The 115343-nt window shown below is 56.0% G+C and carries 108 protein-coding genes, 1 tRNA gene, 1 pseudogene and 1 riboswitch (2 of these 111 running past the window's edge); of the genes and pseudogenes, 3 read left to right on the top strand and 107 right to left on the bottom strand.

Features of this window, described 5'->3' with window-relative positions:
* The 4 genes from AB1805_01335 to AB1805_01320 all read right to left on the bottom strand — a co-directional run.
* Positions 1–6974: the start of a CARDB domain-containing protein gene (locus tag AB1805_01335; GenBank protein MEW5744069.1), read on the bottom strand. Its footprint begins 11482 nt before the window's first position; the window shows 6974 of its 18456 coding nt (coding positions 1–6974); it begins with the start codon at positions 6972–6974; its stop codon lies beyond the left edge, outside the window.
* Between the two features lie 116 nt (positions 6975–7090).
* Positions 7091–7435, bottom strand: a complete 345-nt coding sequence (locus AB1805_01330) for a hypothetical protein (protein ID MEW5744068.1) — start codon at positions 7433–7435, stop codon at positions 7091–7093.
* 151 nt (positions 7436–7586) lie between these two features.
* Positions 7587–8432: a hypothetical protein gene (locus AB1805_01325; GenBank protein MEW5744067.1), complete on the bottom strand. Its 846-nt coding sequence runs from the start codon at positions 8430–8432 to the stop codon at positions 7587–7589.
* A gap of 1 nt (position 8433) precedes the next feature.
* Positions 8434–14751 carry an alkaline phosphatase family protein gene (locus AB1805_01320; protein MEW5744066.1) on the bottom strand — a complete coding sequence of 2106 codons (6318 nt, stop codon included), beginning with the start codon at positions 14749–14751 and terminating at the stop codon, positions 8434–8436.
* Positions 14752–15679: 928 nt separating this feature from the next.
* Between AB1805_01320 and AB1805_01315 the strand changes: the two genes are divergently transcribed.
* Together AB1805_01315 and AB1805_01310 are read left to right on the top strand one after the other, a co-directional pair.
* Positions 15680–15961 (top strand): type II toxin-antitoxin system Phd/YefM family antitoxin, encoded by a 282-nt coding sequence (locus AB1805_01315; GenBank protein ID MEW5744065.1) that lies wholly within the window; start codon positions 15680–15682, stop codon positions 15959–15961.
* Positions 15958–16254: a type II toxin-antitoxin system RelE/ParE family toxin gene (locus AB1805_01310; GenBank protein ID MEW5744064.1), complete on the top strand. Its 297-nt coding sequence runs from the start codon at positions 15958–15960 to the stop codon at positions 16252–16254. The genes AB1805_01315 and AB1805_01310 overlap by 4 nt, the downstream gene beginning before the upstream one ends.
* Before the next feature lie 53 nt (positions 16255–16307).
* Here AB1805_01310 and AB1805_01305 read toward each other — a convergent pair whose 3' ends face one another.
* The 10 genes from AB1805_01305 to AB1805_01260 form a co-directional block, all read right to left on the bottom strand.
* The gene (locus tag AB1805_01305; protein MEW5744063.1) at positions 16308–17771 is read right to left on the bottom strand and encodes a menaquinone biosynthesis decarboxylase; all 1464 of its coding nucleotides are present in this window, start codon (positions 17769–17771) and stop codon (positions 16308–16310) included.
* A 157-nt stretch (positions 17772–17928) separates the two neighbouring features.
* The gene (gene ndk, locus AB1805_01300; GenBank protein ID MEW5744062.1) at positions 17929–18342 is read right to left on the bottom strand and encodes a nucleoside-diphosphate kinase; all 414 of its coding nucleotides are present in this window, start codon (positions 18340–18342) and stop codon (positions 17929–17931) included.
* Between the two features lie 12 nt (positions 18343–18354).
* Positions 18355–19281 (bottom strand): malate dehydrogenase, encoded by a 927-nt coding sequence (mdh, locus tag AB1805_01295; protein MEW5744061.1) that lies wholly within the window; start codon positions 19279–19281, stop codon positions 18355–18357.
* Positions 19282–19323: 42 nt separating this feature from the next.
* Complete coding sequence (fabD, locus tag AB1805_01290) at positions 19324–20253, bottom strand: ACP S-malonyltransferase (GenBank protein MEW5744060.1); 930 nt, start codon at positions 20251–20253, stop codon at positions 19324–19326.
* Positions 20253–21443 (bottom strand): FAD-binding protein, encoded by a 1191-nt coding sequence (locus AB1805_01285; GenBank protein ID MEW5744059.1) that lies wholly within the window; start codon positions 21441–21443, stop codon positions 20253–20255. Before AB1805_01285 ends, fabD begins: the two co-directional genes overlap by 1 nt.
* On the bottom strand, positions 21434–22216 hold the full coding sequence (locus tag AB1805_01280; GenBank protein MEW5744058.1) for an electron transfer flavoprotein subunit beta/FixA family protein: 783 nt from the start codon (positions 22214–22216) through the stop codon (positions 21434–21436). Before AB1805_01280 ends, AB1805_01285 begins: the two co-directional genes overlap by 10 nt.
* Positions 22217–22285: 69 nt before the next feature.
* The gene (gene acpS, locus AB1805_01275; GenBank protein ID MEW5744057.1) at positions 22286–22672 is read right to left on the bottom strand and encodes a holo-ACP synthase; all 387 of its coding nucleotides are present in this window, start codon (positions 22670–22672) and stop codon (positions 22286–22288) included.
* A gap of 7 nt (positions 22673–22679) precedes the next feature.
* The gene (locus AB1805_01270) at positions 22680–23408 is read right to left on the bottom strand and encodes a pyridoxine 5'-phosphate synthase (GenBank protein MEW5744056.1); all 729 of its coding nucleotides are present in this window, start codon (positions 23406–23408) and stop codon (positions 22680–22682) included.
* Between the two features lie 12 nt (positions 23409–23420).
* On the bottom strand, positions 23421–24173 hold the full coding sequence (locus AB1805_01265; GenBank protein ID MEW5744055.1) for a YdcF family protein: 753 nt from the start codon (positions 24171–24173) through the stop codon (positions 23421–23423).
* The gene (locus AB1805_01260; GenBank protein MEW5744054.1) at positions 24173–25870 is read right to left on the bottom strand and encodes an adenosylcobalamin-dependent ribonucleoside-diphosphate reductase; all 1698 of its coding nucleotides are present in this window, start codon (positions 25868–25870) and stop codon (positions 24173–24175) included. The genes AB1805_01265 and AB1805_01260 overlap by 1 nt, the downstream gene beginning before the upstream one ends.
* 25 nt (positions 25871–25895) lie before the next feature.
* On the opposite strand from AB1805_01260, the gene AB1805_01255 reads away from it, so the two are divergent.
* Positions 25896–26447, top strand: a complete 552-nt coding sequence (locus AB1805_01255) for an HD domain-containing protein (GenBank protein ID MEW5744053.1) — start codon at positions 25896–25898, stop codon at positions 26445–26447.
* 13 nt (positions 26448–26460) lie between these two features.
* Here AB1805_01255 and AB1805_01250 read toward each other — a convergent pair whose 3' ends face one another.
* From AB1805_01250 to ligA, 93 genes and pseudogenes are all read right to left on the bottom strand, one after another.
* Positions 26461–27006 (bottom strand): hypothetical protein, encoded by a 546-nt coding sequence (locus AB1805_01250; GenBank protein ID MEW5744052.1) that lies wholly within the window; start codon positions 27004–27006, stop codon positions 26461–26463.
* 33 nt (positions 27007–27039) lie between these two features.
* Positions 27040–28326 (bottom strand): phosphomethylpyrimidine synthase ThiC, encoded by a 1287-nt coding sequence (thiC, locus tag AB1805_01245; protein ID MEW5744051.1) that lies wholly within the window; start codon positions 28324–28326, stop codon positions 27040–27042.
* Positions 28323–28967 carry a thiamine phosphate synthase gene (gene thiE / locus AB1805_01240; GenBank protein ID MEW5744050.1) on the bottom strand — a complete coding sequence of 215 codons (645 nt, stop codon included), beginning with the start codon at positions 28965–28967 and terminating at the stop codon, positions 28323–28325. The genes thiC and thiE overlap by 4 nt, the downstream gene beginning before the upstream one ends.
* 33 nt (positions 28968–29000) lie before the next feature.
* Complete coding sequence (locus tag AB1805_01235) at positions 29001–29771, bottom strand: thiazole synthase (GenBank protein ID MEW5744049.1); 771 nt, start codon at positions 29769–29771, stop codon at positions 29001–29003.
* On the bottom strand, positions 29741–29971 hold the full coding sequence (thiS, locus tag AB1805_01230) for a sulfur carrier protein ThiS (GenBank protein MEW5744048.1): 231 nt from the start codon (positions 29969–29971) through the stop codon (positions 29741–29743). Before thiS ends, AB1805_01235 begins: the two co-directional genes overlap by 31 nt.
* Positions 29972–30035: 64 nt before the next feature.
* Positions 30036–30143, bottom strand: a riboswitch (TPP riboswitch).
* 69 nt (positions 30144–30212) lie between these two features.
* Complete coding sequence (locus AB1805_01225; protein ID MEW5744047.1) at positions 30213–30998, bottom strand: SAM-dependent chlorinase/fluorinase; 786 nt, start codon at positions 30996–30998, stop codon at positions 30213–30215.
* Positions 30999–31012: 14 nt separating this feature from the next.
* Positions 31013–31936, bottom strand: a complete 924-nt coding sequence (locus AB1805_01220) for a dihydroorotate dehydrogenase (GenBank protein ID MEW5744046.1) — start codon at positions 31934–31936, stop codon at positions 31013–31015.
* Entirely contained in the window at positions 31930–32712 is a 783-nt protein-coding gene (locus tag AB1805_01215) for a dihydroorotate dehydrogenase electron transfer subunit (GenBank protein ID MEW5744045.1), read from the bottom strand. Before AB1805_01215 ends, AB1805_01220 begins: the two co-directional genes overlap by 7 nt.
* Positions 32705–33178, bottom strand: a complete 474-nt coding sequence (gene greA, locus AB1805_01210; protein MEW5744044.1) for a transcription elongation factor GreA — start codon at positions 33176–33178, stop codon at positions 32705–32707. Before greA ends, AB1805_01215 begins: the two co-directional genes overlap by 8 nt.
* A gap of 132 nt (positions 33179–33310) precedes the next feature.
* Positions 33311–33745, bottom strand: coding sequence for a flagellar assembly protein FliW (locus tag AB1805_01205; protein ID MEW5744043.1), 435 nt, complete (start codon positions 33743–33745; stop codon positions 33311–33313).
* Between the two features lie 19 nt (positions 33746–33764).
* On the bottom strand, positions 33765–33986 hold the full coding sequence (gene csrA, locus AB1805_01200) for a carbon storage regulator CsrA (protein ID MEW5744042.1): 222 nt from the start codon (positions 33984–33986) through the stop codon (positions 33765–33767).
* Between the two features lie 19 nt (positions 33987–34005).
* Positions 34006–35457, bottom strand: a complete 1452-nt coding sequence (gene flgL / locus AB1805_01195) for a flagellar hook-associated protein FlgL (GenBank protein MEW5744041.1) — start codon at positions 35455–35457, stop codon at positions 34006–34008.
* 2 nt (positions 35458–35459) lie between these two features.
* Positions 35460–37535 carry a flagellar hook-associated protein FlgK gene (gene flgK, locus AB1805_01190; protein MEW5744040.1) on the bottom strand — a complete coding sequence of 692 codons (2076 nt, stop codon included), beginning with the start codon at positions 37533–37535 and terminating at the stop codon, positions 35460–35462.
* Between the two features lies 1 nt (position 37536).
* Complete coding sequence (locus AB1805_01185) at positions 37537–37974, bottom strand: flagellar protein FlgN (protein ID MEW5744039.1); 438 nt, start codon at positions 37972–37974, stop codon at positions 37537–37539.
* Entirely contained in the window at positions 37958–38257 is a 300-nt protein-coding gene (flgM, locus tag AB1805_01180) for a flagellar biosynthesis anti-sigma factor FlgM (GenBank protein MEW5744038.1), read from the bottom strand. Before flgM ends, AB1805_01185 begins: the two co-directional genes overlap by 17 nt.
* Before the next feature lie 62 nt (positions 38258–38319).
* Entirely contained in the window at positions 38320–39090 is a 771-nt protein-coding gene (locus AB1805_01175) for a M23 family metallopeptidase (protein ID MEW5744037.1), read from the bottom strand.
* The gene (locus AB1805_01170; GenBank protein MEW5744036.1) at positions 39087–40196 is read right to left on the bottom strand and encodes a flagellar basal body P-ring protein FlgI; all 1110 of its coding nucleotides are present in this window, start codon (positions 40194–40196) and stop codon (positions 39087–39089) included. Before AB1805_01170 ends, AB1805_01175 begins: the two co-directional genes overlap by 4 nt.
* Positions 40197–40275: 79 nt before the next feature.
* The gene (locus AB1805_01165) at positions 40276–41019 is read right to left on the bottom strand and encodes a flagellar basal body L-ring protein FlgH (GenBank protein MEW5744035.1); all 744 of its coding nucleotides are present in this window, start codon (positions 41017–41019) and stop codon (positions 40276–40278) included.
* 14 nt (positions 41020–41033) lie between these two features.
* Positions 41034–41756 (bottom strand): flagellar basal body P-ring formation chaperone FlgA, encoded by a 723-nt coding sequence (flgA, locus tag AB1805_01160; protein ID MEW5744034.1) that lies wholly within the window; start codon positions 41754–41756, stop codon positions 41034–41036.
* Positions 41757–41760: 4 nt separating this feature from the next.
* On the bottom strand, positions 41761–42549 hold the full coding sequence (gene flgG, locus AB1805_01155; GenBank protein MEW5744033.1) for a flagellar basal-body rod protein FlgG: 789 nt from the start codon (positions 42547–42549) through the stop codon (positions 41761–41763).
* Between the two features lie 53 nt (positions 42550–42602).
* Positions 42603–43322 carry a flagellar hook basal-body protein gene (locus AB1805_01150; protein MEW5744032.1) on the bottom strand — a complete coding sequence of 240 codons (720 nt, stop codon included), beginning with the start codon at positions 43320–43322 and terminating at the stop codon, positions 42603–42605.
* Between the two features lie 252 nt (positions 43323–43574).
* The gene (locus tag AB1805_01145; GenBank protein ID MEW5744031.1) at positions 43575–43730 is read right to left on the bottom strand and encodes a hypothetical protein; all 156 of its coding nucleotides are present in this window, start codon (positions 43728–43730) and stop codon (positions 43575–43577) included.
* Between the two features lie 84 nt (positions 43731–43814).
* Positions 43815–44657, bottom strand: a complete 843-nt coding sequence (locus AB1805_01140; GenBank protein ID MEW5744030.1) for an HDOD domain-containing protein — start codon at positions 44655–44657, stop codon at positions 43815–43817.
* On the bottom strand, positions 44654–45043 hold the full coding sequence (locus tag AB1805_01135) for a response regulator (GenBank protein ID MEW5744029.1): 390 nt from the start codon (positions 45041–45043) through the stop codon (positions 44654–44656). Before AB1805_01135 ends, AB1805_01140 begins: the two co-directional genes overlap by 4 nt.
* 10 nt (positions 45044–45053) lie before the next feature.
* Positions 45054–46115 (bottom strand): chemotaxis response regulator protein-glutamate methylesterase, encoded by a 1062-nt coding sequence (locus AB1805_01130; protein MEW5744028.1) that lies wholly within the window; start codon positions 46113–46115, stop codon positions 45054–45056.
* A gap of 13 nt (positions 46116–46128) precedes the next feature.
* On the bottom strand, positions 46129–48627 hold the full coding sequence (locus tag AB1805_01125; GenBank protein MEW5744027.1) for a methyl-accepting chemotaxis protein: 2499 nt from the start codon (positions 48625–48627) through the stop codon (positions 46129–46131).
* Between the two features lie 119 nt (positions 48628–48746).
* Positions 48747–49511, bottom strand: coding sequence for a substrate-binding domain-containing protein (locus AB1805_01120; protein MEW5744026.1), 765 nt, complete (start codon positions 49509–49511; stop codon positions 48747–48749).
* A gap of 66 nt (positions 49512–49577) precedes the next feature.
* Entirely contained in the window at positions 49578–50756 is a 1179-nt protein-coding gene (locus tag AB1805_01115; protein MEW5744025.1) for a protein phosphatase CheZ, read from the bottom strand.
* A 32-nt stretch (positions 50757–50788) separates the two neighbouring features.
* Entirely contained in the window at positions 50789–52609 is a 1821-nt protein-coding gene (locus AB1805_01110; protein ID MEW5744024.1) for a chemotaxis protein CheA, read from the bottom strand.
* A 13-nt stretch (positions 52610–52622) separates the two neighbouring features.
* Positions 52623–53030, bottom strand: coding sequence for a chemotaxis response regulator CheY (locus tag AB1805_01105; protein ID MEW5744023.1), 408 nt, complete (start codon positions 53028–53030; stop codon positions 52623–52625).
* Positions 53023–53412 carry a response regulator gene (locus AB1805_01100; protein ID MEW5744022.1) on the bottom strand — a complete coding sequence of 130 codons (390 nt, stop codon included), beginning with the start codon at positions 53410–53412 and terminating at the stop codon, positions 53023–53025. The genes AB1805_01105 and AB1805_01100 overlap by 8 nt, the downstream gene beginning before the upstream one ends.
* A gap of 24 nt (positions 53413–53436) precedes the next feature.
* A complete protein-coding gene (locus AB1805_01095) occupies positions 53437–54267 on the bottom strand; it encodes a protein-glutamate O-methyltransferase CheR (protein MEW5744021.1) in 831 nt (276 codons plus the stop codon).
* Positions 54264–56135 carry a HEAT repeat domain-containing protein gene (locus AB1805_01090; protein ID MEW5744020.1) on the bottom strand — a complete coding sequence of 624 codons (1872 nt, stop codon included), beginning with the start codon at positions 56133–56135 and terminating at the stop codon, positions 54264–54266. Before AB1805_01090 ends, AB1805_01095 begins: the two co-directional genes overlap by 4 nt.
* A gap of 139 nt (positions 56136–56274) precedes the next feature.
* The gene (locus AB1805_01085) at positions 56275–57021 is read right to left on the bottom strand and encodes a FliA/WhiG family RNA polymerase sigma factor (GenBank protein MEW5744019.1); all 747 of its coding nucleotides are present in this window, start codon (positions 57019–57021) and stop codon (positions 56275–56277) included.
* The gene (locus AB1805_01080) at positions 57018–57827 is read right to left on the bottom strand and encodes a MinD/ParA family protein (protein ID MEW5744018.1); all 810 of its coding nucleotides are present in this window, start codon (positions 57825–57827) and stop codon (positions 57018–57020) included. Before AB1805_01080 ends, AB1805_01085 begins: the two co-directional genes overlap by 4 nt.
* Entirely contained in the window at positions 57827–58888 is a 1062-nt protein-coding gene (locus AB1805_01075; protein MEW5744017.1) for an AAA family ATPase, read from the bottom strand. The genes AB1805_01080 and AB1805_01075 overlap by 1 nt, the downstream gene beginning before the upstream one ends.
* A 126-nt stretch (positions 58889–59014) precedes the next feature.
* Positions 59015–61066 carry a flagellar biosynthesis protein FlhA gene (gene flhA, locus AB1805_01070; protein MEW5744016.1) on the bottom strand — a complete coding sequence of 684 codons (2052 nt, stop codon included), beginning with the start codon at positions 61064–61066 and terminating at the stop codon, positions 59015–59017.
* Positions 61067–61069: 3 nt separating this feature from the next.
* On the bottom strand, positions 61070–62134 hold the full coding sequence (gene flhB, locus AB1805_01065) for a flagellar biosynthesis protein FlhB (GenBank protein MEW5744015.1): 1065 nt from the start codon (positions 62132–62134) through the stop codon (positions 61070–61072).
* 3 nt (positions 62135–62137) lie between these two features.
* On the bottom strand, positions 62138–62875 hold the full coding sequence (locus AB1805_01060; protein ID MEW5744014.1) for a flagellar biosynthetic protein FliR: 738 nt from the start codon (positions 62873–62875) through the stop codon (positions 62138–62140).
* 2 nt (positions 62876–62877) lie between these two features.
* Positions 62878–63147, bottom strand: coding sequence for a flagellar biosynthesis protein FliQ (gene fliQ / locus AB1805_01055; GenBank protein MEW5744013.1), 270 nt, complete (start codon positions 63145–63147; stop codon positions 62878–62880).
* Positions 63144–64196 carry a flagellar type III secretion system pore protein FliP gene (fliP, locus tag AB1805_01050; protein ID MEW5744012.1) on the bottom strand — a complete coding sequence of 351 codons (1053 nt, stop codon included), beginning with the start codon at positions 64194–64196 and terminating at the stop codon, positions 63144–63146. Before fliP ends, fliQ begins: the two co-directional genes overlap by 4 nt.
* 143 nt (positions 64197–64339) lie before the next feature.
* Positions 64340–64627, bottom strand: a pseudogene (gene fliN, locus AB1805_01045) (flagellar motor switch protein FliN).
* A 47-nt stretch (positions 64628–64674) separates the two neighbouring features.
* Complete coding sequence (gene fliM / locus AB1805_01040) at positions 64675–65661, bottom strand: flagellar motor switch protein FliM (GenBank protein ID MEW5744011.1); 987 nt, start codon at positions 65659–65661, stop codon at positions 64675–64677.
* Positions 65662–65680: 19 nt separating this feature from the next.
* Complete coding sequence (locus tag AB1805_01035) at positions 65681–66175, bottom strand: flagellar basal body-associated protein FliL (protein MEW5744010.1); 495 nt, start codon at positions 66173–66175, stop codon at positions 65681–65683.
* Positions 66176–66484: 309 nt separating this feature from the next.
* Positions 66485–68149 carry a flagellar hook protein FlgE gene (locus AB1805_01030; GenBank protein MEW5744009.1) on the bottom strand — a complete coding sequence of 555 codons (1665 nt, stop codon included), beginning with the start codon at positions 68147–68149 and terminating at the stop codon, positions 66485–66487.
* A 44-nt stretch (positions 68150–68193) separates the two neighbouring features.
* Positions 68194–69507 (bottom strand): flagellar hook protein FlgE, encoded by a 1314-nt coding sequence (locus tag AB1805_01025; protein MEW5744008.1) that lies wholly within the window; start codon positions 69505–69507, stop codon positions 68194–68196.
* Positions 69508–69522: 15 nt separating this feature from the next.
* Positions 69523–70326: a flagellar hook capping FlgD N-terminal domain-containing protein gene (locus tag AB1805_01020; protein MEW5744007.1), complete on the bottom strand. Its 804-nt coding sequence runs from the start codon at positions 70324–70326 to the stop codon at positions 69523–69525.
* Between the two features lie 12 nt (positions 70327–70338).
* Complete coding sequence (locus AB1805_01015; protein MEW5744006.1) at positions 70339–71697, bottom strand: flagellar hook-length control protein FliK; 1359 nt, start codon at positions 71695–71697, stop codon at positions 70339–70341.
* A gap of 213 nt (positions 71698–71910) precedes the next feature.
* Positions 71911–72402 (bottom strand): hypothetical protein, encoded by a 492-nt coding sequence (locus tag AB1805_01010; GenBank protein MEW5744005.1) that lies wholly within the window; start codon positions 72400–72402, stop codon positions 71911–71913.
* 45 nt (positions 72403–72447) lie between these two features.
* The gene (fliJ, locus tag AB1805_01005) at positions 72448–72891 is read right to left on the bottom strand and encodes a flagellar export protein FliJ (protein ID MEW5744004.1); all 444 of its coding nucleotides are present in this window, start codon (positions 72889–72891) and stop codon (positions 72448–72450) included.
* A 30-nt stretch (positions 72892–72921) separates the two neighbouring features.
* Complete coding sequence (locus tag AB1805_01000) at positions 72922–74271, bottom strand: FliI/YscN family ATPase (GenBank protein MEW5744003.1); 1350 nt, start codon at positions 74269–74271, stop codon at positions 72922–72924.
* Complete coding sequence (locus AB1805_00995) at positions 74237–74926, bottom strand: FliH/SctL family protein (protein MEW5744002.1); 690 nt, start codon at positions 74924–74926, stop codon at positions 74237–74239. The genes AB1805_01000 and AB1805_00995 overlap by 35 nt, the downstream gene beginning before the upstream one ends.
* Entirely contained in the window at positions 74904–75884 is a 981-nt protein-coding gene (gene fliG, locus AB1805_00990) for a flagellar motor switch protein FliG (protein MEW5744001.1), read from the bottom strand. Before fliG ends, AB1805_00995 begins: the two co-directional genes overlap by 23 nt.
* Positions 75885–75911: 27 nt before the next feature.
* The gene (gene fliF / locus AB1805_00985) at positions 75912–77435 is read right to left on the bottom strand and encodes a flagellar basal-body MS-ring/collar protein FliF (protein ID MEW5744000.1); all 1524 of its coding nucleotides are present in this window, start codon (positions 77433–77435) and stop codon (positions 75912–75914) included.
* An 84-nt stretch (positions 77436–77519) separates the two neighbouring features.
* A complete protein-coding gene (gene fliE, locus AB1805_00980) occupies positions 77520–77813 on the bottom strand; it encodes a flagellar hook-basal body complex protein FliE (GenBank protein ID MEW5743999.1) in 294 nt (97 codons plus the stop codon).
* A 25-nt stretch (positions 77814–77838) separates the two neighbouring features.
* Positions 77839–78246: a flagellar basal body rod protein FlgC gene (gene flgC, locus AB1805_00975; protein ID MEW5743998.1), complete on the bottom strand. Its 408-nt coding sequence runs from the start codon at positions 78244–78246 to the stop codon at positions 77839–77841.
* Positions 78246–78587: a flagellar basal body rod protein FlgB gene (gene flgB / locus AB1805_00970; protein ID MEW5743997.1), complete on the bottom strand. Its 342-nt coding sequence runs from the start codon at positions 78585–78587 to the stop codon at positions 78246–78248. The genes flgC and flgB overlap by 1 nt, the downstream gene beginning before the upstream one ends.
* Positions 78588–78672: 85 nt before the next feature.
* The gene (locus AB1805_00965) at positions 78673–79971 is read right to left on the bottom strand and encodes a sigma-54 dependent transcriptional regulator (protein ID MEW5743996.1); all 1299 of its coding nucleotides are present in this window, start codon (positions 79969–79971) and stop codon (positions 78673–78675) included.
* Complete coding sequence (locus AB1805_00960) at positions 79968–81119, bottom strand: ATP-binding protein (protein MEW5743995.1); 1152 nt, start codon at positions 81117–81119, stop codon at positions 79968–79970. The genes AB1805_00965 and AB1805_00960 overlap by 4 nt, the downstream gene beginning before the upstream one ends.
* A gap of 6 nt (positions 81120–81125) precedes the next feature.
* Positions 81126–82769 carry a tetratricopeptide repeat protein gene (locus AB1805_00955; GenBank protein ID MEW5743994.1) on the bottom strand — a complete coding sequence of 548 codons (1644 nt, stop codon included), beginning with the start codon at positions 82767–82769 and terminating at the stop codon, positions 81126–81128.
* A gap of 258 nt (positions 82770–83027) precedes the next feature.
* Positions 83028–84026, bottom strand: a complete 999-nt coding sequence (locus AB1805_00950) for a sigma-54 dependent transcriptional regulator (protein MEW5743993.1) — start codon at positions 84024–84026, stop codon at positions 83028–83030.
* 80 nt (positions 84027–84106) lie between these two features.
* The gene (locus AB1805_00945) at positions 84107–85333 is read right to left on the bottom strand and encodes a flagellar basal body-associated FliL family protein (GenBank protein ID MEW5743992.1); all 1227 of its coding nucleotides are present in this window, start codon (positions 85331–85333) and stop codon (positions 84107–84109) included.
* Positions 85334–85525: 192 nt separating this feature from the next.
* Positions 85526–85597, bottom strand: a tRNA-Gly gene (locus AB1805_00940).
* Positions 85598–85733: 136 nt separating this feature from the next.
* Complete coding sequence (gene ilvD, locus AB1805_00935) at positions 85734–87392, bottom strand: dihydroxy-acid dehydratase (protein MEW5743991.1); 1659 nt, start codon at positions 87390–87392, stop codon at positions 85734–85736.
* 103 nt (positions 87393–87495) lie between these two features.
* Positions 87496–87720: a DUF465 domain-containing protein gene (locus AB1805_00930; GenBank protein ID MEW5743990.1), complete on the bottom strand. Its 225-nt coding sequence runs from the start codon at positions 87718–87720 to the stop codon at positions 87496–87498.
* Between the two features lie 165 nt (positions 87721–87885).
* Entirely contained in the window at positions 87886–88977 is a 1092-nt protein-coding gene (locus tag AB1805_00925; protein ID MEW5743989.1) for a flagellar motor protein MotB, read from the bottom strand.
* A gap of 140 nt (positions 88978–89117) precedes the next feature.
* Positions 89118–89975, bottom strand: a complete 858-nt coding sequence (motA, locus tag AB1805_00920) for a flagellar motor stator protein MotA (protein MEW5743988.1) — start codon at positions 89973–89975, stop codon at positions 89118–89120.
* A gap of 69 nt (positions 89976–90044) precedes the next feature.
* Positions 90045–90575 (bottom strand): PilZ domain-containing protein, encoded by a 531-nt coding sequence (locus AB1805_00915; protein MEW5743987.1) that lies wholly within the window; start codon positions 90573–90575, stop codon positions 90045–90047.
* Positions 90576–90620: 45 nt separating this feature from the next.
* Positions 90621–91280: a flagellar motor protein MotB gene (locus tag AB1805_00910; protein MEW5743986.1), complete on the bottom strand. Its 660-nt coding sequence runs from the start codon at positions 91278–91280 to the stop codon at positions 90621–90623.
* A 137-nt stretch (positions 91281–91417) separates the two neighbouring features.
* Positions 91418–92176, bottom strand: coding sequence for a flagellar motor protein (locus AB1805_00905; protein MEW5743985.1), 759 nt, complete (start codon positions 92174–92176; stop codon positions 91418–91420).
* 148 nt (positions 92177–92324) lie between these two features.
* Complete coding sequence (fliS, locus tag AB1805_00900; GenBank protein ID MEW5743984.1) at positions 92325–92705, bottom strand: flagellar export chaperone FliS; 381 nt, start codon at positions 92703–92705, stop codon at positions 92325–92327.
* A gap of 3 nt (positions 92706–92708) precedes the next feature.
* Positions 92709–94475: a flagellar filament capping protein FliD gene (gene fliD / locus AB1805_00895; protein ID MEW5743983.1), complete on the bottom strand. Its 1767-nt coding sequence runs from the start codon at positions 94473–94475 to the stop codon at positions 92709–92711.
* 156 nt (positions 94476–94631) lie between these two features.
* Positions 94632–94985 (bottom strand): flagellar protein FlaG, encoded by a 354-nt coding sequence (locus AB1805_00890; protein MEW5743982.1) that lies wholly within the window; start codon positions 94983–94985, stop codon positions 94632–94634.
* 78 nt (positions 94986–95063) lie between these two features.
* On the bottom strand, positions 95064–96602 hold the full coding sequence (locus AB1805_00885; protein ID MEW5743981.1) for a flagellin: 1539 nt from the start codon (positions 96600–96602) through the stop codon (positions 95064–95066).
* A gap of 345 nt (positions 96603–96947) precedes the next feature.
* Complete coding sequence (locus AB1805_00880; protein MEW5743980.1) at positions 96948–98942, bottom strand: hypothetical protein; 1995 nt, start codon at positions 98940–98942, stop codon at positions 96948–96950.
* The gene (locus AB1805_00875) at positions 98939–100111 is read right to left on the bottom strand and encodes a hypothetical protein (GenBank protein ID MEW5743979.1); all 1173 of its coding nucleotides are present in this window, start codon (positions 100109–100111) and stop codon (positions 98939–98941) included. The genes AB1805_00880 and AB1805_00875 overlap by 4 nt, the downstream gene beginning before the upstream one ends.
* Entirely contained in the window at positions 100111–100680 is a 570-nt protein-coding gene (locus tag AB1805_00870) for a hypothetical protein (GenBank protein MEW5743978.1), read from the bottom strand. The genes AB1805_00875 and AB1805_00870 overlap by 1 nt, the downstream gene beginning before the upstream one ends.
* Before the next feature lie 57 nt (positions 100681–100737).
* Positions 100738–102075, bottom strand: a complete 1338-nt coding sequence (locus tag AB1805_00865; protein ID MEW5743977.1) for an aminotransferase class III-fold pyridoxal phosphate-dependent enzyme — start codon at positions 102073–102075, stop codon at positions 100738–100740.
* Between the two features lie 25 nt (positions 102076–102100).
* The gene (locus AB1805_00860; protein ID MEW5743976.1) at positions 102101–102757 is read right to left on the bottom strand and encodes a serine acetyltransferase; all 657 of its coding nucleotides are present in this window, start codon (positions 102755–102757) and stop codon (positions 102101–102103) included.
* A 2-nt stretch (positions 102758–102759) separates the two neighbouring features.
* Complete coding sequence (locus AB1805_00855) at positions 102760–103536, bottom strand: imidazole glycerol phosphate synthase cyclase subunit (protein MEW5743975.1); 777 nt, start codon at positions 103534–103536, stop codon at positions 102760–102762.
* Positions 103537–103540: 4 nt separating this feature from the next.
* The gene (gene hisH / locus AB1805_00850) at positions 103541–104161 is read right to left on the bottom strand and encodes an imidazole glycerol phosphate synthase subunit HisH (protein MEW5743974.1); all 621 of its coding nucleotides are present in this window, start codon (positions 104159–104161) and stop codon (positions 103541–103543) included.
* Positions 104158–105348, bottom strand: a complete 1191-nt coding sequence (locus AB1805_00845; GenBank protein ID MEW5743973.1) for an N-acetyl sugar amidotransferase — start codon at positions 105346–105348, stop codon at positions 104158–104160. The genes hisH and AB1805_00845 overlap by 4 nt, the downstream gene beginning before the upstream one ends.
* The gene (locus tag AB1805_00840) at positions 105345–106349 is read right to left on the bottom strand and encodes a Gfo/Idh/MocA family oxidoreductase (GenBank protein MEW5743972.1); all 1005 of its coding nucleotides are present in this window, start codon (positions 106347–106349) and stop codon (positions 105345–105347) included. The genes AB1805_00845 and AB1805_00840 overlap by 4 nt, the downstream gene beginning before the upstream one ends.
* Positions 106349–107053, bottom strand: a complete 705-nt coding sequence (locus tag AB1805_00835) for an acylneuraminate cytidylyltransferase family protein (GenBank protein MEW5743971.1) — start codon at positions 107051–107053, stop codon at positions 106349–106351. The genes AB1805_00840 and AB1805_00835 overlap by 1 nt, the downstream gene beginning before the upstream one ends.
* Before the next feature lie 53 nt (positions 107054–107106).
* A complete protein-coding gene (locus AB1805_00830; GenBank protein MEW5743970.1) occupies positions 107107–108174 on the bottom strand; it encodes a nucleotidyltransferase family protein in 1068 nt (355 codons plus the stop codon).
* 124 nt (positions 108175–108298) lie between these two features.
* A complete protein-coding gene (gene neuC / locus AB1805_00825) occupies positions 108299–109489 on the bottom strand; it encodes a UDP-N-acetylglucosamine 2-epimerase (protein MEW5743969.1) in 1191 nt (396 codons plus the stop codon).
* Positions 109483–110151 (bottom strand): PIG-L deacetylase family protein, encoded by a 669-nt coding sequence (locus tag AB1805_00820; protein MEW5743968.1) that lies wholly within the window; start codon positions 110149–110151, stop codon positions 109483–109485. The genes neuC and AB1805_00820 overlap by 7 nt, the downstream gene beginning before the upstream one ends.
* Positions 110148–111032, bottom strand: coding sequence for a formyltransferase family protein (locus AB1805_00815; GenBank protein MEW5743967.1), 885 nt, complete (start codon positions 111030–111032; stop codon positions 110148–110150). The genes AB1805_00820 and AB1805_00815 overlap by 4 nt, the downstream gene beginning before the upstream one ends.
* Complete coding sequence (neuB, locus tag AB1805_00810; protein ID MEW5743966.1) at positions 111029–112036, bottom strand: N-acetylneuraminate synthase; 1008 nt, start codon at positions 112034–112036, stop codon at positions 111029–111031. The genes AB1805_00815 and neuB overlap by 4 nt, the downstream gene beginning before the upstream one ends.
* Positions 112033–112686: an acetyltransferase gene (locus AB1805_00805; protein MEW5743965.1), complete on the bottom strand. Its 654-nt coding sequence runs from the start codon at positions 112684–112686 to the stop codon at positions 112033–112035. Before AB1805_00805 ends, neuB begins: the two co-directional genes overlap by 4 nt.
* Entirely contained in the window at positions 112683–113786 is a 1104-nt protein-coding gene (locus AB1805_00800) for an aminotransferase class I/II-fold pyridoxal phosphate-dependent enzyme (GenBank protein ID MEW5743964.1), read from the bottom strand. Before AB1805_00800 ends, AB1805_00805 begins: the two co-directional genes overlap by 4 nt.
* Entirely contained in the window at positions 113779–114777 is a 999-nt protein-coding gene (locus AB1805_00795) for an NAD-dependent 4,6-dehydratase LegB (protein MEW5743963.1), read from the bottom strand. The genes AB1805_00800 and AB1805_00795 overlap by 8 nt, the downstream gene beginning before the upstream one ends.
* 262 nt (positions 114778–115039) lie before the next feature.
* Positions 115040–115343, bottom strand: the end of a protein-coding gene (gene ligA / locus AB1805_00790) for an NAD-dependent DNA ligase LigA (GenBank protein MEW5743962.1). Its footprint extends 1745 nt past the window's final position; 304 of the gene's 2049 nt are visible here — the last part of the coding sequence; its start codon lies off the right edge, out of view — the gene reads right to left on this strand; it ends in the stop codon at positions 115040–115042.

Raw genomic sequence — 115343 nt, 5'->3', positions numbered from 1 at the left:
TTTCCGATCTGGTCAACGGCCTTTATCCTTATGGCACCGATGTCCTCAATATCCAGACTGGAGGTGTCCCATTGCAGAACCACGATGCCCGATTGCGGATCCATTATCGACGCCGCCTCCTGCCATTGCGCTCCATTCCAATACTCCATGGTCATGCTGCTCAAGGGCAGCCCTACGGTCTCCAGTCCCTTAATGTTGTGAAGCCCGGGCCTTGCCTTAGCAGCAGGCAGTACCGGTGAAGCCAATACAGGCATGTCATCCCACTGGAGAAGCGCTATCTTTTCTTCGAGAAGGTTTGCCACTACCGTACTTCTATTACCTGCAAAATCCTCCGCCGAAATTCTGAACCGCTTCCCGACCAGCCTCTCAACTAATCCTTCAGGAAATTTCTGTATTCTCGTTTCCTTTAGCGGATCGAGAACGGCCTCTCCCCGGGCATCTCTTTCCACGAGCAGACCATCTCCGCTCGCATACTCATACCACTCCCGGGGGTTCTCGCCCTCACCGTACTCGATAACCCACTGTTTCAGTTCCTTGTCAACGGCATAGCCTGAAAGCTCAACGGTGTGAGTCCCTTGGTCAAACGGGCTTATCTTTAGCTTGAGCGTCGGCGGGGTCGTATCGACCTCGACAAAAAACTCATAGTCAAAAATCCTGACCAAGTAGTTACCATCCGGCACGATTCTGCCGGATTCATCGCTGCCGTCCCAGACGATGAAGTCTTCTGCCGGAACGGTGTAGTCCCTCAGAAGCGTCCGTACAAGGTTGCTGTTCTCATCAAATATAGTGAACTCCAGATGCACCGGTTCCAAGATTCTGTAATGGAGCTCGAAGCTGTCTTTTATCCCATCCTCATTGGGCGAGAACTGCTCAAGGCTCTTATAGATGCCGGTTATTGCTGATGAGAGTCCCCAGGATACCCGCTTTCTTTCGCTCCTCGTATTTCCCGCCTTATCCCAGACCGTCAGTTTAACGTAGAATGTCCCCTCATAGGGAGGCACCCAGGCTGCGAGCGGACCGTTCACGACCGGGATATCAGAAGGCGGACTGATAAGGTTCCAACTGTTCGGCTGTTTCACATCGGCATATTCGAGTTTATATCCCTCGAAGTTGAGGTCCGCTGCGATTCCTTTAAGCACAACAAAGGACTTTTCTTTGGCGGCCCTCACATCAGCAGTAAGATTGAGCAGAGAGCTCATCGCCCACAGATCGCTATAGCCCCTGCCGGAGCAGGCGCTCGAAGGGTCGATAGAGGCTTCATAATTTACATATCTACCCAATGGAGATACTCCCCTCAATTCACCTTCAACCGGCAGATATGACTTTCCACCGCTGTCTGAGTTAAGAGTAAAAGCGCCATTGGTATCCTGGGCGATGAGTGAGAGGTTATCGCTGAGCCACTGCAAATGGCCTTCGTAGTAAATACCGTCGGCACTCCCCCCGCCTGCGGCAGTGCCGTAGGCGCGGAAGGCAACATTGATGGTGTCCCCTTCTTCAGCTCCTATTTCACTGAGCGGTATCTTGAACTCATAGACCTTATGCTGATAATTAACGGCAGCGGTGTAGGTAAAAGAGGTCTTCCCGTATTCCTGGCGAACATCGTTGAGAACATAGGTCTTGCTGCCGTGGGGAGTTGCTATCTCCATTGATCCCCAATCCCTGCCGCTATCAACAGTGTTATCCGAGGTAAAATCGAGGACCCCGTAGAGATAGCTTCCATCCGTCTTTACATAGCCGTAACTATACCCTGGAGGATGACCGGTAACAGGTCGTGAATAGGTCCTGAAAAGAGGATGGGGAAGCCCGTCTTCAGACGTAAGAGCGCCGTCCACGGTAATCGGAGCGCTGTGCTCCAGCTGGACTGGATAGTACCCGGTATCCGGATATCTGAAGGGTGATGCCTTGCGTTTGCTGAGGTCCTCTTCCCGTGCGTGCAGCACCAGAGAGATCCTGCCGCCACCGGGAACATGCTCCCATTCGAAGTCAATCGTTGCATTGTGTGCATCGGCAACATCGTTATCCTTCGCAGTAACCTTCTTGAGAATGTCCTCTCCACTCGAAAGATTTTTAGCCTGTACCGGCCCGTACTGCCTGCCATTGATAGAGAGTGCCGCATAATCGATATGGGCGGCATCGAGACCCTGCTGAGCTATTCTGATGCTGTAGGCGCCTGCCGTTGCACCCAGATGCCTTGTGAGATCCAGCTCTTTTGTTGTATAGGTCGAGTCATAGTGAAGCACTCCCCGCTCTTTCCATGAGCCGCCTTCCATCGTATAAACATGATACGACGTGGGGACAATGCAGGTGTCTTCAGCATCCGAGACCTTAAACGCCCTCTTCTCCATAGTCCTTAAGTCAATAACAACGAGATATCCGTTATAGTGGCAGTCATCTATTTTTTCATAAGCAAGATCGATAAATGCCAATTTTGTACCGTCCGAGGCCCATGCGAGATCTCTGATGCTTTCAAACCATTCGAATGAGCGCGACTCATGGAGAACGGTACCGCCGGTTTCCTCATCAAAAAGCACCATGTCCCATTTCTGAGGTGTTGCATCGATAAAAACAAAGCGGGTCTTGTCGGGGCTGACACTGAAGGCAGTGGCGCTATCAGATAATTTCCTGTGATTTCCTGCACCGCTTGCATCTATAAGCCAGAGCTCATTTGATTGATAGTGCTCCTCCCTCATAAGCAGTTTCTGGCTGGTGAGCCACTCTAATTCGGTCAATGATCCATTGAGCATAAAGATATCCGTCTTGCTGCCTGTTATGTCCGCGATTCTTACTGTCTCGCTGTAATACCATTCAGAATCATAAAAGCTGAAGGGGTATGCTACTTTTCTGTCTTCGGGCGACCACCTGAGAAAGCTGAAACTGATATTCCCTTCATTATTTGCATCAATAACGGCCTTACCGCCGCCGCTTGAAGTAATAATCCGCAATTCGGTGGGATTTGTTGCTTTGTAGAGTACATACTCCCCGTCAGGAGACCATGCGACATCCTCCAGGAATCTCCATTCTTTAGATAGATCAAAGGAGTCGAGCAGTGTCAAATTCCTTCCATCTCTATCCACAATCCAGAGCTGGCTGGAGCCATCGTTCCAGACCTTCTTGCTGCGCTTTATGACAGTAAGTATGACTTTCTCTCCATTCGGAGACAGCGCATAGTCAGATAAGCGGTAGTCATAGAGCGGATCGCCCCCCCAACCCCACTGTGCCGGTATCAATCTGAGAATATCATCGCCATCAGGCGACATCGCATAAAGACCGGTCGGATATTCAGGAGCGTTCTGATCAGGATCGTAGATTCTGAAGAGAATCCCGCTTTCATCCGGAAACCATGCCCACTGGCTATTGTATATTTGAGGCAGCATGCAGGTGAGATTGCTGTTGAGTAGGTACCTGGTGCTTATCGCCTCTGCCAGCGGTGATCGGTTAGTATCAACGGTGATGAGCAGGCTGCCGAGTGTTCTTCCATTTGTGTCGACCACCTGGATCTGATAATCGCCGTCATCAACTACCGTCCCTTCATCATTCAGGCCGTCCCAGGTGATCATTCCCCCGGTGGTATTTTCGAAATCGATGCCGCTGAAGGTCCTTACCGCTGCTCCCTTCTCATCGATAAGGACGATCTGCACGGTCTGCGCCACATCCAGCCTGAAGGAGAACTGCGTATTGTCTTTTATTCCATCGCCATTCGGAGAGATATAGCGTTCAGTGAGCCAGAGATTCGCATCCTGCACGCCGAAGCTTCGCGAGGCGCTGTTGTTTTCCTTGCTTTGTTCCATGATGGCACTATCAGGATCGACGACGACCGTTATCTGATGAGATCCTTTCTTCCCTGCAGTAGCATAGGTGAACGGCACCGCAGCCTGGGAATTGCCTGCAATCGAGGATATGATCTGAGAGCCGATCACCGTGCCTCCCTCGCTCATCCTGAGCAGCACGTTCGCGGCGCCCTGCTCTCCCCTGTTCTGGACAGTAACGTTGATCGAGACGGAATCCCCCTCTTTCGGCGTGGCAGGGGTAAGTACTAATGCGTTGGACGATACGGCAAGGTCAGGCAGGCTGCGAATCGCCAGAGTTACAAATGCATCGTTGTCATCCTCACTTACCTCAGTTATCTGGTGAGCGGGGTCGACCTGGACATAGATAATCCTCTCGCCCGAACCCTGGATATTCAACCAATCTACGGAAGCCGCTGCACTTTCGCCGGGACCGAGAGAGAGGATTGTTCGCGTGCCGATAAGGATGCCATCCGCCCCCGGCACGCCTTTATAGAAGCTCACCGCTATATTGGACGCTGCAGAAAAACCATTGTTTTTTACAACGGCTGAGATGATTGCGTTTCCGCGGTCGTTCGCCGGACTGGGCGTAATGACGATATCCTTGTACGATATGGCCAGGTTGGGATCGGTCGAGCCGTTCACGGTGAGCGAGGTTGTTGCTCTATTATTGGCCTCCGAAAGCTCGGTAAACGTATCGAAGGGATCGGCGAGAACAATAAGAGGGAGGTCCGTGCCCGCTTTATCTGCTTTCCAGATAACTTCATTACTTATAGTGGTGTTTGCAGGAATCTGTACCGTCTGCGTCGCGATTTCAAAAGGCGCTCCAGGCTCGTCAAGGTAATATTTCACCTGGACATTGTAGGCATTCATGGTGCCCCTGTTGGTTATCTTTGAGGTAATCGCTACATTCTGATAGATATCCACGGGGTTCTGAGAGACCGTAACATCGGAAGAGTGTATCTCGAAATCATACGTCGCCTCAGGGTTGATGATATTTAAAGCCGCATTGTTCGCCTCGTTTGACTCTTTCACGAGATTATCAGGGTCAAGTGCAATGAAAAACCAATGCTCATTGCCATCTCTGATAGTAACGGGGAACGTTACGACCGCCGTTGACTGACCGGCGACGGCAACGGTCTGCTCTCCTGCCTTGCTCGATTGGGCAGGCGTCCCCTCATAGAGCACGATTGTTGCCTGGGGCACGTCGGTACGCCCAGTATTCGCTATGGTCGCCGTAACCGTAACGGTTGCCGGAAGGCTCGTGACCGTAGAGGGAGTGAATGTGATATCGCTGTTCTTGATCGCCAGATCGGGATCAACGGTCGCTTTCCATACCGCGTTTACAGCGAGCGCTGTCTGGTACGGGCTCTCATACCAGCTTCCATTCTCCGATTGGTGGGCAAGAATATAGGCAAGTGCCTTGTCCGTGCTCTCTCCAGGCGCATCGAACTCTTTCAGAATCAAGACCGCTCGCGCTGAATCGTAGATAGTGCTCGGGCTGTTTCCAAAGCCGCCGTCGGGGTTTTGCTTTTGCATAATCGATGCAATAGCCGGGGCTATAGAGTCCTGCAGCTGGTATGCATTCCGGTATCGGCTGAATGCCGAGAGCACGTTTGCCGTGACCTCGATAGTGCTGCTCCCGTCATCGCTTCCCCATCCTCCGTCAGCGTTCTGCCGGGTTTTAAGATAGTCGATGGTCTTGGAAATGACAGATTGATCCGTGTACCCGACAGCAGCCAGCGTCTTCAACGCCAGGGCAGTGTCAGGCGTATTGCTCATGTAAGCTTTGCCGCTGCCCCACCCTCCATCAGCATTCTGCCGGGAGAGCAGATCGCTCACGAGCGTACCTACGTCCTGTCCCGAGACTGAGAGTGCCGCAATCTTCCGCGAGAGATAATCGATATTCACCGGGTTTATCCCGCTGAGCCACTGGAGCCCCGTCGTATAGCTCGGCTCCGCTGCACCAAAGCTCCGCAGCGCAAACACAACTTCCGCAGTATCGCGCTCTCGTGTCTGCGTGAGGTCCATCCAGCTGCCGTCGGCCTGCTGACTGTTGACCAGCCATGTGACACCGTCATTGATGCTCGGCGGCAGGGTCCGGGGATTCGCAGGAGGCGGTATAACGCCAGGATTGGTCGGTGTATCATCCTTCGGTTTGACCGCTACCTGAACAAGCCCTCTGCCGTCCGTGACAATAGAAAACCTCGTCTGCCATCCATCCCGTACCGTCTCAAGACCGTACAGCTCATCGCCGGTATAGGTGCCGGGCGTCGTAATGAATATGAATGCCGCACTGAAGGACTGCTGCGACTCCGAAACGCCGGGGATCCTTTCGCCCTCAGCCGCGATAATATCGTCGATGGTAACGTAGCGCGGCGTGCCCGTGATAGTACTGCCGACCTTCGGCAATTGCGTAGGGTCGATATGCGGGCTCTCGATAAGCAGCATGGGCGGAACCTGCGACTTATCAGTGAAGCCCATCAAGTAAAGATCGAGGGGACTATAATACTTTCGTGCAGCAGTCGAGGTGAAGGACCCGTCGTTGTTGTTCTGCCATTGGTTACCGTAAAGCACCGAGCCGTACGAATCGAGCAGATAGCTCCAGTGCGCTCCATCCCTGCCGAGCAGCGCGGTGCTGATCGCGCCGTTCGCATCCCTGAATTTCACGTATGCTCCCCACCGGTGCAGCAGCTCATGGTCGAGAATATAGAGTGTTTCTTCGAATCCGGGATTCAGGGGATCCATCACCAGTTTGGCGGTATACCCCATGTCAACGATGCCCTGAAGCTTTCCGTTACTCCCTGTCGACTGCGTGTAATCGAAGAGCGGCTTTCCTATTCCCCGGGTATCGTTTTTGACGCCGAGATAGAAGGCCTCAGCCTCTGCCTCCGGCATTTTGAAATCGAAGTTGGAGAAGATGATGAGAAAATCGTACTCATCTTTATGCGTTCTGAAGAACTCTTTTGCGATGATTTCGCGAGGGACATTATGGAGAGTGCCGTCGGGCTTCAATGCATCGTAATTGCCCGTTACTTCCATAACGGTAATGCTGCCGTAATCGCCGAGGGTCTGGGCGGTAAAGTCCTGGGGGTAAGAGCGTTTGGGGAGGGACAAGAAGAGGCTCACGACCATGATACAATACAGTAATTTCAGCCGGCCGACGCTCCTGAAGAATTCTCCCAGCATTGTTCTTCCCCCTCGGAATAATGTATTCAGTTAATAGCGATGATTAATGCATAAAAGCAAGTAACTCCCTGATCGCTCCGCGTACAGCCCTGTTCTATCAATCAGCAACGACGTTGTCATTCTTTGCTTTTCTTGATTGTCGGCGCATGCAGCGCCTGCTGCTTTTCAGGCGCCTTTCGTACGCGCTCGATCTTCTGTTTCCCGCCTTCGAGCCGGATAATTACCGTCTCGACGCCCTGCTCTGTCTGCTCTTCGATAACGACTCTTCCCTGCACAATCTCAACCACCTTGCCGTCCTCTCCGAGCGAATCACCGACCTTGATGATCTGCATCTGTCCGTCAGCCGTCTTGATAATCGCCCGCTGGTCCTGCGGAGAAATCTTAAGGAGCTGGATGATGTCGAGGGATGCAGCAGCGGCAGAGGAGTATCCTGAAAACACTCCTGTTGCTGAAAAAAACAAACTCCCTCCACTTATCAGCAACAAAACCAAAATTGTCCAGAATCTCTTATCACTCTTCTTTTTGTTCATACCTTTCACCTGTTATAGCAGTCGTCAGCCACTTGATCGCTCTATACAGTTGCCATCCTCTCTTCCTCATTGCATACTTATTCTACGGCAGGCTGATTACCCTCCCCTTGTTTGCGCCCCACCACGTCTTGTATTCTGAAAGCCTGTTCCTGATAGCTGTGCCGTTGTTCTGAAGCAGATAGTTTGAAAGAGCCATCTTCTCATCATCTGCCTTGATGCCGTAGTATCTGTCCCGGTAGTCCAGAAAGACTGTCATGTGCTCGACCAGTTCTCTGATCATGTCACTCTGCGTTACCTTACCTAGCTGATACTGCATGCTCCACTTGTCACAGAGCCACAACCTCCGTTCCATCTCGTCTTTGATCCATTTGGCCTTGTTTTCAGGTGTTCTTAAATCAGAGGAGGACATGACAGGAAGTGTTGATGGGTGCTTTGTCAGATATGCTTGCACAACTTCGAGCGGTTCAGACTTGCTCATCTGAAGATCGGTGTATTGTATGTTCACCACCTTATTGCCACTCAGCCACACATAGCGCCATCCTCCTGTACCTGCAGCCATTATGCTATTGCCGTTTATCTGCCTTATGACATAGCTATCTCCGGGCATCCCATAGTAGTTCCTAAATACCCGCTCCACCTCATGCAGCAGCCATTTATCCGAATCGCTGCCCGCATGTTGGGTGACCTGAACGTCAACACCCAAGATTGTTACAGGATGCACATATCTCGTCTTGTACGTAGTATCATTATGGTCTGAATCAAAATGACCTGTTGGTATCAGAGTACCACTGCTGCCATACATTTCACCCGTCCTTTTAGGTCTATATTTATATGCACCTATATCATTAAGTATCAAGAATGTCGCTAACTCTTGAGAAAAGCTCAAAACAGGGAATAGTAATAGTATTATTGCTAAGTTCTTCCTCATGTCAATCCTCCTGTTGGTACTGTGCAGAAATTGTCTCATTGACTATGTCAGTCAGATTCCAATTGCCTTTGCAGTTACTATACCCAGTCCTGCATAAGGTATCTTTCTGTAAAATTTTATCTATCTCTAATTTACTCCCTCCTGGATATGCGAATATGAATGGCACATAAGAATCACTACGATTCAAACTTCCATGCCAGGATTTACAGGCCACTCCGGTAGTATAGCGTTGATTGATGTCACCCATATCATCTTTCATTACGAGAACTATATCTCCACTCCTTTGTGTATGATTCATCCCATTTGTCCTTTCCCATGCATTTACATATTCTGAAGAAACAAATGGATCGACACTGGCGCATTTAGGGCTGCCATCATCGTTTACTCCACCAAAAACGCAGTAATCGCCTGAGACACGGACAAGTATTTTGTCGCTTGAGGCTTTCAATCTCCCTACCGCAGTCTCTTTTAAATCCAAGTAATCAAGACCATCCATATCCCACCATTTTAAAGCTTCTGCTGGATAGTGCCCTGATAACGCAAGTCTTAATAATTCTGCAATATTACCCAATTTGCTCTTATTGGTCACATACACATGGGCCATCGGACCATTCAGTCCTACGATTAAGTCAGCCTCATCACTTCTCTCCGCTGCTCCATATGGGAGCTTGATTACTTTGCCTGTTACTCTATCTTTTACCTTATATAAGTCCGCTATCTCTTTTGGTGCTAAAACCTTATACGGTGCTAATCCAAGCTCACCAATAGATTTCAACATCTCCGCCAACTCCCATATATGGAGATTATTATTGGCAAGTTCAGCTTTTTGAGCACTCGTATAATCCTCAGGATTTAATGGATCGGCCAAATTTAGCTTCAGCTTACAGGATATCTCTGCCGGTTTAACCACTGTAACTCCCAGCCAGTTTCTATCTCTATAGGTCATATTAGTCGGCATTGCCGTATGCCCATGGTCCGCGACGATGATGAATATCTTGTTGTCAAATTCATCCAGCTCCTTGAGCCTTGCCACCATCTTCTTGATGTACATATCCGTGTTGCTTATGAAATAACTCCTGTATCCATCCAGGCCGAAGAAATGCGCCTTATGGTCCAGCCCCGGGATATACCAGACGGTAAGCGCTGAAAACGGGACCTTGTTTCTCCCCAGTAGTCCAAATACTCCATCCCTATACTTTCCCGTCAAATAGTCGTCGAGCTTATCCCAGCTCGCCTGATCCAGGAGCTCCGATTCCCCCAATCGAAATTCTATATCCCATGTAAGCCAGTGCGCTCCCCTTGCATAATGGGAACTTGCGACGACGACCGGGTCACCCCCTTTGTCGCTGAAATATTTCCTCACTTCCGGTATTTCATTTATACTCTCGAAGAGCGTTTTGGGTTTCAGAATATTCACATCGTTTTGCGGTGTGCCGCTGGCAGATGCCGATACGCGCCAGTCGCTCTGATACGGGATAAAAAAATCAGACGAGAACGGGAGGATACTGCTGTACCCTCTGAACGCTCCGCCGTCAAACGAAACGATTCCTGCAGGATTGTTGAACCTTTGAGGCACACTGAAGTTTAAATCTCTCGCAAAGAACTCATTGCCGAGTATCCCCGTCTCCCTGGGCATCTTCCCGGTGAATATCGAGGCCCAGCTTGCAAGCGTGATCGAGGGGAATATCGCCGTCACCTTCGGCAGCATAATGTACTGCTGGGTTGCAGGGTCCTGCGGACTGCCTACGAGCAATTGTCCGAGTCCGGGCAGACCGGCAGGGTCTACATAGTAGTTGCCATAAGGGTCGTTCACGTCCTGCCGGTCCGGCGGATACAGCACATCCTGTCTCAGCCCGTCTACACCGATCACGATCACGCCCACCGGTTCTATCGGAATCCCTCTTCTGGCTCCCTCTATCTCTATCTCGAGCTTATTGCCTATGCCTCCATACAAGACGGCAATATCGGTGAAATCTGCCGGTCTATCTACGAGCGCAGCCTTCGGCAGATTGGATATGATAAATCTTTGCTTTGCCTCACCTGCATCCTTCACCTTTACTATGCACTTACCGTCTGATAAGGAAAAATCAAGCTCGTACTCACTTGGAGAGTAATCAGGCCCGGGAGCGGCGATTATTTCTCCGTTCTTATCCACTACTCGTATCCTGCCGGTGAGCTTATCGCAGGACTCTGCAAGAACTGCTGACTTCAGGTCCAGGTAATATCTCTTTGCAGCCCTATTGCCGTCTCCAAACCTTACCTCATCTCCATCTTTAGGCTTGATGGTCTTGCCGGTATCGTCCGATACCGTTACTTCAGCAACGGATATCTTCCTCTTTTCACTCCTGATTTCGACTCCCGTCCCCGGATTGAGAACAACTTCCACCTCATACGTGCTGTTTGCGTCAAACCAGAACCCCTTTGAGAGCGTTGCGGTGTCTTTTCCTCCGGTATCACCCCAGGCTGTTTTCATAGGAATAAAGGCTGTCGGGTCTCCATCCTTTGAAATAATCACGAAAGCGGCTAATGCCTGGTAGTCCGCCGGACTTACGGTGTAGTCTATGGTAATATCTCTTTGCGTATGCCCGCTTTCGTCGGTGAGAATAGTGGGTAAAGGATCGACCTGCATATCCACCCCATAGACTTCCATGGTAATACTGCTGCTCTGGGTATTGAGCAGTGTCGCCTCCTTGCAGCTCGGGCATACAAGCGTTCTGGTGACCTCTATGGCAGCGCTCGCGTCTATAACGATCTCGTTCTTGCCGGGAGCAAGCGTATAGGTCCCCTTGTATACCCCGCCTCCTGCCGGCGCTCCCGGTTGTCCGCTGAAGGTCACCGAAGCCGCAGTGAACTCCGTCACTGTGTCATAGGTCCTGCTGCCGACGATTTTATTGCAGACAAATACGTCCTCCCCGCATCTAACGAGTATCTCTTTCGTGGTCTCGTTCTCATTGATGAAGTTGATCTTTGCCATTACAGGTATCTCGGTCCCCACTTTTGCGGCATCGATGTTATTGCCGTACTGATCGGCAGGATAGACGTACTGGACGAGGAGTGCCGACGAGGGATCGGCAGTCCCCCAGCAGTTGCCGAAGTTGTACGTAGTGTGAGTGAATGTCCTGCTCTGTGCTCCATACGTCGCTCTGATCGGATAGTGCGCGCCGGGAATTGCTCCCAGGATTACCTGTACCGCAGCGCTCCCGGTGCTGTCCGTCACCTCTTCGATAGCTGAGTTTTGGGTAGCGCATTGGCCTATTGTCGGCGCACTCTCTATGCAAGGGTCGCCTGTTTCCACCAATACCCCCTGCCTCGTATCCTGATTAGGGTTGTCACATCCGGATTGATCGAGGGCCGAAAGCATCTCGAACTGCACAGGGATATTCGCTACCGGGTTTCCATACGCATCCTCAACGGAGGTTGCTACAAATCCGGAGAACGTAAGGATGTAACCCGCCACACCGTCACCATGCGCCGATTTCAATGTATAGGGCTTTTTCGGAAATGCATAGGCGGTAAAAGGCTTCTCTATAGGGGTTCCTGAAGAGAGCACCGCAGCGCTGACGATATTCTCTCCTATCTGCTGACTGTAGATATTCCCCGGCTCGCGCCAGTACGTAGGGTTTGCAGAAGTCTTCTCACCGAGGGTCAACTGAGCAGAAGCTACTCCCCTGTAGTCCGTCTTCACTATCATGGTGGTCAGGCCGTTACTGAACTTCCCGCCGCCAGCCTTGACAGTGAAAATGACATCGACCCCTTTCAAAGGCTGCATCTTCTTGGTGAAGACCACCACCTGCAGATCAGTCGAGAGCGGTTCACCGACCGTTCCTTTCTGCAGGTCGGTCTCGGTTATTTTCTGAATGTAATATGCCGAATACGGATCGTAGCTCGCCGGCTCCGAGTAGGGATTACTGAGCCGCTCGGCATAATACTCGGGCCACCTATCCAGTCCCCATGCGGTCATGCCGCCCGCGAGCATGCCGCTGAGCATGTATCCTGCTTCGCCCGTCTCGGGGTTCTCTTTGATGTATCCGGTCCCGGACCAGTCCTCATACACGAGCGCTGATTGAGGAATGTGCACGACGAGGCGCTGATTGACGGCGTTCCTGATATCATCTTTTATGTTTTCGTCAAAGGGGAACGTCGGCAGTACCGCAGCGATATTTGTCGAAGTGATGGTTATGAGCGGCGCCGAGGGCTGCGTGTCCTGCGCTATGCCGAAAAGTTTCGCGGTCGATATCGACTCGACCTGGAAGTCGTCTTGGAAGATGCTATGTTCGAGCGCCGATCCCTGGAGCGCGGAGAGTTGCATAAACAGCCGGTGTCGAGCATCGCGATCTCGCAGGAGCCGGCGGGCAAGCGGAGATGCGGCGCGGAGCGCCGCGTCGATCGAGACGCCCTTCCACTCGAATCCGTGCGGCGTATCGAGCAGGTAGGTAACATCGACCACACCTCCGACGACCGCGACGGTCGGCGCCGGCCTCGCCAGCACGAGGTGCAGCAGCGAGGCGAGCTCGTCCTCCGATTGGTTCCAGCGGTCGATGTACCGCAGCGCCTCTTCGTACATGAGGCGCTCCGCATTTTTCTCCTCGGCAGCCATTTCAGCCGGCGCCACTGCCTTCTGCGCTACGAACCCGATGACCGAGAGGTTACCCGCTATGTAGGTATTGGCAATCCGCTCCACGCCGTTCGGCGACACCAGCTCGATCGTAAGATCGTAGTCAGCGCCCATCGGCAGGCCGTCCCTGCCGACGATCAGCCGCTCATCCTCGACTTTCAGCACCGGCCGCAGCCGGACGAGATAGGAGGGGGTATTGTCCAGGCCTCCATAGGCATTGATGATTTCATGATCTTCGCTCGATTCGGGTTCGTAGGTCAGCACGATCTTTCTATTCGAAAGCGCGTGGGCATCGAGGGTGATACTGAAGAGCTCATTGCCCGCAGCTTGGGCAGTAACCTTTACCCGATGTTTTATCTCCTCAGGCAGTGCGGTGTATTCGTGGGTTATCTTTTTCTGGTTGAACTGCATGCTTGCCGGAATGATATTCATCACTTCCGGGACGAGGCTTCTCGTCCATAACAGATCGTTGTAGGTAATGTCCGGATGCGAGGCTGAAAGGCGTTCAATGAGATACGCTCTCGTGTATTCGAGCGGCGTCAGTGTCTGCGACGAGCCCAGATAACCCTCCCGTATTTCTGCCAGGGAAATATCCGGCGGGATGGCAGCAGGACTGTTGTACGTGTATCCGGCTGCTTTTATGCTCGTATCAAGGCCGAGCCACGCTTTTCCATGATCATCAATAAGAGCACCCCGGTAATTGGCATAGGGGATATGGCTCTCGACCCATATATGCTCTACCTGGAAGTTGGCGATTCTCCCTCCTGCAATGACAGGAGTGAAGGGAATGCCGGTCTTCTGGAAGAACTCCGCTATCACTGCCGGATCATCGATGCCGGTGAGGTTCTTAACGCTTTCGATGTCAGGGTAGAATTCGATGGTCCCTCTCACATAGCGCGAGGGGAAGCCGGAAGCCCGGAGCAAGGCGACCAGCAAGGCAGCCTGGTCGCAGTCATTGCCGCTCTTCTGGCGCAATGTCTCTTCCGCGCCCTTCATGCAGCCCCAGTACCATTCCGTGTCGACCGTATTCTTTACCCACTCGTAGATCGAGACCGGATTCCAGTTCAGCGATTGGGCGAGCGTCGCGATCTCGGCCGAGAGCGGCGCCTCGGCCGTATCTTTCAGGTCATCAGGACTGATCGACCTGTTGCCGCCCTTATACGCAGGCTGTATAGGAGGGGCTGCACTCGGCACATTCGACGGGTAATTGGTGTTCTTGTACGGAAGCGCACCCAGCAAAGGCTGTTTCTTTTTTTTGACGATCCGATCGAGAAGTGCTATAAGGTTGTCGAGCTGTCCGTGCGTGACGGCGCTGTCCGGCGAAAGGGCATCGACCGCGCCGAGATAGTCTTCAATGCCTTTGATATAGCGAGCGACCATCGCCTGATGCCGCTCCAATGCCTTCGGCCCGAGCGCCCGTATCGATTCCTCCCGCAGTTTGAAGCGCTCCTGCAGCAATAGATACGATGCCTTTATGTCTTCGGCAAGAGTTTTGATCCGGGCTACTTCATCGGTAGAAGGAGCGCCTGACTGAACTGCTTCGAGCGCCTTAACCGCACTGCTCCTGCTTACTTCAAGAATGCTCTGGAGATCGCGCTCAAGATCAACTTCCGAAGCGACGGCAGGAAGAGAGAGTAAGGACAGAATGAAAAGAAGAGCACCGCTAGGATACAGCAGGACGCATAAGATATCTTTTACTTTCACGTTCCCCCCCGGACATGAGCACTATACGTAATACATGCTATGTATTCTTAGCCGCTCTCAGCATCGGTATCTGATTAAAAAAATCCCGTATTCGGCAGCACTGCCGAATACGGGATTTTGTTCATTGCTCCTGTTCGATGCAACAGCCACGCACCGCGCCTCCGAAGTAATGATCGCCTGCTTTCCGGCAAGCTCAAGACTCCACAGCAGAATTCAACCGTACAGCATGTATAGCACCCGGTGTTGCCCGGTATCTATCAGGAGAGGCAGCAGAGGCGATAAGGGCTCTCGCTTTAAAAAACGAGAGAAATAATAACGGTTATTAAATCAGCTTCCGTCTTCATTGTCAAGTTAATTTTTGCGAAAAGAGAAAAGCAGCAGTGAACTCCCCTCCTGATAGAAGTAAGGATACGCAGAGTACTCTGGCACAATATAAACAGCCAGAAGCTTCTGACAAAGGGGGAGGGGTTCTTCTTCAGGTGCTCAAGAAGAAAACGATCAAAAGAAGGGGAAAAGAAACAGGGCAGATCAGGAAGTGCCTTTGCAGCACCCGATCTGCCCTGTTTTGTTACGCTGCCGGTTTTCTCGCCCGATGCTCTACAGAGGCAATTCGTCATCGGGGGGCCTTGTTGGTAATATCTCATGTTGAGGGAAACGGGTATGCAATTATTCCTTGTCTTTCATGCGGCGCGAAAAATAAAATTAAGTTCCACAGCGCGTTTGCGCGGCCTATTTGTGGAAAGTGTCAAACTACGTTCTCTCCGTGGAACTAAAACTTAGTTGGATACTTAACATTTCACTTTATGGAATCGGCGGGAAACTGCCTCGCCTCCCCATGAGCTCAGGCGTTCTGCCATAAATGAATATACTTGCTAGGACATTATTTAGTACGCTATAATGTACTAAATATGAGTATGTGAGGTGCCCTATGCCGCGATTAAAAATTGATGAGGATATCAGGTCGATGTCGGAGGTCAGAACAGGGATTGCTTCCTTTCTTAAAAAGGTTCATGACACCAAAAGACCTCTGATCATCACACAGCATGGCAAAGGCGTAGCCGTTTTGCTCGATGTGCGGGAATATGAAGCCATGCAGGAGAAGATAGAGCTCCTTCAGGACATACAAGCTTCAATCAGCCAGTTGGAAGGTGGTGCGAGAGTAGAAAACAAGGATGCAAAGGCGGCTGTGTTGAAGCGAGTGAGAAAGTGAGAATAATTTGGTCCCCTCTCGCAATAGAGCGAGCTGCTGAAATAGCCGTGTATATTGCCCAGGACGATACGGCGGCAGCAGAAAATTGGGTGAATGCGGTTTTTGCCAAAGTTGAGCGGCTGAAGTCATTTCCTGAGAGCGGTCGCGTAGTGCCGGAAATCAGTAATCAGAATTTCAGAGAATTGATTTACGGCAATTATCGAATAATTTACCGTATCGAAAAAAAACAGGTTTCTGCTCTCACCATTCGCCATGGAAAGCAGATATTACCCGCAGATGAAATGTCGCCATAACCTTGCGCTTCAGGGGATCGCGGCTTGCCAGCCGTTCCCGGTGAGCTCAAGCGCTAAAACCCGTACTCCTTCCACCGGCGATCGACGAGCTGCTTGATGTCATCGGACATGAAGATCTCGGGCGGCCAGTCGCGCATCATGCCTTCCTCCCTCGTCTTCCGTGTGGCGTCTATGCCCATCTTCGAGCCGTAGCGCGGGAAGTTGGCGGCGTGGTCGAGATCGTCGAGCGGCCCTTCGGCGATGACGACATCCCGCCGCCAGTCCGTATTGTTCAGGACGCGCCATGCCGTATAGGAGAGGTTCTGGACATCCACGTCGTCGTCGACGATGACGAGCAGCTTGGCGAACATCATCTGCCCCTTGCCCCAGAGCCCGTGGATGATCTTCTTTCCCTGTCCGGGGTAGCTCTTCTTGATCGAGATGAGGGCGCAGTTGTGAAAGACGCCCTCCATAGGCAGGTTGATGTCCTTGATCTCGGGGAAGTCGAGCTTCATTAAGGGAAGGAAGATGCGCTCCGTCGCCTTGCCCATGTAGCAGTCCTCCATGGGCGGCTTGCCGACGATCGTTGCAGGATAAACGAGGTCCTTGCGGTGGGTGATGCAGGTGACATGGAAGACCGGGTAGTAATCCGCCGCCGAATAGAAGCCCGTATGGTCTCCGAAAGGCCCTTCGATACGCATCTCCCCCGGCTCGAGATATCCCTCGATCACCAGCTCGCTGTTGGCCGGCACCTCGATATCCGAAGTAATGCACTTCACCATCTGGACCGGCTCCCTCCGCAGAAAACCCGCAAACAGCATCTCGTCGATCGACTCGGGGAGCGGCGCGCTCGATGCATAGATGACGGACGGGTCGCTTCCGACCGCGATCGCTGCAGGCATTCTGCGGTCGAGGGCCTTGTATTTGTCGTAATGACGCGCACCGTCCTTGTGAATATGCCAGTGCATGCCGGTCGTCACCTTGTCATAAACGTGGATGCGGTACATGCCGCAGTTCTGCCGGCCTGTCTCGGGGTCCCTGGTGAAGACCATCGGAAAGGTGATGAAACGGCCCTCGTCGGTCGGCTGCCCGTCGCCGGGCCAGCACTTGAGGATGGGGAACTTGCCCAGATCGGGGTTGTCCCTCTCGACAACCTCCTGGCAGGGCGCGCTCTTGACCGTCCGGGGCAGGTACTTCGAAAACTCGAAGAGCTTCGGCAGCAGGGCGAGCTTTTCGATAAGGCTCTTGGGCGGGGCCTGGTGGAGCAGCTCCTCGATGCGCCGCGCTACATCATCGAGCTCGTTCACTTCGAGCGAGAGGCTCATCCTCTCGAAGGAGCCGAAGATGTTCGTTACTACGGGATAGGACGAACCCTTTACCTTTTCGAAGAAGAGGGCCTTTCCGCCGCCCTGACTCTTGCACATCCGGTCGGTAATCTCGGCGATCTCGAGGAGGGGATCGACCTCGACGGGCACTCTATGAAGCAGCCCTCTCTTGTCGAGCGCGGAAAGAAAGTCACGCAGATCTTTGTATGCCATAACACTCCATTGCTACCGTAGATTAATTTTTTATTATATCCACCGCCAGGACGTTATGGCAAGCGAGGGGATGATGAGCACCTGCAACGAGCGGGCACTCCGGAAGCAGGGGAGCGCTCCCGGAATGCCTGCCCATTACAGAGTGAGCGTCCTTCAGCTACAGGATTTCGAGGGCGGAGAAGAAGTAGGCGATCTCGAACTTCGCGGTCTCGGGCGCATCCGAGCCGTGGACCGCGTTGCGCTCTATGCTCTCGGCGAAGTCCTTCCTGATGGTTCCGGGCGCCGCGTTCGCGGGATTCGTCGCGCCCATGATCTCCCTGTTCTTCGCGATGGCGTTTTCGCCCTCGAGGACCATCACGACAATAGGCCCCTCCGACATGAAGCCGGTGAGACTGCCGTAAAAGGGCTTGTCTTTATGGACTATATAGAAGCCCTCTGCCTCCTCCTTGGAGAGATGAATCTTCTTCATCGCTGCGATCCGCAGCCCCTTCTTCTCGAATCTGCCGACGATCTCACCGATAACGTTCTTCTTTACCGCGTCGGGTTTGATAATGGACAAGGTCCTTTCCATGTCGATCCTCCGTTAGAGATTCAGTTTTTCGACGAGCATCTTGACCGCTCCGATCGATTTATCGAGTTCCTGCTGCTCCTGCGTGGTGAGCTTCAGTTCGACGATCTTCTCGACGCCCCCCTCTCCCAGGATGACGGGCACGCCGGTATAAACTCCTTGTGCTCCGTACTCGCCGTCCAGATAGGCGGAGCAGGGCATCATCCGTTGCTTATCGAGAAGGACCGCCTCGACCATCTGGCAGGTCGAAGCCGCGGGAGCATAGTAGGCGCTGCCGGTCTTCAGCAATGAAACGATCTCCGCGCCGCCGTGCCTCGTCCTCTCGACAAGGGCATCGATCCGCTCTTTCGGAAGCAGCTCGGTAATCGAGACGCCCCGCACCGTAGTAAACCGAGGCATCGGCACCATCAGATCGCCGTGGCCGCCGCAAACCAGGGCCTCCACATCTTCGGGAGAGACCTTGAGCTCCCAGGCCACGAAGGTCCTGAAGCGGGCGGCATCGAGGACACCTCCCATGCCCACGACGCGGCGCGATGCAAAGCCCGAGACCTTGAGGCTCACCTGCGCCATGACATCCATGGGGTTGGTAACGACAATGATGATCGCCTCCGGCGACCGCCTGGCGGTATTCTCCGCAACATCGGCGACGACCTTCGCATTGGCGTGCAGCAGGTCATCCCTGCTCATACCCGGCTTGCGGGCGAGTCCTGCGGTGATAACGATGATATCCGAGCCCTCTGTCGCCGCATAATCGTTCGTCCCGACGACAGACGAGGACGAGCCCCAGACCGGGCAGGCCTCGGCGAGGTCGAGCGCCTTTCCCTGCGGAATTCCTTCGGCGATATCGAACAGCACCACATCGGCAAGCCCCTGCTGAACGATCATCTGGGCGAGCGACGCGCCCACGTTGCCTGCGCCAATGACCGAGACCTTTTTCTTCATATAAGCTCCCTTGATAGCGATATAGTATGCCTGGATGATGGCTCAACTCTGCAGTTCCGCTACGGTCCTCTCGAGCGTTTCGCTGTTCTCGACAGTGGATATCGCTGCCGAGGGCTCGATGCGCTTGATCAGTCCGGCCAGCACCTTGCCCGGCCCGACCTCGATAAAGCGGGAGACGCCGGAGGCGGCGATGGTCTTTATGCAATCTTCCCACAGTACGGACTCGCTCAGCTGCAGGACCAGCGATTTCCGTATCTCGTCGGCGCGTGAGATGAATTGCGCGCCGGTATTATTGACAAAGGCGATGCGGGCGTCGCCGATCTCGATCTTCCCGAGCTCTTCCTCGAGCCTCTTGCCTGCCTCGGTCATGAGCTTGCAATGGGAGGGAACGCTCACGGCGAGGGCGAGGGCTCTCTTTGCGCCCGCCTCTTTCGCTTTATTCATCGTTTCTTCGACCGCGGCTTTCTCGCCGGAGATGACGATCTGTCCGGGACAGTTATAATTGGCAACACCGACGTACCCCGAAGCTGCGGCGCGGCAGAGCTCATCGACCGCAGCGCGGTCGAGCCCGAGTATGGCGGCCATGAGCCCCTTGCCCTCGGGGACCGCCTCCTGCATGATGCTCCCCCGTATCGCGGTTACCTTCACCGCATCCCTGAACGAGATGCTCCCCGCTGCAACGAGCGCCGAATACTCGCCCAGGCTGTGTCCGGCTACGACCGAAGGCCGGATGCCTTTAAGCCCGAGCGCGGCAGCGGCCGCAACGCTCGCCACGAGCAGGCAGGGCTGGGTCTTTGCGGTCTTGTTGAGCTCTTCGGCAGGACCATTGAAGCTCAGCTCCGCCGCATCATAGCCGAGAACCTCCGACGCTTCGGCGTAAAGGCGCTTCACCTCATCGTAGCGATCATAGAGGTCTCGCCCCATGCCGACCGCCTGCGATCCCTGCCCGGGAAAGACGAAGCAGGGCCCCATTACTGTTTTACCTCTTTCAGCTTCTTGATCAGCGCAGGCACCACCTCGGCAACATCGCCGACGATGCCGTAGGTGGCGACATCGAAGATCGGCGCCTCGGGGTTCTTGTTTATGGCGATGATGACATCCGACGACTGCATGCCGACCAGGTGCTGGACAGCGCCGGAGATACCGCAGGCGATATAGACCTTGGGACAGACCGTCTTGCCCGTCTGCCCTACCTGGTGGCGATACGGTATCCAGCCCTCGTCGACCGCTGCTCTCGATGCGCCGACAGCGCCGCCGAGAAGCTCCGCAAGCTCCTCGAGCAGTTTGAACCCCTTTGCATCGCCCACACCCCGTCCGCCGGCGACGATCACCTCCGCATCCTGGAGATTCACCAGGCATTCAGATGCCTCTTTAATGGTCTCGAGCACCTTCGTCGTGCAGGTGACGTTTTCCGCTTTAACCGGAATGATCTCGCCGCTCCTGGCGGCATCATACGCGGCGCGCTTCATCACCCGGGGCCGCACTGTCGCGATCTGCGGGCGGTAATTCGGACAGAGGATCGTGGCCATGATGTTGCCGCCGAAGGCGGGCCGTACCTGGAGGAGATTGCCCGTCTCCTTGTCGATCTCGAGGGCGGTGCAGTCGGCGGTCAGCCCGGTCTTGAGCCGCGCTGCAACGCGGGGGATGAACGACCTGCCGATAGGCGTGGCGCCGGCGAGGACGATGGCGGGCTTATGCCGGTTGATCAGCGAGGTCAGGAGCTGCGCGTACGGCTCATCGTTGAAGGCATCGAAGAGCGCATCGCTGCAATGATACACCGTATCGGCTCCCCACTTGATAAGCTCCCGCCCCTCTGCATCCGATGCTCCGAAGAGCACGGCGGTGAGATCGGTCTTCAGCTCATCGGCGAGCCTCCGCCCTGCCCCGATAAGCTCAAGGGCTACAGGGACAGCTTTGCCCTCGCGCTGCTCCGCAAAGACCCAGACGCCTTTGTAGGCAGAGAGGTCTACCTCTTTCACATCGCCCTCTTCGGCGATCTCGACGATCGCGCCTTCAGGGCAGACGTTCAGGCAGGTCCTGCAGAACTGGCAGTATTCATTGATAAGGGCTTTGCCCTCTTTCATCTCGATGGCGGTGTACGGGCAGGACTCGAGGCACTGCTCGCATCCCGAACACTGGTCTCTCTTGACCTCTATACGCATTTCAACCCCCTCAGCTCGTTCACCAGCGCCGCCACCTGTTCCTCGATGTTCCCCTGGAGCACCTTCCGGTCGGCCTTGGCCTGCGGTGCGAAGATGTTCTTCACCTGGGTCGGGGAGCCTTTCAGTCCTACATTGGCCTCCTCGGCGCCTATGGCGGCAAGATCCATCCTGGTGATGACCGCCTTCTTGGCCGCCATCTTTCCTTTCAGCGAGGGCAGCCGCGGGGTATTGAGCTCTTTCACCACCGTCAGCAGCACCGGCAGCGGCGATTCGACCACGTCATAGCCGTCGTCCATCATTCTCTGGACTCTGATCGAGGCAGGGGTGGCGTCATCGATCTTCCGGACATAGGAGATATGCGGGATGTTGAGAAACTCGGCCATCTCGGGCCCGACCTGTGCGGTATCGCCGTCGATCGCCTGCTTGCCGCAGAGGATTATATCGAAACCGATCGTCTCGACCGCTTTATAAAGGGCGTACGCGGTTGCCCAGGTATCAGCCCCGGCAAAGGCGCGGTCGGAGATGAGTCTGACCTCATCAGCGCCCATGGCGACGGCCTCCCTCAGCGCCTCCTCGGCCTGGGGAGGGCCCATGGTAATGACCGTCACCTTGCCCCCGAGCTTCTCTCTCAGCTGGAGAGCCGCCTCCAGGGCATGGAGGTCGTAAGGATTAATGATGCTCGGCACCCCCTCCCGGATCAATGTATTGGTCTCGGGATTGATCCTCACCTCGGCGGTATCGGGGACCTGTTTTATGCAGACAATAGCATTCACGACATCCTCCTGCAACAAAGGTAACTCTTAGCCTTACCAGCAGTAATACACGGAAAAATCAAACAACCATTATACCTTCCCGGTTATTTTTCTTTCAAGTAGAACGGTCGCCACGGCATGCTGCCGCTCGTGCGACATGGTGAGATGGGCGGTGAGGGAACGATGATCCACGCCAACGTCAGGAAGGACCGCCCGGAAGCTGATGACCGGCTTGCCGGAGGGCTCGTTCAGTATCTCGATATCGGTAAAGGGGATATGCCTGCCCAGGGCCTTGACCAGGGCCTCTTTTGCGGCGAACCGTGCAGCCAGGGAAGGGGCCGGATCTCTTTTCTCGAGGCAGTGGGCGATCTCTTTCCCGGTAAACAGCCTCTGCAGGAACCGCTCATCCCATCGCTCCACCGCCTTCCGAATGCGGTCTATCTCGACGATGTCGACTCCTATGCCGAAGACCACCACACCGCTCTCAGCAGGATTGCTCGGGAGCCTTCTCGATCAGCTCCTTCATCTCTCGCACCGCGCGCTCGATGCCGACGAGCACGGCGCGCGCTATGATGCTGTGTCCGATATACAGGCCCCGCATCCCCCCTATCCTGGCGATGCCGCCGACATTGAAGTAGTTGAGCCCGTGGCCTGCATTGACCAGCAGCTCCTGCCTATGCGCCATCGCCGCGGCCTCGACGATCCGGTGCAGCTCCTGCCCCTGCCTCTTTCCCCTGGCATTGGCATAGAGGCCGGTATGGATCTCGACCATATCGGCGCCGATCTCGCGGGCGATATCCACATCGATGATATGGGGATTGATGAAGAGGCTCACCGGGATGCCCGCCTTATGGATCTTCTTTATCGCTTCCTTGAGCGGGGCCTTCTGGCCGGCCATGTCGAGGCCGCCCTCGGTCGTCAATTCCTGGCGTTTTTCCGGGACGATGGTGACGAGGTCGGGCTTGACCTCACGGGCGATGCGGACCATTGCATCCGTGGCCGCCATCTCGAGGTTCAGCTCGCAGGGCACGACCTCCCTGAGCAGCCGGAGGTCCCGGTCCTTTGCGTGCCTCCGGTCCTCCCTGAGATGGAGCGTTATGCCGTCGGCTCCCCCGAGGATCGCGAGGGTGGCCGCCATCACCGGGTCGGGCTCGAAGGTCTTCCGCGCCTCGCGCACTGTCGCCACATGGTCGATATTAACGCCCAGAATCATAACGGGACCTCCTCAATAGGCAAACGTATAAAATAATAATCCCAAGTATTCCTTAAATGCAATCGCCGAGCCTTCGAGACTCCGGGGGAGATAGTCCTCCCACCCGTACGCTGCACCGCTCCCTGTCTTGAAATTGGAAGGGACCGGCGTAACCTGCAGCCCGATTTTGCGAAAGCTCATGACCGCACGCCTCATGTGAGAAGCTGAGGTTACGAGGAGAGGCCCGTTGAAGCCGTAGCGCTTGCAGAGCTCCGCGGTATACGTTGCGTTCTCGATGGTGTCTCTGCTCTTCTCCTCCAGGATGATCTTCCGGCCGGGGATCCCGAGATCGACGAGCACGCGGCGTACAATAGGCGCCTCGGCCTTATCGCCCTCATACACCGCGCCGCCCGAAACGATCAAGGGGATATCGAGTCCTCTCTGGAGCCGTGCAGCAGTGACGATGCGCCCGAGCATCTCTTCGGAGGGCATGCCGGTGCCGGTAAGATCGGGGGCGCTCCCATAGACACCGCCTCCCAGGAGAATGATCACGTCTCCGTGGGGGTCCTTCGGGAGGGAGAAGCCGCTTTCGAGCCCCTGCAGCAGGGCGTTCGATACAGGAGCGATCGAGAGGGACCAGAGCAGCGCGGCGATGAGCAGATTCACCGCTCCCGCCCGCCGCTGCTTCCGGTAAAAAAAATAACCGGCAGAAATCGCAAGGAGCGTAATAAAGAACCCGGGAGGGACGAGGAAGGGAGCCACCGCTTTTTTAATGAGGAAGAGCATCAATCAGCGTCCGCGAACCTGACCAGGGTGCCCTTCCGGGCGCCGTAACGAAAGACGGTAATGCCTTTCGCGCCCTTCTCATAGGCGAGAAGATAGGCCCGCTCCACATCCTCCCTTTTTGCTTTGTGGGGGAGATTGATCGTCTTCGAGACCGCGTTGTCGGTATATTCCTGGAACGCCACCTGCATCTCGACGTGGTCTTCGTAGGGGATCTCGAGTGCCGTCCTGAAGAGCCTCTTCACCTCCGCCGGTACCTCTTTGATTCCTCTCAGGTGCCCCGCCTTCATGACCTTGTGCATGAGCTCTTCGGAATAAAAGCCGCGTTCCTTTGCGACGGCGACGAAGTATTTGTTCACCTCGTGCAGCTCCGTGTTGATCACGAATCGCTTGTAGGCAATGGCAAAGAGCGGCTCGATGCCGCTCGAACAGCCGGCGATCGTAGCGATGGTGCCGGTGGGCGCTACGGTCGTCGTGGTCGCGTTCCTCACTCTGGGCATACCGGGCGCATCGTAAAGGGAGCCCTTGAAATTGGGAAAGACCCCCCGCTTCTCGGCCAGCTCGACCGATGCCTCGCGTGCCGCATCGCGGATGAATTTCATGATCCTCCGGGCGAGCGCGAACGCCTTCTTCTGGTTATAGGGAATGCCGAGGAGGATGAGCATATCCGCCCAGCCCATCACGCCGAGCCCTATCTTGCGGTTGCCTTTATGCATGCGCTCGATGGCGGGGAGCGGATAATGGTTGACCTCTATGGCATCGTCGAGGAACCGCACCGCTGTCTTCACATCCTGCGCGAGGGCATCGAAAAGGATATCTCCCCGGGCCACATATCGCGATAGATTCATCGATCCGAGCACGCACGCCTCATAGGGCAGGAGCGGCTGCTCGCCGCAGGGGTTGGTGCTCTCGAACCGGCCGATATGGGGCGTCGGGTTGGCCCTGTTGATCCTGTCGATGAATATGAGGCCGGGGTCCCCGGTCTCCCAGGCGCTCTGCGCGATCTCGTCGAAGACGAGGCGCGCCCTGAGCCTGCCGGCAGGCTCGCCGGAGCGCGGGTTGATCAGGTCATAGTCCTCGTCCCGCTTGAGGGCCTCCATGAAGGCGTCGGTGACCGAGACCGAAATATTGAAGTTGGTCAGCTCTCTGCTGTCACGCTTGACCCTTATGAACTCCAGGATATCGGGATGGTCTACCCTGAGAATGCCCATGTTCGCGCCGCGACGGGCGCCTCCCTGCTTGATGACATCGGTGGCGGTATTGTAAATCTTTATGAACGAGACAGGACCGCTCGCAACCCCGCCGGTCGAATGGACGACATCGGCCTTGGGCCTCAGATGGGAGAACGAGAAGCCCGTCCCGCCGCCGCTCTGGAGGATCATCGCGGCATTCTTCAGGGTATCGAAGATGCTCACCATCGAATCCTCGACAGGGAGAACGAAGCATGCGGCGAGCTGTCCCAGGTCCTTGCCCGCATTCATCAGCGCCGGAGAATTGGGGAGAAATTTCATTGAGGTCATCAGCTCGTAATAGCGCTCTTCCCAATACCGCGCATCGTCGCTGTAGCGCATTTCCGCGTCCGCGACACTCCGGGCAACGCGCCTGAACATCTGCTCGGGCGTCTCGACGACACGGGCGTGCTCATCCTTGAGGAGATAGCGCGCCTGCAGTATTTTCATCGCATTTTCAGATAATTCCATACCAGAATTATACTATACTATCCGAATGGATGTAATGGAGCTCATACAACGTTATTATCCCCCGGGCTCGAAGGCGTACTCTCTTCTCGTTCACCACAGCAGGCTCGTTGCCGGCAAGGCGCTCAGGGTCGCGGAGCGGATGAAGGAGTATGCCCCCGATCTGGAGTTCATCGAGGAAGCGGCCATGCTGCATGACATAGGCATCTTCCTGACCGACGCTCCGAAGCTCGGCTGCTACGGATCGAATCCGTATATTGCCCACGGATACCTCGGCCGGGCCCTGCTCGAAGAGGAGGGCCTTCCCCGGCATGCCCTCGTCTGCGAGCGCCATGTGGGCACAGGACTGACAGTCGAGGATATCGACCAGCACCGCTTACCCCTGCCCAGGAGAGAGATGCTTCCGCTTACCCTTGAAGAAAGGATCATCTGCTTTGCCGACAAGTTTTACTCGAAGAGAGAGGAGAGCCTCAGCGACGAGAAGCCGCTGGAGGAGGTGCGCGCCTCTATCGCTCAGTACGGCGACGCCCAGCTGAGGCGGTTCGACGAGTGGGTCATCTTTTTTAGAGAGCCCCGGTAAAAAGGCGGCGCCTTCATGCGCCTGCCCTTCTCTTCTCGAACGAGGTCTTGAGCTCGAAGAGAAAGACCTCGTCGATATACTTCTCTCCGAGCTCCCTGCACGAGCTTCCCGGCCTCCGGCGCCTGAACATCTGCGACGTGGTCCTCTTGGTGAAGACAAGCTCATGGGCCCTTATCCGGTAGGTAGGACTTCCGGTAGCGCTGCAGAGCCTGTCGTCCTTGAGCGGCACCGGCTGAGGGTTGAAGCAGACCAGATAGTGCTCGCTGAACTGCCCCACGATCCCCTCTATGACGCCGAGCGTGCCGGCTGGGGCGTGCGGGTCGTCGTTTTCGGTAATAATGACGAAATGCCCCGGGAGGGGAGGCTGCTCCGCCGACTCCCCGAGATAGCGTCCTCTCAGAATGATGAGATCTTCACCTTCGATCAAACGGGCCTCTTTCCCGTCGCCCGTTGTCAGCAGCGTCCGCCGCCCCTCGAGCCCGGGATGCTCATTCTCCGCGCAGATACCCCGGACCTCCTCGGGCATCCTGCGGTATTCATCTTCAGTGATGATCATCATGCGCTGAGGCCTCCTGACCTCTGCGGGAGCGGTCTATTTCCCCTGCAATGCCCGCTCCACCGTCTTGATGGCACAGAACTCGCCGCACATGCTGCAGACCTCTTTCTCCCGGGGCGGCACGAGGTTCCGCCACTCCCTCACTTTGTCGGGATTGAGACTGAGCGCTATCTGCCCCTCCCAATCGAGATGTTTCCGGCAGCGCGCCATCTTCCGGTCCTTCTCGATCGCACCCGGAACGCCCTTTGCTATATCGGCGGCATGCGCCGCGATCTTCGAAGCGATGACCCCCTCCCGCACATCCTCCAGGTCGGGCAGCTTGATATGCTCGGCAGGCGTCACATAACAGAGGAAGTCGGCGCCGGCAGCACCGGCGATGGCGCCGCCGATAGCGGCGGCGATATGGTCGTATCCCATGGCGATATCGGTCACCAGGGGGCCGAGGACATAGAAGGGAGCGCCTTTGCAGATTTCCTTTTGCATCTTGATATTCAGCTCCACCTGGTTCAACGGCACATGGCCAGGACCTTCGATGATGGTCTGGACTCCCGCCGCGAGCGCCCGGTCTCTCAGCTCTCCGAGGGTCAGGAGCTCTTCCAGCTGGCTGCGGTCCGTTGCATCGGCAAGACAGCCGGGCCTGAACCCGTCGCCGAGACTCAGCGTCAGGTCATACTTCCTCGACATCTCGAGGAGCCGGTCGTACTGCTCATAGAGAGGGTTCTCCCTGTCGTTGTAAATCATCCATTCGAGGAGAAAGGCCCCTCCCCTGCTCACCACATCGAGAATGCGGCGGTCCTCGCGGAGGCGCGCGATCGCCCTCTGGGTAATGCCGCAATGGACCGTAACGAAGTCGACTCCCGCACGTGCGTGGTCTTCGATCACCTCGAACAGGTCGTCGGCAGAGAGCTTCGAGATCTTGCCGTACTGCTCCACCGCCCTCACCACGGCCTCGTAGATCGGGACCGTTCCGACGGCGACGGGCGATCGGGCGATCAGCGCCGCCCTCAGATCCTTAATGGCGCCGCCCGTCGAGAGGTCCATGACCGCATCGGCGCCGTACTTCACCAGCACATCGAGCTTCCGCAGCTCTTCCTCGTAATCGATCCTGTCCTTCGAGGTTCCGATATTCGCATTGATCTTCGTCCGCAATCCCCTGCCGATGCCCAACGGCGCTATGTCATGGAGCGCATTGCGCGAGATCACGGTAACTCCCTCGGCGATATCCATCGCCAGCCGTTCGGGAGAGATGCCCTCGGCAGCGGCAACCGCTCTCATTTCTTCGGTGATAGTGCCTTTCTTCGCCTGCTCTATTCTTGTCGTCATACCCGCTCTCCCACTAGGTTCAGATATTGTTCTGCAGCGCTCGTGATGTCACGGACGCCCAGGATGCCGCTGATGAGGGCGACACCATGAGCTCCGGACGCCATCACATCCTTTATCATCTCTTTCTTGATCCCCCCGATGCCGAACACCGGCATGGGCGTACGCACGATGACCTCCTTCAGTGATCCCACTCCCACCGGCGCGCCGTAGCGCAGCTTCGAGGGCGTGGCGTACAACGGACCGTAGGTAACGAAATCGGCTCCCTCTCTCTCCGCAGCAACGAGTTCATCGACGCCATGCGTCGAGACGCCTATGAGCATGCGCTCTCCGACAATGCCTCTTACTGCTGACGGAGGCATGCTCGACTGCCCCAGGTGAACGCCGTCGGCATCGGTACAGAGCGCGATATCCGCTCTGTCGTTTATGAAGAGCCGCGCTCTGAACCGGCTCGTCAGCTCCCGCATGCGGTGCGCCAGGTCGAGCAGCGGTCTCGTCGGCAGGTCTTTCTCGCGCAGCTGCACCGCTTTGACCCCGGCCCTCAGCGCCATCTCGACAGCCCGGAGCAATGCCGTTGTATCGGGAAACAGCGCTCTATCGGTGATCAGGTAAAGCCTGAACTCTATGGACCGTTTCCTTGTCACTCATCACTCATCACTCATCACTCATCGCGACTCTTAGAGCATCCCTTCGAGAGGGCTGCTCGCCGTTGCATAGAGCTTCTTGCCGATGCGGCCTGCTCTGTAGGCCAGCCGCCCCGCAAGGGTGGCGTGTTTCATCGCCTCTGCCATGGTGATGGGATCCTTCGCGCTTGCAATTGCGGTATTGATGAGCACCGCATCGCAGCCGAGCTCCATGGCGATCGTCGCATCCGACGCTGTCCCGACACCGGCATCGACGATGACCGGCACCTTCGAAAACTCGAGAATGATCTTTATATTGTAAGGATTGCGCAGGCCGAGTCCCGAGCCGATAGGAGCGCCGAGCGGCATAACCGCCGCAGCACCGGCGTCTTCCAGGCGCTTCGCCATGATCGGGTCGTCGTTCGTATACGGGAATACGATGAAGCCCTCCTTCGCGAGGATCTCCGTCGCCTTCAGGAGGCCTATGGTATCGGGAAAGAGCGTCTTTTCATCGCCGATCACCTCGAGCTTGATCATATCCGAAACGCCTGCCTCGCGCGCGAGCCGTGAATAGCGGAGCGCGTCCTCGACCGTATAGCATCCGGCGGTATTGGGAAGTATCTTGTACTTCTTGGGATCGATGTAATCGAGCAGGTTCTCGGACTTCCGGTCCGTTATATTGACCCGCCGCACCGCAACGGTCACGACATCGGCGCCCGAGGCCTCGACAGCGCGCTTCGTCTCATCGAAGTCCTTGTACTTGCCGGTGCCGACCCAGAGCCGCGACCTGAACTCTATACCCTTGATAACCAGTGCATCTCCCATGCTCCTCCACCTCCGACGAAATTCACTATCTCTACGGTATCGCCCTCATTGAGCGTATACTGCTCGAAATCGGCTCTCTTGACGATCGTGAGGTTCACCTCGACGGCGACCCTCTCGGGAGCGACCTTGAGCTCCCTGAGCAGTCCGGCTACGGTCGTCGCTGCTGTCTCTTGCGCCTCACCGTTGATGGTCACTCTCATCGTCAGTCTCCTCAAACAAAAATCCTCTATCCCTGGTCAGGAATAGAGGACGCTCGGTTATCGTCTATCGCAGTATTCCCACTCCCTCCGCCAGAATTACCTGGATCAGGTTGTAGGGGTCTTCCCAGCAATCCGGAAACTCTCAGGCCTGAAGCCTCCCCCAGGGATAGTTAAAGCATAGAATACCCTCGCGTCCGTTGTCAATCAAATGTTTACAAAGGGATAGAGGGAGACGGGCGCGTTATCCCGGACGGACCACGACACGATCGCCTCTCTTGATAGAGAAGAGCGCGGCTGCGCTCCCGAGGGCCACGAAGAGCTCGAGGTATCCCGAGCTGTTGATGAGGCAGTGGAGATTACGGTCCCGTGCCTCGCCGTAGTACTTCAGCGGCGATACCGGCGTACCATTGAGCGCTGCGCTGTACCGGTCGCCGAACGAGGAGAGATCGTTTTTCGTTATAGTAGTAATGGCATTGCCGAACTTGTCGATGCTTATCACTTCTCCTGTTACGGTTTCCCCTTCGATGCGGGGCAGCGGGAGGGAGAAGACCTCCGGGTCATTGATCCGGGGACCGAGCTCCTCGACCTTCGTACCTTTCGCCAGCCACGCTGCGACCGGGGCAAAGATATCCCGCCCCTGGAAGGTCGGGCTCTCTTGTGCGAGCATATAACGCTCCTCCGTACTATGAAACACCCTGGCGTCAGGGAAGAGAGAAAGGGGGAATGAGAATATCCCGTTGTCGGGTCCCACAAAGCAATGGCCATCAGCCTCGACGATGATCGGCCTCCGTTCGGAGCCGACACCGGGATCGACAACGGCGACATGAATCGTCCCGGACGGAAAATAACGGTAGCTGCTGCCGATCACAAAGGCGCCCTCACGTATGTCGTGCGAGGTGATTTCGTGAGTGATATCCACAAGAATGGCCGGCCGGTGGATCGTCAGGACCGCTCCCTTCATCTCGCCGACAAAGGGGTCTTTGAGGCCGAAGTCGGTGGTCAGCGTTATGATGCGGTCATCGCTCATGAGACCTTCTGAGGCTACGTTTTAGGCGTTATCGAAAGGCTGCCGACGATATCATTGATGTCGGAGAGGCCCTCTTCCCGGAGGAATTCGGCGATGCCGTTGCGGATCTCGACAGGGGCGACAGGATTGATGAAGTTCGCGGTGCCGACGGCAATGGCCCGCGCCCCCGCGATGAAGAACTCCAGGGCATCCCGGGCAGTCATGATCCCTCCCATGCCGATTACCGGAATCTTGACCGCTTTGTACACCTCCCAGACCATGCGCACCGCAATGGGACGAATAGCCGGGCCCGACAGCCCGCCCGTGGCATTGGCGAGCACCGGCCTCCTCTTTTTTATATCCACCACCATCCCGGTAAGGGTGTTGATGACGGATACTGCATCCGCGCCGCACTGCTCGGCAACCCTCGCCATGCAGCCGATATCGGTTACATTGGGAGAAAGCTTCACGATCAACGGCAGCGAGGTCGTCTTTCTCACTGCGCTGACCACCTGCTCCATGGTCTTCGGATCGGTGCCGAAGACGATCCAGCCGGCCTGCTTGTTGGGGCAGGAGATGTTCATCTCGAGTGCGTGCACGCCTCCGGCGGCACTGAGCTCTTCGGCAGCCCGCACGTATTCATTGATCGTATCTCCGAAGAAGTTGGCGATGACGGGCGTGGCGAACCGGCGCAGAAAGGGAAGCTTATCCTGAATGAACGCTTTGATCCCGATATTCTGGAGGCCTATGGCATTGAGCATCCCTGCAGGGGTCTCGACGATCCGGGGAGTCGGATTCCCCTGGCGCGGAGTGACCGAGAGCCCTTTGACCACAATGGCGCCCAGCTCGTTCAGATCGAAAAACTCGGCGTACTCCTCGCCGTACCCGAAGGTGCCCGATGCGGTCATCACCGGGTTCTTCAGCGCCAACGAGCCGATCTTGACGGAAAGGTTCACCATACAACGTCCCCGGCCTCGAATACGGGCCCCTCTTTGCAGACCCTCTTCTGCCCCGATACGGTCTTCACCATGCAGCCGAGACACGCGCCGATGCCGCAGGCCATATGCTCCTCGAGCGAGACGTAGCAGGACAGTCCTCTCTCATGTGCCATTTGGGCCACCGCCTTAAGCATGGGGGTGGGTCCGCAGGCGTAGACCGGAAGACGATGAGCGGGGCCGGGCAGAGCACCCAGGCAGTGCCGCAGGTGCTCTGTTATGAAGCCTTTCTCTCCCGCAGAGCCATCATCGGTAGCTATCGATATGCCCTTTACCAGCGTTCCCGATTCCGTCGCGAAGACCAGCTCATCGCTGTTCCTCGCCCCATAAAAAAGATGCGCTTTCCCTGCATGTTTACTCAGGAGAGGAAAGAGCGAGGCTATGCCTACCCCCCCGGCAACAGCGATGAAATCGCCCTGCGGATCGGGATAGCTGTTTCCCAGGGGGCCTATTATAGTGATGCGCGCGCCTTCTTTGAGGCGGGAGAGCGACAGCGTCCCTTTTCCCCGTATGCGATAGAGGAATTTCAGCTGCTCGCCCGCGCTCTCGAAAATGCTGAAGGGGCGCTTCAGGAGAGGATCGTAGCTGTCCGCAGCCTGGAGCATATAGAACTGCCCGGGTTCTGGCGAGATGGTCCCGGTGAGCGGCGTTACCGCCAAAAGCTTGAAGGAGTTCCCCCGGGAGCTGTTCTCGACGATCTCCGCTCTGAAGGATCGCGATACGGGCGCTGCGCTAGACAAAGTTGATCTCTACGATTTCGTATTCGATGGTCCTGGCCGGGGCCTTGACCATAGCGACATCGCCGACCTCTTTGCCGATCAGCGCCCTGCCGACCGGAGAGCTGATCGATATCTTGCCGCTCTTGACGTCCGCCTCATCGGGGCCGACCAGAACGAACTCGTACTCGGTGTCGGCCTCGACATCGAGCACCTTCACCGTGGCGCCGAAGGCGATACGCGACTGGTTTATCCTGGCAGGATCGATGACATCGGCCAGGGCCAGCTTTCCCTGGAGCTCCTGAATGCGGCCTTCTATGAACGACTGCCGCTCCTTCGCAGCATGGTACTCGGCATTTTCCGACAGGTCGCCGTGCGCACGGGCTTCGGCAATGTCCTGGATATTCTTCGGCCGCTCGACCTTCAACAGCCGCTCGAGCTCGTCTTTCAGCTTCTGGTAGCCCTCGGGGGTCATCGGCACGCGGCTCATTACGGTACAGAACCTCCTTGCAAAACAACTGCCCTTGTTTTTTTAATGATATTAAAATAACACGTCCGCAGGATTTTTTCAAAAAGCAGATCAGCTTCGATGGCGCCTTGCAGCGCAGGCATATCGCCCTGACTAAGGTGTTTCTGTTGTTTTGGGAAGTGGCGGGAGAGGAGCTCTGAATGAATACCGCTCATCCTCAAGCAGTACCTGTACCGCTTTGAGCGTGGCGCTGTTTACGATTATCGGGGCCTTCAAATTAGCGGTGATAGCATTATTACCGACGGTAAGAATAGTGAGCGTCACGACATCTTTGGACTCCCTTATCCCGAGGTAACTCTCGGTCTCATCATCTATGGTAATCGAATAGTCAGGGAAAATAACGAAGGGATCGGTTACGATAAACGCCACATCGGGGTCGTCCGCTGACTGCAGCCACTTCACCGGCTCCTTATATTCGACAAGAACGTACCGCTTCAGTTCAGGGAAACCCGGAACGCCCAGAGGAAACGTAATGACCCTCCCCTCATCGACGTCTATTTCACCAAATCGAGTCGTCTTTAGCTTCATGCCATTCTGCTCCTGCTCCTTATTTCAACCCTAAAAAGTCCTTGAGTTTATCAATATCCATGTGCACCGCCTCTTTATTCAACTGTTTCAGCTTTTCGTACAGCTCCTCACGGTAGATGGGCAGCTCTTTTGGCGCCTCGATCCCGAGCTTGACGTAGCCGTTGCCGATCTCCACTATCTTGATCGAGATGGTATCCCCTATATTTATCGTCTGTCCGGCCTTACGGGTTAAAACAAGCATTGGATCCTCATCTCGGACATCATCGCAGGAAATCGAAAAGGCTCGTGCGCATAAAATCAGTCGAAACAGTCCTGAGGCTTTCGAGCGCAGTCTGCCGCTGGGCCATATCGGTTATCACTTTCGCCATATCCGTATCCTGTTCACTGGAAAGATAGGTCCTTACATTATACTCCCTGTCATCGTGATACCTTTCCTCGGCATCCAGCTTGTTCAGGCGCGCACCTACCTCGGCCGTCATCTGGGAAAGCTTGTCCGATATGCTATTCAGATATCCAAGCGACTTCTGTACTCTTCCGGTATCGTTGGCCTCAAGCGCGGTCTTCAGAAAGTGCAGTGCTCTTAAAAGGTAATTCTCGTTCAGGTAATTATTATTGAAACTGTAGTAGTTTGCGTTAGTCGGATCGGTAATATAATTGTAATTGGTGATATCGGTCCCCAGAACCATCGATTGCGATCCGGTGGGATCATAACCGAGCCGGTAAAGGCCGGTCCCCGCAGCATCAGCAGAGGCAACCTGAATCTTAATCTTTTCCGAGTTTCCCGCAGGGACCGACGCAATGACAATCCGGTAATCATCATTTGCGGGGTTGCCGGTTGTATTGAAATTGACAACCTCTGCCTTTACTTTCGACCCTGCCTGTCCGTTGATGGCGTTCCGCACTTCATTCAGGCTGTAATCACCACTGAGATCGGCGTCCTGAGCTGCGCCGATGGCAACCGTTACTGGTGATGCGTCGTTATCCCCGAGGGTTATGGTCAGCGTCCCGCCATTTGCCGAAAGAACGTCAGCTGCCGGATTGGTAAACACACCGGAGGACGTGTAAAGGGCGGAAATGGGATCAGCATCAGGGATAGTTATGGTTCCGCTATTAGTCCAATTATACGGCGGCAGTATGGCATTTTGAGAATCGGCAGTGCTGTTTCGTTTAAAGCTGAAGAGATCGCCGGCCGAGATATTCAGCCTCATCTTCGCGTTGACACCGATGTCTATTTCGAGCGCATTCATATCCGAGATGAATTCGCGTGTCGTGGTATTGATCGGCGCGGTATCCGACTGGAAGCCGGAGAATATGTACCGGTCGCCGATTTTCGTGTTTGCAATGCCTACGGAACTCTCAATCAGTCCGTCGATCTCTTTTGCGATCATCTGCCGGGACCGGGCGTCCATGGTGCCATTGGCGCCGTTCAGGGCGAGCTCGGTGGCCCTCGTCAAGTTATCGGTGAGGGTTACAAAAGATGCGTCGAAGGCCTCGAGCGGGCTCTTTGCCGCCGTGATCGCCCTCATGTACTCGCCGGTGGATGAGAGGAGCACATTATAGTTCACGATCCTCGACATCGCCGTAGGGTCGTCGGACGGCTTGCTGATCCGCCGGCCTGTCGAGAGCTGCTCGCTGTCCCTTATCACAGCATTCATATTCCGCTGGATGCCGGAAAGGAAACGGTCATAGAACATCTTCATCGTGATCTTCATGGCTACCTCCCGGTCATCCCCAACAGGACTTCAAGGAGCTCGTCGGCAATACCGATCATCTTGGCTGCGGCTTCGAAAGACTTCTGGTACTTTATGAGATTGGCCGCCTCTTCATCGAGGCTTATGCCCGAAATCTGCTGTCTCCTGCCCTCGAGCTCATCAACAAGCGCTCTCTGGAACTTCTGGCTGTCCTTCGCCGATAACGACTCGACCCCTACGTCGGAGACAATTTCACGATAGAAATCTATGGGCTTCCTTCCGGCGACCACGGCCTGGTTGGCGAGGCCGGCAATCGCCTTTGCATTCCTGTTATCTCCGGGGAGGACCGGATAGACCGCATTGTCGCTTATATCCGAGCCCGCGGCACTGATGGTCGAATTCGAGGTAAAGCCGAACAATCCTCTCGCCGTCGACGCGGTATTCGTCCAATCGAGCACGATGGCATTGGGGTTGTCATTTGCACCGAGCGTATCTGCATTGGTTACGGTATATTTCCTCGTCGCAGCGTTATACGTAACATCGTAGAGGAAGTTCGTTCCGCTGTCAGCGCCCTGGAGCGCCTGCTGCAATACCGCGGCGAGCTGCGATCTCGTATAATTTCCGGACGGTATCGTTGCCGTAACAAAGCTCGTTCCGCCGTTCTCGCTGAACCTGATGCTGTTGTTCGTGTCGTCGACCGTGACCACCTCGCCCTGGGCTGCCGCTATCTTCTGAGGCTCTACCAGCGTGACGCCGATCTCGAGGGCGGCATTCGCGTTCAGTTGAACATCGAACGAATCGCCGTTGCTCAGGGTGCTGCCCTGGTCGCTGATCCTTACCGTCATCCCGTTGAACGAGATATCCGTATACGTAGTGCTCCCCGCTGTTGTGGTGCTGACCTGGACTCCGTAAGGGTTAGTAACCGCATTGTAGGCCGCTAACGTAGTACCGTCGGTTATATCCTGCACGACAAAAGGCGGCGCCGGCAGCAATGTATTATCGTACGTGATACGGTATTGATGGTAATTAAAAACCGTATCATTGGTCACCTTCATCGAGGTCACCGAGGCGCTGTTGGGAGCACCAGCGTCTGTTTCTGTCGCGGTGTAGAGCTGATTGAAAAAATTGTTCCCTGTCGAGCCGTCCGCGCCGTATCCCTGGCGGTGGTAATAGTTGACCGCATCGGAGAGGTTCAGGGCAAGGACATTCATTTTGTTTATATATTCGGGTATTTGCGTGTCTCTCAAGTAGTAGTTCGCTTTGAGCTCGCCGCCCGTAATGTACTGCGATATCTCCCGGGATTCGACAAGCGCTCCCGTAGGAGAGGTGAAATTGACATAAAAATGCAGGTCGTTATTTAAATCGATGCTCGTATCCATTTGAAATACACGGGCTCCGTCCACCAGAGGAACGCCGCTGATCATGACCGAGTACCGGCCTACGTTATCTTCGAAGGTGGTTACCTTCACGATCTCGTTCAGCCGCTCCACCAGGCTGTCCCGCTGGTCCATAAGATCGAGGGCGCCGGGGGAGGCGGATATCTTCTCATTCAGGTCGGCTATCTTGGCCGTTATGGTGTTCACCTCGTCGACCAGGAACTCGCTGCTCTTCACCAGCTCGTTGCGCTCCTCGTCGAGCGTGGCAGCGGCCCTGTTCACCCGCGAGGCGAGGTACTCGGCCTTTTTGATGAGCAGGGATCTTTCCGCATATCCTTCGGGATTATTGGCGAGCTCCTGCCAGGCATTGAAAAAATCGGTCATCGCTGTAGAGAGGCCTGATTCGGACGCCTCGTTGAAGACGTTCTCGATCTTGAGAATGCCCTGCTCATAGGCCTCCCAGTAGGCGAGATTCGACTTCTCGGTCTTTATCTGGAGCGACACGAAGGAGTCGTAGAGCCGTGTTACCCCGGTGGTCTTGACACCGCGACCGCTCAATCCCGTGCTCGAGAAGGCTCCCGAAGGGACGTTTTCGAGCAGGAGCTCCTGTCTCGTATAGCCGGGAGTATTGATGTTGGCAACGTTATGGGCCGTCGTATCGAGGGATTTCCTCGTCACGTACATCGCGGTCTTTCCGATGTCGAAAACACCGAGTATGGACATATCACGCCTCCAGAGAAACTTTTTGACGGACGTCTACATCGAAGGTATTCAAAAATCTGTACGATGTTTTTATGTAGTGAAGGGACTTTTCGATAAGCTTGCTATTGAAAGCATTGAGCTCCGTTATGCTTTCGATAATGGACGTAAACTTCGTCGAGAGGTCGGCGAGCCTGTCCCGGTAAAGCTCGCCCGCAGAGGCGGCGACCTCGGAGAGGGTCTTGTTCTTCAGCTGCAAGGTATCGAGTATCCGCTCACGAGCCTCGTCGCACGCGCGAATACTGGTCGTGAGCACTTCTTTTTCGGTGAGCAGCTGCTCAAGGGCGCCCGGATCGAGTTTGACGATCACCTCTTTCTCTCTCTGCAGCAGCTCCACGAGACTGGTGCATAACGCAAACTCTTTCTCGAGAACACCGATCAGCTCGTCATACAAGTGAGTCAATGATAGCCTCCTTCAGCAATTTCCCTGCTACCGCTTCACCTTTTACCGTGTACGTCCCTGAAGTGATAGCTTTTTTAACCTCTTCAACCCGATCGGCCCTGATCTCGGGAACAGTGCCGGCCTCGGCCTGAAGCTTCGCGATCTCCTTCGCCTTCTCGGAGAAGGTCACCTGATCGGTCTTTGCCGCCGCCTCGGGCTTCTCAACCGCCGCTTTTTCCCGGGGAATATCCGGCCTCTGTACTCCACCTACATTGTCGATCTTGTCGTTAATCCTCATGGTCATATCCTCCTTATCGTTTGTATACATGTCCTTATTACATTATATCGGAGGATTCTAAAAAAACATTAGCCTATCTCCCCCATCGGGTTTATCGGTACTCCGTCTTTCCGCACCTCGAAGTGCAGGTGGGGTCCTGTAGATTTCCCCGTTGATCCTGAAAGTGCAATAATATCGTCGGCTTTTATCGAATCTCCTGCCTTCACCCTGTTGACCGCGTTGTGCGCATAGAGGGTAGTACGACCGTCTTCATGTTTCACTATAATACAGTTTCCATAAGTATTTGAATATCCGCTGAATATTACAATTCCAGACGCAGCGGCAGCAACCGGGGTCCCTTCAGGTACCGCGATATCCATACCGTGATGGGGTCGCAGTCTGCCGTCGATCGGGTCATGCCTCAGCCCGAAGCCGGACGATATCCTCCCTTCTACAGGAAGCCTGAGTATAACGTTACGTTCAGAGTCCGGAGCAGGATTGCCGTTGTCACCCGGCACATCGTTCTCCGTACGGCCACGATTTGTTAAAGTACTGCTTTCGGGAAGCGGGAATGCTTCAGACGTCCCTTTTATTTCTGCTCCTTTGCTGATAAAGTCTCCTATGCCCATTCCACGCTCTGCCAAAGACCGGGCGATCTCGGTGGTGATTAAGGGCATAAACGACGAGATGACCTTGTCCTTGCCGAATGAGGTCTGTTCCATCATGATCTTCAGAAATTCGTTCAAGAAGACGGTCTCGACCTCCCTGGCAAACGCCTTCTGATCAGGGGCCTGCCCGCCCTTTTGTGGAGACGACAGTTCTTTTGCCATATTGTTGGTCATATTGTCAATCGGTTTCACATTATCACCAGTTCCGCCTTGAGACTTCCCGAAGTCTTGATCGCCTGCAGGATCGCGACGAGGTCCTTCGGCGTGATGCCCAGGGCATTGAGGGCCTTGACCAGCTCGCCTATCGTCGCTCCCTTGACCTCGACAAGAGCGGCCTTCTTCTCTTCGACCTTGGTCTCCTGCTTCGGAACAACGACGGTCTCTGCGCTCCCGGGTGCAAAGGGAGGAGGCTGGGATACCTGGAATTCGGTTTTTATTTCAATAGTAAGCCCGCCGTGGGCCAGGGCGACAGGGCTGATAGTGACATTCTCGCCGATGACGACCGTACCGGTACGCTCATTAATGACTACCCGCGCCGGCACATCGACATCCACAGTGATCAATTCGATAGCAGACATAAGGTCTACAACCTTATCGGTATACGATTCCGGTACATTCACGGCGACCGTCGAAGGACCTTCGGCTTTGGCGTAGTTCCCCTGCAATTGCCCGTTAATGCTGTCTGCAATGCGTTTTGCCGTGGTCAGGTCCTGCGTCATCAGCATAACATCGAGCCTGTTCTTGCGGTTCAGCTGCACCGGCACCTCCCGCTCCACGATCGCCCCGTTCGGAACCACGCCGGAGTTGGGATGGTTCTTGATCGTCTGTGCGCCGCCTCCGCCCGCAACGAAGCCGCCGATCGAGACCGACCCTTGGGCAACGGCGTAGACATTGCCGTCAGGCCCCTTCAGGGGGGTCATCACCAGCATTCCTCCCTGCAGGCTCTTGGCATCGCCGATGGACGCCACCTGGACGTCGAATTTCGAGCCGGGCTTGGTCATGGTGGGGAGCTTGGCCGTCACCATGACCGCGGCAACGTTTTTCGTCTTTCCTTTTACATCAGCGGGATTGACACTGATTCCCATCTTCGTAAGCATATTTGCAAAAGGTTGGAATATATAGGTGCCGTCCTTATCCCCGGTGCCGTTGAGGCCGACGACGATGCCGTAACCGAAAAGCTCATTCTCCCTCACCCCGGAAAAGGTAGCGATATCCTTGATCCTTTCGGCATGAGAAGTTCCATACGATGCAGGGAGCATGATGAGGGCGCCGATTATGGCAAGGAATAAAGTAACCAACATTGGTGTTTTATCAGCTTTATCTTTTTTTATCAATGATCTAATCTGACGCGCCATGAGCATCACCCTTTCCGTATTTTTAGAACGGCCAGACCTGATCCAGGAGCCGCACCAGCCATCCCTGGGACTGCTTATCGTTCAGAACACCGTCGCCGACGAGGTAGATCTGCGCATCCGCCACATTCTGGGAAAGGATCGTATTGGTCGGCGAGATATCATCGGGCCGTACGATTCCCCGGAAGACGATGATCTCTTTTTCATTGTTCACGACCACCTCTTTGCGCGCCTCGAGCACGAGATTGTCGTTGGGGAGGACTTCGATCACCTTGGCGGTTATGGTCGCCGTCATTCTCCCTTCCCGCGAGGTGTCGCCCTTGCCGGCAAAATCAGAGGTCCCGTTTCCCCTCACCCCGTTGGTCAGGTCATTGACCAGGGGAAGATTATTGATCCGCATGCCGGACGGCAGCTGGGTGATGGCATAATCTGCCGAGGACTCGCGGTTCGCATTGGTCGTCGCCGTCTTGGATGCCGTCGTCCTCTCTGTCACCAGTATCGTCACCAGATCGTTGATTCTCCGTGCCTTGCGGTCCTCGAAAAGGGAGGCGCTGTCTTTCCAGAGCGAGCCCTCCGAGGGCTGGAATTCTCTCTGCCTGCTCTCCACATATTTGGGAGGCATGGGGGCATCCTTGATATCGCGGGCCTCCCTGAGCCCCGAGCATCCGGCAGAGGCTGCCAGCACCGCTACCGAAGCGGTAACCAGCACCATACTCCTCCTGATATTTGAGACGGTTCCGGCCTCTTTCTTCAACGTGACAGGCAGCATTGAGCGTTTCTCCTTCATAGCTTCACCTTAACGGTCTGGGGCGAGATGAGGATACCGTTGATCTCCTTCTTCGAGATGTCGCACATGACCCGAGCACCGCCTCCGATCACCGCATCGCTTCTCAACATGCCTTTTGTCGCGACGACTACGCTGGCTCCTTCAACAACAACTTCAACTTTCTGTCCCCGCTTTACGGTCAATTGGGAGGTCAGGTGATCGGCCTTTATGACGACTCCCTGGCCGAGAGCGGTCTTGAGCATCTTGCCTTCCACCTCGCTCCGCTCGGTTACCGCACCCGCGGGCAGACGGGACCCCCTCTGTCTCACCGAATAAAAATCATCGCCGCTCAGGAGGGTACCGGCCGGAAGCCGCTTCGAGGCGACCAGGACCTCCTTGAGGAGATCGTAGGATGCCTCGACCGTGATACTCTCCGTCCGGCCCTTCTCGTCGATGAGCGACACGAGATAGGTAATCCTGTTCCTCCCGCTGTATCCGTTCACCGAGAGACCGGCTATCGAGTATATCCTTTCATTCACAAGGACATCTCCTCCCCTGACCAGCCTGAGACTCATGAGCTCGACATCGGGAGACAGGGTCTGTAGCAGCTCGTTGCGCACGCGCTCTTCAACGGCGGACAGCACCGCGGGCTTGCCTGCCGCGCGTGCGCCACCCGCCGCGAACAAAAAGACAAAGCAGATCAGCAGCGCCGAGGCATTATGAAGAATAGCTCTTTTCATCGTCTTACCGCTTCAGCCCCGAGGTGGTCTGGAGCATCTCGTCAGAGGCTTGAATCGCCCTGGAGTTGAGGTCGAACGCTCTCTGGGCGGTGATCAGATTCGCGAGCTCCTCGACGACATTGACATTCGAGTTCTCGAGGAACCCCTGGCTCAGCGTTCCCCTGCCCTCGGCGCTCGGCGCGCCGATAATCGCTTCCCCTGAAGCATCGGTGGCGAGGAAGAGGTTCTTCCCGATAGCCTGGAGTCCGGCGGGGTTCACAAAACGGGCTATCTCGATCGTGCCGATGTCTACCGGCGCGGTGTTGCCGGGCTGCAGGACCGTGACGCGGCCGTCGAACCCGACCGTCACCTTGGTAGTATCGGCCGGGATCGTGATGGCAGGTTCGATAGGAAACCCGTCGGAGTTGACGATCCTCCCGTCCCGGTCGAGCTTGAATGCCCCTGCCCTCGTATAGGCGATCGTGCCGTCCGGTCTCGTCACCTGGAAGAAGCCGTCACCCTCGATAACGAGATCAAGATCATTGCCGGTAGGGATGAAGTCGCCCTGCGTAAAGAGCTTCTGGACCGCCACCGGCCGCACTCCGAGCCCCACCTGTATGCCGGAGGGGACCTGTATTCCTTCCGCAGACGGGACACCCGGCGCCTTCAGCGTCTGGTAGAGGAGGTCCTGGAAATCGGCCCGGCTCCGCTTGAACCCGACGGTATTGACGTTGGCGATATTGTTCGATATGACATCCACATTCAGCTGCTGGGCCTGCATGCCTGTTGCTGCGGTGAAGAGTGAGCGAATCATCTAAACGCCTCCTTTATCGAAAACTTCGAGCACTGCTTTTATTCCGCTATCCTTTAGACCCTCGGGAGCTCGGAGACCGTCTTCTGCGACAGGTCCTGGAAATTCTGGATGATCTTCTGCGCAGCCTCGTACTCGCGCAGTGCGCTGATGAGCCCGACCAGCTCGCTCACCGGGTTCACATTCGACATCTCGATGCTTCCCTGCACTACTTCAGCCTTTGCAGCGCCGTTCTCATTGCCCGAAAAGAGCGAGTTGCCGGCGTGCTGGATACCGGCAAGGGCGACCAGCTTCAGCCTGCCCGCCTGGTTGGCATCAGCATAGACGGTACCGTCGGCATGTATCGTTACGGAAGAGCCTTCGATCCGTATGGGCCGGTTGTTCGTATCGAGTACCTTCATCCCGTTCCCGGTCGTGATGAATCCCTCCTTGTCCATGGACAGGGCGCCGTTCCGCGTATAGAGTATCTCCCCCTCGCCCTGGACAGCCAGAAAGCCCTCTCCCCTGAGGGCGATATCGAGGGGGTTCCCGGTGGTCTTGACGTTGCCTTCCGAAGTATCGATCGAGTAGGCGCCGTAATAGCTCATCGCCCGCGCATCGGGATAGAGGGAGCTCTGGCTCTGTGAGGTCCCTTCCATGAGAGGATAGAGGCGGGAAGAGAACGAGGTCTTCTTATACCCGGTCGTACTGGCGTTTGCCAAATTATTGGCTACGTTGTCCAGTTCTTGACGTCTCAGCACCGCTCCCGTCATTGCTATATAAGAACCTTTGTACATTCCGGCACGCTCCTCTCTGAATTGCTCTCTAAAAAGCAATATTGATGCCAGAGAAGCAGTGCTCTTCTGTTATGACGGTGAATCCGGCGGTATCGTTTTCTTTTTCAGCTCTGAACGCGGCTTATCACGAGAGTTCAAGGACTTGCAGGACAGTTACACTCAGGCATGCATGCATCGCAGCGGAAGGGGGCGGTCTTTTTTCCTTGCAGGCGATGGGCAGGCGCTGGGAAATATTTTCCGCAGCGGGGAAAGTTATACCTTTATATCAACGCGGTGCGGCTTGCCTCCGGGAGGGGCGTCATCGTCTTCCCGGGGAGGCGGCGGCTCTTCCTCTTTCTTCCGCTCCCTTTTTCCCTCTTTGGGGCTGCGTCTCCTCGGGAAGCCGTGGGTCTGGTCCGCAGGTCTCAAACCCGGTATACTGTAAGGCCCTCGTATGCTTTCATCAGGTGTCATCCGCTTTTCTTATCGGGGCAGCAGCGAGCTTCTTCACCTCTATTCGAGCAGCTGCGACTTCTGCTCGATGTAATCCTTCTTCAGGCGCTCCGTGAGGCTGGTGAACTGCTTTCCGGTCAATCCTATCTGCGAGAATCCTATGGTATCGGGATCGACCACCGCCCTGAGCCCTATGCCTAAATGGAGACACATGGCGTCGGCGACCCGTATGATCTGGCAGAGTATCTCGTAATTTTGATCCTCGAACGGAGGGAACGTATCGGCATGATGGTACTCGATTGCCGCTTCGAGGCTCCTGGGCAGCTTCCATTTCCTCGCGATAAGCCCGCCTACATTGCAGTGGTTGAAGCCGAGCATCTCGCTCTCGGCATGTATCGAGGAGAGTCCCTCCTCATACACGCGCTCTATGATCAGGCTGTATGTTTCGGGAACGCTGTTATTGAGGATGATCTTTCCCATATCGTGGATCAGTCCTCCGATCATCGCCTCTTCACCGGAGATCATCTGGGTCTCGTTGGCGAGCAGCGTCGCCGCGAGGGAGACACCGAGGCTGTGCTCCCAGTGGCGCTGCTCGAAGAGCCCGAACCTGCGGTGGATATCTTTCATCGAAGCGGCGGCGACGAGCGACTTCATCGAATTGAAACCGATGAGAATAATGGCTGCTGATACGGTATCGATACTCCTCCCCCGGCCGTAGTAAGGAGAGTTGGCGATCCTCAGCAGCCGGGCCGAAAAAGCCTGGTCCCTCTCTATGAGCCGTTCGAGCTCGGTTATGGAAGAGTAATCGCTGCTGATCAGCTGCATCACCTTCGCCGCAATGGGAGGGAGACTCGGCACGTCCACGGTCTCCATGATGATCTTTTCGAGTGCATCCTCTCTCATGATGTTTCGAACTCCTTCAGAACAGCTTTGATTTCGTCCAGCCTGAACGGCTTGTTCAGCACGCGTGCTCCCTCGCTCTCCACAAATCGTTCGAGCCGTTCATCCAGAACAGCGCCGGTCACCAGTACAAACCGTTCCAGCAGCGCGCTATCCAGCTCCTTTATCGCCCTGTATACCCTGTCGCCGGTCAGATGCGGCATCATATAATCGCAGAAGACGGCCCAGTAGCCGTTCTCTTTCAGAGCATCGAGCCCCGCTCTCGGCGACAGAAACGTATCGACCTCGTAGTGCAGGCCGGCAAGAAACAGCTTCAGCAGTCCCGCGATGTCGGGCTCATCATCGATAACCAGTATCCTTCTTCTTCCCCCTGCCGACTTTCCCGGCATGAGCCCTCACCTAAACCGAATTGACGATTTCACCTGCGATCTCGTCAAGAGATAATACTTTATCCGCGATCCCCGCATCAACCACTGCCTTCGGCATGCCGTAGACGACACAGGTCTCCTCGTTCTGTGCGAATATCCTTCCTCCCGTCTTTTTCAGGGCTGCCAGTCCCTTGCACCCGTCGTTTCCCATTCCCGTCAGGATCACGCCGAGGGCCCGGCCGGGAAAGAACTCGGCAATAGAGAACATCAGCGCATCAACGGAGGGCCTGTAGATGAAGTCGTCTTTATTTTCCGAGATCGTCACCACCGTCTCGAGGGACCTCCTCCTCGCCACTCTCATATGCCCGCGGCCGGGGGCGACGAGGGCGACGCCGGGTCTTACGACCTCCCCCTCTTCCGCCTCCTTTACCCTGATCCGGCTCAGCTGGTCGAGCCGCTCGGCGAAGGGTGCGGTGAAATTCGGCGGCATGTGCTGGGCGATGACGATGGGGACAGGGAAATCCTTCGGGAGCCTGGGAATGATCTCCTGCAGCGCCTTGGGCCCCCCTGTCGACGTCCCGATAGAGACGATGCCGATCCTGCGCTCTCCCGTGGTCCTGGCCGGCATCTGCTCCACCGGCTCAACGCTCTTCATGACAGGGCGGCGCAGCGTCGGCCGTGCCCCTTTACTGGCGATGCCTCTCCGCCCCATATGCTTTATCTTGTCTATGAGAATCTCTTTTATCTTGACGATATTGACGGAGAGCTCAGAGAGATTTTTAGGAATGAAGTCGACGGCGCCCAGGTCGAGGGCATCGAGAGTGACTTTTGCGCCCTCGGTCGTGATGGAGCTGACCATGATGACCGGCAGAGGATTCGTCCCCATGATATGCCGGAGCGCCTCGATGCCGTCCATCCGCGGCATTTCGACATCCATCGTGACGATGTCGGGCTTGAGGCTCTGCACCTTTTCGATCGCCTCGAGGCCGTCCCGCGCGGTACCGACGATCTTTATTTCCGGGTCGGAGGAAAGCATAGCGGTCAATGCATTCCTCATGAAAGCGGAATCGTCTACGATAAGCACCTTTACGATCACGGGACCTCTCTTAACGCTCCTGCACTTTAAACCAGCTCGCCGTGCCGTTCAATTCGGTCGCGAGATGGGAGAGATCGCCCGAGGCGCGCTTGATCTCGGATATCGAGCTGCTCAACTGCCTCGTGATAACGGCGATGGTTTCCATGTTGTGCGAGACCTCTTCCGAAGCCGACGACTGCTCTTCGGTGGCGGCCGCAATCCTCTGCACCATATCCGCAACCCCTTCTACGTACGCCACGATATCGTCGATCGACTTCAGTGTGCTGTTGACGTGGTCGAGCACTTTACCGACCGAGTCCCGCTCTTCTTTCATGAAGGTTACCGAGTCGGCAACTTCGCTCTGCATGGTATGGACCGTGCTCGCGATATCGTTTGCGGCCACCGTCGTCCGCTCGGCGAGCTGCCTGACGCTGTCGGCAACGACCGCGAACCCCCTCCCCTGCTCTCCCGCCCTGGCTGCCTCGATGGCCGCATTGAGGGCGAGCAGGTTCGTCTGGTCGGCAATCTCCTTGATGAGCGTGACGATGTCGTTGATCTCTTCCGACTTCCTGCCGAGCGACTCGACCTTGACCGCCGACTCCTTCACGGTCTCGGCGAACTTCGTCAGCTCCTGGACGGTCGTATGCATCGCCTCTTTGCCCTGCATCGCCGTGGTCTTCATCTTCTGCGCAGCACCGGAGGTGTCGGCGGCGTTCTTCGCAACATCGAGGGTCGTCTGCGACATCTCGGTCATCGCCGTTGCCGACTGCTCGACCTGCAAGGCCTGGTCCTGCGACCCCTTCTCGAGCGTTACGGCGGTAGCCGACAGCTCCTCGGAGCTGCTCGCAAGGCTGCCCGTGGCAGTGCGTATCTTCCCGACAATATTCCTCAGGTTGTCCACCATCTTCCCCATGGAGGTCTGCACCATGCCGATCTCGTCCCGGGCCGTCGTCTTCAGGCCGACGGCGAGATCCCCCTGCGCAACCTTGTCAGAGACCGTGATCAGCTGCGCCAGGGGGTTGGCAATGGAGCGGTAGACCCATATGCCGAAGAGAATACCGAACACGATCGCACCGAGGCTGATGGCGCCGATGAGCCCCATGCTGAAATGGACCATCCTGTTGACCGTGCCGATCGCCTTCTCCTGTTCTCCCTGGGCTGTGGACACCGTCTGTTTCCCTTTTTCTGCCTGCCTGACAACGATCTCCCTGAGCCGCGCCATCGCCTGCAGCGCCTTTTCATTCATACTGAGCTGATGGCGGATCTTCGCGACAATGCCGTCCTGGGCGAACAGCGTCCCGCGTACGGCATTGAGCGCAGCTTCGGCGCTGCTAAGCAGCTTCATCTCCTCTTTCGCATTGAGCTTCAGGAGCGCCCTCTCGAGATTCTTTTCGACATTCCCTACCCTCTCGAAGACCTTCCCGAGCTCGGCGCTTACCGTATCGACGTCCTTAACGGACGTAAGCGTGAAGAGTTTCGTAGACAGCCCTTCGGCCGACAGGCCGAGGGCCACCAGCTCGGAGTTGCTCGTCAATACGCTGTTTGCGATGTTCGACTGGGTAAAGACATCCCCTTGCCTCCCGGTCTCGACCCCGTACTTGTCGCTTGCCAGCAGCACCTCCTGCTCGACGGCGAGCATGATTGCCGAAAGCCGCTCGCTGACCTCGCTGCCGGCCGCCTCGAACTTCTTTCTTGCTTCGTCATTCGCCTGGAGCGGCTGCCCGGGGACAGGAGCGGCAGGGGACATGAGAGCGGTCTGTATCGTTACCAGCTCCTCGACTTTCTCGGTGAGCGCTTTTATATCGGAATAGAAGTTCCTCGATATCCAGTCCTTGAGATAATCGCTCTGGAACGCCTTGCTCGCGGCGGCATTGGCCTTGCCCCTGGCGATGATGAGGGCTTTCTTGTCCGCGGCCCGCTGTATCTCGAATATCGCGAGCTGCAGGTCCTTGAGGATGACCTTCAGGGTCTCTATGTTCCGCAGCTTTGAAGAAATGCCTTTCGTATCTTCCAGCGAGGTGACAAACGCCGCCGAGCGGTTCAGCTGAAGACCCTTGATCTTGGAATCCAGCTCTCTCAGCCGCTGTGATGTCTCCTTGAGCCTCTGGGCAATCGTGGCAGCTGCAGCCAGGGCCTCCTCTTCGGCTTTCAGTCTTCCCTCGGTGATAGTAAACAGCTCCTGCGCAACCCTGCCGAGCTCATCGGCGGTCTCCATCCTGGCATCGCCGGCAAGCGCCTCGAGCGCTCCCTGGGTCTTTCTCACCTCCGCAAGAGACTTTTCGGCCTCTGCACGACAGGTTTTGTACTCCTCTCTTGTTCTTGACACGCCTACTTTAGTAAAGTCTGCCGTCGCCCCCTGTATAACCCTCTGGAACTCTACCGTCCTCATCTGGAATGGGGTACTGCGCTCGGTAAGGTAATGGAGCTTGCTCCTGACGGATCCCATTCCTATAAAACTCGTTACCGCAACGGCCGCGACAATCACCGTTACGATAACGACATTGAGTGTCAGTTTTGTTTTTATGGTCATTCCATCACCTCTTCCCCCCGCACCCCGACCCGATTCGCTCTTATTTCCGTATAGATACGATGAGGGCTTCCGGGCAAAGACAGGAGAGACCGGGTCTGCCTTCGCCCGTTGTTTTCATGCTACTGCTTGATATACTTCTGCCCCTCACCCTTTATGAAGTCGAGGAGCTTCTGGATGTTCGGAGCGGGATTCCCCTTGGTGAGCAAGGTGATAGGCCGCGCGACCTCCGGCGTCTCGGGCGACCTCACCGATGCATCGATGACCGCCATCGGGCCGATGCCGACCGCTTCGGGGTTCGCGGCGACGTTCTGCCGCACATCCTCGGCGGTCGTGGCGTCGAGGATATCCTTCGTCACCGGTTCTCCATCGAATATATGCTTTGTATACATGCTGTTGGTGCCCGGGATCAGCTTGCCCCATACCACGATGATCGGGGCATCCTTTCCCCCCACCTCTTTCCAGTTCGTTATCTTCCCGGTGAAAATTCCCTTGAGCTGGTCTTTTGAGAGTTTTGCCACGGTGTTTTCTTTATGTACGAGAGTAACGATCTTGTCCTTTCCGATAAGCGCCTGCTGGAATCCCCCGGCATCCCTCACCTCGACGCCCTCTTTTTTCATGAGCGCCATCCAGTCATCGAAGCTCAGCCCGGCAGCCGCGGCATCGACAGCCCCTTTTTCGAGGTCCTGGAGCGCGATCTTCGGGCCCGAGGCGATGATCGTGAGCTTCAGCCCCGTGGCCTTTTCGAAGGGCTCCTTGATCGGCTTCAGTACATTTTCGGTCGGCGCTGCTCCCGCCCCTACCTTGATCTCGCTCGCGTACGCATTCAGCGCCCATACCAGCATGAACAGCGCTGCTACCCCCAGAATCTTTCCTACCGTCTTCATGGTATTTCCCCTCCTTGCAGGTTATGCGTCTATCGGGATGTTCCCGGATGCGTGGTGCCGTTCCTCTCAGAATCCGAACTCCTTGAGCAGGTCATCGACGTCGGACTGGCCGATCTGTTCATGCTCCACGCTCTCGCTCGGCGTCCCCTGCTCCATCTTGACGCCGAAGGTCGTGATCATCTTCACCAGCTCCTCCTCGACATCGCCGACGAGCTTGATTACCTTCTTTATCGACTGCCCCGTCAAATCCTGAAACGATTGCGTCGTCAGGATCTCGGTGAGGTCGTCCTCGAGGCTCTTCTTGAACTCCCTCAGATAGCTCACCGACTCTTCCGGCTCTTTCAGGCTCCGTATATGCGCTGCGAGGTCGTCCATGCTCAATATGTATTTTTCGACGATCCCCATCGTCTTGTTGGCGGCCTCTTCCGTCTTTTCGATGACGAACTGCAGCTTGTCGACGGCATTGGGCATTTCGGTGGTGGCCATATCCTTGAGCTTGGGGTCGAGGGCCTCCTTGAAGCTCCTGATCGCGTCGTGCAGCTTCCGGGTCACCTTGCCGACCTCCTGGAACAGGTCGTTCTGGCCTTTCTTCAGGATATTCTGAATGGCCTCGTCGGCCTTTTCGTATTCCTGGTTATTCACCGCATTCATGAAGGCGATCATCTCGTCGAAGAGGGCATAGCGCGGGTCCTGGGTATCGATCCCCCGCCTCTGGAAGAAGTGCTTTGCGTCGAGGACCTCCTTGACGATCATATCCCCGCCTATTCCCTCTATCCTCTTCACCACCTCGACCTGGTCGCCGTTGTCTTTCACTTCGAATATCTCGTCTTCAAAAATACTCACGTCTTCCATGGGAATGAGCTTTTTCGTATCGAGGAGCACCACGAGCCGGTCGTCTACTCTGGCGACGCCGGAAACGATAGCGGACGTATTGAAGTCCGTGGGCGGCTCGATCTCCGACTCGTCCAGGGCGATCACTCCGGTGATACCGTCGACGAGTATGCCGAAGGTGATGCGTCCGCTGGTAATGACGATGACCTTTTCCCCCACCGAATCGCCCGCTATCCCGGCGAGCCGCCTCAGGTTTATGATGGGGATGACCTTGCCCCTGAGGTTGGTTATCCCCTCGATATAGTCGGGCACCTGGGGCAGCCTGGTCAGCTGGGGAAGATTCACTATCTCCTGCACCTTGAGGATCGGGATGGTAAACTCATTCGTGTCCATGGTAAAACCGATATATTGCATAACGCCTCCTTTTCGTCAACGCCTCTCCCCGGCTACTTCGCGGCTCCCGCAAAAACGTTCCTGGACAGGACCGCAAAGTCGAGGATGAGCACAACCCTCCCGTCTCCCGTGATCGTCGCCCCCAGGATGCCGCACTCCTCGGACTCTATCCCGTTGATCGTTTTGATGACGATCTCTTCCTGGCCGAGCAGCTCGTCTACGGCGAGGCAGAACCTCCGGTCCCCGACGAGGGCGACCAGGACATAACAGTGATCGCGGCCGACGCCGGTGTCCATCGCAACGCCCAGCACCTCGGCAAGCTCGAACATGGGGATCACCCGTCCCCGGATGGTCAGTACCTTCTGGCCGGTAATATCCTTTATATCGCTCTTCTTCACTCGGAGCGTCTCCTCGATCATCGATTGCGGCAGCGCATAGAACTCCCTCCCTATCCTGACCATCATTGCCTGCAGGATGGCGAGGGTCAGGGGGAGACTGATCTTGAAGGTGCTCCCCACGTCCTTTTTCGTGATCACCTCGACGTACCCGTTCAGCTTCGCCACGTTGGTCTTCACCACATCCATGCCGACGCCGCGGCCGCTGAGCTCGGTAGAGATCTCTTTCGTCGAAAACCCGGGAAGAAAGATGAGGTTGATCGCGGCGTCGTCCGACATCTTCTGCGCTTCCTCGTCCGTGATGAGGCCCCTCGCGAGGGCCTTTCTCTTGACCGCCTCCACATCGATGCCCTTCCCGTCATCCGAAACCTCGATGACGATATGCGTACCCTTCTGGTAGGCGCTCATGATGATCCGCCCCTTCGGGGGCTTCCCCTTCTGCGCACGCTCTCCAGCGGACTCGATGCCGTGGTCTATGGAATTCCTTATAATATGGACAAGGGGGTCCCCGATGCTCTCGATGACCGTCTTGTCCACCTCCGTATCCTCACCGAACATCTCGAGATCGATATCCTTGCCGAGGGTCCTCGACATGTCCCGCACCATGCGGGGGAACTTCCCGAAGACCTTCTGGATGGGCTGCATCCTCATCTTCATGACCGCCAGCTGCAGGTCCGAGGTGACCCTGTCCAGGAATCCGGTTGTCTCGACGAGGCTCTCGACATGGGGGTCGTCGGAGTAGCTCAGATCGAGCTTCGTCGCCAGGTTGAGAAGCCTGTTCCGCGCCAGCACGATCTCGCCGGCGAGGTCCATTACCTTGTCGATCCTCGCAACATCGACGCGAAGCGTCGAGACCACCTCCCGCTCTTTCGACAGCTGCTGCACCTGCTCATCGGAGGAGGGTCCGGGGGAGGGGGAAACGGCCGCAGCCCTGGCCCGGGGTTCCGGCTCGGCCGGGGGCTGCGGGTGAGAGGACCCTGCCTCGTGCTCATCGGTCTCGATCTCAGCCTTCTCCTCGGCGTCGACGGCGGGAGGCTCTCCCTGTCCGCCGTCTCCTCCCGGCGCTCCCGGCGCTCCCGGAGCATCTGCCCGGGCCGACGCCCCGGAGGAGAGGAGCGCCGCGTCGAGCTCTTTCAACAGCAAAGAGATATCCTCTTCGATGCCGTCCTTGAGCTTGATATGAAAGATGAGCAGACGCAGGTGGTCGACGCTTTTCAGGATGACATCCATGAGCTCGCGCGTGAGCCCGATCTCGGCATCGCGGAGCTTCTTCATGATACTCTCCGCGCGGTGGGCGACATCGACGATCGGCTGGAACCCTAAAAACCCCGCGGCCCCCTTGAGCGTATGCATGCCGCGGAAGATCTCGTTCAGCATGTTTTTATCGTATCCCTTCGCCTCCAGCTCGACGAACAGGGGGTCGATCTTCTCGAGGGTTTCTTCGGCCTCGGTTACGAACTCGGTTATTATCTCATCCATCTCGTCGGCCATCTCATGCCCCCGCTTTGAGCGATTTCTTCTTTTCTGCTATCTTTTCGAGCTTCTCTTTGAGAATTTCAGCGGTAAAGGGCTTGACGATGTAGTTATCGACGCCCGCCTTGATCGCCTCGATCACCTTCTCTTTCTCGGCCTCGGCGGTTACCATGAGAAAGGGGACATCCCGCAGCGGCTCCGGCTCTTTCCTCACATTCCGCAGGAGCTCTATTCCCTCCATATTCGGCATGTTCCAGTCCGAGACGACGAGGCCGTAATTCCCGCTCCGTAATTTGGTGAGGGCCTGGGACCCGTCTTCAGCCTCATCGATATGCTCGAATCCCAGCTGCTTGAGGAGGTTCTTCACAATTCTCCGCATGGTGGGGAAATCGTCAACTACCAGCACTTTCAGGGTCAGGTTAAACATTGCTCTCACCTCCGTCAATAATCCTGTCGAAAATTCCCCGGATACTGTCGTGTATCTTGTCCGCATTCGTCGGCTTCACGAGGTAGTCGTCGACCCCCGCCTCATACGCCTTGCTCCGTTCATCGTCGTCTGCCTCGGTGGTCACCATGATGAGGGGCATCGCCTTCCACGCGGGGTCCGCCCGCAGCGTCCTAGCCAGCTCGATACCGTCCATGTAGGGCATATTCATGTCGGTTATGACGAGGTTGATGCTCTCGGTGCCCAGCTTCTCCAGGGCGTCGAGCCCGTTCTCCGCGGTGACGACCTCGTAGCCTTTTCCCTTCAGGTAAAGGCTCAGAAGCTTGCGCGTCGTCTTATCGTCGTCAACTATCAATAGCTTCATGGTTATGCTCCCCTGGTGCAGTGTTCATACCTTCTGATAAATGATGACCTTATTGATAACCACGGGCCGGAAAGCGCGCGTTATGTTGTGAAGGCTTTCCGAGGTGCCGATGATCAGATACCCGTTGGGCCGCAAGGCGTCGTAGAGCAGCGATACCGCCTTCTGCTTGGCCTTATCGTCGAAATAGATCAGGACATTCCTGCAGAAGATGACATCGACGCCCCGCATCGTCCTCATCTCCCGCTCGTCGATGAGGTTCATTCTCATGAACTTCACCATCGCCTTGACGGGAGCCGCCAGGGCGTACTGCTGGTCGGTATTCGTAAAGTACTTCTTGAGATACACCTCGGGAATATTCCTGACCGAATAAGACCCGTAGACAGCCGTCTTTGCCGATTGCAGCACCAGATCGCTGATGTCGGAAGCGAGTATCTCTTTTCTCATGCCGTTGAGCTCGGGCTTCTCGAGCAGCATCATGGCAACGGTATAGGCCTCTTCACCCGTCGATGAGGCGGCCGACCAGACCTTCAGCTCCCGCCGTCCCGACTGCGCGTTTTCCGCGACGACCCTGTCCAGCAGCTCGCCGCTGAACACGTCGAACTGCTGCGGCTCGCGGAAGAAGAAGGTCTCGTTCGTGGTGATCAGGTCATAGAGCTTGAACAGCTCGCTCTTGTCCGCGTCGTACTTGAGGTTGTAGAGGTAGTCTCCATACCCCTTGAGATTCTTTTCCTGTATCCTTCTGCTCAGGCGGTTCTCGAGAAAGTATTTCTTGTTGTCGGGGATGAATATCCCGCACTTCTCGTAAATGAAATCCCTGAACTGCCTGAAGACCTCCTCGGCGAGCGGTGACATCATAGGGAGCCCAGGGCCTCCTTTATCTTATCCCGCACATCCGGGTTGGGGTGCTCCCCGTGGGCCGAGAGCGTCTCATACGCTTCCCGTCCGCCCAGGGCGGCAACGGCATCGATTACGGACATGACGACGGGAATGGACGCATCGTGCAAGAGGGCGCTTATCTCCCGGATCGCCTCCTCTCTGTCGCAGGAGGAGGCGACCGCCTTGACGGCATAGAACCTGACCCACTGGTCGGGGTCGATGAGGGCGTTGAACAGTTCCGGGGAGCAGTAGCGCGCCTCGCCGAGGCCCACCACCGCCGCCTTCCGTATTTCGGGATCGCGGTCCCCCAGGAACCCGATAAGCCGGGAGCGCGCCCGGTCGGTCCCCGCACGGCCCAGCCCGTAGAGGGCGGCGCTCCTGACCTTCTTGTTTCCGTCGTCGGCGAGGGTGAGGAGGATGTCGATCTCCTGCACGGTCTTGGCGACCAGCTCGCGCACGGTATCGCCGTAGCGAGCGAGATTCGACAGGAAGGCAGGCGCATCGATCTTGAGGAGCGCTCCGACAATGCGCTCGATAACATCCGGGTAGCGTTCCAGGTCGAGCATATCCAGGAGCGGTCTGAAGGCATCCTTCGATCGTATCGTGCCCAGCGCCTCGATGGCCGACCGGCGCACATGGGCATCGGCATCCCGCTGCGACGTCTCGAGGAGCGATTCGATAGATTCCGTCGCCCCGATATCGCCCAGCGCCTGCGATGAGGCGCGCCGGAGATCCCTTCGCACGTCATTGAGGTACTCAATGAGGCGCGGGACCGCCTTCCTGCTGTTCAGCTCTCCCAGCAACTCGATGGCGATATGCTTCCCGCGGAATTTGAGGTCAGCGGCATCGAGCAGCTTCAGCAGCTCCTCTTCGGCATCCATGGCGCCTATGGCGGCCCGCACCGCAACTATCCGCTCTTCGTTCTCGGGCAGGGAGGGGTCCAGCGACCCCGCAAGATCGACAAGGAGAGGGACCGCCTCCCTGCAGTTCAGCGTGGCCAGCCCCCTGAGGGCGATCTTCCTGTCCTCCCAGTCCCCCTCCCGGATCATGGTGATGATAGAGCCGGTGAGGTCCGCCATGTCGGGCGTAATGCCGATCTGAATCAGGCTCTTGATGACGGCGTACCGCTCGTCGGCATCGGTCCTGGGCAGGTAGGATCTCAGGACGCCGATGGACCTCTCGGAGCCGAGCTTTCCCAGCGTCTCGATCACCGCAAGCCGCACCGCATCCGAGACCGCGTTCCGGATATGGGCCGAGGATGACGGCAGCAGTTGTGCGATATGCTCGATCGCGTTCTCGGCCCTCAGCTCGCCGAGCGCCTCGAGGGCCGAGAAGCAGACCCACTCATCGTCATGCAGCGCATTGATGAGCTCCGGGATCGCCGCCTTGTATCCGAGCTCGCTTACGGTCTTCGCGGCTGCGGCCCTGACGTTCGCGTTCGGGTCCTTCAGGTAGGGGACGATAGGGGCCGGCTCGACACCCTCTTTTATTTCGCCCAGCAGATCGAGGGCGAACTTCCGTATATCGGGGTCCTTGTCTTTGAGAAGGGGATACAGCAGCGGGACGCTGCTCCTGCCGAGCTCTTTCAGGATGATCAGCGCCGTGTTCCGCAGCAGGGAGCTCTCCCTCAGGAGCGGAAGCACCATGTAGGCGGTCACCTCGCCGCCTATACGGATAAGCGCCCTCATGGCGGCGTCCTGGACCCCGGCATTCGCATCGCTCAGCGCCCGGACGAGGGGGTAGATGGCCCGCTCATCGCCTTCGGCCAGCTCTTCGGCGGCGCCCCTCCGCACGGAGGGGTCGGCCGCTGCGAGCTTCTCTATGGTTCTCTTTATGCTCTTGGCCACTCAGCAGTCCTCCCGCACCGGTAGTTCAATACTATATAGTATCGTCGTAACCACGTAGGGACTTAAGTTTTTTGCATATCGTTCGAGAAAGAGAGAGGGAGAGCGCGAAAGAACTGCACGGCCATGCTGAAACGACGGATCAGCCCCTGAACTGTTCCATCTTGTTCCTCAGCTTTATGATCGCCTTTCCGTGCAGCTGGCAGACTCTCGATTCGCTGATGTCGAGCACCTTCCCTATCTCTTTCATGGTGAGCTCTTCGTAGTAGTACAACGTGACGACCATGCGCTCGTTCTCTGGCAGCTCGTCGATGTGCGTTCCGAGGGCCTGTTTCAGTTCTTTCAGGTTCAACTCATCGAGGACATCCTTGTCGCTTTCGCCGGAAATGCACTCGAGGATATCCAGGGACTCGCCTTCGGTGTTGACCCCGAGGTCCTCGAGGTTCACCATATTGATGGTGTTGGCGATGGAAAGCGTCTTGTATAACTCATCAAGGGTGATATTCAATTCCTCGGCAACCTCCTCGTCCAGGGCGCCCCGGTTATACCTCTTCTCGAGCGCCGCATACGTATTCCGGACCTCTTCGAGCTTCTTGCGGGCGTCCTTGGACGCCCACTGCATGGAGCGTATCTGGTCGATGATGGCGCCCTTGATCCTGAAGTCGGCAAAGGTGCTCAGGCTGGTATTCATGTTCGGGTTGTAGCGCTCGATCGCTTCGAGCAGGCCGACGATGCCTGCCGAGACGAGGTCGTCGGTGCTGAGTTCCGGCGGCAGGCAGAAGCTGTGCTTGCTCGCATAGTACTTCACCCTCGGCAGGAACTGCTCGATGATCTTCTCCTTCTGTTTCTCCGTTACTCTACCCGTGGTTGTCCGCGTGCTCGTTTTCATTTTATCCTCAATGCCTTCTTTAAGAAGAATTGAATATTTCCCTTAACATCGTTAAGGGGGTCATCGACCAGCTTTTTACCGATGGCCGCCAGCTTCTTGGTGAACGCGCTGTTCGGATACAGAGCGATATACCCTTTCTGGGCGATAATCGCGTCCTTGACATGTTGATCGAACGGCAGGTAGCCGATATAGTCGATCGAGAGGTTGAGGAACTTGTCCGCCACGATGGCGAGCTTCCTGAAGGTATCGAATGCTTCCTTTTCGGAGCGAGCGGTATTGACCAGTATCCTGAAGTGCTTCTCCCCGAAATCCCTCGAAAGCACTTTAATGAGCGCATAAGCGTCGGCGATCGAGGTCGGCTCGGGGGTGACGATCACGATCGTCTCCTGGGCCGCGCTGCAGAAGAAGAGGACGTTGTCGGATATCCCCGCCCCGGTGTCGATGAGAAATATATCGAACGGGAGATCAAAGGTGTCGAGCTCGGCGACCAGCTTCATCCGGTGCTCTTCCTTGAGCCGGGTCAATTCTCTCACCCCGGAGCTCGCGGGAAAGAGCATGATGCCCATGGGACCGTTGACGATAATGTCCTTGAGCCGCTTGTCGCCGAACAGCACGTGCTTGAGGTTGTACTTCGGGGCGATACCGAAGAGGACATCGATGTTGCTCAGGCCGAGATCGGCGTCGAGAATGAGCACCTTCTTATTGAGGCTGGCATAGAACAAGGCGAGATTGGCGACGAAATTGGTCTTCCCCACCCCCCCCTTTCCACTCGAAACCGCAATAATGCGTGGTCCTTTTGCGCTCATTACACACCTCCAATTATCAGGCCGGCAAGGAATTCTGATGAGGGAATTCGGATGTCATCGGGAATACCAGGTCCTGTAGTGATAAACGAAAGGGGACGGCTCGTCAGCAAGGAGAGGTTGTAGAGGCTGCCGTACTGCGTCGCCATATCGACCTTCGTAAAGCCGATGGAGTCGATCATGTCGGTATGACAGCTTTGCCATGCCTTGATCGCCGACGGGGTGCTCATCGACGCATCGAGGAGAAAGCACTTTTTCAGGGGGAACCCGGAAACGAAGATATCCTTGATGTCCTTCAGCATGCCGCTGTACTCGTAGCCGGGGGTATCGATGAGCAGCGGACCTCGCTGCATCTCCTTATAGACGATTTTCGGGAGATCGCTCACCTTTTTCACCACGCGCAGGGGACAGCGCACCTGCTGCGACAGGTCCTTCAGCGAGGCGATCGACCCTATCCGGTAGGCGTCGAGGGAGATAATGCTGATCGGTTTCTTCTTTGCTGCATACAGGTGCGCCACTTTCGAGATCGTGGTGGTCTTGCCGACGCCGGGAGGGCCGAAGAACATGACGCCCCGATCATCGCCGGGGAGGAGCCCCTGGATCTTGACATCGCTCTTTATGACGCTCTTGAGGCTGTCGACCGACTCTCGGGACCGCTCGAGGAGGATGATGGCGAACTGGGTATCAACGCCCTGGCGCACCAGCAGATTGTAGAGGCCCTTCTTGTCTCTTCCTATCCTGAGGGTGGGGACGATCGGTTTCAGCGTCTCCTTGAGGAACCCGATCTCTTCGCGCAGGCCCCTGATCTCCTTCACGACATCCGCCATGTCAGCCATTTTCGCCATGTCCGCCATGTCCGAACGAAGCGCCTGCGGCGCCGCCGGGCCGTCGCCGCCCCGCTCGTCGATCGCGGCGGTCACCTCTACCGCATCTTTATTCAGAATACCGAAAGGCCCCGCCTTGACGGTCTTGCTCGAGAGGATGATCGCATCCGATCCCAGCTCCTTCTTTACCGCCTCGAGCGCTTCTTTAAAGCTCTTGCCGACAAACTTCTTGATCTTCATGCAGGCATCCTCCCTCTGGGGCCTCTGGGACCTCTGGGGCCTCTGAGCCCCCGCGCGTTCACCGCGGTATGCAGCAGGGCATCGCTTCTTCTGCTCATCGCTGCTATGCCGTGATAACGCCCCATGCTATTCTATCCTCAGCGTTCCTATTGAATACACCTTCGTCGTGGGTGCTATTTCGCTATGAGAGACGACCATGACGCTGTTCGAGACCCGCTCGGCCAGTTTCTTCACGAATCTCCGTATCGCCGGCGAACAGAGGAGCACCGGCTGGTATCCCTTCAGCACCCCTGCCTCGTAGTTCTTCCTCAGGTTCTCGGCGATCTTGTCCGCAGTCCCCGGATCGAGCCCCAGGTAGGACCCCTGTGCCGTTGTCTGAATGGACTCGATGATCGTGCGCTCGACTTTGGGGTCCATGACGATAACCGCGATCGAGCCGTCGATGCCCTGGAGCTGCTTGGTGATGTTCCGGGAGAGCGACTGCCGTACATATTCGGTCAGCACCTCGGGGTCCTTGGTGACCGTCGCGTAGTCGGAGAGCGTCTCGAGGATGGTCTGGAGGTCCCTGATAGAGATCTTCTCTTTCATGAGATTCTGGAGCGTGCGCTGTACGGCGCTCAGGCTCAGAAGGCCGGGAATCACATCCTCGACGACTTTGGGATGCGTCTTCGCCACGGTGTCGAGCAGCTTCTGGACATCCTGCTTGCCGAGGAGCTCATGGGCGTGGTTCTTGATCACCTCGGTCAGATGGGTCGTGATGACCGACGGCACATCCACGACCGTGTACCCTGCGAGCTGGGCCCGCTCCATATCGCGTTCATCGATCCAGACCGCCTGGAGTCCGAAGGCGGGATCTTTTGTCGGGATTCCCTCGATGACCTCCTTTTCCGTTCCGGGTGATATGGCGAGGTATTTGTTCAGCATCACCTCGGCCGAAGCGACCTCGATCCCTTTGATGAGGAGCGAGTAGCCGGTCGGCTTGAGCGACAGGTTGTCTTTGATATGCACCGGCGGGACGATGAAGCCCATATCGGTGACCATCTGCTTCCGGATCGCCTTGATCCTCGAAAGGAGCGGGCCGCCCTCTTCGACGAGCGGGATGAGGCCGTAGCCGATCTCGAGAGAGAGCGGATCGATGGGGAGATAGGATTCGAGGCTTTCCGGCTGCCTGCTCTCTTCTGCAGGGGGAGCGGCCGCGGCAGCAGCCTCTTCTCCCTTCGCCGCCCTGCTCATGAAATAAGCCCCCGTTCCGGTGATCGAGGCGAGCATCAGGAACGGAATATGGGGCAGGCCGGGGATCAGCCCGAAAAAGGCGAGGATGCCTGCGGTGGTGCCCATGGCCTTGGGATTAGCAAAGAGCTGGCGTACGACGTCGGACCCGAGATTGGCGTCCGACGCGGCCCTGGTTACGATGATACCGGCCGCAGTCGAGGTGATCAGCGCCGGGATCTGCGCGACGAGCCCTTCGCCGACGGTCAGGACCGTATAGGTCTTGGCTGCGTCGGCGATGGGCATGCCCTTCTGGAGCACACCGATCAGGAACCCGCCGACAATGTTGATGACCATGATCACGATGGCGGCGATCGCATCGCCCCTGACGAACTTGCTCGCGCCGTCCATCGCGCCGTAGAAGTCCGCCTCCCTGCTGATCTCCTGCCTCCGCCGCCGTGCCTCGGCATCATCGATGAGGCCGGCATTCAGGTCCGCGTCGATACTCATCTGTTTCCCGGGCATGGCGTCGAGAGTGAACCGGGCCGAGACTTCGGCGACCCTGCCGGCGCCCTTGGTAATGACGACGAAGTTGATGATGATCAGGATAAAGAAGACGATGAAACCGACGACGAAGTTGCCCCCGACCACGAACTCCCCGAACGCGCGGATGACCTGTCCCGCAGCCTCGATGCCCTCCTCGCCCTTCATCAGGATAAGCCGCGTCGAGGCGATATTCAGCGAGAGCCTGAGCAGCGTCGATATCAGGAGCACCGAAGGAAAGACCGAAAAGTCGAGCGGCTTGTTCGTGTATGCAGACACGAGCAGGATGACCACCGAGAGCGTGATGCTGAAGGAGAGGAACAGGTCGAGCAGCAGCGGGGGCATGGGCAGGATCATGAGACCCAGAATGACGACGATGCCTACGGCCAGCACCATGTCGCTCTGTCGCAAAAGTCTCTCGAGCATACCCTATCCTCTCACTCCGCTCTTTTTCATCTTGTAGACATTGGCGAGGATGGTCGCCAGGGCCTTGTAGAACGCCTCGGGGATCTCCTCGCCCAGCTTCAGCTTGAAGAGCGACCGCGCAAGCGGCTTGTCCTCGAAGACCGGCACGCCGCTCGCCTTCGCCACCTCCTTTATCTTCTCAGCGACCAGGTTGGCCCCTTTCGCCACTACAGCGGGCGCCGCCATCTTCGCTGCATCGTACTTCAGGGCAACGGCGTAGTGGGTGGGGTTCGTGATCACCACATCCGCCTTGGGCACCTCCTGCATCATCCTCTTGCGGGCCGCTTCACGCTGGAGGCTCTTTATCCGGGCCTTGACGCGCGGGTCGCCCTCGGTCTCCTTGTACTCCTCCTTCACCTCCTGTTTGGTCATGCGCAGGTTGCGCTCGAACTGCCAGCGCTGGTACCCGTAGTCGGCAGCGGCAAACACGGTGAGGACGACGGCCGCTATGAGCAGGAGCTTCTTGAGCTGCACATACGAGAAGTCGGCAATCGACATGACATCCATATCCACGAGATTCGGGAGCGTGACGATCTCCTTTTTCAGCATCAGGTACAGTATCCAGCCGAGGACGACGATCTTGAGAAACCCCTTGAGCGCCTCGACGACGCTGTTGAGGCTGAAGAGCTTCTTGATCCCCTGGAGCGGGTTTATCTTCGAGAGATCGGGCGTCAGCGGCTGGGCGGTGAGCAGAAAGCCGGTCTGCAAGAAGTGAACGACGGTAATCAGCAGCAGCATCGCCCCGAAGAGCGGCAGCATGATCGCTCCTATCTGCAGGGAATCGGCACGGAATATGTCGATGAACGAGGCGTCGGTCAGGGGGACCTCGAACCCTCTCTTCAGGGACGCTCTCATATACGAAAGCAGGGTGGTGTACATGAAGCCCCCGAAGGAGATGAACATGAAGACCACCCAGAGGGGCATGAGACCGGTAAGGTCCCTGCTTCGGGGGACATCGCCCTTTTCCCGGGCCTGCTGCCGCCTTCGGGGTGTCGCTTGCTCTGTTCGTTCATCAAATTCTTCGGGCATCCGTTACCTCGTGAACGCCATAAGGGCATCCTTTACATGCATGAAGCCCTTCGAGATCACCATGAAGGTCAGGGGGAGCGACAAGGCGATGAAAACGATGCCCATCACGATGAGGAGGGGCATGCTGATAAAGAATATGTTCGCCTGCGGCAGCGCCCTCGAAAGGAATCCCATGGCCAGATTCACCAGCAGCTGGACCAGTATGATCGGCGCCGCGATCTTGAAGGCGAGGGGGAAGAGAAAAGAGTTGAGCTTGATGATGGCGCTGAATATGCCCTCGTACTGCACCACCCTGACATCGAAGCTCCGTACGATGCCCTCGATAAAATAGTAGTGCATATCGAGAATGAAGAAGAGCCCCATCGAGACGAGGGTATAGAAGAGGCTCAGCGGCCCCAGGACCTCTCCGAACTGGGGGTTGAATATGGCTGCGGCACTCAGTCCCATCTGGAGGCTCATCCACTGTCCCGCCATCTCGACGGCGCCGAGAATGATCCGGGCCGCCAGCCCCATGGCGATGCCGATGAAGACGGCTTCGAAGATCGCCCTGACCTGGTTCTCGGTCTCGACTCTGACTACGGGGAGCAGCATAAGGGTGAGGGCGAGCGCGATGCCGCCCCGCGCCATGATCGGCGTCGTCCTGCCGCCGATGAAGGGAATGAACGAGAGCATGATCGCGATCCTGATGAAGATCGGGATGAACTTCTCGGAATAGAGATTTATCAGATTATAAAGCTCCATACTCACCGCACATACTGGGGTATGTTCACCAGGATGCTCCTGGTGAACTCGACGAGCACCTTCACCATCCACGGCAGCGCCACCAGCAAGGTCAGGAACACCGCCAGGATCTTGGGAACAAAGGTCAGGGTCATCTCCTGCAGCTGGGTCACCGCCTGGAAGATGCTGATCAGGACTCCTACGACGAGACTCACTACGAGCACGGGCCCTCCTACCAGCAGGATCGTCTCGAACGTCTGCTTAGAAATCTGGCCGAGCAGCTCAACGGTCATCGGTACCCTCCTACGAGCGAGCCGATAAGCAGGTCCCAGCCGTCGACGAGGACGAAGAGGAGCAGCTTGAACGGCATCGAGATCATGACCGGCGGCAGCATCATCATTCCCATGGACAGCAGTATGCTCGACACCACCATGTCGATGACGAGAAAGGGCAGGAAGATGAGGAAACCGATCTCGAAAGCCTTCTTGAGCTCGCCGATCGCGAAGGCCGGGATAACCACACGCATGGGGAGATCCATGGGACGCGCCGGCCGCTCGAGCTTCGACATTTTCAGGAAAAGGGCGAGGTCCTTCTCCTTGGTCTGTTTCAGCATGAATTCCTTGAGAGGGACCCCCGCTCTGGAGAGGGCGTCCTCGGCGTTGATCTCCTTTTTGGTGTACGGCGTATAGGCCTCGGAGTAGATACGGTCGATGACCGGGGACATAATGAAAAAGGTTATGAAGAGCGAGAGCCCGATCACGACTTGCGTCGGGGGCACCTGGGGGGTGCCGAGGGCCTGCCTGAGAAAGGAGAGCACGACGACGATCCTGGTGAAGGAGGTGACCATGACGAGGATCGAGGGGAGGATCGACAGGAGCGTCAGGAAGAGCATGATCTCGATCGGCGTGCTCAGGCCGAAAAGGCTGCCGGTCGGTGCTGCCGGAGGGGCCGGCTGCGCATAGGAAGATGCCGGAAGCGCGGCCATGCCGAGGAGAGCGCCCGGGACGAGGAGCGCCACAAAGAATCCTCTCTTCATCAGATCGCGTATCCTCGTCCCCGGCTCGGGAACAGGCAGCGCCTCCTGCGGCAACGCCTCCTGCACGTCAGCCGGATTCAGCTTGCTCAGCAGCGAGATATTCTCGTCGGTCACGCCGATGACCATGTACTCCCGGACCACTTTGACGATAGCGATCCCTTTCTTGGGGCCGAAGGGCTGGTAGTGGAGCATCTCGATGACCCCTTTCTGCGGAAAGACCCGCTGCTTGAGAAAGCGCATGAGAACATAGATGCCTCCCAGCACGACCAGCAGAGCGAGCGCTACTTTTACGACCTCGAATCCCAACAGCTGCCTCCGAATGCGTTTATAGCGTCTATAGCGTTCATTGCGTTTATCGCGTTCTAGCGTTCATCGCGCTCCTTGAATTAAGGAGGTCATCTTTTTACGCGGTAACGCTACAAACGCTATGAACGCTATAACGGTCTTGTTCACCCCAACTGCCTGACCCGTTCGGTCGGGCTGATGATGTCGGTGAGTCTGATGCCGAACTTCTCATTGACCACCACCACCTCGCCCCGTCCGATGAGCTTGTGGTTGACATACACCTCCATCGGCTCGCCGGCGAGCTTGTCGAGGGCGATCACCGACCCCTGCCCCAGCTGCAGGAGCTCTTGAATCAATATCTTGGTGCTGCCGATCACCACCGACATCTCGAGGGGTACATCGAGAATGAAATTGATATCCCTCTGGGTCGGCTTGGGCTGCTGCGCCGCCTCGCCATTGAACTCCTGCACATCGAGATCCTTTACCTCTTCCGCCATACCTATCTCCCTTCCTTGCCGGTCGTTTGGAGTACTTTCATGATCTTGAGCGCCTTGGTCCCCCTGAATATGCCGAAGCGCGCCCTGAACTTGGGGACCCCTTCGACGAGCACATTGAGCTCGTCCTCAGCCCGCGAGTTGAGCACGATGACATCCCCCGTGTTCATGTGCAGCACGTCGTTCACCGTTATCGACGACCTGCCCAGCTCACCGCTCAGGGTGACCGGGATATCCTTCAGGCCCTCCTTCAAGCGCTCGATCCACTTGATGTCGAGCTCGTCGCGGTCAGCCGAAAAAGCGCTGTAGAGCTTTTCTTTTATGGGCTCCACCGAACCGTAGGGGATGCAGAGAAAGGCCTTGCACTGCTTGCCCTCGATCTCGAGCACGAACTCCACCTTGATGACCACATCGACCGGGGTCACGATAGTGACGAACTGCGGGTTCATTTCAGAGCGCACATAGACGGGCTTTATCGGATAGACGGGCTTCCACGCCTCTTCCATGTCATCGAAAAACATCAGGACGACCTTGTGGATGATCTTCTGCTCTATAGGCGTAAACTCCCGGCCCTCCGGCTTGTAATATCCTTTGCCGGTCCCGCCGAAGAAGTACTCTATCAGGCTGAAGATCATCGGCGCATCGAAGACGAGCAGGCCGAACCCCCTGAGCGGCTCCATCTTGAAGATGTTGATGCTCGAAGGGAACGGGATGCCGCGCATGAAGTCGTAAAACTTCGTTATGTTCACATTGACGTTCGTCACATCGACCATGTGCCGAATTGCCGCAGACAGGGAGAGCCTGAAGTTGCGGGCGAGCCGCTCGTTGGCGATATCGAGGGAGGGCATCCTCCCCCGGACGATCTTCTCCTGCCCGGTGAAATCGTAGACCTTGACGCCCGCCGTCTCTTCGAGCTTTTCGGTCTCTATTTCACCTTCGGATATGCCCTTCAGCAGGGCATCGACTTCATCTTGTGAGAGAATATCTTCCATCTACTCCTCGTCCATAGCGCTATTGCATTACGAACTCGGTCAGGTATGCGTTCTTGACCGAATTATCGCCGAGGATCTGGTTCACCATGATATTGATCTCGTCCTTGAGCTGGAGCTTGCCCTCGGGCAGCATGAGGGTGTCCGAGGTCTTGCTGGTCAGCAGGGTGATGATGGCGTCCCTCAGCTGGGGCGTCTTCACCTTCGCCTTCTCCATCACCGCCGGACCCGCGAGCTCGAGCTGCATCGAGACCTTCAGGAACCTATTGCCGCTCTGGTCGCTCAGGTTCACCACAAAGGGGTCGAGGGCGAACATGACGACCTCCTCCTTCTGCGCCTCTTCCTTCTTGCTCTCCTTGGCCCCGCCCGACTTGGTCACGAAGAAAAAAGCGCCCGTGCCGCCCAGCAGCACCGCCACGGCAACGACAACGATCAAGATCAGCTTTTTGCTCTTCTTCTTTTTGGGCTCTTTTCCCTCTTCCTCACCGAGCTGTTCGTCCTTGGGCTCGTCAACCATATATACCTCCGTAACTTCGCGTATAGCGTTATAGCGTTCATCGCGTTCTGCGTTATAGCGTTTATCGCGCTCATTGAGTTAAGGGGGGCATCCTTCTGCGCAATAACGCTATAACCCTTAACTCTGTACGCAATTAGCACAGACTATGCCAATAAACAACTATTTGATTTAGGAAGTGATTTTAAGGGCCAGGTCAATAAAATGACGGCTAGACAGGGCTTCGCCCGATCTAACCGTCAAAGTGTCAACTGCTTATGTATATTACCGTGTGTCTTAGGCTATGAGCTTAGGACTATCAGCTATAGCTGACTACCGTTTGATATTCCCCAGCTCCGTCAGCAGCTCATCGGTGGCGGAGATGACCTTGGTGTTCGCCTGGAAGCCGCGCTGCATGGCGATCATCTTGACGAACTCGTCCGCAAGGTCGACGTTGCTCGCCTCGAGGGAGTTGGCGAATATCCTGCCTCTGCCCGAGGTGCCGGCGGTACCGATGATCGGGACACCCGAGCCGTTCGATTCGGTAAAGAGGTTTCTCCCTGTCTTGGTGAGCTCTGTAGGAGCGATGAACCTGGCGAGCGCAACGTCGGCTACCTTCTGGGTCTGACCATTCGTGAACACGCCGGTCATGGCGCCGTTCTGGGCAACAATCAGACTCTGCAAGCTGCCTGCCGTGTATCCATCCTGGCTCTGGAAGAGAACCGAGTTCGGGGTACCGAACTGGGTGGTGCCGTCAAGACCGCTGCCGCCCTCACCGAGGCTTGTGCCGAAATTAAAGCTAATAAGCTGACTCTGGGTAACACCACCCGCAAAATCAAAGTCATTTATCCCTTGAGAATCGCTAACCAGCTTACCCGTCGTATCGAATTCAAGACTACCATGTGCGGCAACAGTGCTCACACCACTGGTTGCATCCGTAGACGGCACTACCGCGTACCAATCCCATCTGTTTCCTGTTCCTCCACCCGTAATCACGGTGCTCTCACCGGTCTTCCTGAAATATACAGTGATCAAATGACTATTTCCCAATGAATCATACGTCGTAATCGATGTGGAAAAATCCGAGGTATTCGTTGCCTGTGCCGGATCAAACCCTATCGCGGCAAAATCACTTGGCAGCGTGGCGCCGACTGCGACAGCATCAAGCGCTGTAGATGAAAAGCCCAAAACATGTTCAGCAGTCGTCTGTACGTTATCCCAGCGGAAATTGATAGTATGGCTACCGCCAAGGTCATTTTGAATGCTGAACGTATTACTCGCAGGAACGTAATTAACCGTATAGGTATTGGTGTTAGTTTTACCAACAGCAGCAGCCTCAAGGGCAATCTTGATCTGATTAGCAAGTTGAGCTCCTGTATAGGATCCCGGTGCAATAGTCGTTACTATGCCCGCCCCACCCGCAACCTCATCATATACGATTGTTTGATTTGTATTATCGATATAAAAATTCTCGGTACTTGGGGCCAATCGCTTAATATGGGTTCCCGAGCTCAGGTTTGCCGATATGGTAATGGCACTGGTATCATTCGCCGGGCTGTTCAGCGACGAGACATTGATGGTCCCCAGAACGCCGCCCTGCTGCGACAGGTAGCCCTGCAGTCTCAATCCTTCAGGGTTAACGATATCACCACTCTTATCGAGCTTGAACTGCCCTGCCCGGGTGTAGAACTGGGCGCCGTTCTGATCTCTGACTATGAAGAAGCCATCGCCTTCGATCGCGAGGTCGAGGGGATTGCTCGTCGTTTCGAGGGTGCCCTGGGTAAAGTTGGTCTGCACCGCCTGGAGCGCTGCGCCTCTGCCGATCTGGAATGACGAGCCGCCTCCCAGGGATGAGCTCAGGATATCGCCGAAGGCGGCGCGGGAGCCCTTGAAGCCGGTGGTGTTGGTGTTGGCGATGTTGTCGCCGACAACGGACAGCCCTGTACCATTGATGTTAAGACCGCTGACCCCTGTAAAAAGCGCTGTTGATAATCCCATGATGATCCTCCTTTTGTGCTATGTCGCTATAAACTCAAAAATAGTTAAATCTGCGTCAGCTTGATAAGCATTTCGTTCGTCGTCGTCATCGCCTGGGCGTTCGCCTGGAAGGCGCGCTGCATGGCGATCATGGTCACGAACTCGTCGGCGAGATTGATGTTGCTCATCTCGAGCGAGTTGCCGAAGATCAGCCCGGCCCCGCCCGAGCCCGCCACGGTCTCTACGGGAGCACCCGATGTTTCGGATCGGGCGAACAGGTTTTTCCCTGCCTTGCTCAGCTCTGTCGGCGCGGCAAAGCGGGCTATCCGGAGCTGGTCGAGCCGCATCTCCTGGCCGTTCGAGTAGAGGCCGAAGAGCTGCCCTTCCCTATCGATCCGGAAGTTGGTAAGCCCGCCCTCGGGGTATCCGTCCGCAGTGAGGAAGTTGGCTGCGCTCGGCAGTCCGTACTGCGTCGAGCCCGAAAAGTCTATGGTGACGGTCTGCGGACCTGCCTGCCAGACCGGGTCCCACTGCAAGGCAGCGCTCACCGGGCCTGCCGGGCTGGCAAGGTTCACGAGCGTTCTGCCCTGCGCGTCGAGGGTGGTCCCGAAGGTGAGGGCTCCGAGCGCCTGGTAGCGGTAGTCGTGGGTGATCAGACCATTCGTATTCTGTCCGTTGGCGTCCCATACGGCGAATGCCTCCCACTGGAGATTCGTGGTCGTCTTGCGGAAGAAGACGTCCATCAGATGGCTGTTCCCCGCGCTGTCGTACACCGTTACCGAGCTGGTGAAATTATACGATCCCGGCACCGGGCCGGTGGCGCTGCTGAACCTGTTGTTGGGCGGGTTCAGGGGATTGTCCCAGTCCATGGTGGGCAGTGCGCTATTGGCGCTGAGGTTTACCTGCATGCTTACCGCTCCTGTTGCGAGCGGCGGCATCACCGTCTCGCCGAGCGCATTGACCGGTATCTGTATATCGCCGGCAGTACCCTGGAGCCGCAGGCCGTTGGCGTTGACGATATAATGGTCCTCATCGAGCACGAACTGTCCGTCGCGGGTATAGAAAAGCGCATTGTTCCTGCTCGCATCACTGACCGTAAAAAATCCCTCTCCCTGGATAGCGAAGTCGAGGGCGTTGCCCGTGCCGAGGACCGTGCCCTGCCCGAACAGGGTCTGTACGCCGTCGAGGCCGACTCCCCTGCCGACCTGCATGGAGGCGTCGCCGTTCACCGTCGAATTGAGGATATCACCGAAGAGGGACCGGCTGCTTTTGAAGCCGACAGTGTTTATGTTCGCGATGTTGTTGCCGATGACCGATAAACCGGCGCCGCTCGCATTGAGACCGCTGAGGCTGTTATAGAATCCCGATGACAGACCCATTGCCTTCCCCCGTTCCTATAGGATTTCCTGTACTGCTTTATAGTCGATTGCTTTCGTAACATGCACCGGAAGGCCCTTGCTATCCAGCACCGGCTCGCCGTCCTTATCCGTCTTGTAGACGAATTGAGGCAGGCCGTTGTCATCCAGGACTAAATTCCCTTTGTCGTCGGTCTTCAGAACATTGACGGCGAGATGAGCGCCGTCGTTATCCATGGTTATTTTCGTCACCAGGCCCGAGTCCTTGCTGTCCTTTACAATTCTGCCTATCATTCCTACCGCGGCAGCCTGCTCGGTGCTCCTGGTCGTGTTGTGCGACTTGACCTCTTTCACCGACGCATAAGCAACTACTTCGGTGGCGCGCACCGGAAGGCCCTTGCTGTCCAGCACCAGCTTGCCGTCCTTGTCTTTCTCGTAAACGTATTGAGGCAGGCCATTGGCATCCAGGACCACCTTCCCTTTGCTGTCGGTCTTCAGAACATCTATCACGAGCTGAGGGCCGCTCTCATCCATGGTTACTTCCGTTACCATGCCCGCATTCCTGTTATCCATTACGATCTTGCCTATCATCCCCGTGGCTGCAGCCTGCGCAGTGCTCCTGGCAGTGGCCCGGGACTGCTCGAGGCTGCTGAAGGTGGCGAGCTGGGCAATGAATTCGGTGTCCTTCATCGGGTTGAGCGGGTCCTGGTTTTTGAGCTGCGCGATCAGGAGCATGAGAAAGTCCTCCTTTCCCATCTCGTCCTTCTTCGCTGCCGGCTTCGTCTCGCTGGCGCTGTAATATGAAGCGTTGCTGTAGATCGGTGCTGAATTGGCAGTAGCCATGATATCTCTCCCTTACGCGAAGTAGTCGAAGAACCGCGATTCCGGCTCTCTCTGGCGTTTGTGCTGCTGCTGGCGCTCCTGATCCTGGGCCGTCCTTCCGTCGGAATAGCCCTCTTCATGCAGGTCGACGAAGAACTCGCCGGCCCTGATCCCCGAGCTCTCGATCGAGCTCCTGATCTGCGGGAGCGCGAGCGAGAAGAGCTCCTTTACCGCGTTCGACTCGACTTTGAAGTCGGCGGTGAGCACGCCGTTCTCCATCTTCAATCTTATCTGGATATCGCCGAGGTCCGGGGGAGAGAGCTTTATGACCAGATGCTTTTCTCCAGCTCCGAGGGTCTTCATCATCGGCTCGCTCACGTCGTGCAGCCTGCTGATATGGACGGTCTCCCTGGCCGCTATCTTCTCCTTGCCGTATGTCTGGTGAGCATGCAGAGCAGCCGCGGGGAGGTGGGAGGGCTCCTCGGGAGCGATGTCGTTCACCGGCGACGTCTCGCTGCCGGTATCCGCGCTGCTCCCGGACGCTGCGCCGGATGCTGCAGTGGTCTCCTGTCCGACCAGAACCGAAACGTTCTTTTCTGTCGATTGCTCCATAGCGGCCGGTGCCGTCACCGCTTCCGGTCGGGGGCTGCTCGCATTCGGGGCGAGGATGCCGGGATTAGGGAGGCTCTCTTTCTGCCCGGCAGCAGCGACCGGCGCGCCCTTTGTCGCCTGGTGAGGATCGAGAGGTCTCGCGACCTCTAATGACGATTCTGCCTCGTCAGCCTGAACCGGCGCCATTACAGCCATGGAGGACTGCTCATTCCCTGTCTCCGCGGGCGGCTGGCCGGGAGCAGCGAGTGCGGCATCGAAGGCGGTTTTGATCTTCACCTGCGCCATCGAATCTCCATTGACATGGAGGTTGATCTTTGCGGAACCTTCTTCGTTTCTCATCTTTGCGATGAGAACACCATGATCATTATGCGCATGGAAATTGATCTTCAGGAATTCATCGGAACCGCCGGCGCCACCCTTTTGCGGATGCGCCGGGTGCGGCATGACGGCCGGCTGGGTCATAGCTGCCTGGAGCTGGGCGATCATCTGCTCAAGCAGCGCGAGCGGATCTCCCCCGCCCTCGGCTTCGTCCGCGCCTTCACCGAGCAGGGTCCGGGCGAGCTCTTCAAGGGTGATCGTCTGTCCCGCACCGTCCTCCAGCACCCCGTTCTTCAGGTCGTCCATTCCCTTTTCGAGGCCCGATACGAGCGCGGAGAGGATGGAGGCGAAGCTTCCTGAAGACGTATCCCCGGTGGAGGTTTGCCCTCCCTGCACGCAGCAGGCGGTGCTGTCCGCCGCCATACCGCTTATCGGCAACTGTGTCATTATCGTTTCGAGCATTCGAGCCTCCGCATCATAGTTGTTAAAGGGATAAAGCAATCAACATGCCAGCTCAGCAGCAAATCCGAAATTTCACTATCTAAACACTAAAAATGTGCGCCGATATATAAAAGAGGGGAAAAAAGAGGGCAGCAACCCTTTGCGGTCTGTATTGAGGGCGGTTTAGAGTCGAGGACTTCGTAGTGACCGCTTACGATCAGGGGAAGTTTTTTCCTATCGGGAACCTTTTTCCGTGGAGACCTTCTCTTTGGCGAGCAGCTTTTGCGAGAGCACAGCGGCCTTGTCGCTTTCCATCTGGGAGAGTATCTTGCCGGCGGTCTTCGGCTTGAGCGCGCCCAATATATCCACCGCCGTACGCTCGTCGAGCTTTGTCAGTGTGTTTGCGGCCTCTTCAGGACGCATGGCTTCGTATATCTTGGCGACCTTCATCAGCCGCTCCTGCTCCTTTGCATCGACGGCCCGCTTCGTATCGTCCAGCTCTTTCCTCAGCTTCTTGTACTGCTCGAGCTCGCGCTGGATATCGGTCCTCAGGATATTCAGCCGCTCCTCGTCGATCGACTTCCTTTCGGGCGACTTCCTCTCGGGAGCGCTCTTCGGGGAGGAGGCGCTCTTCGACTGCTTTTTCTCCTCGGCATAGCCGCTCAGGGGGCCCGCCCCGATACACAATGAAAGAGCGATGACGAGAGAGAAGACTCTCGCGAGCACGGCTCCGTCCTTTTCTGTCGTTCGATATGCGCTGCTCATTGCGGGTCACCTGTTACGGTTGTTATGCCGGTTATGCCCGGTCACGGCATGCTCGTCCGTTCCTATCTGCTCTTTTCGCTTCGACTCTTTTGCAGACTGCTTCTTCTGCTTTTCGTCGAGCCGCTCGAACACTTTCTTATCCTTCGAGGCTTCGACCAGCGCCACCCGCGCCTCCTCGACCTGCCGCTCTTTTCCCTCGACCACCTGCTGCTGACGCCGTATCCTGATACAGAGATGGTCGAGGAACTCGTTCAACTTCTTTATTTCGTCTATCGAGATCAGCTCGTCGGTGCACTCGAACCGCCTGCCGAGCGCCTGGAACTGCTCTTCGAGCAGGGCGAGCTCCTTTTCCTCAGCCTCGAGCTCCTTTATCAGCACCGCAAAGATATTCTTCGCCTCATCCTCTTTCCACTTCTTCAGGTTGAGGAGGCTCTGTAACGGGGTCCTCATAGCAATCGGATTATCTCGCCCTCTCGTTTTTTATTCTTTGAACAGGCGGAAGAGCTCTTCTCTCGCCTGCTCGAAGGTCACCTTTTCGTTGATCCCCTGCTTCAGGAAAGCCTTTATCCGGTCCATCATCCGTATGGCGTAATCGAGCTTCGGGTTCGTGCCTTCCTTGTACGCCCCGATAGTGATGACATCCTCGTAGCGCTTGTAGAGGGCCATGGTGTCCATCACTCTCTCCACGTAGGCCTTGTGGTCGTCATCCGTAATATCTTTCATGAGCCTGCTGATGCTCTGCAGGATGTCGATGGCAGGGTAATGGTTATGGTTCGCCAGGTCGCGGGAGAGCACGATATGGCCGTCGAGGATCGACCTCACGGCATCCGCTATGGGCTCGTTCATATCGTCGCCTTCGACGAGCACGGTGTAGAGTCCCGTTATGGCGCCCTCGCCGTCGCCGGTGCCCGCCCGCTCGAGGAGCTTCGGCAGGAGATTGAAGACCGAGGGAGGATAACCCTTCGTGGTCGGCGGCTCTCCTGCGGCGAGGCCGATCTCCCGCTGCGCCATGGCAAAGCGCGTCACCGAGTCCATCATGAAGAGCACGCTCTTGCCTGCGGACCGGAAATACTCTGCCAGCGCCGTGGCGACAAAGGCGCCGCGTATGCGGATCAGGGGAGAGGTGTCGGAGGTCGCTACGACGATCACCGAGCGCTTAAGCCCCTCTTCGCCGAGGTCCTTCTCGATGAACTCCCTCACCTCCCTGCCCCGTTCGCCGATCAGGGCGATGACATTCACCTCCGCAGCCGTGTGGCGCGCCATCATGCCGAGCAGCACGCTCTTGCCGACGCCGCTCCCGGCCATGATCCCGATCCGCTGCCCCTTGCCGCAGGTGAGCATGGTATTGATCGACCGCACGCCGAGGTCGAGGGGGGTCATGATCCTGCGCCGCAGCAGGGGATTGATGGGTTCGTTATAGACGGGAAAGAGCTGGCCGGTGACCGGCCCCTTGCCGTCCATCGGAGTGCCGAGGCCGTCGAGGACTCTCCCGAGCAGCTCTTCGCTGGCGCGTATGTACCGCTGCCTTCCCTTGGCGATGATGCGGGAGCCGGGGCCGATCCCCATGATCTCGCCGAGGGGCATGAGGAGGATCTTGTCTTCCTTGAACCCTATGACTTCGGCCTCGACGAGCGGCGCCTCATCGCCCGCCGCTGAACCGTTCCCGCCTCCGCTCGGCTGTATCTGGCAGATGTCGCCGATATTCGCGTTCGGGCCCAGGCCCTCGATGACGATGCCGACGCCCCTGCTCACCCGGCCGTACACCTTGACGGGGTCGGCGTCCCGCAGAAAGTCGCTACATCTCTCTATCAGTTGCTGTGCTGATGACATCCTGCACTTCCCTCAGCTGCTCTTCGATCCGCGCATCGACCTCTCCGGTCTGGGTCTCGATATAGCACCCTCCGGGAGTAATCGCCGCATACGGCTCCACGGATATGCCTTTTATGCCCGACTGGCTCTTGAGGAAATCGATCTGCGAGATCATCACCTCGTAATCGAGAGGATTGACCTTGATCACGACCGACTCCTCCTTCTCGCCCACCCTTTTGAGCGCGTCCTGCGCAACGGCGAGGACCACCTCCCGGTCAAGCTCCACCTCTTTATGGATGATCTTCTTCGCGATCTCGAGCGAAAGCGCTACGATGGCCGGCGCCAGCTCGTCGATTCCCTTCTCCTTATATGCTTCGAGGGAGCGCATGACCGCTTCGAGCCGCTGCGCGGCATGCTGCATCTCCTGCCTGCCCTCGGCGCTGCCTTTCGCAAAACCGGTCTCGTAGCCCTTTTCGTATCCCTCTTTTTCGCGGGCTGCAACCTGGGCGTGCAGCCGGGCCTGCTGCTCTTCTTCGCTGATCTGCGCCCGCTGCCCGACGCCCGTTCCCTCCTGCGGCGCGGGGACCGTACGGGAGAGCTCCTCCTCGTCAAAGGGGAGCGGGGTGTAGGGCTGAATCGACGGGGCCTCGGCCTTAGAGAATGACTTCTTCGCCACCTTTGCCTCCGATCACGATCTTCCCCTCTTCCTCGAGACGGCGGGCGACGCGCACCACGTTCATCTGCGCCTTTTCGACATCCGACACCCTCACGGCGCCCTTCGACTCCATCTCCTCCTTCAGTATCTGCACCGCCCGCTGGGACATGTTCTTGAATATCTTCGCCTTGAGGTCGTCCGAGGCCATCTTCAGCGCCAGGGCGAGGTCGTCGGTGGTGATCTCTTTCAGCACCATCTGTATGCCCCGGTCGTCGATATTGACGAGGTCGTCGAACGTGAACATGAGCTTCCTGATCTCGTCGGCGAGGATCTGGTCCTTCTCCTCGATATTCTTCAGGATCAGGTCCTCGGTCCCCCGGTCGAGCTGGTTCAGGATCTCGGCCACGGTCCGGATGCCGCCGATCTTCCTGCCGCGCGTGTAGCTCTGGAGCTGCGACTGGAGCACGTCTTCGAGCTCGCCGAGGATGGAGGGCGAGATCTGATCGAGGCTCGCGATCCTGAGCGAGACGTCGATCTTCAGGTGCTCCGGCAGCTTCGAGAGCACCTCGGCGGCCTGGGTCGGTTCGAGGTAGGCGATGATGATGGCGATGGTCTGGGGATGCTCCCTCGCGAGCATGTTCGCAATGGCGCCTGAATCGAGCCAGCGCAGGATATCGAAGGCGCTGGCGCCGCTCTCGATCTTGTCCATCAGCTTCTTCGCGTGGTCTTCGCCGAACGCCTTGATCAGGATCTTCCTGATGTAGTCCTCGTCCACCGAGAGGAGCGCGGTGCCGACTTTATCGGAGAAGTCGCTCATCAGCGTTTCGGCCACGTCAGGAGCGAGCTTGACGCGCGCCATCATCGGAACGACGCGGGCGAGTTCGAGCGGATCGAGATGCTTGAAGACTTGCGTCGCCGCGTCCTCCCCGATAATCGAGAGGAAGGCGGCCACTTTTTCGACACCCGAGAGCTTTCTCATGCGTTCGCCGTCACCCCTTCAGCCATGCTACCCCTCCGAAAGCCATTCCTTGATGATCATCGCCGCCCGCCGGGGGTCCTTCTTCACCAGGTCCACCACCTGCTCTCTCATGATCTCCTGCGCCGATGTCTCGGGCTCGGTGAGCACCGGCACAGCCGGGACGACCGGCTGGCCGGAGAGCTGCGGAACCGTTGCCGGCGCCTTCAGCGTCGCGAGGAGGGGCTTGATAACAAAGAGGATGAGCAGCACCACCGCCGCGATCGGCACGAGGAACTTGAGCAGCGCTGCCACGATCTTGAGATAATCCGGCTTCTCTGCCGGCAGCTCCTCGAGCGCGGCCTCGAACGGCATGCTCTGCACGATCACCTGATCCCCGCGCTCGGCATTGAACCCTATGGCCGCCTTGACCAGGTCCTCGTACTTCTGCAGCTCCTCGGGCGCCCGCGGCTTGTAGATATTCTTGTCCTTCTCTTTCTTGTAGGTGCCGTCGACCAGCACCGCGACCGAAACGCTCTTCACCTCGCCGCGGGGCTGGATAATCTTGCTGACGCTCCTGCTCACTTCGTAGTTTATATTTTCCGTCTGCTTCTGCGACGAGGAAGGCGAACCGCCCGTTGCCGCGGGCTGCTGGCCCGGCTGGTTCGAGACGACCCCCGGGATGCCGCCGTTCACCGGTCCCGTCGACTTCTCCTGGTTGCGCTGCTCGCTCCTCACCGCAACCGTGTCGGGATCGAACTTTTCCTCGGTGCGCTCGACCTGGGAGAAGTCGATCTTCGTCGCCACCCTGACGATCGCCTTCCCCCTGCCGAGAATGCCTTCGAGCATGCTCTGGAGCCTGCCCTCGTACTCCTTGTCGACATTCTTCTGGTAGCCCAGCTGCTTGGCATCGGCGATGACATCGCCTTCCGTCGGCTTCGAGAGGAGGTTTCCCATGTTGTCGATGACCGTCACGTTGTTCGGCGACATGCCCTCGACGCTGCTCGAGATGAGGTGGACCATGCCGCCGATCTGGCCCTGGCTGAGCACCCTGCCCGCCTTCAGCTTCACCACGACCGACGCGGTGGGCTTGTCCTCCTTCTCGCTGAAGAGGGTCCTCTCGGGGATGGCGATGTGTACGCGCGCATGCTCGACCTCGGAGAGCTGCCGGATGGTCCGCGACAGCTCGCCCTGGAGGGCGCGTATATAGTTGAGCCGTTGAACGAACTCGGTGACCCCGATCTGGGTCTTGTCGAAGATCTCGAAGCCCACGCCGCCGCCCTGGGGCATTCCCTGCGCAGCGAGCTCGAGCCTGAGCTCGTAGACCTTGGTGCTGGGCACGTAAATGGCATGCCCGTCGACGCGGTAGGGGATCTTGAGCTCTTTCAGCCTGGTGATGACCTGTCCCGCATCCTCGTTCGTGAGATTGCTGTAGAGCACCTGGTAATCGACGCGCTGGCTCCAGAGCATGATGCCCGCCATCACGGCAGCGGTCAGCACGAGGAGCGAAACGAGGGCGATCTTCTTTTTCAGAGGCCAGGACTTTATCTGTTCAATACTGTCTCTAACGGCCATGCCATCCCCTTACCCGAGTCTATGATACCATGTCACGGCGTCTCCGTTACGGCGCATCGATGAGGAGCGGAGGATTCTCCTGCGCTATACCTGCATCCTCATGATCTCTTCATACGCCGTGAGGAGCTTGTTCCTCACCTGCAGCAGGGTCTGCAGCGAGACGTCGGCCTTCTCCATGGCGACGACGACGGTGTGGATATCCTTGATCTCACCCTTCGAGAAGTCCTCGATCGCCTTCTCGGCTTCGCTCTGCACTGCCGTGACTTCCTTGAGCGCATCGTTGATCGCCGCCTCGAACGAAGCGCCGCCCTTCTGGCCGCCCTTCACCGGTTCGGGGAGCCCCTGCCCCCTATCGCCTATGTTCCTGATCTCGGTCATGCCGTCCTCCTCCCTCGCCGCACCCTTATACCCTGGTTATATCCAGCGTCTTGGTGAACATTTCCTTGTACGATTGAATGATCGAGAGGTTCGCCTCGTACGCCCGCGCGGCGTTCATGAGGTTGACCGTCTCCTCGATGGTATTGACATTGGGGTACCTGACATAGCCGTCCTTGTCCGCATCGGGATGCCCCGGCTCGAACACCAGTTTGAACGGCCGCAGGTCCTCGACGATCTGCGGGATATCGACCCCTGCCGCGCTTTCGTCGAAGAGATAGGATTTGAAGAGCACGTCCTTTCTCCGGTACGGCCCGCCTTCAGGGGTGCTCGTCGAGTTGATGTTCGCTATATTGGAAGCGATAACGTTCATTCTCACCTTCTGCGCCTCGAGGGCCGTGGCGCTCACCTTCAGCGTCAGGAACATCTCGTTCATTATCTGCCTCCCTTCAAGACATCTTTGAGCATTCTCACCTTCATGGTCATCAGCTGCGTCGCCGTATTGTACAGAAGCGTATTTTCCGCCACCTTCGCCATCTCTATATCGAGGTTGACCGTATTGCCGTCCCTGTTGGGCATCGTCGTCACCGTTTCCCGTACCTCGCAGGAGGGTGGCGCATCCTGCTGCACCGCCTTTTCGAGCTCCTGATGGAATGAAATATCTTTCGCCTTGTAGCCCGGGGTATCGGCATTGGCGATATTGGAGGCGAGGACCCGGTGCCTGAATGCGGCAACATCGAGCATTTTTTCGAGACGGTGCAGTGTCTGATCCGGCAATTTTTTCCTCCTTACGGCGTTTTCGAGCCTATCCTTTTAATAAATATGCAATTTCCATTCCCGTTATACCGGAGAGGGGAGAACCCTATTCGTCATCAGCAATATTATACTCTTTCAGCTTGTTTCGTATAGTCCTGACGCTCACCCCGAGCAGCTCGGCTGCTTTGGTCCTGTTATTGTTGGTCTTTTTCAATGTCTCGATGATGAGGTCCCGCTCCATGTCCCGCAGCGTACCGGTCTTATGCGGCTGGGCGGCAGATGCAGGCGCCGATGCCGCGGATGCGAGCTCGTCGGCGGGAGGGAGCAGATCTTCGGTCCTCGAGATGACCGCTGTGCGGTACATGAAATTCTCGAGCTCGCGCACATTGCCCTTCCACTCCATGCCGAGGAGATACGCTTCCAGCTCCCCGGTCACCCGGAAAGTCCTGCCCATCTTCCTGGACAGCCGCCTGAGGAAAAATTCGGCCAGAGGCACGATATCCTCCCGCCGCTCGCGGAGCGGCGGCAGCGTGAGAGGGAAGACATTCAGCCGGTAGTAGAGGTCCTCCCTGAAACGGCCGCTCCGCACCTCTGCAAGGAGGTCCTTGTTGGTCGTAGCGACGATCCGCACATCGACCGGGATGGGCGACCGTCCGCCGATGCGGTCGATCTCGCGCTCCTGGATCGCCCTGAGGAGCTTTGCCTGGAGCGGGTAGGCCATCTCGCTCACTTCGTCGAGGAGGAGCGTTCCCTTATCCGCGAGCTCGAACTTGCCCAGCCTGCGGTCCACGGCGCCGGTGAACGCGCCCTTCTCGTGGCCGAAGAGCTCCGACTCGAGGAGGTTCTCGGAGATGGCGGCGCAGTTGATGGCGATGAACGGCTTGTCGGCCCTCAGGCTGTTCTTGTGGATGAGCCGCGCGATCACCTCCTTGCCGGTGCCGCTCTCCCCCGAAAGGAGAACCGTAATGTCGCTCCTGGCGACCTCCCGGGTAAGCGCTACGAGATTCTTCATGACCCCCGATTCGGCAACGATATCGCTCGTCTCCTCCGACGGCAGCAGCCGCTCGATCACCTGCCGCAGGGCATCGAACGAAAAGGGCTTCATGATATAGTCGGTGGCCCCCAGCTTCATGGCATCGACGGCGTTCTCGACAGTGCCGTAGCCCGTGATGACGATGATCGGGACGAAGATGCGGCGCCTCCGTATCTCCTGCATGAACTCGATGCCGTTCATCTTCGGCATCTTCATATCGGTGATAACGAGCGCAAAATCGTTCAGGTTGCATTCCGTCAGGGCGTCGGCGGGGTTGTTGTAGACGGTGGGGCTGAATCCGCACCGCTTGAGCGACTCCTTCAGCGCCAGCGCCATATCGGCTTCGTCGTCAACCACCAAAACCGGTCTCATCCATTTCCCTCCGCGCAGAGACCCTCGCCGCTCAGGGCGGATTCGCTTCCCGTCTCATGGGGCAGCGTGATAATGAACTCGGTTCCCCTCCCCGGCTCGCTCGTCACCGCAATGGTCCCCCTATGGGCGGCGATGATTCCCGCGGTGATCGACATGCCGAGCCCGGTGCCGCGGTCCTTGGTCGAAAAGAAGGGCTCGAAGATGCGCGACCTCGTCTCCTCATCCATCCCGGCGCCGGTATCCCTGATGACCAGCGCGGTCCCCCGCAAGGGCGCTTCGGCTGCGGCAATGCCTATAGTGACGCCGCCGCCGTCAGGCATCGCCTGCACCGCATTCAGCAGTATGTTCATAAGCGCCTGCCGGAGGAGCCCTTTGTCGATGGCGAGCACCGCCTTCACGTCATCGGTCTGCGTGATCGTGATCCTGTTCGAAGCGAAGAGCTCCCTGAACTCGGCGCAGAGCTCTCCGACGATCTCGTTGAGGCAGCAGGGCTCCAGCTTCGGCCGTATCCCCCGCGAGAACCGCAGCATGTTGTCCAGGGTATTGACCAGCGATTTGACGGAATTGGATATCCGGTGCGCGTACTCGCCCTGCGGCGTATCCCGCAGGTCGCTCGAAAGGAGGCTGGCGAAGAGCTCGATGCTCCCCAGGGGGTTCCTGATCTCGTGGGCGATCTTCAATACCAGCTCTCCCATGGCGGTCAAACGCCGGTTACGCTCATTCTCCGCCTCGAGCTGTTTGAGCCGCGTCATATCCTTGAAGAGGAGGACGTACCCGACGGCCTTTCCCTCACGGTCCCTCACCTCGGAACGCGAGACGAGGGCATAGAAGGGCGCGCCCCGTTCGGGGGTGATCACTTCCTCGTTGATCGTGGCATGAAGCGAGGTACCGCCGATGACCTCCTGCGCCCGTATCGCGAGCAGCTGTTCCGCCGCCGTATTGACGAGCTGTATCGTTCCGTCCTTGTCGAAGAAGACGACGCCGACATCGACGCTGTCGAGAATGCTGTCGAGGAGCTGCTTCTTGTGCTCTACCTCGTCGGTGAGGAGCAGGACCTTGTCTTCGAGGGAGCGGTAATACTGCATCAGGGTCGTCGATGCCGCATTGAAACTCTCTATCGCTTTATTGAGGAGCTCCACATCAGCCATACACGCTTACTCCTCTCCCGCCAGCACGGTTGCGGCGCTGCCGACGATACCGCCGCCCTCTGCCGCCTTCCTGAGGTACTCTTTGTTCCCCGAGAGCTTCCCGTACTGGTAGCGGGCCCACTGGAGCGTTTCGGGGTTGCCGGCGCCCAGCGTCAACGCCCTCTTGTAAAACGTGCGGGCCTGGGCCGTATTGCCGGTAAGGTAATAGTAATCGCCCGCCTTCAGCGCAGCGCTGCCATCGCCTTTAGCGGAAGCTTTGGCGTAGTATTTCACCGCAGTCGCACGGTCTCCCGACTCCCAGTAAATATCCCCGAGCCGTGTGGTGAGCCGGGAATCGGCGGACCGCCTGACCGCCCTCTCGAGATACCGGATCGCCTGCGCATAACTCCCCTGGCGCCGATGAGTTTCGGCGAGGAGCGCGGAGGCCCTCACGAAATAGCGCGTATCGAGCGCCACCGGCTCCAGCAATTTCTTCGTCTCCTCATACCGCTCGTCGGCGAGATATACTTCTGCAAGGTGGACCGCCGCCTCTCCGCCGGCGAGCCCCATAAGAGCGCTCTTGAGCAGTCTCGTCCCTTCGGCTCTTTTTCCCTGCGCAAGCAGGAAGCGCGCCGCTTGAACGGTGAAGGAGCTGTCGGGGCTCAGGTATCCGGAATACTTCGTGAGGAGCTCGATATCTTTTGCACTTCCCGAAGCAACGACATGCCTGAGCCGCTTCTCGATCTCGGCCGCTTTCACCGTCCGGTCCTTGAGCAGGTTCAGGTACTTGAGGGCACTACCGGTATCGCCCTGCCGCTCGTAAAGCCTCACGATGCTCATCTTCACCCCGTCATCGGTCTCGTAGGGAAGAATCTCGAGGTTCAGCTTCAGCGCTGTCTCGACCCGCCCCTGCATCTCGTAGATACGGGCGAGGAGCCGCGCCGCCCTCCGGCGCTCGCCCTGGGAAAGGGGATTCTTCATAATAGTCTGGCCGACGCGATCGGCGTCGCCGAGCCTTCCGGCATTGAAGAGGATCTCGACCTTTTCCGGCCTGAGGTCTTCCTCCTTGAGCACCGGATCGAGGACCTTATTGATCGACGCTATGGCCTCGGTATGCATACCTTTCCTGCTGTACACCATCGCACGGACAGCAAGCGCACGCGGGTCGGTCTCGGCCGTGCGCTTGCCCAGCCCCTGGAGGAGCGACTCGGCGCCGGCCATATCGCCGCGCTTGAGGGCGACCTCGGCCCTTGCGATAAGCGCCTTTTCGTGCAGGGGCTCGTGTACCTTTTCGAAGTACTGCGCCGCCTCATCGACCTTCGGTGAATAGAGCGCAATATAGCCCAGCATGAGATACGCCTCATTAAGGTACTCCGGCCGGGGATTGGCAGCCTGAAGCCGCTGAATGGTCAGCCGCGCCTCCTGAAAACGCCTCAGTCTGAAGTACGCCTTTGCAGACCCGAGGAGCGCCCGCGCGGCCTGAGGACCTTTCGGCGCGGCGAGATACACGGAGCGGTAGAGCTCCTGCGCCTTTGCATACTCTCTCGACTTCAAGAAACGGTCGGCGCTCTTGAGCGTATCTTCAGCAGTCGGAACAGCAGCCGCTCCCCCGGCAGCCGCTCCCATGGTGGAGAGCAGGAGCACAAGGACGACCGCTAGCCGGCAAGTCATACGGCGCTTTACCCATGCCTGTGCAGAATCCATCTCGACTTTTAAAAGAAAGAATTGTGCCAACCCTGCGCTTCCTTATCCCATTTATTGTCTTTAGCAGTAATTGTCGTACGTTACGGCCCGGAATTGACCTGATGCACTCCTTAATGAAGGGGAAAGGAGCGCATGATAGAAGTCAATTATATGACGTTTTATATCGTAATATAATGCAGAGAGGTGTTACTTTTATGACGGATAGAAAGAGAAAGCAGAGGGGGGTCAGAGGCTCAGACGCTTCATCTTTTCGATGAGCGTCGTGCGGTTGATATTGAGGTATCTTGCCGCCTGGCTCTTCACCCCATTATGCAGCTCGAGCGCGTGGAGGATGAGCCTCTTCTCGTATCCTTCGAGTGCAGCATTCAGATCGACTCCCCCGACAAAGGGATTGAGATCATCGTCCATCTCGAGGTCGGGCATCTCGGAGATCCTCTGTCCCGTCATCTTTTCGGGGAGGTCCAGAGGAGTCACCATGTTATTATCTTTAAGGACGAGCAGCCGTTCTATCGTATTTTCGAGCTCTCTGACATTCCCCGGCCAGGGATAGTGCGTCAGGAGCCTCATTGCCTCGCTGCTTATCGTCATGGGCGGCCTGCCGAAACGTTTGGCGTGCTTCTCGACGAAGAAGGCGCAGAGCAGCGGGATGTCCTCTTTGCGCTCCCGGAGCGGCGGTATCTCTATCGGGATGACATTGAGGCGGTAGAAGAGGTCCTCCCTGAACTTGCCCTCTTTCACGGCCTCTTCGAGATTCCGGTTGGTGGCTGCAACGATCCTGACATCGACGTTGACCGTCTTCGCGCCGCCGATGCGTTCGAACGACCGCTCCTGTATTACCCGCAAGAGCTTCACCTGGAGGATCGGCGGCATCTCTCCTATCTCGTCGAGGAATATGGTGCCGCCGTCGGCGAGCTCGAACCTGCCGATACGGGTAGCGATCGCGTTCGTGAAGGCGCCTTTTTCGTGTCCGAAGAGCTCCGACTCGAGGAGCTCGGTGGGAATGGCGCCGCAGTTTACCGGTATGAAGGGCTTTTCAGCCCTGTCGCTGTTGTAGTGAATCGCTTTGGCGATCAGCTCTTTGCCGGTGCCGCTCTCGCCTAAAATAAGAACGGTGCTCTGGCAATTCGATACTTTTGAGGTGAGATCATATATCTGTTTGATAGCCTGAGAGGTGCCGATAATCTGTAAAAAACCGTTATTCGCCGAACCGTTCGTATTTTCCACGTCATAAATATGACATACGATAATTTAAAACGTCAACACCTTTTTTATAAATTTTTTGACGCTCGTCTGTTCCTTACAGACTATCCCTGGGGCGGCGCAAAGCTCTTCCGCAACGCCCTCCTGTCATCCACGATAAACCAGCGGTCTCGTGGCGGTACGGGATTGCGCTGGCGCTTGACCGTGCGGGGATGGAACCGCTCCTGGAGGACGAGCCTGGTGATGACGATATTCTTTATCGCAGGGGTCCCGAGCACCTGGTTTCCCCTGTGTACCAGAGACCGCTTCAACTGCTCTCTCCCGGACGGCGAGAGCAGCGCTGCGCTCGATTGAGCGCGGATACATTCGGCAAAGGCGGCATTGAGCTGTCTCATTCTCCGTCCCATATCGTATCCGCGTACTCTTCCGTCGAGCTGCACCTGCAGCTCGACATACGCTTTTTTCGTCGCTTCAGAGAGACTCACGGTGAAGGGCCGCAAGGGAAGAAGCGCGGCAGGCCTCCGCTCTGCACCGCCCTTATCATCTCTCTGGATCTGCCGGCTCACTGCCGGTGCTGCAGGCGCCTGCGGATCTACCCGCAGAGGTACAGAGGACGGTGCAGTGTATCTGACTTCCGGACCTCCGCTCATCAGGACCGAAACGACGAATCCCGCCGCGATCACGGCGATGAGCGCCAGAAACTCCGCACGTATAAGCGACAGCGGATGCGCCCTCTCACGCGGACACGCACGGCCTCCGGCAGCTCCTGCATCCTCCGCCGGAGACTTCGTACCACCGCTCGCCACGGTCGGGATGCCGGCGCCCCGCTGAGGGAGCCTCCACAGCGACTGCAGCGCCTCCCTCACCGCACCGTCGCGATTCATCTTGTTAATGCATACCACACGGTCGAAGCGCGTATCGGAAAAGAGCTCCGGGGGCGATCCCTCGTTCGTTATCAGGAGGACATCCCTGCCCGCACCCGCGGCCTCCGTAAGGCGCTCCGCAACCCGAAAGGCGCTGCTGCCGGAAGCAGCATCCCGGTCCTCTAAAATGAAGAGATGAAACGTCTCGAGCGCGTAGGAGGCCTCGGCCCGGACCTCGCCTATGCACCGCCGGTCGACGGCAAGAGCCCTGCACCCGCCCCCGTCGCCGCCGCGCATGATGAAGAACCCGTCCTTGATTATCGGAGCGCTCGTCGAGCAGACCATGAAGACGGTCCGGGTATCATCGAGACAGGATTGAATCAGCGCAATGAGGTCCTCCGTCGTCTCATCCAGGAGAGGAGATTCTTCGCAGTCACTGAGCACAAAGACATTCACATCAGCGGACATAGTCATCACAGTGAGACAGGAGAAGGGTTAATAAAGGAGCAGGTATCTCTATGCCTCTAATTATAGCAACTCTTCAGAATATGTCGATGTACATTTCACCGCGGCGTTGCAACGACGGCAGCGGCGGGATGGAGAGCGCATTCCTGTAGCTGAAGAGCGACCTTTAAGGAAGGGGACAGGGAGATTTCAAAAAGCGGGCGACGGGATTCGAACCCGCGACCTTCAGCTTGGGAAGCTGACACTCTACCACTGAGTTACGCCCGCAACAACCGTAACGCGTAATCCGTAACGCGTGATCGGTGAACTGAAAAAAGGATATCAACTATATTATCAAAAAAAGACTTTTCGTTACAATAATTCTTTTGCTGATCACGCGTTACGCGTTACCGATTACGGCCTTTTATTCGTCGCGCATGATCGCGCCGCTGCCGGCAGAGCTCACGAGCTTCGCATAGCGGGCGAGATACCCGTGCCGGATCTTCGGCTTCGGCTGGCGCCACTTCGAAAGCCGGTCATCGATCTCTTTTTCGGAGAGCAGCACTTCTATCGAGCGCTTCGGGATATCGATCCTTACGCGGTCCCCGTTCTTCAGCACTGCGATAGGGCCTCCCTCCATCGCCTCGGGAGAGACATGCCCGATGCAGGGGCCGCGGGTGCCGCCCGAGAACCGGCCATCGGTAATCAGCGCCACCGACTCGCTGAGGCCCATTCCGGCGATGGCAGCGGTCGGCGACAGCATCTCCCTCATGCCGGGGCCGCCCTTGGGTCCTTCATAGCGGATCACCATGACATCGCCCGCCTTGATCTCGCCGCCGAGGATGGCCTTCATCCCCGCCTCTTCCGAATCGAATATCCTGGCCGTGCCCTCGAACTTCATCATGTTCCTGCTCACCGCCGTCTGTTTGACCACCGCGCCCTGGGGAGCGAGATTTCCTTTCAGTATCGCGATGCCGCCTTCTTTATGGTACGCCTTTTCGAGAGGTCGTATAACATCATCATCAGTTACTTCAGCAGCAGCCGCGATTTCTGTTATGCTCTTCCCGGAGACGGTGGGATTGGCGTTGAGCATCGGCTTGAGGCGTTTGAGCACCGCAGGAATGCCTCCGGCTGCGTCGAGGTCTTCCATGTAATACACCCCGCCGGGAATCATGTTGGTGATGTGGGGGGTCTTCCTGCTGAGCTCGTCAAAGATCTCCAGGGGGAGTGTAATACCGGCCTCATGCGCGATTGCCGGGATGTGGAGCACCGTATTCGTGGAGCCGCCGAGGGCGAGATCGACCATGATGGCATTCTGGAAGGCCTTCGCGGTCATTATCTTCCTCGGGGTCATATTCTTCTTGATCAGGCTGACGATCCTGGCCCCGCTCTCGAAAGCGAGGCGCCGCTTCTGGGCGAGGACCGCCGGCGCCGTGGCGCAGCCGGGGAGGCTCATGCCGAGCGACTCGGTCACGCACGCCATCGTGTTCGCCGTATACATGCCCTGGCACGAGCCGGCGCCGGGACAGGCGCACATTTCGAGCGCCGCAAGCTCGCTGTCGGTTATCAGCCCCTGCCGGTACTTCCCCACCGCCTCGAAGGCATCGCTCGTCAAATTCAGCCTCCGGCCACGGTAGCGGCCCGAGAGCATCGGCCCTGCAGTGACGACGATGCTGGGGATGTTCAGACGGGCGGCGGCCATGAGCATGCCGGGCGTAATTTTATCGCAATTGGTGAGCAGGACGAGGCCGTCGAGCCGATGCGCTTCGGCGATCGTTTCTACCATATCGGCGATCAGCTCCCTCGATGCGAGGGAGTAGTGCATGCCCTTATGCCCCATGGCGATGCCGTCGCAGATGCCCGGGATCCCGAAAAAGAAAGGGTACCCTCCTCCGGAGTGTACCCCTTTCTCGATGAACCGTTCGAGATCGCGCATCCCGATATGCCCGGGAATGATATCGGTAAAGCTGGTCGCCACCCCTATGAAGGGCTTCTCCATTTCACTCTTAGGAATGCCTGTCGCGTATAAGAGCGCGCGGTGCGGAACCCGCTCGAGCCCTTTTTTTATCGTTGTGCTCCTTATGGCCATACTACCCCTTTCCGTTTCTCGACGAAATTCCGGTGCGCGACTATGGTGAGAGAGGCAGGCGCTCTACCGTACCAATGATGCGTGCGCTGCGATCGTCTTAGTGTACGGTAGCCTTGTAGCTCTTTACCAGCTCTGCTATTTTATCCTTTTTATAGAGCTTTTCTTTCTTGAGTCTATGGACCTCTACCTCTTCTTCGGGCGAGAGATAGTGCTTCTTGTTCAGCTCAGAGAGCATCGTATCGAGCTCGCGGTGCTCCTGGTACAGTTTCCTGAACTCCTCGTTCTCCCTCTTCAGGGTCTCTACGACTTCCTGCTCTGTCATGCGGCACCCTCCTTCAAAAGGATTTTTACCTACTCAATTTTACAATAAACAGGAATATTTTTACACCCTCCGCGAAGAGGACCATACACCCGTTTCCGGTAAGGGGCGCGAGCGGGGACCACAGTCAGGCTCAGTTCTTCTTCAATGACTTGCGAGGAGCAGAGCCTAGTGCTCTTTTCTCCTGCCGAGGTCCGGGGCGATCGAGGGTTTCCTCATATCGATGGGAGCCTCCCTGATGCCGATATCCTGCTCCAGAGAGTTGCTCTTGTGCTCCTGCTGCGGCGCGCTCCTCTGCTGAGGCTGTCTGATAGTGCCGGTGTCCTGCGCCGCGGCTGCAGGCGGCCTCTGTCTGACAGGCGCTATCTGTCGGGCCGGCGGCTTTTCCTGGGGCAGCGGCGCTGCGGGCACGGCGGCAGGCGGTTCCGGAGCGGATACCGCTTTCGGCTCAGCTGCAGGAGCATGAGCCGGGGCAGCGGGACGGTCCTTCTGCTGCAGGAGGATGATGCTGATACGCCGGTTTCGCGGATCGTGGGGTTTATCCTTGAGGAGCAGCTCGGTATCGGCATAGCCCACTACCCGGGCGACCCTCCCCGGGTCTACCCCGTAGGCCTCGAGCTCCCGTCTCGCGGTCGACGCCCGCTGCGTCGAGAGCTCCCAGTTGGTGATCTGGCCCGTCTTGAGGGGCGCTGCGTCGGTATGCCCTTCGATCGCGATCCGGTTCGGCAGGTCCCTCATGTTTTCACTCAGCAGTCTCAGTATTTCCCTGGCCCGGTCGGTCAGTTGGGCGCTCCCCGACTGGAACATCGGCCTCCCGTCCATATCGACCAGCTGAACCCTGACACCACCCTCGATGGTATCGACAATGGCCTGGTCCTTCAGGGCCTTCAGCTTCTCCTCGATATCCTTCTTGAGCTTCTCCTTGAGCTCCTCGGCAGTGAGCTCCCGCCCGCCTTTGCCGAAGGCCGCGGTGGATGACTGGACATCGCCTCCCGCCTGCTCGAATATCTGTGTCGACTCCTGCATAAACGACTGCCCGGAGCTCCTGTTCTCCTTCTCGAAGAGATTGAAGTGTTTGAAGTAATACGAAACCGCGGCCCGCTTTTCGGGTGAGACCATGGCGAGCAGCCACATGAGAAGAAAAAAGGCCATCATGGCAGTGACGAAGTCGGCATACGCGACTTTCCAGCTGCCGCCGTGGTGCCCGTCGTGGCCCTTCTTGATCTTCTTTATAATGATTATCTTCGACTTATCGGCCATGCTCGTTTATCGCGTTTATCGCGTTTATCGCGTTTATTGCGTTTATTGCGTTCATCGTGTCTATCGCGTTTATCGCGTTGCTTGTGTCGGTATTTTTTTACGCTACAAACGCTATAACGCTATAAACGCTATAACGATTTTTATTTTTTAAGCTCTCTGAGCGCGTCTTCGACCTCTATGAAGCTGGGCTTCACGTTGCCCGGAATAATCCTTCGCGCGAATTCGACCGCTATCTGGGGCGCTGCGCCGCCGACGAAGGATACCAGCGCGACTTTCAGGACATTCATGTACTCGCGCTCTTCCCCTGCTATATGCTCGAGGTTCCTGGCCGCGGGCCCCACGAATCCGTAGCACATGAGAACGCCGAGAAACGTTCCCACGAGCGCCGCGCCGATGCTGTGCCCCAGCACCTCGGGGGGCTCGCTGATCTTCGCCATGGTGAGGATAACGCCGACGACCGCTGCGACGATACCGAGCCCCGGGAGCGCGTCGGCAACGTTATTGATGCTCTTCGACGGAATCATGAGCTCCTCGTGGTGCGCCTCGAGCTCGCTGTCGAGGAGCGACTCGAGCTCATGGGGAGCTATGCTGGTCGTCATGACCGTCCTGAGCGTGTCCGTCACCAGTGCGACGGCGTGGTGGTTCTTGAGGAACTTGGGGTAGGCGCTGAAGATTTTGCTCGCCTCGGGGTTGTCCACATCGGCCTCGATCGAGACGAGCCCCTCTTTCCTGATCTTGGAGAATATTTCGCTCATGAGGAGCAGGACCTCCATGTAGTCGGCCTTTGTATACGCCTTGCCCTTAAGGATATTCAGCAGTCCCTGAAAAACCGATCTCATAACCTTGGGAGGAGAGGCTATGATGAACCCGCCGATGGCCGCGCCGCCGATGATGAGGTACTCGGATGGCTGAAAGAGGACGTGGAGGTTGCCGCCGTGCCATAAATAGCCGCCGAGAACCGACCCGAGGACCACCATTGCGCCGATAAGAGCAAACATAGTTCACTGTTCAGCGTTCAATCCCCGGCCTTCGGCCCGATGGCCGGCCGCTGCAACCGACCGCTGAAACTACCTCCTCTTCTCCCTCAGTATCTCCCGCTGTCTCCTGAATACGAACTTGACGATCTCGTCCCGTATCTCTTCATCGATGGCGATAAACTTCGTACCGATATAATAGCTGTCCATCCTCTTCTCGATATTGACCGCCTCCCCGTAGACATAGAGCGCCACCGGCGGCATCATGGGGAGGATCATCTTTATCTCGAGCACGTCGCCGGCAGTGTATTTTTCCGCCGAAGCGAATCCAATGCCGGCGCCGCTGATGTTCACCGATGCGATCGGCAGCGACCCGAACCCCTCCTTCTGGAAGGTGAGGATGCTGATAACGGTATCGAGCTTCGCATTCAGGAGCTTTATCCAGTCATTGAGGAGCTTATCCTGGAGATCGGGCAGCACCTGTGACTCGGCGAGCACCCTCTCTCCCGATACCCTGCTGCGGAGGGTCTTCCTCTCATCCAGAGGAACGAGGCGTACGGCAAAGGGCAGATGCGCGTCAACGCGGGAGAACTCCCTCATCCTCATGTATTTCTCTTCATCCATACCTGTACCCATGGCATCCTCTCCGGTTCTCGCTATGTGCTGGTACTATAACCCGCTGGCCACCTCGGCCTTCTGGCCGATGATCATTTCGACCCTGCGGTTGCGCGTCCTCCCCTCTTCCGTATCGTTGCTCGCCACAGGCCGGTATTCCGCATACCCGGCTATGGTGAACCTGTTGGGATCAGCGCCCTTTGCGACGAGCGCATGGAGCATGCTCGCCGCCCTCGCGGTGGAAAGCTCCCAGTTCGACGTGTACCTGCCCGAAATCGGCACATTATCCGTATGCCCTTCTATAGTGATACGGCCTGAGATCGCCGGGAGCTTGGCGGCGATCTTCTCGAGCACGGCAGAGGCCTCCTGCTTCATTTCAGCAGAGCCCGAGGCAAAGAGCGCCTGATCGGAAAAAGTCACCACGACGCCCCGCGGCTCGCTCTTCACCGTAACGCCTTCTACTCCCTTCACGAGGTTCTGCATCTCTTCGACGATGCTCTTGCTTTTGTCCTCGTAGACATGGATCGGCTCGTCGATGACTTTGAACGTCTGCTTCAGCGATCCAGAAAACTTCTCCATCTTCGCCTTATCGACCGAGGAGAGAGCATAGAGCGCGGCGAAAAAGGTGAACATGAGCGTGATGAAATCCGCGTACGAGATGAGCCACCGCTCGTGGTTATCGTGCTCTTCCTCTCCTCTGTGCCTTCCTCTCATATCGTACTCTCCGTTTCGCGTTTATCGCGGTATAGCGTTTATCGCGTCTGTAGCGTTATAGCATAAAGATGAGCTCCTCAACTCAATAAACGCGATGAACACTATGGCGCTATAATGCGATAAACGCTCTACCGTGTTTATTCCTCTTTGTCGTGTTCCGCCAGGAACGCATTCAGCCGCGCCTTCAGGAAGTAAGGGTTCACCCCGCTCTCGACACCGAGCACCCCCTCGACGATGAGCTCGCGGATGAAGATCTCTTCCTTCAGCCTGTTCATGATCTTCTTCCCTATCGGCAGGAAGATCAGGTTCGCCGAACCGACCCCGTAGATGGTCGCCACGAACGCGACAGCGATACCGCCGCCTATTTTCGAGGGGTCGGCCACGTTTCTCATCACCTGAATCAACCCCAGTACCGCCCCGAGGATTCCTATGGTAGGGGCATATCCTCCCGCCGATTCGTAGACCTTCGACGCCTTCTTGAGCGTCTCCTCGTAGGTGGTGATCTCCTGGTAGAGGATCTCCTTGATCATCGCAGGGGTCATACCGTCGATCACGAGGTTGAGCCCCTTCCGGAGGAACTCGTTCTCGATATTCTTCACCTGGGACTCCATCGCGATGAGGCCCATCTTCCTCGCCTTCACGAGGAGCCCCAGGATATCTTCGATCACTTCCGTCGGCTCGCAGGACTTCCTGCCGAAGACAAAACCGAGGGCTTTGAAGGCGTTGATGATGTCATGGGTGGAAAAGCTGAGCAGGGTCGCGCCGAAGGTGCCGCCGAGGACGATCAGCGCCGCAGCCCCTTGGACCAGATGCGCCGTGGTGCCGCCCTCGATAATATTGCCTCCCACCACCGCACTGATGCCGAGAAGGAGCCCGATGACTGCCGCTATGTCCATGACGCCGGTCGTGTCCTTTCAGATGCCGCTGAATTCGGGGTACGCATAAACCGCCTCTTACGCTTCGCCAATCGCTCTGAAGATCAAATAAAAGCAGCAGAAAGGCTTCTGCTGCTCTCTACTATATAATCGACTGTTTGTTGCACTTCTACAGCGTATTTCGTATATGGACCCACGCTTCCCGCAATTCCTTGAGGAGAACTATTATATGCCTGATTTTTTCAGGGTCGTTGCTTATGTTCGCAAGCGTTATTTCCTTAATCATGTAAAAATAGAGGTCTTCGAGCTGCAGCGCTATTTCACCGCCCGCTTCAGCATTGAGTGAATTGAGAAGCTCCTCGATGATCGCCAGCCCCTTATCGATATACTTGATCTTGACCGGGAGCTCCTTCATCATCATGGCGGCAGCGGCTTTGTCGAGAGACTCCATTGCGCCGTCGTACAGCATGACGATCAGCTCCATGGGATTGGTCGTCGTCTCCACCTGCGTCTGCTTGTAGGCATTGAGCGCGTAGGCAGGGTTGATCATTACTTACTTCCCTCCAAAGGACTTCTTTAACCAGTCCATCTGCTGCGTTACGTAATTGCCGGTTCCCTGGAGCTGCGTGAGCAGCGTATCGAGATTGATGAATTTCTTCCGAAGGCCGGCCTCGGTCTTCTCCAATCGCTTCGTCATGTTCTCCATATCGAGCTGTACACTCTTCATCCGCGTCTTGTAGCCATCCTGCCCGGACGGGATACTCGTGTTGATATAGCCGTTCAATGTCGACTCGTAGGCGGTCGCCATCTTATCGAGCATGTCGGTCACCTTGCTCGGGTCAGCCGTAAGGGCGGCGGTCAACTTGGCTGAATCAAAGCTCAGGACCCCTGTTTTGTCGTGGGTAATGCCCAGCCAGGTGAGTGTATTGTTCGTCTCGTAATTGCCGTACCGTGTGGTCGTTATGGACTTCATCGTACTTGCCAGAGTGGTCAGGATCGAATCACCTCGCAGCACGCCGAATTGGCCCGTAGTCCCCTTCAAGCCCTTTATGGCAGTCATTGCCTGATTATAAGCGCCCATGAACGACGAGATTTTCACCGATAGGGCACCGGTGTCCTGGGTGACTGTCAATGTCGCAGCGGTACCGTTGGGATAGTTGCTGTCCGCTTTTACGAGATTCAGGGTAATTCCTTCAATCACGTCACTAATGCTGTTGGTTCCCCTGAACAGCTCGATGCCGTTGACCTTTACTTTCGCATCGACTCCCTTGGCGGACTGCTCCATGTTTCTTATCCCGCCGTTCGTTGCGCCCTCGGCATCGTACGTCGGGTTAAAGGCGAGCGCCGACAGCCCGAAGGTGTCCGCCTCTGCACCCGCATCGGTATATGTGCCATCGTTGTCTTCATCGACCTGCAGCACAATCCTGTTGCTGGCGCCCATCGAGCTGGCGAGGGTAAGCTTATAGGTTCCGTCAGCCGTGCTGTCGGCAGTAGCCGACGCGCCGACGGCGACGGTGCTGGTAGGAACATTGAACCCCAGCATCTGGCGTGCGGTGCTCCCGGCGTCGGACCAGAGGAGATCCACTGCAGCCGGTCCCCCATCGTTCTTGATGGTGAACTTGTTCAGTGAGGTTGAATTGTAGTCCACCGCAAAGGTGTTTGTCGAGCCTGCCCCGTTCAGGGCCGTCTGCAGAGCCGTGGCGAGCTCGGCACCGGTGTAGGTCCCTGCGGCAATAGTCGCTGTCCTTGCTGACCCGTCGCTGAATTGGACAGTGTCGTTCTTGCCCGCTTCTATAATGAATTTATCGGTTTCCTTCACAATAGCCGCCGTAACGCCGGCGTTGGCGGTGTTGATGGCGTCCCTGATTCCCGAAAGGGTGTTATTGGTCGAGTCTATGGTTATCTCTTTCGCCGTGCCGGTCCCCACCTGGAGTTTCAACTTCTGACTCATCACCGTTGAGAGGTCCGCAACAGCGCCGCTCGATGAGCCGAAGCGGATCGAGTACACGCTTTGAGCGCTCGCCAGAGCGCCTACCTGGACAGTATGGGTCCCCGCCGCAGCGGTGCTGGAAGCGGAGGCGGTAAGATAGGTGGAGTCGGAGAGCGAGGCGGACATCCCCAGAGAGGCCCCTTTCAGAGCGGAAACAGCGCCCTTCAGGGTAGTGATGCCGTTCAACAGCGTGGCATAGGCGCTTATCTTAGCTTGATAATCGGCCTGCCGCTGCTGCAGCCGCTGGAGCGGCCGCTGCTCGATCTGCATCAGCTGGCTGACGATCGAGTTTATATCAAGCCCTGATCCACCCGTGGGACTCGTTGCCATATCCACCCTCCTCCAGTGCAGTCACTGTTTTTTATAAATCTATAGATATGTTCCAAGCCGGTCAGGAATGTACCTCTCCCGCCTGGAACCGTTCGATTCCAACATTATGTCAGTGCTCGGGCTGGAGCGCTCCTGGTTGCAAATGCCGCGGGAGCGCTACACCTTCACGCTGAAAAGGCTCTCAACAGTCTCCTCGAGCTGTTTCATCATCTCGAGATACTCTTCCGGCGGAAACTGCTTGACGATCTTGCCTTCACTATCGACGAACCGGATCACCACATTATCGTCCCTATCGACCGCAAAAAAGGCCTTGAGCATATCCGCTTTGACCGGCTCGATAACCTCGGCCTTCTTCTCCGGCTCACCGGACTCCTGCGAAGACTTTGCTTCCGGAGCGATAAGCAAGGACCGGTTCGGCTTCTCTTTCGTCTGCCGGGCAGTACCTGCCGAGACATCCTCGGCACTGTTGACAGCCTTCGTACCTGATATGTTTATCGCCGTTATATTCATTTTTTTGAGCCCTTCCCCCTCTTTCGAGGAGGAAGGGTCCTCTTGTTATTACTTACTCAGCCGATGGCTGTTGCCGGATTACCTGCCGAGCAGTGAGAGCACCTGCTGCGGCAGCGTGTTCGCCTGGGCCAGCATCGAGATACCGGCCTGCTGCATGATCTGCGACTTCGTCAGGTTCGCGGTCTCCACGGCGAAGTCGGCGTCCATGGTCCTCGACTTAGCAGCGCTGATGTTCTCGCGCACGTTGTCAAGGTTTCTGATAGTGGACTCGAGCCTGTTCAGTTTGGCGCCGAGCTTTGCCTTTTCGCTGTTGATCGTCTCGAGACCCTGCTTTACGGCGAGGATGGCGATGTTCGAGTCGCCAACGGTGGTAATACCGATATCGTTGATCGACTTCGAGTTGTTCAAAGCGATTGCTGTCAGAGAGGTCGAGATGCCGAATGCAGCCGCCGCGGTGGCGCTGGAGACGGCCTTGGACGACTCGCCCAACGGTGCGCTGTAGATGATCTGTCCATTCTGCCCCGCTGCAATAGAACCGCCGGCGGTGCCGAAGTATGCCGCTGCAGCGCTCGCGGTGCCGGAGTTGGCGGTGGATACTGACACTTTGATCTCTGCTCCGTTCGTATTGACCAGGGCGATACCGTAGGTGGTAGCGCCGGTATCGGCGGTGCCCAGGAACACAGCGGTAACGCCGGTCTGGGAAGTCTTGGCATTGATTGCCGTTATAACGGCGCTCGCCAAGCCAACCGAGGTTGAAGCAGTGTTGGTTGTTGAGCCAATGGCGATACCGTTGATGCTGAAATAGCCCGCAAGCACATTAACGCCGCCAGCAGCGGTATCGACGGTGCCGACATTTGCCGTCGAAACGTACGTGTTTCCGAATGAGAAGGCCGTAACATTCGTCTGGGCCGTGTACTGATTGATGCGGGTGATCATCGCGTTGCTATTGTTGACCAAAGTATCGGAAGAGATCTGGTCGCCGAGGGACACTCCAGCAAGAGTAGTGCCGGCAGCCATACCGTTACTCTTGGCCCAACTGATACCGGCTACACTACTTGCTATACTCTGCAGGTTTGTCGTGGTATCATCGAAGTTGGTCCGTGAGGACTGGACGCCATAAGCAGTAGGCGAAACGTTGCTCGTGGCGATGGTCAGCGTCTCATTGACTTCAATACCGACCTGGATGGCGATACTGGTCGACTTGTTCAGGAACTGCTCACCATTATATCTGGTCTGTGAAACGATACGGTTCAGCTCGGACACGAGCTCCGTGACTTCCGTGTTCATCGAGCTTCTGTCCAGCGAGGTGTTGTAGCTCGCCGACTGGTTGGCCAGCTCATACACTCTCTGGAGCGCGGTCACCATTTCATCCATCGCGCCTTCAGCGGTCTGAGCAAAGGACACGCCGTCGTTGGCGTTTCTCATCGCGACCGACAGACCGGTGATCTGGCGGGTCATTCTGGTTGCAATAGCGAGACCGGCCGCGTCGTCCTTGGATGAGTTGATCCTCAAGCCCGACGACAATCTCTGCATTGCTGAAGCGAGAGGCGATTCGGATTTTCTCAGGTTTCTCTGGGTGTTGAGGGCATACAGGTTGGTGTTAATGGTAAGAGCCATTTCTTCCTCCGTGAATGTTAGCGTTCAGCGTTGAGCGTTCTGCGTTATAGCGTAACTGCTCTCTGCTTACTGACTATTGTTTTTTCGGGCATCCTGCCCTTATGTAGAAGCTTGAGGGAGCTGGAACTGTGGGCTTCCTGCCGAAATCACCTCCTTTTACCCACTCTTTGTTCAAGACCCTTTCGGCCTCTGAGATTGTTATCGGGGCGGAAGGTGAGGACTTTAATCATTTTCCATGAACGGCAGGGGCGGTTATACTATTGTTTTTTAAGCAGTAATAAAGCTCAGGGAGGTTGAGCCCCGGAGCTTTGTGAAGAAAATGTGACCACCGTCACTAAAATGATGCTAAATCTTTAACAAGTTGCTGACAAAGCTGAGGAAATCATCGTCCTTGGGCAGTTTGCCCACCCACTTTGCAAAGAATCTGGCCCTGTTCCGCCAGGTGTCGTCCGAGACGTCGCTGCCGAAAAAAGTTTCTTTATAGTTGATGGCAAGGCAATCCGGAAGGTAGTGGACCGGAATGCCGGCATCCTTTGCCTTCAGGCAGAGGTCGGGCTCGATCAGATGATTGGCAATCTCCTCATCGAAGCCGGAGAGTCGATCAAAGGAGGACCGGCTCATTGCGACAAGCCCGCCGCCGACCGCCTCTGGCTGTTTCCCTTCTTCGGTGATCCTATAGGGAGTGAAGTTGAAGTCGTATCCGATGCCCAAGCAGTACGGCGTCATATCGGCATTCTTGAGCGGGACACCGGCTATGCCGGCCTTTGTCGCTTCAACAAGCCCTGCATCATTAAAATAAACGATCCCCGGCCGCATAAAAACGAGATGCTCGCCCGAGGCAGCCCCGGTGCCTTTGTTGTAGGCGTGTGCAAGACCGGGAACATCGACATCGACGATCGTCATATCGCCTGAAACTCCGGCGAGGACTTCCCTCATCTCGGAACAACAGCCTACCGGTATCACCGCCTCCCAGTCCGGATGCTTCACGTTTTGAGCCAGCGAGGTAAGCGTTGCGAGGAGTGCTTCCGGGTCGTCGCCTGAAGGGACAACAAAGCTCACCCGCCCTGCAACTGCCGCTTCCCTCATCACCACCGGCCTGACATCCTTAAGGTGCATTTTCACATCAAGAACAAAGTTCATTATGTCGATTGTCCTTTCGACCGATTTCCCGTCAAGTTTGTAGAAGTACTCTTCCACGTATCGTTTGACGTTAGCAAGGATGTCCCGAGGTACTCCGTTCTTGACAGTGTCGAAGAGCGGAGACCAATTCCCCGGGGGAAAGACCGACTGGGCAACACCCATGCCTACATACATATCATCAGTTGCGTTGCTATTGGGAAAGGAGAATAACGGTTTGCCGAAGGCAATCGCCTCGACCGCCAGCGTTGTCTTGCCGAAGGTAACGCAATAGTCGGCTATTGCCAGCAGCTTGTACGGCTCATAGGTATAAAGGATGAGTGCCGAGGGACAAAGCTCCTTAAATATGTTCTTGATATTTTCGAAGGCATGCTGGTAGACGAGCGGATGCCACTTGAAGACGTACGCCACTTCGCCGCTCATTTCCTCAAGGCCCTTAAGTATGGAACGCCAGTTCTCCTTATCCTCCATGCCGCCGTAAAGAATATCGAGAAAGAAAAGTACGACCTTTTTAGCGGAGGGAATATTCAGCTCTTTCCTGATGGTTGCTCTCATGTCAGGGGTGCTGTATTCATGCACCGCTCCATCGATGTGGGTGTTACCGATAGGAATCATTTTATCGGAAGAGTTTTTGTATTTGCTCAGAAAGTTTATGGTCCTTTGGCCCCAGAGCAGGTCAACGGTCGAGAACTCCGTATGAATGGTAAAAGCCATCTGGTCGGTGTGATAGTCGCCCTCTTGAAAGGTCACGAAGGGGATACCTCTCCTGTAGGCAAGATGGCCTATAGTCTTGCCCCACCGCGAGCACTCGTGGTTGGCTATAAACAGGTCAGGCCGCTCAACCTCGATAAAGCGCTCCATACAGAAATATTCCTCTACGAGCTGCTCGAAAAACCAGCTCTGCTTGAACAACGGCCACCGGCTGAAACCATCCCATTTATAGCAGGTCTTCGTCCACTCCGATAAGAGTCTCAGGGTGACATCCTTCACGCTCTCCCTCACCCGCTCGTTCATATAATCGGAGTAGTACTTGAAGGGAAGTTTCCTCCTGATGAGGTCCAACTCAAAAGGATACTCCGCAAGGGGAACAATAAAAAGCAGCTCTCCACCCTCTTTTATTATCCTTTCTCGAATGGGCAGAAAGAACCGGGTATGCTGGGGCATCGCGATAAAGCAGGCAATCCGTTTCCCTTTAAGTGTCATGACGTTTTCCCGAAAACTGCATGTATGACATCCGACATTTCGACGGCTCTTGCTTTTTCGTCGTAAGCTTTTTTCAACTCTGCCAGGAGATCCCGAGGATTATTGATGAATGTAGTTCCCTCCACATCGGGGAACGCATCATAAAAGGGATTATAGACCAGCGCTCTTTTGCCGTACCGTGCGGCAAATTCAACGGGAGCGATATACGTCGGCGACAAGATCACGTCGGATATCATCACAATAGGAACGGTGCTGCCCGCATCGACGACATAGAATCGGCATCCTGCACTCTGAGCCTCATCAAGATAAAAATCCTGTATGACGGTAGATTCGTTGAGATCTCTCACTTGATAGTCCCGCTTTATCAGCGAGAGCACTATCGGGAAATGAGCACTGCCGATCGTTGCGATAATCTGCTTCACAAGCGGCCGGTATCGCGTATGATTATACACGACGACTGCCAGTTCATCCCGACCGATGTCTATTTGATCGTTATAAATATGATTTTTATACATATCGTCAATAGGAGAAATAGAATAGATGTCCCGCTTCTCTGTCAAGAGATAAATTCTCTCTTGATCAATACCTCTGTCAATGTAATACTGTCTCTCGTACTCTTTTCTGACCACGAGTGCATCCATAAGAAGCGGCATCAATTTGAGCCCCTGAAAAACAGGATACAACTGAAAGCCAATCACTTTGATACCGGCCTCTTTCGCCTTGAATGCTACGGACGTATAAAAGACATCCATGTCTTCCCAAGGCGTGTCATCATAGGACATAAGCGGGAGCAAGATAACATCGGCATCAATGGGAGGGAACTCCTCAAAAGACGTAGTTGCAACATGCCCCCAGAAATCATCGAATGCCGCCACCTTCCACAGTTTGAGATCTGTCCGGGGGATAGCGATATCATACGTGTATTGGACAAAAGCCTTTACGAGATTTGTCCTGAAATCAAGGGTGAGGGGCAGATTTTTTGACTCGAGTAGGGTTATTTTTATGTTTGCAGCACCCTGAATCCGCTTATTTACATCATCGAAAACTTCCTTCGAAATTGTGGCGAACTCTATAATGAAGTGAGCGGACAATCTTTTAAGGAGATAAAAAAACCTCCTGTCTGTGGAAAGATAGTCCCGTTCGCTTATAGGCACAAATATTTTTTTCATCAATTCGTTTGGCAGTTCCGTGCGGCACCGGCCTTCTCCATCGCTTCATGCGCTCTCTTTATCCATTCACTCTTTGTAGAATGCCACAGTTTGTCTACAATATCTTTAATCTGATCATACTGTAAAGCATAGCGGCAGGCCATGGGGATAAGCGTATCATACACTTCTTTTAGAGCCCCGGGATGGGTGTACCTATAGCCGTACCGAGGCGCATCACTCTCTTGCAACGCCAATAAATAATGAACGGCTGTCTCGAGCACTTCATCGAAGCGTTGCGCATCAACAAGCAAAAGTGCCCTCACAAACAGCAGGTCTGCGTGGTTCTTTTTCACCGTGAGACCCTCGTCCACATAGGCCGCTGCTTGTCGGGATTCACGCTTTTCCAGTGACAAGAAAGCGAGCGACGCCAATATACCCAAGTAGGTTGCATTGTCTTCGCTCTTGTCGGCTTCGGGCACCTGGGACAGTGCCCTTTTCAATGTCTCTATTGCAGGCTCTTTCTGGTCCAGCTTCAGAAAAGAAAGAGCGGAATTGTAATTTGCCGCGTAGGGAGTTGTTTTTTCCATCATTCATCCTCCTCGGGATTGAAAGCCTCTCTATACTACCATAGACCGGCCATAACTTTGCTATGCTAATCGTTTAAATCCGCTGTGCGCCACAGGTCCCCGCAGCGCTTCAGCTATCCTGCCTTTGTTCAGGGCATCGGCGAGTACGGAGAACACCTCGTCCAGGGCCGCCGCGTAGGCCGACAGGTGCTTGCTTTTGTGAGCGTACGTTGCGTAAAACGCCTTGGATGCGATAAATCCCCGTTGCACCATTTCCTGGGTAAACAGGGTGTGGAGCGCCGGCGATTGCTCACCGTAATCCAGGGCAAAGATACTCAGGGGCGGAATTCCGTGCAATTTCATCTTCAGGCCGTATTTCTTTGCTGTCTTCTGCCAGAGCCTTTGTATGCGACTGCCGATCTTGCATAAATGCTCGGGCACACTATCGTGCTGCATCTTTCTGATCGTCGCCAGCGCCGCTACAGGCCCGATCTTTTCGGTCCAGTAGGTACTGCTGATAAAGGTCTTCTGCGCTGCTTCCATCACCGCTCTCTTCCCGATAATCGCTGCCATAGGATAGCCGTTGCTTATGCCTTTGGCGAACACGGCGATATCGGGGGTGATGCCATAAAGCAGGTGAATGCCTCCGACATTCATGCGCCAGCCGGAAGTGACTTCATCGAAGACCAGCACCGCACCGATCCTCTCCGCGGTCGCACGTACATAGGAGAGAAATGTCAGGTCGGGCTCCGCGTGCCTTACCGGCTCCATGACAATTGCGGCAATAGAACCTCCTTCGGCGGCGACGAGAGCATCCAGCGTTTCAGGTTTGTTGTAATGAAAAGGGAGGGCCGTGCCCTTGAGGGCACGCGGAACACCGGCGGGCTCCAGGCCCGGCAGCAACTGGCCGTCGAGGTTTTTATCGTCCGCCAGGTTCGCCGAAAGATACCAATCGTGCCAGCCGTGATAGCCGCAGAAGGCTACTTTATCCCTGCCGGTGGCTGCCCTGGCAATACGCACGGCAACGGCCATGGCCTCACCGCCGCACCGGCCGAACCTCGCCATCTCAGCCCAGGGGTGAATCTCGCACAACAGCTCAGCGAGTTCCACCTCCTCCGGACAATTCAGTGTTGACATCGTCCCGGCGGCAATGGCCTTCTTCACCGCAGTATCGACCTCCCGGTCGGCATACCCGAGGATGCAGGCCCCAACGCCGCAAATGCTCATATCGACGAATTTATTTCCGTCGAGGTCCCACACCTCGACGCCTTTGGATTTCGAATAGTAGGACGGCCACTGCTCGGGAAGAAACATCTCGGGCCGCTTGGAGAGCAGTTGTGTTCCGCCCGGTATGATTCTCTTCGCCTTTCTATATAACACAACGCCGCTGTTTTCGGTTTCCATGCTTTCTTTATTCATCGCTCCATCGCTCTCCTTAATTTCATCAGTTAAGCGTCCAGATAGGGTTCCTCTCGGCAGACTCTTTAATGCTGAACGATTTCGGATTCCCGACATAGACGCTATTCTTTTCGAGATTCCTATCCAGCAGCAGAGAGCCCGCTCCAATCGTGCAATTTTCTTCAACGACGCAACTCCCTAATACTGACGCCCCCGGGTGAAGGCTCACATATTCTTTAAGTGTTGGATACACATTCTTATTGCTGCCGACATTGCACTGCTGATAGACGAGAAAATAATTCGCGTAGCTCGCTCTTCCCAGCACGGTACCGAGAGGATGGACAAAGAGAAATATCTCCGGCAGCTCCACTTCATAAAAAGCATCGATGCCGTGAAGCGCCCTGTTCAGCTGGAACAGCTTCGCGCAGGCGGCAGGATCACCTGAGGCTCTATGGATGGTATTCGACAAAAGATATAAAAACATGGCGTAGTGGTCGCCGTGGAGATGATTAAAAAATACATCATCTCCTTCTCTGAAGTATTTGACATCGATTTTCGAGAAGCAGTATGCGACTCTCTCGAGCGTTCTGTCGAGATGCCGCACAATGGCTTCCCGTATTCCGCTCCTCTTATCGGGAAAGAAGTTTTCCGTCTGGCAGCTCACGTAGTCCGCTAAATCGTTTCTATCGAGTGATAGCTTCATTATCAATTCCTGCTGCTCTTGCTCGCCCTGACGTTAACATTTTTCGACCACAGGAACGACCGTACTTTTATGGGGCTGTGGTCGGTGAAGAGAAACATGCTGCTGATGGTTATCGCCGATGCACCCGCGTCAAAGGCATCGATGCAGTCCTGCAGGCTTCCCGCCCCGCTCGAGGCGATCAGGGGGATTTCCAGACGCTCGCTCGCCCTGTGAATCAGCTCCAGATCGTATCCCGACATAGTTCCGTCCCGGTCAATGGAACACAGGACGATCTCACCGCAGCTGTGGTCCTGCAGGGTCAATGCAAACTCAAGGGGTTCGAGATCGGTGGACCTTGAGCCTCCATGGGTAAAGACGCGAAAGACCCCTGGCGCAGTTTCTTTATAGTCAATACAGACAATCATGCACTGGTCGCCGAACCGGCTCGCCGCCTCCTTGATAAAACGAGGGTTCTCGACAGCAGCGGTAGTCACCGAAACCTTGTCTGCCCCTGCCCTGAGCAGATTGTTGACGTCGTCCAGAGTACGCACCCCTCCTCCGGCGGTAAAAGGCATAAAGATTTCCTCGGAGACGCGCTCAATGATATCAACAACAGTTGCTCGACTCTCGACGCTCGCCTGTATGTCGACAAAGATGAGCTCATCAACACCATAGGCATCGTAAACCTTGGCAGTCGTCACCGGGTTTCCTGCCTCGCGGAAATTCTCATGGAAGCGAACTCCCTTTACCAGTCGGCCGTCTTTTATAAGAAATTTGGGAATAATTCTTTTCTTCACCATGCGGCTATGGATTCCATTCGAGAAAATTCTTCAGGACCTGAATACCATTGTCCTGGCTCTTTTCGGGGTGAAACTGGGTGGCAACTATGTTGTCCCGAGCAATAGCTGCGTTAAAGTTGATGCCGTATTCACAGGTGGCAGCAACATCATTTTGTTTATGGCAAACAATATGGAAGCTGTGGACAAAGTAAAAGGTCCGTTCAGTATTCTTCAGATGAGAAAAAAGGAAATGGTCGCTCGCCGGAGTAATCTCGTTCCACCCCATATGCGGGATCTTCAGCCGGCTCCCGTTGAGATTGAATTTTAGAACTTCCGCATCGAACCATCCAAGACCATTGTGATGGCCGTGCTCCTCGCTGCACTTTGCGAGGAGCTGCAGACCCAGACAAATTCCCATGAAAGGCTTTCCTTTCTCAAACACCTGCTTCTTCAGAATTTCATCCAGCCCGCGGCGTACAATATTTACCATTGCATCGCCAAAAGCGCCGACACCGGGGAGGATGATGTGTGATGCATCATCGATCTGCTGCGGCTCAGCGGTGATAACCGCATCATAGCCGATATAGTAGAGTGCATTGATTATGGAACGGACATTGCCCATACCATAATCGATAATTGCGATCATATATACGCTTCTGCCTTCTCTTTCTTGTCCTTTGGAGGACCGATCGGTTTGTCTACTTTAGTGCAGTCCCATTGCTCCATATCGGGGAGCGGCTTTCCTGTCGCTACTTCTGTCCTGTCGAATTTCCATGGATGGACGCTCAACTTCGTCAGTATCTCATAAAACTCATTTTCGGTGATCTGCAGTATCTCGAGGAAGCGATCGAGGAATGCCGGGCGCTTTCCGTCGAACTCCTGCGCCATCTTCCACCCCTCTTCACGAGTCAGCCGCTTATTGCGGATATCTATGCTGGCGAGATGATTGGTGCGTCCATAACCACGCTTAATGTACTTCGAGTAATCCCTGATGCCCTGGAAAAAGCATTCGATTTTTTCGTAGTCATAATCGGGATGCCGCCCCTCCACTTCCTGCCCTTTCCAGCCAAGCTCCCGCTTAATGATCTCGACCTGCTTCTTCGTGTCCCATTTGATGTAGCTGCCCAGGCAGATCGAGCGGCATCCGAGCTTCATCAGGTCACGACGCGGCGGGAATGCAAACATCCATAAGTCCCTCTTGCTTACTCTTCCACCGAGGAATTCATACATATCCTCCGCCGTCATACCGAGATTCATAACGCGGTTGAAGCGTTTCTCGTCAACTTCTTCCATCTCCTCGTATGAGTACCAGGATGCGTACTCGGCGAGCGACTCGCCCCAGAAGATAAGCGGCGCCCCGAAGCGCAGGGCCATATGCATGACGCCCGCATAGATGCCGGTATGGCAATGCCAGCAGAAATCGCCCCTTCTCTTGAATGATTCGAGCATCAACTCACGCACGACATGCCAGTTGGGCGTATATTCAATCACATCGACACCGAGCTGCTTGAATGTGCGCGTATTATTTTCGAGAACGAGAGGCCGGTACCCCCAGTGATTGAACCGCACGACCAACGGCTTCAGCCCCAGCTGCTTGACGATATACCATAACTGAAACGTACTGTCTTTGCCGCCGCTGAACGGCACGACGCAGTCATACATCCCCTTATCCTTATACTGGACGACGAGCTCGTCGAGCTGCCGTCTCCGCTCGTCCCAATCGATCTTCTCCTGTTTGTATTCGATCTGCCTGCAGACGCTGCAGACCCCCTCTTCATCGTACATAATCGTATCGTGTGTTTCCGGCGTTATGCACCGCGTACAGTACTTCATCGTTTCCCTCCGGCACTCTTAGTGGCATATGAATTTTCTTCTATGGCTTCGATCAGCTCGAGAATCCTGATAGTATCGCTCAGAGAGAGCGGAAAGGGCCTCCCTCTCTCTGCCGCCTCGATGAACGTCTGCAGCTCTCCAATGTACATCTGCTCCACGATACCCGCGTTATAGCCGCTATGCGCATGCCCTTCGGGCTCCGGATACCCGGTCCATTGCTTTGTATCGGCATCATAGAGCCTTACAAGCTTTTGCTCCCAGTCCCACCGCAGCTGCGCCCTTTCCAGGTTGAGAATGAGGCTCCTCGTCGCAAACCGCGAGACCGTATCGGCAAACAGGACTCCTATGCCGCGGTCGAACTCCATGCTGACAGCCACGGCATCGTCGATATCGATATCGAGCGTGGCTGCCCTGCCGCTGAGGGCGATGAGGTTCCGGGGCATTCCGAGGACATAGGTCATCCAGTGCAGCTCGAAGGAGAGGATCTCCTTGCAGCCCGAGGTCTCTTTCTTGCTCACGAAGAAGTCCCGTATATTCTCCCACGGATGCCAGTCGGGAAGATACTGCCCTGAATGATAGGTGAAGGAAGTGACCCTCCCGTAGTCTCCGCTCTCAACGAGTCGCTTTATCAGCCGCACCGACGGATGAAACCTGAACGTGCAGGAAGGCGCAACGAGCACTCCTTTTGCCCGTGAGGTGCGGTCGAGATCGGGGAGATTTTGCACCAAAAGGCTCAGCTCCACGAAGCAGGGTTTTCCTTTCTCTATAGCCAACTGTATGTAGGCGGTATGATGGGCCGGCGAGGTGGAGATAACCACCGCATCGAACTCGTCGATGGTGTGCAGGTCGGTAACGGTGCATATCCCGAAATCTCCTTCAGCCTCTTCTCTGCGCTCGGCCCTCAAGTCGAAGCCGGTAATGTCGTCATATCCCAGGGCCCTCAGATTCCTTATCCTTCTTTTACCCATCGAGCCCAATCCTATGATCAGAAATCTCTTCACTAAAAAAGTCCTTCCTGCCGGGCCTTTAGCAGGGCTTCGGCACAGATGAAGTCGCACAGCTCATCAATTTCGAGCGATTTCCATCGCGGTACAGGATAGGCGAGCGTCAACTCATGATAGAAGGTCTGTCTGGACAACAGCATCTCAGTTTCAGAAAGATAGATACTCCCTTCCAGAAAGAACACCTCCGAAAGCTCCTGACGCCTCAAAACCTTGAAGTCCGCACTGCCGTTCATCCTGCGAAGGCATCCCGTCTGCTCATCAATAATCACATTAAACTCCGGATGTCCGCTCTCGAGTTTTGCAACGCTCACCAGTGCCTTAGCAGTGGGGTGCTCCAGCAGTCGTTCTATTGCAGTATCGATATCGCTCACCTCTCTGAGCGGCGATGTCGGCTCGAGGAGCAGCAGATAATCGAACACGCTTCCCCTCTCTTTGAGGAACGCCAAGGCATGGGCAATGACATCGACCGATTTCGCTTCATCCGAGGCAAGCTCCGCCGGCCTCAAAAAAGGAATCTCCGCACCGCACTGCCGCGCTACAGCGGCGATCTCCTCGTCGTCGGTGCTCACGATGACGCCATCAAGATACCTGCTTGCAAGCCCCTGCTCTATGGACCACGCCATAAGCGGCATGCCAAGCAGGGGCCTGATGTTCTTTCGCGGCAGTCCCTTGCTGCCGCCCCGTGCCGTGATGAGGGCCACTATTCTTTTTCCATTGTACACTGGTCTCTTTATCCCTTTTCTTATATGTGTTCTTATATGTGCAGCTTATCGACGGCCCGGCGGTACTCTTCCCACTGACCGATATCGACATATTCATTCTCATTCACCGGATAGGTGACGACCTTCTTGTGGTGCTTCAGGAGGCAGGTCATCAGGTCGGTCATATCGAAATGCGACCGCTCGGGGATATAGCGGAGGACCTCTCTGCTCAGCACATAAACGCCCGTATTGATGGTGAAGGTATATTCCGGCTTCTCGAGAATGTCCGTAATCCTTCCGCCGTTCTTGAAGTTGATAACGCCGTACGGAATCTTGTAATGCTGAATAGAAGAGAGGACTGTCATCGAGGCGTTCTGCTTTTTATGCAGATGGACCACCTCTTCGAAATCGGCCTTGACGATGACATCGCAGTTGGAAACGATAAAGGTATCCGCTATTTCGTCTTCCAGGAGCTTCAGGCTCCCCCCGGTCCCCCAGAAGTCCTCCTCCCACACGTAGTGCAAAGTATAGTCCTTATCGATATGTTTAAAATAGGCCTCGATCATCTCCCCTTTGTAATTTAAGGTGAGGTAATAGTCTTTGATGCCGAAATCCCTGAACTTGTCGATGATGATCTCGATGATAGGTTTATCCTTGATAGGGATCAGCGGTTTCGGCAGTATTGTGGTGAAGGGCTCCAGCCGCGTCCCCTTCCCTCCCGCCATAATGACGACGGGAACGCAGAGCTTTCTGCTCGTCGACTTTCCGTTCGTATCCTCCGAAAAGACCTCTTTCCAGGTAACAAAATCCACCACCTTGTTGTCATCATCCACCACCGGAAGCAGTTCGATCTTCCTCTTGATGAGAATCTTCTTCGCTTCCTTCGTACTGAATTCCGACTTCCTTATGAAGGTGGGTTTCCTGTTGTAAACCTCGCTGATATCGGTATCCAGACTCTTACCCGCCAGGATATACCGCCTGATATCGCCGTCGGTAATGGCGCCGAGGAGCCTGCCCCTCTTGTCCACGACCAGCAGCACCTTCTCGGCGCACCGGTCCAACTGTTTCAGGGTGTCTTTTATAGACTCCGTCTCGGTAATCAGCATTTCCTTCTGCAGCATTCAATTCACCTCGATAGAGACTCATTTTCAGCTGAACACTCCATCTGATATATACTGGCAGTGAAGTATTCCATATCGATCACCCATGTCGAGTGTTCGGTTATGGGGATCCAGCACTCGAAACTCAAATCGCTCTTCCTTTCGTACCATAGCCAGGCAAATCGAAAAAAATCTTTTTACCCATACTCTTTATGTCGTGTTTTTTTAGAATATCCTTAATCCTCAGTGCAGTATTTCCATCGCCGTAGGGGTTCTGTACCGTCCGAAGGTGTTTCTGGAATTCATCGGAATATAGATGTCCTATCGCTTTCTTTATCGCCGAGGTTGTCGGCTCACAATCAATAACGCTCGTTGCTCTTATCCTGCCCTCTTGCCGCCTGCCGATATTTATCGTACCAACTCCTAAACTAGGGGCCTCAAGAATTCCACTCGATGAGTTGCCTACTACTGCATCAACGCAGCGCATTGTTGATAAGTATCCGCGCTGCCCAAGTGAACAGAATGCAAACGATTTTTCCGGGCGAGTTGCAACATATTCATCGATTAGCCTATTGATTATTCGTCCCCCCATGTCGGCATTTGCCTTAGTAAAGATGATAGTCGTATCCTTTTGCACGTCTAAAGCTCTGAGCAAAGCTTTAAACTGTACCTCCGAGGTGTTATTTTCTAATGTAACCGGATGAAACGTAACAAGCACGTTGTGCTTGTTAAACTTTATGCCATACTGTCGCTTCAGCTCCGCCTTGGAGAGGAACCTCAGTTTTTTAACTGTGTCCAGCCCTATAGCGCCTACAGCAAACACTCTCTCCGGCTGCTCTCCCAGCTGGATGACTCTCCGCCTATACTCTTCTGTAGAAGTGAAATGCAAGTGGCTCATTTTAGTTACTGAATGTCTTATGGCCTCATCGATCAGGCCAAAAGTTGCTTCTCCTCCGTGTAGATGGGCAAGGGGAACCCTGCAAATCAGTGCTGCAGTTGCAGCGGCAAGTGCCTCAAACCTATCACCAAGGACCACTACTATATCCGGCTTTAGCTCCTCGAGAGTCTCGCTAAAGCTTATGAGCCCCAATCCTACGGATTTGGCCAAACCTACCGATGTATCAGAACTTAAGAGAATCTCCACTTTTTTGTTTATTTGAAATCCGTCAGCTTCTATTTCCTTATATGTCAAACCGAATTCTGGAGCTAAATGCATGCCGGAAACTATTATCTGAAGTTGCAAGCCTTCATCCCTATTAATCTCATGCATAAGCGGCCGCAGGAGACCATACTCCGCCCTTGTACCACTAAATATACAAATCTTTCTCTTTACCATATCTCCTTTAAAATTACGAAACTCTCCGCATATTGACATCCCGCCGTAGCTCCTCTGAAAGTTGCCAGGGATTTTATGTTTTCTATGCTCCTGGGAAACGGATGCTCCCCAATCTCACTCTTATAGACCCTCATTATTTCGAGCTTTTCATGCAAAAAATCACTAACGTCTATAAAATAGTTTGGAATGAATGCATGCCCGTACAAACTCGGGGCAAATTCAGTCTCACTAATGGTCTCGTACATTGCCACTCTCTTTAGAAGAGGGTGTCTGAATGCTTTTGTGCAACTGTATGCAGCCTCAAAAAGTATTCTATGGTCGCTATGAATATCTCCTTTGAAAGGAAGATAAAGAGTCTCTGGTTTAATCAGCTGAAATATAGTAGATATCCTATTTACCAGCTCGCCGATGGGTATCTCATCCGTCTTCATGGCCGGCACATCAAGATTGTAGACCTCATCAAATCCATACATAGTGGTTACTCTTTCTATCTCTTCCTTTCTCGCCACTATTCTTTCGCGCTGGAAACCGTCCTCCTCTCTCATGCATGTAGCAATAAGCCAACGTATCTCATCACCGCTCGCCTTGTGTTTTAGCAGTGTGCCGCCACAACCAAGGGTTTCATCGTCAGGATGGGCTGCGAGAACCAACACTTTCCTCATTGCAAGTATTCTCCTACTATAGGCAAGCCTTCAAACTCATGGGTTATAAGGAGAATCGCATTATCCGCGCATTTTACCAATACTTGGCCTTGTGCGACGTTTATAACTTTACCATGCTCTATATTACTCAAATTTACTTGGACCTCTCTTGCATCCCACACTCTTACTTCATGCCCTTTATATACAACGTGAGCTCCTACGTAGGGCTTTGTTAGTGCTCGAACAAGATTATAAATTGTCCTGCTGCACATTCTAAAATCTATTTCTCCGTCTTTCTTTATCCGCTTTCTCCAGTAATTCGCCTGTGCACGATCTTGAGAAGTACGCCGAAACGTTTTGTCATATAATTTCGGAAGGAACGTTTCTATCTGTATCAACGCTGCACTTATTATTTTGTCATAAAGTGTTCTTGCGTTGTCCTCATACGTAATCTCAATATCAACTTGACTTAGAATATCGCCATCATCTGCATCTTTACTCATGAAAAAAAAGGTTGAAGCAGTCTTCTCAAGTCCTAAAGCTAAGGCCCATATTATAGGATGCCTGCCTCGATTTTGAGGAAGCTTGGCAGGATGAAATCCGATAACGCCCATTGGAGCTATACCTAAGACCTCATTATTCAGTAGTTGAGAGAAGCCGAAACAGAAGATAACATCAGGCAACAAGCGCTCTATCCACTGGATAGTTTCCCTCTCATTTATTTTTTCTACATACCGATAGGGGATAGAGCATCCTTCGCATATATCGGTGAGGTCTGCAAAATCAGCATTGAAAGCTGAGCTTTTTTGAGTTACGACACCCACAATATTCGCTCTTAGATGTAGCAGTTTCTCCAACATTCTTCTGCTTGATTCAACAGACCCTATGAAAATGACTCTCATAGTTCTATTATCTCGTCCTCGGTGAACTTTGCTTTAGCTACTGTTCCAATAACACTATCCCATTTCATGGGGCTTATTCCCGTTCCCGGCCTTTTAACCGTCACGTTCTCCTCCGACAGCGTTTCACCTTTTTCAATATTTCTTGATGCCACAATGCTTTTTCTTACCGCGATTTTATTCTTCATTTCTGATAACGAGGGGCTCTTGATACCATTACCAAGCGCTCTTTCAGTATTTCTTATAGCAGTAATCATACTTTTCAACTCCCCGTACTCTAAAGAAGCTTTATGGTCCGGCCCCTCCATGGTCCTATCAAGCGTAAAGTGTTTTTCAATAACAGTTGCTCCAAGGGCAACCGCGGCAATCGGGACCTCGATACCGTTTGTATGATCCGAATATCCAACACTTACCTTGAACGCATCTCTGATGGTAATCATGGCAAGCAAGTTCACGTCTTTCAGCGGGGCAGGATACTCGGTTGTACAATGCAGCACCGTAATGTCCCTCTTTGCCGTACCCGCCTGCGTGAGCACATCGAGCGCATCCTCTATCTCGCCCATATCGGCCATGCCCGTCGATAGAATGATTTTCTTTCTCAATCCGCCTATTTTCCTCAAATACGGGAGATTGGTTATCTCCCCTGAAGGAATTTTGAATATGGTCAGGCCAAGAGCATTGAGCAGATCGATGCTTTCAAGGTCAAAAGGGGTGGAAAGAAATGCTATTCTCTTCCGTCTGCAGTGGGTTACCAGTTCCCGATGCGCCTTTCTGTCGAGCTCCAGCCGATTAACCATCTCGAGTTGGGATTCACGAGTACCGGTTGTCTTTTTTTGATAGTCGGCCTTCGGGGCATTTCTGCTTATGACTCTCTCGGCCTTGAAGGTCTGAAACTTGACCGCGTCTGCCCCCGCCTCGGAAGCAGCATCGATCATCCTCCTGGCGATAGCTATGTCGCCGTTGTGATTGACTCCTGCCTCTGCAATAACAAATACGCGCCGTCTCATACCGCTCTCCCCGGGAGAACGATCTTCCTCGCAGGGACGCCCACGTACGTACCGCTCTCGTCTATCGATCGCGTGACCACGGCCCCGGCGCCCACGATTGTATTGCCGCTGATAGTGAGCCCGTTGTTGAGAACACTGCCGCTCCCTACGAGGGTCCCTCCTCCGATGCGGCATTCTCCGTTGACAACGGCGCCGGTGGAAATATGGCAATGGTCTTCTATAACGCAGTCGTGCTCTATGACAGCGCCGGTATTGATGATGCAGTTCCTGCCGATACGCGAACCCGGACCCACAATTGCGCCGTGCATGATGATCGCTCCCTCGCCGATCGCTGCATGATCCGAAACACGGGCAGAGGGAGAGGTAATCGACGGGAGCTCGGCGCCGAGTCCTTTGAGCATGGCAAATAGCTGTCGCCGCTTATCAGGGGACTTTACCTGCCCTATCGTTATAAGAAAATACCGGTAGGCGCTCATGAGCGACGGCAGCTCGTCGTCGCCGGCGAAGAGAGGATATCCGAGAACGTTCGATCCCTTCTTTTCATTAACGTCGACGATCCCGGCAATGGAAAAATTGCCTGCTGCCTCGATCACATCGATACAGGCTCTGCAGTGCCCGCCGCCGCCAATCAGCACAAGCGCCTCTTTCATCGCTCCAGTATCTCCCTGAGCACGCTGCACGCATGCTGAATGTCGTTCGCCGTGTTGAGGGTTGAGCTCGGCAGGCACAAACTTCTCTCGTAGAGGCGATAGGTAGCGCTCAAATCACCCTTTGAGCACCTATGGTATGGAGGGAATTCCGTTATCGGCATGAAAAGCCTTCTCGTAGGGAGCCCCCTCGCGCGGAGCGCTTCCTGCAGGGCGGGCATATCGACTGCCCTTTCAACGGTTATACAGGTCAGCCAGCATGAGCTCTCGGCATCCCTGTACTCCTGCTGGAAGAGTATGCCATCGATCCCCGCGAGCGCTTCCCGGTAGAGCCGGTTGAACGCACGTTTCTTGGCCAGGAACTCCTCCAGCCGCGCCATCTGCGCAAGTCCCAGTGCCGCCTCTATGTTGGTCATTCTATAGTTGAATCCTATCTCGGGATGATAGTAGCCCTTTTCTTCATCCCGCGCCTGATTCACCAGAAACTTTATATGTCCCATTCGCTGGTCGTCTCTGCCGACTACCATCCCGCCGCCGCCCGTGGTGATGATCTTGTTCCCATTGAAGCTGAAACAGCCCATATCGCCGAAGGTCCCGGTAGCACGTCCGCCGAAGCGGGCGCCCAGACTCTCGGTGGCGTCCTCGACGACAGACAGACCGTGCCGTGCGGCAAGCGTCATAAGTGAGTCCATGTCACAGGGATTTCCATAGAGATGGACGGGGATAATCGCCTTTGTCTTTTTGGTGATGCTTTTTTCTATCGCTTCCGGCGCGATGTTCCATGTCGATGGATCGACATCGACGAAGACCGGCCTGGCTCCCGCATACATGAGGGGATTTACCGTGGCAACAAAGGTTAACGCAGGCACGATAACCTCATCCCCCTGCCCTATCCCAAGCTCATGCAGCGCCATATGGAGCGCCGCCGTCCCGCTCTGGGTCGACACCGCGCAGGGTACGTCCAGGTACAGCGCAAACCGCCCTTCGAACTCAGGGACAAAAGGTCCGACCGTAGAAACATAGCCGCTTTCGAGCGCCCGGTTCAGATACTCCTTTTCCCGCTCTCCGATATTGGGAGCATCGAGTGATATCTCGCTAGACATTGTAGATGTCGGCATTATAGCGTTGTGCATTTTCTTTCTGCCGCAGCCATTCGATAGTCTCCCGGAGTCCCTCATCCAGCGAATACCGGGGCTTCCAGCCGGTGAGCTTCATTATCTTTTTGCGGCTGCCCAGCAGCCGCTCCACCTCGCTTCTTTTCGGCCGAAGCCTTGCCTTGTCGCCGACGATTCTCGCCTCCGGATTGATCATCCCGATAAATTTCTTCGCGAGATCGCCCACGGATATCTCTCTGCCGGTCGCTATGTTTATTTCCTCGCCGATCACGTTGTCCGATTGTGCTATAGCAATGAAGCCGCACACCGTATCCTTGATGTACACGAGATCACGTGTCGGATGAAGCGCCCCGAGCCGCACTACTCGTTTACCCGCCAGGAGCTGCGTTGCAATGGTCGGGATCACCGCCCTCGCTGATTGGCGAGGACCGAACGTATTAAATGGTCTGACGATAACAACGGGCAGATTGAAGCTGCGGTAAAATGATTCGGCGAGAGCATCAGCGCCTATCTTCGTTGCGGAATAGGGAGACTGCCCCTGCCGTGGATGATGCTCGTCGATGGGCACGTAACGCGCCGTTCCATAGACCTCGGAGGTCGAGGTGACCAGCACCTTTTTCACCCCGGCGTCGCGCGAGGCCTGCAGGATATTGAGGGTGCCCTTGATATTGGTATCGACATATGAATCGGGAGAATGGTACGAAAAGGGAATCCCGATCAGCGCGGCGAGATGAAATACGACATCGATATCTTCCATTGCCGCGCGGACGCCATTGGGATCTCTTATATCGCCGGAGAATATCTCTATATCCTTCATCCGCTCCTTTGAAAGGCTGTCGAGCCATCCCCAGGAACTGAATGAATTGTAATAAACAAAGGCCCTGATCGAGCACCCCCTATCCTTCAGAGCCTCAACAAGATGGCTGCCGATAAATCCGTCGGCACCGGTAACCAAGATCTTTTTCCCTTTCAGGTCCATACCATTCCTCTTTAGCACAGCATTGACCACATGATCCTATGGGACCACCTTCAAAAGAGAGCAATAATTATACCTAGTGAGGCGAAACAGCAAGACTATTGAAATAACACTGTTTTCAACAGGGCGCCCTATCACTTTTTTCCTTGCCTGCTGCTATACGGCAAATCTTGCCGCGTCATAATTTTGACCCATACTCCTGTTATCGTGGGAAAACAGCAGTTACTTTAGAGGGGGTTGCTCGAAGGCGTGGATGACAGAGGCCCTAAAAAAGGGAGGCCTGTTCAGCGGATGATTTCGAGACGAGCTTCAGCAGCTCGTCGTACGTTATGACCTTGACGTCGAGCGACCGGGCCTTCTCGAGCTTCGAGCCGGCCTCGTCTCCGGCGACGAGGTAGTCGGTCTTCTTCGAGACTGTGGAGGCGACGTGGCCGCCCTGCTGCTCGATGATCTCCTTCACCTCTTCCCTCGTCTTCGGCAGGGCACCGGTGATCACGAAGGTGAGCCCCTCGAGGGGGCGTCTCTTCTGCTTATCACCCTCGTAATCGGGATTGGTGATGCTCAGACCG

This window comes from Nitrospirota bacterium (assembly GCA_040752355.1).
GTDB lineage: Bacteria > Nitrospirota > Thermodesulfovibrionia > Thermodesulfovibrionales > Dissulfurispiraceae > JBFMCP01.
Note: the sequence above shows the minus strand (reverse complement) of the source record. Positions and strands in the feature narration are given on the sequence as shown.

Excerpts from the sequence above, each read along its gene's own strand:
- AB1805_01030 (MEW5744009.1), bottom strand. The coding sequence starts at position 68,149 with ATGGGATTATCAACAGCGCTTTTTACAGGGGTCAGCGGTCTTAACATC.
- AB1805_00800 (MEW5743964.1), bottom strand. The coding sequence starts at position 113,786 with ATGTCTAGCGAGATATCACTCGATGCTCCCAATATCGGAGAGCGGGAA.
- fliM (MEW5744011.1), bottom strand. The coding sequence starts at position 65,661 with ATGGAAGATATTCTCTCACAAGATGAAGTCGATGCCCTGCTGAAGGGC.
- flgG (MEW5744033.1), bottom strand. The coding sequence starts at position 42,549 with ATGATTCGCTCACTCTTCACCGCAGCAACAGGCATGCAGGCCCAGCAG.
- flgC (MEW5743998.1), bottom strand. The coding sequence starts at position 78,246 with ATGAACGAGATGTTCCTGACGCTGAAGGTGAGCGCCACGGCCCTCGAG.
- AB1805_01140 (MEW5744030.1), bottom strand. The coding sequence starts at position 44,657 with ATGAGAGAGGATGCACTCGAAAAGATCATCATGGAGACCGTGGACGTG.
- flhA (MEW5744016.1), bottom strand. The coding sequence starts at position 61,066 with ATGCTCGAGAGACTTTTGCGACAGAGCGACATGGTGCTGGCCGTAGGC.
- fliE (MEW5743999.1), bottom strand. The coding sequence starts at position 77,813 with ATGACCGAGATCAGGAACATAGGCGATAGGGGGCAGGGGCTCCCCGAA.
- AB1805_00855 (MEW5743975.1), bottom strand. The coding sequence starts at position 103,536 with ATGGTGAAGAAAAGAATTATTCCCAAATTTCTTATAAAAGACGGCCGA.
- AB1805_00965 (MEW5743996.1), bottom strand. The coding sequence starts at position 79,971 with ATGAGACCGGTTTTGGTGGTTGACGACGAAGCCGATATGGCGCTGGCG.
- AB1805_00865 (MEW5743977.1), bottom strand. The coding sequence starts at position 102,075 with ATGAATAAAGAAAGCATGGAAACCGAAAACAGCGGCGTTGTGTTATAT.
- AB1805_01325 (MEW5744067.1), bottom strand. The coding sequence starts at position 8,432 with ATGAGGAAGAACTTAGCAATAATACTATTACTATTCCCTGTTTTGAGC.
- AB1805_00880 (MEW5743980.1), bottom strand. The coding sequence starts at position 98,942 with ATGACACTTAAAGGGAAACGGATTGCCTGCTTTATCGCGATGCCCCAG.
- AB1805_00930 (MEW5743990.1), bottom strand. The coding sequence starts at position 87,720 with ATGACAGAGCAGGAAGTCGTAGAGACCCTGAAGAGGGAGAACGAGGAG.
- thiS (MEW5744048.1), bottom strand. The coding sequence starts at position 29,971 with ATGAGAGTGACCATCAACGGTGAGGCGCAAGAGACAGCAGCGACGACC.
- AB1805_00815 (MEW5743967.1), bottom strand. The coding sequence starts at position 111,032 with ATGAGAGTCATTTTCATAGGGTCTGTTGAATCAAGCAGAAGAATGTTG.
- fliS (MEW5743984.1), bottom strand. The coding sequence starts at position 92,705 with ATGATCAACCCTGCCTACGCGCTCAATGCCTACAAGCAGACGCAGGTG.
- AB1805_00885 (MEW5743981.1), bottom strand. The coding sequence starts at position 96,602 with ATGGCTCTTACCATTAACACCAACCTGTATGCCCTCAACACCCAGAGA.
- AB1805_00830 (MEW5743970.1), bottom strand. The coding sequence starts at position 108,174 with ATGCTGCAGAAGGAAATGCTGATTACCGAGACGGAGTCTATAAAAGAC.
- flhB (MEW5744015.1), bottom strand. The coding sequence starts at position 62,134 with ATGCCCGAAGAATTTGATGAACGAACAGAGCAAGCGACACCCCGAAGG.
- fliJ (MEW5744004.1), bottom strand. The coding sequence starts at position 72,891 with ATGAGGACCCCGTTACAGAGCCTCCTCAACCTGAAGAAGTGGAAAGAG.
- AB1805_00890 (MEW5743982.1), bottom strand. The coding sequence starts at position 94,985 with ATGAATATAACGGCGATAAACATATCAGGTACGAAGGCTGTCAACAGT.
- flgM (MEW5744038.1), bottom strand. The coding sequence starts at position 38,257 with ATGACCATGAGGATTAACGACAAGATCGACAATGTAGGTGGAGTACAG.
- AB1805_00915 (MEW5743987.1), bottom strand. The coding sequence starts at position 90,575 with ATGGATGAAGAGAAATACATGAGGATGAGGGAGTTCTCCCGCGTTGAC.
- AB1805_01015 (MEW5744006.1), bottom strand. The coding sequence starts at position 71,697 with ATGCTCGAAACGATAATGACACAGTTGCCGATAAGCGGTATGGCGGCG.
- flgL (MEW5744041.1), bottom strand. The coding sequence starts at position 35,457 with ATGAAGATCACGATGAAGATGTTCTATGACCGTTTCCTTTCCGGCATC.
- AB1805_01060 (MEW5744014.1), bottom strand. The coding sequence starts at position 62,875 with ATGGAGCTTTATAATCTGATAAATCTCTATTCCGAGAAGTTCATCCCG.
- AB1805_01235 (MEW5744049.1), bottom strand. The coding sequence starts at position 29,771 with ATGGGAGATGCACTGGTTATCAAGGGTATAGAGTTCAGGTCGCGGCTC.
- AB1805_01260 (MEW5744054.1), bottom strand. The coding sequence starts at position 25,870 with ATGGAATTATCTGAAAATGCGATGAAAATACTGCAGGCGCGCTATCTC.
- thiC (MEW5744051.1), bottom strand. The coding sequence starts at position 28,326 with ATGACGACAAGAATAGAGCAGGCGAAGAAAGGCACTATCACCGAAGAA.
- AB1805_01285 (MEW5744059.1), bottom strand. The coding sequence starts at position 21,443 with ATGCGTATAGAGGTCAAGAGAGACCAGTGTTCGGGATGCGAGCAGTGC.
- AB1805_00845 (MEW5743973.1), bottom strand. The coding sequence starts at position 105,348 with ATGAAGTACTGTACGCGGTGCATAACGCCGGAAACACACGATACGATT.
- fabD (MEW5744060.1), bottom strand. The coding sequence starts at position 20,253 with ATGGGGCCCTGCTTCGTCTTTCCCGGGCAGGGATCGCAGGCGGTCGGC.
- flgA (MEW5744034.1), bottom strand. The coding sequence starts at position 41,756 with ATGAAAAGAGCTATTCTTCATAATGCCTCGGCGCTGCTGATCTGCTTT.
- neuB (MEW5743966.1), bottom strand. The coding sequence starts at position 112,036 with ATGAGACGGCGCGTATTTGTTATTGCAGAGGCAGGAGTCAATCACAAC.
- neuC (MEW5743969.1), bottom strand. The coding sequence starts at position 109,489 with ATGGTAAAGAGAAAGATTTGTATATTTAGTGGTACAAGGGCGGAGTAT.
- AB1805_01125 (MEW5744027.1), bottom strand. The coding sequence starts at position 48,627 with ATGACCATAAAAACAAAACTGACACTCAATGTCGTTATCGTAACGGTG.
- AB1805_00870 (MEW5743978.1), bottom strand. The coding sequence starts at position 100,680 with ATGATGGAAAAAACAACTCCCTACGCGGCAAATTACAATTCCGCTCTT.
- AB1805_01315 (MEW5744065.1), top strand. The coding sequence starts at position 15,680 with ATGCCGCGATTAAAAATTGATGAGGATATCAGGTCGATGTCGGAGGTC.
- AB1805_01075 (MEW5744017.1), bottom strand. The coding sequence starts at position 58,888 with ATGAAGATCAAGAAGTTTGTCGGCAAGAGCTTTAAAGAAGCGCTCGAG.
- mdh (MEW5744061.1), bottom strand. The coding sequence starts at position 19,281 with ATGAAGAAAAAGGTCTCGGTCATTGGCGCAGGCAACGTGGGCGCGTCG.
- AB1805_01105 (MEW5744023.1), bottom strand. The coding sequence starts at position 53,030 with ATGTTTAACCTGACCCTGAAAGTGCTGGTAGTTGACGATTTCCCCACC.
- hisH (MEW5743974.1), bottom strand. The coding sequence starts at position 104,161 with ATGATCGCAATTATCGATTATGGTATGGGCAATGTCCGTTCCATAATC.
- AB1805_01000 (MEW5744003.1), bottom strand. The coding sequence starts at position 74,271 with ATGTCATCAGCACAGCAACTGATAGAGAGATGTAGCGACTTTCTGCGG.
- AB1805_01270 (MEW5744056.1), bottom strand. The coding sequence starts at position 23,408 with ATGATTCTGGGCGTTAATATCGACCATGTGGCGACAGTGCGCGAGGCG.
- flgK (MEW5744040.1), bottom strand. The coding sequence starts at position 37,535 with ATGTCCATACTCGGTGTTTTCGACATCGGAAAGACCGCGATGTACGTG.
- AB1805_01095 (MEW5744021.1), bottom strand. The coding sequence starts at position 54,267 with ATGATGTCACCGCTCGCCGAGGAGGTCTTCAGGCAGTTCAGGGATTTC.
- AB1805_00910 (MEW5743986.1), bottom strand. The coding sequence starts at position 91,280 with ATGAGAGGAAGGCACAGAGGAGAGGAAGAGCACGATAACCACGAGCGG.
- AB1805_01250 (MEW5744052.1), bottom strand. The coding sequence starts at position 27,006 with ATGATGATCATCACTGAAGATGAATACCGCAGGATGCCCGAGGAGGTC.
- AB1805_01115 (MEW5744025.1), bottom strand. The coding sequence starts at position 50,756 with ATGCAATATATCGGTTTTACCATGGACACGAATGAGTTTACCATCCCG.
- fliG (MEW5744001.1), bottom strand. The coding sequence starts at position 75,884 with ATGAGAAAGCTCTCGGGTGTCGAAAAAGTGGCCGCCTTCCTCTCGATT.
- AB1805_00955 (MEW5743994.1), bottom strand. The coding sequence starts at position 82,769 with ATGACTTGCCGGCTAGCGGTCGTCCTTGTGCTCCTGCTCTCCACCATG.
- AB1805_01205 (MEW5744043.1), bottom strand. The coding sequence starts at position 33,745 with ATGAAGCTAAAGACGACTCGATTTGGTGAAATAGACGTCGATGAGGGG.
- fliF (MEW5744000.1), bottom strand. The coding sequence starts at position 77,435 with ATGGCCGTTAGAGACAGTATTGAACAGATAAAGTCCTGGCCTCTGAAA.
- AB1805_00795 (MEW5743963.1), bottom strand. The coding sequence starts at position 114,777 with ATGGACCTGAAAGGGAAAAAGATCTTGGTTACCGGTGCCGACGGATTT.
- AB1805_00875 (MEW5743979.1), bottom strand. The coding sequence starts at position 100,111 with ATGAAAAAAATATTTGTGCCTATAAGCGAACGGGACTATCTTTCCACA.
- AB1805_00860 (MEW5743976.1), bottom strand. The coding sequence starts at position 102,757 with ATGAAGCTATCACTCGATAGAAACGATTTAGCGGACTACGTGAGCTGC.
- fliD (MEW5743983.1), bottom strand. The coding sequence starts at position 94,475 with ATGGCAACGAGTCCCACGGGTGGATCAGGGCTTGATATAAACTCGATC.
- AB1805_01110 (MEW5744024.1), bottom strand. The coding sequence starts at position 52,609 with ATGGATGAGATAATAACCGAGTTCGTAACCGAGGCCGAAGAAACCCTC.
- motA (MEW5743988.1), bottom strand. The coding sequence starts at position 89,975 with ATGTTTGCTCTTATCGGCGCAATGGTGGTCCTCGGGTCGGTTCTCGGC.
- AB1805_01165 (MEW5744035.1), bottom strand. The coding sequence starts at position 41,019 with ATGCTGCCTGTCACGTTGAAGAAAGAGGCCGGAACCGTCTCAAATATC.
- AB1805_01020 (MEW5744007.1), bottom strand. The coding sequence starts at position 70,326 with ATGGCTACTGCCAATTCAGCACCGATCTACAGCAACGCTTCATATTAC.
- AB1805_01080 (MEW5744018.1), bottom strand. The coding sequence starts at position 57,827 with ATGAGCGCAAAAGGACCACGCATTATTGCGGTTTCGAGTGGAAAGGGG.
- AB1805_00820 (MEW5743968.1), bottom strand. The coding sequence starts at position 110,151 with ATGAGGAAAGTGTTGGTTCTCGCAGCCCATCCTGACGATGAAACCCTT.
- AB1805_01085 (MEW5744019.1), bottom strand. The coding sequence starts at position 57,021 with ATGAAAACGAGCACGCGGACAACCACGGGTAGAGTAACGGAGAAACAG.
- AB1805_01135 (MEW5744029.1), bottom strand. The coding sequence starts at position 45,043 with ATGCCGGGAAAGTCGGCAGGGGGAAGAAGAAGGATACTGGTTATCGAT.
- AB1805_00945 (MEW5743992.1), bottom strand. The coding sequence starts at position 85,333 with ATGTCCGCTGATGTGAATGTCTTTGTGCTCAGTGACTGCGAAGAATCT.
- AB1805_01035 (MEW5744010.1), bottom strand. The coding sequence starts at position 66,175 with ATGGTTGACGAGCCCAAGGACGAACAGCTCGGTGAGGAAGAGGGAAAA.
- AB1805_00805 (MEW5743965.1), bottom strand. The coding sequence starts at position 112,686 with ATGAAAGAGGCGCTTGTGCTGATTGGCGGCGGCGGGCACTGCAGAGCC.
- AB1805_00960 (MEW5743995.1), bottom strand. The coding sequence starts at position 81,119 with ATGGCTGATGTGGAGCTCCTCAATAAAGCGATAGAGAGTTTCAATGCG.
- csrA (MEW5744042.1), bottom strand. The coding sequence starts at position 33,986 with ATGCTTGTTTTAACCCGTAAGGCCGGACAGACGATAAATATAGGGGAT.
- AB1805_01220 (MEW5744046.1), bottom strand. The coding sequence starts at position 31,936 with ATGGTGAACCTTTCCGTCAAGATCGGCTCGTTGGCGCTGAAGAACCCG.
- greA (MEW5744044.1), bottom strand. The coding sequence starts at position 33,178 with ATGAGCCGCGTGCCGATGACCCCCGAGGGCTACCAGAAGCTGAAAGAC.
- AB1805_01120 (MEW5744026.1), bottom strand. The coding sequence starts at position 49,511 with ATGAAGACGGTAGGAAAGATTCTGGGGGTAGCAGCGCTGTTCATGCTG.
- ndk (MEW5744062.1), bottom strand. The coding sequence starts at position 18,342 with ATGGAAAGGACCTTGTCCATTATCAAACCCGACGCGGTAAAGAAGAAC.
- AB1805_01225 (MEW5744047.1), bottom strand. The coding sequence starts at position 30,998 with ATGAGCGATGACCGCATCATAACGCTGACCACCGACTTCGGCCTCAAA.
- AB1805_00905 (MEW5743985.1), bottom strand. The coding sequence starts at position 92,176 with ATGGACATAGCGGCAGTCATCGGGCTCCTTCTCGGCATCAGTGCGGTG.
- AB1805_01025 (MEW5744008.1), bottom strand. The coding sequence starts at position 69,507 with ATGGGTCTGTCATCGGGATTCTATAACAGCCTCAGCGGTCTCAATGCG.
- AB1805_01150 (MEW5744032.1), bottom strand. The coding sequence starts at position 43,322 with ATGTACAAAGGTTCTTATATAGCAATGACGGGAGCGGTGCTGAGACGT.
- AB1805_01265 (MEW5744055.1), bottom strand. The coding sequence starts at position 24,173 with ATGCTCTTCCTCATTAAAAAAGCGGTGGCTCCCTTCCTCGTCCCTCCC.
- AB1805_01305 (MEW5744063.1), bottom strand. The coding sequence starts at position 17,771 with ATGGCATACAAAGATCTGCGTGACTTTCTTTCCGCGCTCGACAAGAGA.
- fliQ (MEW5744013.1), bottom strand. The coding sequence starts at position 63,147 with ATGACCGTTGAGCTGCTCGGCCAGATTTCTAAGCAGACGTTCGAGACG.
- AB1805_01100 (MEW5744022.1), bottom strand. The coding sequence starts at position 53,412 with ATGAAGCTATTGATAGTTGACGACGATAAGACGACGCGCAAGCTTCTG.
- AB1805_01255 (MEW5744053.1), top strand. The coding sequence starts at position 25,896 with ATGGATGTAATGGAGCTCATACAACGTTATTATCCCCCGGGCTCGAAG.
- AB1805_00925 (MEW5743989.1), bottom strand. The coding sequence starts at position 88,977 with ATGGCCGATAAGTCGAAGATAATCATTATAAAGAAGATCAAGAAGGGC.